The organism is Rossellomorea sp. YZS02 (assembly GCF_033963925.1).
Classification (GTDB): domain Bacteria; phylum Bacillota; class Bacilli; order Bacillales; family Bacillaceae_B; genus Rossellomorea.
This window is the reverse complement of the sequence record NZ_JAXBLY010000009.1, coordinates 1-115,343: the sequence shown is the minus strand read 5'-3', so window position 1 is coordinate 115,343 and position 115,343 is coordinate 1. Positions and strand designations below refer to the sequence as shown.

At 40.8% G+C, this 115,343-nt stretch carries 109 protein-coding genes and 1 pseudogene (1 of these 110 running past the window's edge); 15 read left to right on the top strand and 95 right to left on the bottom strand.

Translation table 11 applies throughout. From position 1 onward, the window contains the following. Positions 1-399, top strand: the 3' portion of a protein-coding gene (locus tag SLH55_RS10940; protein ID WP_219168782.1) for a CotY/CotZ family spore coat protein. Its footprint begins 174 nt before the window's first position; only the last 399 of its 573 coding nucleotides appear in the window; the start codon falls outside the window, past its left edge; the stop codon is at positions 397-399. A gap of 45 nt (positions 400-444) precedes the next feature. On the opposite strand, the gene SLH55_RS10935 is transcribed toward SLH55_RS10940, so the two are convergent. After that, positions 445-831 (bottom strand): hypothetical protein, encoded by a 387-nt coding sequence (locus tag SLH55_RS10935; RefSeq protein ID WP_219168783.1) that lies wholly within the window; start codon positions 829-831, stop codon positions 445-447. A 12-nt stretch (positions 832-843) separates the two neighbouring features. Then, a complete protein-coding gene (locus SLH55_RS10930; protein ID WP_219168784.1) occupies positions 844-2,025 on the bottom strand; it encodes a ParM/StbA family protein in 1,182 nt (393 codons plus the stop codon). A 235-nt stretch (positions 2,026-2,260) separates the two neighbouring features. On the opposite strand from SLH55_RS10930, the gene SLH55_RS10925 reads away from it, so the two are divergent. The 3 genes from SLH55_RS10925 (at position 2,261) to SLH55_RS10915 (ending at position 5,541) form a co-directional block, all read left to right on the top strand. After that, positions 2,261-3,028, top strand: coding sequence for a CsxC family protein (locus SLH55_RS10925; protein WP_219168785.1), 768 nt, complete (start codon positions 2,261-2,263; stop codon positions 3,026-3,028). A 188-nt stretch (positions 3,029-3,216) separates the two neighbouring features. Next, positions 3,217-3,972, top strand: coding sequence for a CsxC family protein (locus SLH55_RS10920; protein ID WP_219168786.1), 756 nt, complete (start codon positions 3,217-3,219; stop codon positions 3,970-3,972). A gap of 90 nt (positions 3,973-4,062) precedes the next feature. Then, positions 4,063-5,541, top strand: coding sequence for a hypothetical protein (locus SLH55_RS10915; RefSeq protein WP_320323380.1), 1,479 nt, complete (start codon positions 4,063-4,065; stop codon positions 5,539-5,541). Positions 5,542-5,691: 150 nt separating this feature from the next. Here the strand turns inward: SLH55_RS10915 and SLH55_RS10910 are convergent, their stop codons facing one another. Continuing rightward, positions 5,692-6,447 (bottom strand): CsxC family protein, encoded by a 756-nt coding sequence (locus tag SLH55_RS10910; protein ID WP_219168788.1) that lies wholly within the window; start codon positions 6,445-6,447, stop codon positions 5,692-5,694. A gap of 360 nt (positions 6,448-6,807) precedes the next feature. Between SLH55_RS10910 and SLH55_RS10905 the strand changes: the two genes are divergently transcribed. Beyond that, positions 6,808-7,848 (top strand): hypothetical protein, encoded by a 1,041-nt coding sequence (locus SLH55_RS10905; RefSeq protein ID WP_219168789.1) that lies wholly within the window; start codon positions 6,808-6,810, stop codon positions 7,846-7,848. Between the two features lie 252 nt (positions 7,849-8,100). On the opposite strand, the pseudogene SLH55_RS10900 reads toward SLH55_RS10905, so the two are convergent. Both SLH55_RS10900 and SLH55_RS10895 read right to left on the bottom strand, forming a co-directional pair. Then, positions 8,101-9,558, bottom strand: a pseudogene (locus SLH55_RS10900) (IS1182 family transposase). A gap of 307 nt (positions 9,559-9,865) precedes the next feature. Further along, entirely contained in the window at positions 9,866-11,071 is a 1,206-nt protein-coding gene (locus SLH55_RS10895; RefSeq protein WP_320323379.1) for a hypothetical protein, read from the bottom strand. Between the two features lie 161 nt (positions 11,072-11,232). Between SLH55_RS10895 and SLH55_RS10890 the strand changes: the two genes are divergently transcribed. The 9 genes from SLH55_RS10890 (at position 11,233) to cysQ (ending at position 21,063) form a co-directional block, all read left to right on the top strand. Continuing rightward, the gene (locus SLH55_RS10890; protein WP_219168791.1) at positions 11,233-12,114 is read left to right on the top strand and encodes a glycosyltransferase; all 882 of its coding nucleotides are present in this window, start codon (positions 11,233-11,235) and stop codon (positions 12,112-12,114) included. 315 nt (positions 12,115-12,429) lie between these two features. After that, positions 12,430-13,092, top strand: coding sequence for a galactosyltransferase-related protein (locus tag SLH55_RS10885; protein ID WP_320323378.1), 663 nt, complete (start codon positions 12,430-12,432; stop codon positions 13,090-13,092). Between the two features lie 559 nt (positions 13,093-13,651). Next, a complete protein-coding gene (locus SLH55_RS10880; protein ID WP_219168793.1) occupies positions 13,652-14,590 on the top strand; it encodes a glycosyltransferase in 939 nt (312 codons plus the stop codon). A gap of 12 nt (positions 14,591-14,602) precedes the next feature. Beyond that, positions 14,603-15,376 carry a glycosyltransferase gene (locus tag SLH55_RS10875; RefSeq protein WP_219168794.1) on the top strand — a complete coding sequence of 258 codons (774 nt, stop codon included), beginning with the start codon at positions 14,603-14,605 and terminating at the stop codon, positions 15,374-15,376. A 50-nt stretch (positions 15,377-15,426) separates the two neighbouring features. After that, on the top strand, positions 15,427-16,161 hold the full coding sequence (locus tag SLH55_RS10870) for a sulfotransferase (RefSeq protein ID WP_320323401.1): 735 nt from the start codon (positions 15,427-15,429) through the stop codon (positions 16,159-16,161). A gap of 455 nt (positions 16,162-16,616) precedes the next feature. Next, positions 16,617-17,771 carry a sulfate adenylyltransferase gene (gene sat, locus SLH55_RS10865; protein WP_219168796.1) on the top strand — a complete coding sequence of 385 codons (1,155 nt, stop codon included), beginning with the start codon at positions 16,617-16,619 and terminating at the stop codon, positions 17,769-17,771. A 21-nt stretch (positions 17,772-17,792) separates the two neighbouring features. Beyond that, complete coding sequence (locus SLH55_RS10860) at positions 17,793-19,553, top strand: SLC13 family permease (RefSeq protein ID WP_219168797.1); 1,761 nt, start codon at positions 17,793-17,795, stop codon at positions 19,551-19,553. A 23-nt stretch (positions 19,554-19,576) separates the two neighbouring features. Continuing rightward, entirely contained in the window at positions 19,577-20,176 is a 600-nt protein-coding gene (cysC, locus tag SLH55_RS10855) for an adenylyl-sulfate kinase (protein WP_219168798.1), read from the top strand. 131 nt (positions 20,177-20,307) lie between these two features. Continuing rightward, positions 20,308-21,063 carry a 3'(2'),5'-bisphosphate nucleotidase CysQ gene (gene cysQ, locus SLH55_RS10850; RefSeq protein WP_219168799.1) on the top strand — a complete coding sequence of 252 codons (756 nt, stop codon included), beginning with the start codon at positions 20,308-20,310 and terminating at the stop codon, positions 21,061-21,063. 171 nt (positions 21,064-21,234) lie between these two features. On the opposite strand, the gene galE is transcribed toward cysQ, so the two are convergent. The 4 genes from galE to SLH55_RS10830 all read right to left on the bottom strand — a co-directional run bounded on the left by galE (position 21,235) and on the right by SLH55_RS10830 (position 25,582). Further along, positions 21,235-22,230: a UDP-glucose 4-epimerase GalE gene (gene galE, locus SLH55_RS10845; RefSeq protein ID WP_219168800.1), complete on the bottom strand. Its 996-nt coding sequence runs from the start codon at positions 22,228-22,230 to the stop codon at positions 21,235-21,237. Positions 22,231-22,552: 322 nt separating this feature from the next. Next, positions 22,553-23,044 carry a M67 family metallopeptidase gene (locus SLH55_RS10840; RefSeq protein ID WP_219168801.1) on the bottom strand — a complete coding sequence of 164 codons (492 nt, stop codon included), beginning with the start codon at positions 23,042-23,044 and terminating at the stop codon, positions 22,553-22,555. A 72-nt stretch (positions 23,045-23,116) separates the two neighbouring features. Beyond that, the gene (locus tag SLH55_RS10835; protein ID WP_320323377.1) at positions 23,117-24,187 is read right to left on the bottom strand and encodes a hypothetical protein; all 1,071 of its coding nucleotides are present in this window, start codon (positions 24,185-24,187) and stop codon (positions 23,117-23,119) included. Between the two features lie 210 nt (positions 24,188-24,397). Next, positions 24,398-25,582, bottom strand: coding sequence for a hypothetical protein (locus SLH55_RS10830; protein WP_320323376.1), 1,185 nt, complete (start codon positions 25,580-25,582; stop codon positions 24,398-24,400). A gap of 490 nt (positions 25,583-26,072) precedes the next feature. Between SLH55_RS10830 and SLH55_RS10825 the strand changes: the two genes are divergently transcribed. Continuing rightward, the gene (locus SLH55_RS10825; RefSeq protein ID WP_320323375.1) at positions 26,073-27,053 is read left to right on the top strand and encodes a hypothetical protein; all 981 of its coding nucleotides are present in this window, start codon (positions 26,073-26,075) and stop codon (positions 27,051-27,053) included. Between the two features lie 19 nt (positions 27,054-27,072). Here SLH55_RS10825 and SLH55_RS10820 read toward each other — a convergent pair whose 3' ends face one another. The 86 genes from SLH55_RS10820 to flgB form a co-directional block, all read right to left on the bottom strand. After that, on the bottom strand, positions 27,073-27,939 hold the full coding sequence (locus SLH55_RS10820; protein WP_226674127.1) for a 2-oxoacid:ferredoxin oxidoreductase subunit beta: 867 nt from the start codon (positions 27,937-27,939) through the stop codon (positions 27,073-27,075). 3 nt (positions 27,940-27,942) lie between these two features. Next, positions 27,943-29,685 (bottom strand): 2-oxoacid:acceptor oxidoreductase subunit alpha, encoded by a 1,743-nt coding sequence (locus SLH55_RS10815; RefSeq protein ID WP_320323374.1) that lies wholly within the window; start codon positions 29,683-29,685, stop codon positions 27,943-27,945. A 227-nt stretch (positions 29,686-29,912) separates the two neighbouring features. Continuing rightward, the gene (locus SLH55_RS10810) at positions 29,913-30,836 is read right to left on the bottom strand and encodes a dipeptidase (protein WP_320323373.1); all 924 of its coding nucleotides are present in this window, start codon (positions 30,834-30,836) and stop codon (positions 29,913-29,915) included. A gap of 98 nt (positions 30,837-30,934) precedes the next feature. Beyond that, positions 30,935-31,195, bottom strand: a complete 261-nt coding sequence (gene spoVS, locus SLH55_RS10805) for a stage V sporulation protein SpoVS (RefSeq protein WP_034760060.1) — start codon at positions 31,193-31,195, stop codon at positions 30,935-30,937. 135 nt (positions 31,196-31,330) lie between these two features. Next, positions 31,331-32,134: a TIGR00282 family metallophosphoesterase gene (locus SLH55_RS10800; protein WP_320323372.1), complete on the bottom strand. Its 804-nt coding sequence runs from the start codon at positions 32,132-32,134 to the stop codon at positions 31,331-31,333. Positions 32,135-32,295: 161 nt separating this feature from the next. Then, positions 32,296-33,855: a ribonuclease Y gene (gene rny / locus SLH55_RS10795; RefSeq protein ID WP_219168809.1), complete on the bottom strand. Its 1,560-nt coding sequence runs from the start codon at positions 33,853-33,855 to the stop codon at positions 32,296-32,298. Positions 33,856-34,299: 444 nt separating this feature from the next. Further along, positions 34,300-35,337, bottom strand: a complete 1,038-nt coding sequence (gene recA / locus SLH55_RS10790) for a recombinase RecA (RefSeq protein ID WP_219168810.1) — start codon at positions 35,335-35,337, stop codon at positions 34,300-34,302. Positions 35,338-35,598: 261 nt separating this feature from the next. After that, positions 35,599-36,834, bottom strand: coding sequence for a competence/damage-inducible protein A (locus SLH55_RS10785; protein WP_219168811.1), 1,236 nt, complete (start codon positions 36,832-36,834; stop codon positions 35,599-35,601). Between the two features lie 70 nt (positions 36,835-36,904). Further along, positions 36,905-37,483, bottom strand: a complete 579-nt coding sequence (pgsA, locus tag SLH55_RS10780; protein ID WP_219168812.1) for a CDP-diacylglycerol--glycerol-3-phosphate 3-phosphatidyltransferase — start codon at positions 37,481-37,483, stop codon at positions 36,905-36,907. A gap of 81 nt (positions 37,484-37,564) precedes the next feature. Next, entirely contained in the window at positions 37,565-38,461 is an 897-nt protein-coding gene (locus tag SLH55_RS10775; protein WP_219168813.1) for a helix-turn-helix domain-containing protein, read from the bottom strand. 19 nt (positions 38,462-38,480) lie between these two features. Further along, entirely contained in the window at positions 38,481-39,272 is a 792-nt protein-coding gene (locus tag SLH55_RS10770; RefSeq protein WP_219168814.1) for a DUF3388 domain-containing protein, read from the bottom strand. Between the two features lie 218 nt (positions 39,273-39,490). Then, positions 39,491-39,748, bottom strand: coding sequence for a DUF3243 domain-containing protein (locus SLH55_RS10765; RefSeq protein ID WP_098351717.1), 258 nt, complete (start codon positions 39,746-39,748; stop codon positions 39,491-39,493). Between the two features lie 89 nt (positions 39,749-39,837). Then, complete coding sequence (gene ymfI / locus SLH55_RS10760; protein WP_219168815.1) at positions 39,838-40,554, bottom strand: elongation factor P 5-aminopentanone reductase; 717 nt, start codon at positions 40,552-40,554, stop codon at positions 39,838-39,840. Between the two features lie 69 nt (positions 40,555-40,623). Beyond that, the gene (gene yfmH, locus SLH55_RS10755; RefSeq protein ID WP_219168816.1) at positions 40,624-41,913 is read right to left on the bottom strand and encodes an EF-P 5-aminopentanol modification-associated protein YfmH; all 1,290 of its coding nucleotides are present in this window, start codon (positions 41,911-41,913) and stop codon (positions 40,624-40,626) included. Positions 41,914-41,915: 2 nt separating this feature from the next. Then, complete coding sequence (yfmF, locus tag SLH55_RS10750) at positions 41,916-43,190, bottom strand: EF-P 5-aminopentanol modification-associated protein YfmF (RefSeq protein ID WP_219168817.1); 1,275 nt, start codon at positions 43,188-43,190, stop codon at positions 41,916-41,918. A gap of 279 nt (positions 43,191-43,469) precedes the next feature. Beyond that, positions 43,470-44,429, bottom strand: a complete 960-nt coding sequence (locus tag SLH55_RS10745) for an ABC transporter permease (protein ID WP_219168818.1) — start codon at positions 44,427-44,429, stop codon at positions 43,470-43,472. Continuing rightward, entirely contained in the window at positions 44,430-45,479 is a 1,050-nt protein-coding gene (locus tag SLH55_RS10740; protein WP_219168819.1) for an ABC transporter permease, read from the bottom strand. Further along, positions 45,472-47,007, bottom strand: a complete 1,536-nt coding sequence (locus SLH55_RS10735) for an ABC transporter ATP-binding protein (protein WP_219168820.1) — start codon at positions 47,005-47,007, stop codon at positions 45,472-45,474. Before SLH55_RS10735 ends, SLH55_RS10740 begins: the two co-directional genes overlap by 8 nt. A gap of 210 nt (positions 47,008-47,217) precedes the next feature. Further along, positions 47,218-48,312: a BMP family lipoprotein gene (locus SLH55_RS10730; protein ID WP_219168821.1), complete on the bottom strand. Its 1,095-nt coding sequence runs from the start codon at positions 48,310-48,312 to the stop codon at positions 47,218-47,220. 50 nt (positions 48,313-48,362) lie between these two features. Next, entirely contained in the window at positions 48,363-49,088 is a 726-nt protein-coding gene (locus SLH55_RS10725) for a GntR family transcriptional regulator (RefSeq protein ID WP_206850891.1), read from the bottom strand. Positions 49,089-49,515: 427 nt separating this feature from the next. Continuing rightward, entirely contained in the window at positions 49,516-51,873 is a 2,358-nt protein-coding gene (locus tag SLH55_RS10720) for a DNA translocase FtsK (RefSeq protein WP_219168822.1), read from the bottom strand. Between the two features lie 185 nt (positions 51,874-52,058). Further along, complete coding sequence (locus SLH55_RS10715) at positions 52,059-52,265, bottom strand: YlzJ-like family protein (protein ID WP_219168823.1); 207 nt, start codon at positions 52,263-52,265, stop codon at positions 52,059-52,061. Continuing rightward, positions 52,262-53,017: a ClpP family protease gene (locus tag SLH55_RS10710; RefSeq protein WP_319003590.1), complete on the bottom strand. Its 756-nt coding sequence runs from the start codon at positions 53,015-53,017 to the stop codon at positions 52,262-52,264. The genes SLH55_RS10715 and SLH55_RS10710 overlap by 4 nt, the downstream gene beginning before the upstream one ends. A 124-nt stretch (positions 53,018-53,141) precedes the next feature. After that, on the bottom strand, positions 53,142-54,809 hold the full coding sequence (locus SLH55_RS10705) for a ribonuclease J (RefSeq protein WP_219168824.1): 1,668 nt from the start codon (positions 54,807-54,809) through the stop codon (positions 53,142-53,144). A 271-nt stretch (positions 54,810-55,080) separates the two neighbouring features. Continuing rightward, entirely contained in the window at positions 55,081-55,953 is an 873-nt protein-coding gene (gene dapA / locus SLH55_RS10700; RefSeq protein ID WP_257475121.1) for a 4-hydroxy-tetrahydrodipicolinate synthase, read from the bottom strand. A 22-nt stretch (positions 55,954-55,975) separates the two neighbouring features. After that, the gene (gene dapG / locus SLH55_RS10695; RefSeq protein WP_219168825.1) at positions 55,976-57,214 is read right to left on the bottom strand and encodes an aspartate kinase; all 1,239 of its coding nucleotides are present in this window, start codon (positions 57,212-57,214) and stop codon (positions 55,976-55,978) included. An 88-nt stretch (positions 57,215-57,302) separates the two neighbouring features. Next, on the bottom strand, positions 57,303-58,352 hold the full coding sequence (asd, locus tag SLH55_RS10690) for an aspartate-semialdehyde dehydrogenase (RefSeq protein ID WP_219169349.1): 1,050 nt from the start codon (positions 58,350-58,352) through the stop codon (positions 57,303-57,305). A gap of 212 nt (positions 58,353-58,564) precedes the next feature. After that, entirely contained in the window at positions 58,565-59,158 is a 594-nt protein-coding gene (gene dpaB, locus SLH55_RS10685; protein WP_257475123.1) for a dipicolinate synthase subunit B, read from the bottom strand. After that, a complete protein-coding gene (gene dpaA, locus SLH55_RS10680; RefSeq protein ID WP_219168826.1) occupies positions 59,155-60,057 on the bottom strand; it encodes a dipicolinic acid synthetase subunit A in 903 nt (300 codons plus the stop codon). Before dpaA ends, dpaB begins: the two co-directional genes overlap by 4 nt. A gap of 173 nt (positions 60,058-60,230) precedes the next feature. Beyond that, entirely contained in the window at positions 60,231-60,464 is a 234-nt protein-coding gene (locus tag SLH55_RS10675; RefSeq protein WP_206850898.1) for a YlmC/YmxH family sporulation protein, read from the bottom strand. A gap of 134 nt (positions 60,465-60,598) precedes the next feature. Continuing rightward, the gene (locus tag SLH55_RS10670; protein ID WP_219168828.1) at positions 60,599-61,840 is read right to left on the bottom strand and encodes a M16 family metallopeptidase; all 1,242 of its coding nucleotides are present in this window, start codon (positions 61,838-61,840) and stop codon (positions 60,599-60,601) included. A gap of 28 nt (positions 61,841-61,868) precedes the next feature. After that, a complete protein-coding gene (locus SLH55_RS10665) occupies positions 61,869-62,873 on the bottom strand; it encodes a polysaccharide deacetylase family protein (protein WP_219168829.1) in 1,005 nt (334 codons plus the stop codon). Positions 62,874-63,018: 145 nt separating this feature from the next. Continuing rightward, positions 63,019-65,142, bottom strand: coding sequence for a polyribonucleotide nucleotidyltransferase (gene pnp, locus SLH55_RS10660; RefSeq protein WP_320323371.1), 2,124 nt, complete (start codon positions 65,140-65,142; stop codon positions 63,019-63,021). Positions 65,143-65,482: 340 nt separating this feature from the next. After that, positions 65,483-65,752: a 30S ribosomal protein S15 gene (gene rpsO / locus SLH55_RS10655; RefSeq protein ID WP_034760125.1), complete on the bottom strand. Its 270-nt coding sequence runs from the start codon at positions 65,750-65,752 to the stop codon at positions 65,483-65,485. Positions 65,753-65,887: 135 nt separating this feature from the next. Beyond that, the gene (ribF, locus tag SLH55_RS10650; RefSeq protein ID WP_219168831.1) at positions 65,888-66,838 is read right to left on the bottom strand and encodes a bifunctional riboflavin kinase/FAD synthetase; all 951 of its coding nucleotides are present in this window, start codon (positions 66,836-66,838) and stop codon (positions 65,888-65,890) included. Between the two features lie 18 nt (positions 66,839-66,856). Then, on the bottom strand, positions 66,857-67,765 hold the full coding sequence (truB, locus tag SLH55_RS10645; RefSeq protein ID WP_219168832.1) for a tRNA pseudouridine(55) synthase TruB: 909 nt from the start codon (positions 67,763-67,765) through the stop codon (positions 66,857-66,859). A 99-nt stretch (positions 67,766-67,864) separates the two neighbouring features. Further along, positions 67,865-68,233 carry a 30S ribosome-binding factor RbfA gene (gene rbfA, locus SLH55_RS10640; protein WP_060669663.1) on the bottom strand — a complete coding sequence of 123 codons (369 nt, stop codon included), beginning with the start codon at positions 68,231-68,233 and terminating at the stop codon, positions 67,865-67,867. Between the two features lie 54 nt (positions 68,234-68,287). After that, a complete protein-coding gene (locus SLH55_RS10635; protein WP_219168833.1) occupies positions 68,288-68,566 on the bottom strand; it encodes a DUF503 domain-containing protein in 279 nt (92 codons plus the stop codon). Further along, a complete protein-coding gene (gene infB / locus SLH55_RS10630) occupies positions 68,563-70,725 on the bottom strand; it encodes a translation initiation factor IF-2 (protein ID WP_219168834.1) in 2,163 nt (720 codons plus the stop codon). The genes SLH55_RS10635 and infB overlap by 4 nt, the downstream gene beginning before the upstream one ends. Positions 70,726-70,729: 4 nt before the next feature. Continuing rightward, positions 70,730-71,047 (bottom strand): YlxQ family RNA-binding protein, encoded by a 318-nt coding sequence (locus tag SLH55_RS10625; protein ID WP_219168835.1) that lies wholly within the window; start codon positions 71,045-71,047, stop codon positions 70,730-70,732. A gap of 10 nt (positions 71,048-71,057) precedes the next feature. Beyond that, entirely contained in the window at positions 71,058-71,327 is a 270-nt protein-coding gene (gene rnpM / locus SLH55_RS10620) for an RNase P modulator RnpM (RefSeq protein WP_098351742.1), read from the bottom strand. A gap of 12 nt (positions 71,328-71,339) precedes the next feature. Further along, positions 71,340-72,473, bottom strand: a complete 1,134-nt coding sequence (gene nusA, locus SLH55_RS10615; protein WP_061809955.1) for a transcription termination factor NusA — start codon at positions 72,471-72,473, stop codon at positions 71,340-71,342. Between the two features lie 35 nt (positions 72,474-72,508). Beyond that, the gene (gene rimP, locus SLH55_RS10610; RefSeq protein WP_098351744.1) at positions 72,509-72,979 is read right to left on the bottom strand and encodes a ribosome maturation factor RimP; all 471 of its coding nucleotides are present in this window, start codon (positions 72,977-72,979) and stop codon (positions 72,509-72,511) included. 186 nt (positions 72,980-73,165) lie between these two features. Beyond that, positions 73,166-77,485, bottom strand: a complete 4,320-nt coding sequence (locus SLH55_RS10605) for a PolC-type DNA polymerase III (protein WP_320323370.1) — start codon at positions 77,483-77,485, stop codon at positions 73,166-73,168. 101 nt (positions 77,486-77,586) lie between these two features. Beyond that, the gene (locus SLH55_RS10600; protein ID WP_219168837.1) at positions 77,587-79,290 is read right to left on the bottom strand and encodes a proline--tRNA ligase; all 1,704 of its coding nucleotides are present in this window, start codon (positions 79,288-79,290) and stop codon (positions 77,587-77,589) included. 147 nt (positions 79,291-79,437) lie between these two features. Beyond that, positions 79,438-80,694 carry an RIP metalloprotease RseP gene (gene rseP, locus SLH55_RS10595; RefSeq protein ID WP_219168838.1) on the bottom strand — a complete coding sequence of 419 codons (1,257 nt, stop codon included), beginning with the start codon at positions 80,692-80,694 and terminating at the stop codon, positions 79,438-79,440. 121 nt (positions 80,695-80,815) lie between these two features. Beyond that, the gene (locus SLH55_RS10590) at positions 80,816-81,958 is read right to left on the bottom strand and encodes a 1-deoxy-D-xylulose-5-phosphate reductoisomerase (protein ID WP_219168839.1); all 1,143 of its coding nucleotides are present in this window, start codon (positions 81,956-81,958) and stop codon (positions 80,816-80,818) included. 44 nt (positions 81,959-82,002) lie between these two features. Beyond that, positions 82,003-82,788, bottom strand: a complete 786-nt coding sequence (locus tag SLH55_RS10585; protein ID WP_219168840.1) for a phosphatidate cytidylyltransferase — start codon at positions 82,786-82,788, stop codon at positions 82,003-82,005. Further along, positions 82,788-83,579 carry an isoprenyl transferase gene (locus tag SLH55_RS10580; protein ID WP_320323369.1) on the bottom strand — a complete coding sequence of 264 codons (792 nt, stop codon included), beginning with the start codon at positions 83,577-83,579 and terminating at the stop codon, positions 82,788-82,790. The genes SLH55_RS10585 and SLH55_RS10580 overlap by 1 nt, the downstream gene beginning before the upstream one ends. Positions 83,580-83,810: 231 nt before the next feature. Next, on the bottom strand, positions 83,811-84,368 hold the full coding sequence (gene frr, locus SLH55_RS10575) for a ribosome recycling factor (RefSeq protein ID WP_098440752.1): 558 nt from the start codon (positions 84,366-84,368) through the stop codon (positions 83,811-83,813). Beyond that, positions 84,368-85,093 (bottom strand): UMP kinase, encoded by a 726-nt coding sequence (gene pyrH / locus SLH55_RS10570; RefSeq protein WP_206850915.1) that lies wholly within the window; start codon positions 85,091-85,093, stop codon positions 84,368-84,370. Before pyrH ends, frr begins: the two co-directional genes overlap by 1 nt. An 87-nt stretch (positions 85,094-85,180) precedes the next feature. Beyond that, positions 85,181-86,062: a translation elongation factor Ts gene (gene tsf / locus SLH55_RS10565; protein WP_219168842.1), complete on the bottom strand. Its 882-nt coding sequence runs from the start codon at positions 86,060-86,062 to the stop codon at positions 85,181-85,183. 151 nt (positions 86,063-86,213) lie between these two features. Continuing rightward, entirely contained in the window at positions 86,214-86,921 is a 708-nt protein-coding gene (gene rpsB, locus SLH55_RS10560) for a 30S ribosomal protein S2 (RefSeq protein WP_034760179.1), read from the bottom strand. A gap of 159 nt (positions 86,922-87,080) precedes the next feature. Further along, positions 87,081-87,602 (bottom strand): hypothetical protein, encoded by a 522-nt coding sequence (locus tag SLH55_RS10555; protein WP_320323368.1) that lies wholly within the window; start codon positions 87,600-87,602, stop codon positions 87,081-87,083. A 121-nt stretch (positions 87,603-87,723) separates the two neighbouring features. Further along, positions 87,724-88,482, bottom strand: coding sequence for a FliA/WhiG family RNA polymerase sigma factor (locus SLH55_RS10550; RefSeq protein WP_219168844.1), 759 nt, complete (start codon positions 88,480-88,482; stop codon positions 87,724-87,726). A gap of 81 nt (positions 88,483-88,563) precedes the next feature. Beyond that, positions 88,564-89,061, bottom strand: coding sequence for a chemotaxis protein CheD (locus SLH55_RS10545; protein ID WP_320323367.1), 498 nt, complete (start codon positions 89,059-89,061; stop codon positions 88,564-88,566). Further along, positions 89,058-89,693 carry a chemotaxis protein CheC gene (locus SLH55_RS10540; protein WP_320323366.1) on the bottom strand — a complete coding sequence of 212 codons (636 nt, stop codon included), beginning with the start codon at positions 89,691-89,693 and terminating at the stop codon, positions 89,058-89,060. The genes SLH55_RS10545 and SLH55_RS10540 overlap by 4 nt, the downstream gene beginning before the upstream one ends. Before the next feature lie 14 nt (positions 89,694-89,707). Continuing rightward, the gene (locus SLH55_RS10535; protein WP_219168846.1) at positions 89,708-90,154 is read right to left on the bottom strand and encodes a chemotaxis protein CheW; all 447 of its coding nucleotides are present in this window, start codon (positions 90,152-90,154) and stop codon (positions 89,708-89,710) included. 12 nt (positions 90,155-90,166) lie between these two features. Beyond that, positions 90,167-92,212 carry a chemotaxis protein CheA gene (locus SLH55_RS10530; RefSeq protein WP_219168847.1) on the bottom strand — a complete coding sequence of 682 codons (2,046 nt, stop codon included), beginning with the start codon at positions 92,210-92,212 and terminating at the stop codon, positions 90,167-90,169. Between the two features lie 15 nt (positions 92,213-92,227). Then, positions 92,228-93,307: a protein-glutamate methylesterase/protein-glutamine glutaminase gene (locus SLH55_RS10525; protein ID WP_219168848.1), complete on the bottom strand. Its 1,080-nt coding sequence runs from the start codon at positions 93,305-93,307 to the stop codon at positions 92,228-92,230. A gap of 9 nt (positions 93,308-93,316) precedes the next feature. Then, positions 93,317-94,174: a MinD/ParA family protein gene (locus tag SLH55_RS10520; protein ID WP_219168849.1), complete on the bottom strand. Its 858-nt coding sequence runs from the start codon at positions 94,172-94,174 to the stop codon at positions 93,317-93,319. Next, on the bottom strand, positions 94,155-95,318 hold the full coding sequence (flhF, locus tag SLH55_RS10515) for a flagellar biosynthesis protein FlhF (RefSeq protein ID WP_219168850.1): 1,164 nt from the start codon (positions 95,316-95,318) through the stop codon (positions 94,155-94,157). Before flhF ends, SLH55_RS10520 begins: the two co-directional genes overlap by 20 nt. Further along, entirely contained in the window at positions 95,315-97,351 is a 2,037-nt protein-coding gene (gene flhA, locus SLH55_RS10510) for a flagellar biosynthesis protein FlhA (protein ID WP_219168851.1), read from the bottom strand. Before flhA ends, flhF begins: the two co-directional genes overlap by 4 nt. Before the next feature lie 18 nt (positions 97,352-97,369). Then, positions 97,370-98,452, bottom strand: a complete 1,083-nt coding sequence (gene flhB, locus SLH55_RS10505) for a flagellar biosynthesis protein FlhB (protein ID WP_219168852.1) — start codon at positions 98,450-98,452, stop codon at positions 97,370-97,372. Between the two features lies 1 nt (position 98,453). Then, a complete protein-coding gene (gene fliR, locus SLH55_RS10500) occupies positions 98,454-99,230 on the bottom strand; it encodes a flagellar biosynthetic protein FliR (RefSeq protein ID WP_219168853.1) in 777 nt (258 codons plus the stop codon). A 4-nt stretch (positions 99,231-99,234) separates the two neighbouring features. Beyond that, positions 99,235-99,504: a flagellar biosynthesis protein FliQ gene (fliQ, locus tag SLH55_RS10495; protein WP_098351766.1), complete on the bottom strand. Its 270-nt coding sequence runs from the start codon at positions 99,502-99,504 to the stop codon at positions 99,235-99,237. Positions 99,505-99,518: 14 nt separating this feature from the next. Then, positions 99,519-100,184 (bottom strand): flagellar type III secretion system pore protein FliP, encoded by a 666-nt coding sequence (fliP, locus tag SLH55_RS10490; protein ID WP_219168855.1) that lies wholly within the window; start codon positions 100,182-100,184, stop codon positions 99,519-99,521. Then, positions 100,177-100,812: a flagellar biosynthetic protein FliO gene (locus SLH55_RS10485; RefSeq protein WP_219168857.1), complete on the bottom strand. Its 636-nt coding sequence runs from the start codon at positions 100,810-100,812 to the stop codon at positions 100,177-100,179. Before SLH55_RS10485 ends, fliP begins: the two co-directional genes overlap by 8 nt. 22 nt (positions 100,813-100,834) lie before the next feature. Then, positions 100,835-101,197: a response regulator gene (locus tag SLH55_RS10480; RefSeq protein ID WP_219168859.1), complete on the bottom strand. Its 363-nt coding sequence runs from the start codon at positions 101,195-101,197 to the stop codon at positions 100,835-100,837. A 38-nt stretch (positions 101,198-101,235) separates the two neighbouring features. Continuing rightward, a complete protein-coding gene (fliY, locus tag SLH55_RS10475; RefSeq protein ID WP_219168861.1) occupies positions 101,236-102,393 on the bottom strand; it encodes a flagellar motor switch phosphatase FliY in 1,158 nt (385 codons plus the stop codon). Further along, entirely contained in the window at positions 102,383-103,381 is a 999-nt protein-coding gene (gene fliM, locus SLH55_RS10470) for a flagellar motor switch protein FliM (protein WP_219168864.1), read from the bottom strand. Before fliM ends, fliY begins: the two co-directional genes overlap by 11 nt. 34 nt (positions 103,382-103,415) lie before the next feature. Next, positions 103,416-103,841 carry a flagellar basal body-associated protein FliL gene (gene fliL / locus SLH55_RS10465; protein WP_226674212.1) on the bottom strand — a complete coding sequence of 142 codons (426 nt, stop codon included), beginning with the start codon at positions 103,839-103,841 and terminating at the stop codon, positions 103,416-103,418. Then, the gene (locus SLH55_RS10460; RefSeq protein WP_219168868.1) at positions 103,838-104,053 is read right to left on the bottom strand and encodes a flagellar FlbD family protein; all 216 of its coding nucleotides are present in this window, start codon (positions 104,051-104,053) and stop codon (positions 103,838-103,840) included. The genes fliL and SLH55_RS10460 overlap by 4 nt, the downstream gene beginning before the upstream one ends. 71 nt (positions 104,054-104,124) lie before the next feature. Then, the gene (locus SLH55_RS10455; RefSeq protein ID WP_320323365.1) at positions 104,125-105,348 is read right to left on the bottom strand and encodes a flagellar hook protein FlgE; all 1,224 of its coding nucleotides are present in this window, start codon (positions 105,346-105,348) and stop codon (positions 104,125-104,127) included. Between the two features lie 71 nt (positions 105,349-105,419). Next, positions 105,420-105,803, bottom strand: coding sequence for a TIGR02530 family flagellar biosynthesis protein (locus tag SLH55_RS10450; protein ID WP_320323364.1), 384 nt, complete (start codon positions 105,801-105,803; stop codon positions 105,420-105,422). A gap of 11 nt (positions 105,804-105,814) precedes the next feature. Then, complete coding sequence (gene flgD / locus SLH55_RS10445) at positions 105,815-106,447, bottom strand: flagellar hook assembly protein FlgD (RefSeq protein WP_226674217.1); 633 nt, start codon at positions 106,445-106,447, stop codon at positions 105,815-105,817. A gap of 8 nt (positions 106,448-106,455) precedes the next feature. Continuing rightward, complete coding sequence (locus tag SLH55_RS10440) at positions 106,456-107,724, bottom strand: flagellar hook-length control protein FliK (RefSeq protein ID WP_320323363.1); 1,269 nt, start codon at positions 107,722-107,724, stop codon at positions 106,456-106,458. A 29-nt stretch (positions 107,725-107,753) separates the two neighbouring features. Next, entirely contained in the window at positions 107,754-108,344 is a 591-nt protein-coding gene (locus SLH55_RS10435) for a MotE family protein (protein ID WP_320323362.1), read from the bottom strand. Between the two features lie 4 nt (positions 108,345-108,348). Then, entirely contained in the window at positions 108,349-108,795 is a 447-nt protein-coding gene (gene fliJ / locus SLH55_RS10430) for a flagellar export protein FliJ (protein ID WP_226674221.1), read from the bottom strand. Between the two features lie 5 nt (positions 108,796-108,800). Continuing rightward, positions 108,801-110,120 (bottom strand): flagellar protein export ATPase FliI, encoded by a 1,320-nt coding sequence (gene fliI / locus SLH55_RS10425; protein ID WP_320323361.1) that lies wholly within the window; start codon positions 110,118-110,120, stop codon positions 108,801-108,803. Next, complete coding sequence (fliH, locus tag SLH55_RS10420; protein WP_320323360.1) at positions 110,117-110,890, bottom strand: flagellar assembly protein FliH; 774 nt, start codon at positions 110,888-110,890, stop codon at positions 110,117-110,119. Before fliH ends, fliI begins: the two co-directional genes overlap by 4 nt. Continuing rightward, complete coding sequence (fliG, locus tag SLH55_RS10415; RefSeq protein ID WP_219168885.1) at positions 110,883-111,896, bottom strand: flagellar motor switch protein FliG; 1,014 nt, start codon at positions 111,894-111,896, stop codon at positions 110,883-110,885. The genes fliH and fliG overlap by 8 nt, the downstream gene beginning before the upstream one ends. Before the next feature lie 11 nt (positions 111,897-111,907). Next, positions 111,908-113,506, bottom strand: coding sequence for a flagellar basal-body MS-ring/collar protein FliF (gene fliF, locus SLH55_RS10410; RefSeq protein ID WP_320323359.1), 1,599 nt, complete (start codon positions 113,504-113,506; stop codon positions 111,908-111,910). A 33-nt stretch (positions 113,507-113,539) separates the two neighbouring features. Further along, entirely contained in the window at positions 113,540-113,845 is a 306-nt protein-coding gene (gene fliE, locus SLH55_RS10405; protein ID WP_226674227.1) for a flagellar hook-basal body complex protein FliE, read from the bottom strand. Positions 113,846-113,862: 17 nt separating this feature from the next. Then, the gene (flgC, locus tag SLH55_RS10400) at positions 113,863-114,321 is read right to left on the bottom strand and encodes a flagellar basal body rod protein FlgC (RefSeq protein WP_320323358.1); all 459 of its coding nucleotides are present in this window, start codon (positions 114,319-114,321) and stop codon (positions 113,863-113,865) included. A 2-nt stretch (positions 114,322-114,323) separates the two neighbouring features. Next, positions 114,324-114,713 (bottom strand): flagellar basal body rod protein FlgB, encoded by a 390-nt coding sequence (gene flgB / locus SLH55_RS10395; RefSeq protein ID WP_320323357.1) that lies wholly within the window; start codon positions 114,711-114,713, stop codon positions 114,324-114,326. Positions 114,714-115,343 lie beyond the last annotated feature (630 nt).

Here is a 115,343-nt window from a genome sequence, read left to right as displayed (position 1 = left end):
TGTAAAAAGTCCATTGAGGATTTGCTATGTGAAAAAAAGAAACACAAAAAGAATACCATCCCCTTTATTTTATATTGTGGATGCGAGCCATTTAAAGGCACTGGTGTCACAACCTATCATTGTCATTCAAAAAAGAATAAAACATTCAAATGTATTGAAACCTATGTCTTCAAAATAATAGACCTGGATCACAAATGTGCGACCCTTGAATTATTAACATTTAAATCGGACCATAAGGGTGATTCTCACTCTCATCATGATCATAAGTGTGGACTCTCTTCTCCTTGTAAACAGATAGACCACAAAAGTGTGGAGGACTTGATGGAAACCGGAATATGTATCACTGTAGACTTGTCTTGTTTCTGTGCTATTACCTGCCTGCCCGCCGTCCATTTATAAAAATCCACACATAAAAAAAGGTGAACGAAAATCGTTCACCTTTTTTCATCCTCCAAACGCCTCAAGCAAATCGTCGATTTCTTTTAATCCTACGGTTGTAGGATCCTGTTCTTTTCGACTCACGATGGTACATTCGTTTGAGCTCTTAGAGGAATCATATCCATTTTGAAGAAGAAGTCTTTTTAAACTTGATAATTCTTCAAGTATGGCATGATCTGATGCCACATTACCTTGAACAGTTTTAGAGTGATGTAAGTAATCATGCAAAGCAGAAAAAATAAAATGACTCAACGTATTGTTTTTAGAATGATAAGCGATTTGATCCTGTATCTTTGAAGTGATGGCTTCTGTTTCCCCAGTTTTTACATTGATGAAACTCTCTGGGATCGTTAGAATCGTTTCTTGAAAGTAATCTGAGTATTTCCTAGGCATTTCCATCACCCTTTAGCTCTTTGTATATTCAATTTGTGCAGGATTGTTTTTTAATTGATTTAATTTTGCAAGAATCATAAGACCCGACACATTTAACTTTTCCATATTGGAAGGGAAAAATAATTCTATTGGGCGTCCTCTTTCTGCCCATTTCACTGCCGCTTCCCTTATATGAGATTCGGCTATTTTAGCGGCTCCACCTACGGCAATGTATTTGACAGCCCCTTTGATTTCATTTGAGCTATTTCTGACCCGGTCGAAATGCTCCAGATATTTAATCGCCAATGATTTTAACTGTGGAATGATATATTTGCTTATATCCTTTTTCACACCTGCGAATGGTTCTACATACCACTCGGATTGACCGGCCACCAGCTTTTCCTCAAGTTCAGATCTTGAATCGAACTTGTATAACTCATACTTACTGACCTTTTGTATGATATGATCTAAAAACTGGTTAATCCCAAATGGCTCACCCTCAATGGATGCCACTGGCTTATTGTTTTTGATCCCCACAAAATCGACTGAGTCTCCCCCAAGATCACCAATGAGGATTCCTTTGGCAGAATCCTGTAAGAGAGATTCATCTTTCACTCCCAATGTCTCACTATCCCGGGTTAACGCCAGGTAGGCACAGGCTCCTTCAGCACCGATAATGGCATTTTTAATATGAAGTCTTACGACAATTTCTTTAGGAGCGATCATTCCTGGAACCTTATGGAGATACACGGTATGAGTCCCGATCAATCGGCTTTTCAATGTATCTTTCCGTTCTTTATATTGAGTAGTCGGCAATGAAACCGCCAATTGATCGATTTCAAAAGTGACATCAGTATCAGATTGATTGTTTATTACGGCATGATGGGCCAACAGTCCAAACAAGAGGGTATAAGTACGGTCTTCGTCTACTTTCTGATTATTAAACGAGGTTAAGCTCACATTACGCTGTCTCGCTGCTGCTTTACCGATATAAAAGGTATCTCTCTTCTCATACAACGCTGAACTGTTCACTTCGACAATTAAATTGTCTTCTAATAAAACATCCTCATCATCGTAAGGTTTCTCATAAAATTCCTCGTCAAATAAAGCAATTGCATTTGGCATGAAATACTCTGTTGTTTCACCTTTTATTGAAACAATCGCTTTATAAAAGCTGTTCCCTAAGTCCACCGCAACATAATTATGCCTATCCATTACATCCTCCTCCTTCCTTAAAGCCTATGCCGGGAAAGAAATCATCTGTGCACGTACCCAGTCATAAATTTTTCAGTCCTATATCGTAATGTGTAAAAAGAACGATTTCTACTAGGAGCTTTTTCTCTAGTAAATTTCCACTCTTATACTGATTCATTTAACCACTCTTAATAGATTCTTTCAGCATACTATAAAGTGTAGTTTAAATAATGTTTATTAAATAGGAGGAAAAAAAATGAGTGATTATAATAAGAATAGAAATTGTGTGAGCGTAGATAAGTCTGCTTCACTCGATCACTGCGACAACACAACAGTCGACCCCATTCTAACCCCGGCAGGTGAAAGAATTGTCCATGTTCCAGTAGATTTAGGAGTATATCGTGTATCTAGCAATCTTGAAGCACATATTAAATTCCCTGAGCCAGTGATGGAAATCAAAGATGTGAAAAAGAAAGTGGAAATTGTCCAGTGCCGATTAATGACGATTCCAACCAGCAATGGAGACTTCAGTGAAGATGGGACACAATTTCCCCTGTTATTATCAGGTTATGTACGTAAAAACATCCAATATGCTACACCATGTGGGGGATCTGGATTCGATGGATCCTGTGTATCTTCAGACATTAAATCCTTGACGGTCCGCGTCCCTTTTAAATGCATGACTACGATTACCCTTGAATCTCCAGTCCAACTCCCAAGAACGAATAACCGTCAGGAATTTGATTTCTTTAGAGCTCAAGAACTAGGGACAGGCTATCCTGAAAAGGATCAATATTTATCAAATGACATCTCCCAATTCCATCAATACTGCACGAATTACTATAATCAACTTCCATATTGCGAATTGCTTTCAAGCAGCATTCTAGAGTGGGATGAATCTACAGATCGTGTATCTGAAGGTCCAGTAGGTGAAGGATACTTTTACAATATGCTTGAAAAAATGTCCATCAACTTTACTGTAAAAGTATTACAAAAACAGCAAGTCCGTATTAACGCATTATAAGCAGTTGCCCAGTATCATCAGCACTCCCCCTACTGTATGAATACAGTAGGGGGAATGCTTTTTTTCACGTATCCCTAAGTGGTTGTAAATCATTCTTGATTCATTTGTCTTTTTACATATAGGCTCAGGCCCAAACAACAATTAATCTAAATCATAAGATGGCATTATCTTGCTTTAGGAGGCCCCTTATGTTTGATAACCATAATAAAATGTCTGATTGTCATGCAACGTCAAATATGCATGATTGTAAAAGCCAGTGTCACCATCCAAAAGTCAGTATTGGAAAAATCGTGACCAAAGTTCCTGTTGTATTGGCTGAACTGACACTACAGGTAAATGTAGATGCGACGATTACCTTTCCAGAAGCCGTTCTGGAAATTAAAGATATTAAAAAAACGATAAAATTAACCCAGTGCAGACTTCTACTTCCTTCTAATAAACTCTTTGTAAAAGGGTTTGTCCGAAAAAACATCCAATATGCAAGCCCTTGTAAAGAAATTGAAGAATCGTCCAACTTTTCGATCGCATCAGATCTTCACTCTTACACCGTAGATATACCCTTTCAATGTGTGACAGCCATTAAGCATTTCTTATCAATGCCTGTCATGCCAGAAGTAAATAATCGTCAGGAATTTGACTTCCTTATCTCGAAACCATTGCCGTCCGGGTATCCAGAAAAAGATGAATTACTAACACACGATTTATCTCAGTTCCATCAGGAAAGTCATCAATATTACAACGAAATTCCTTACTGTGAATTAGTTTCCAGTAAAATCATCGAGTGGGATGAAGCGATCGATCGCTGTCCCCTTCCTCATTCCGGTCCGATTGGAGAAGGCTACTTCCGCACAATTGAAGAAAAAATGGTCATAGACCTATGTGTTAAAGTCCTTCAGACCCAGCAAATCCGGGTAACCTCCACTACGAATGATGATTGCGACTGAAAATGACAATTCATTCATTACTGAGAGGAGGCAGCGGATTGAGTGTAATCCTAAAGCGCACCAATCCCCGTGAAAATGAGAGATAAGAACATGGATGAAATAGAAAACCATTTCATGAAACGGATGGAAGAAAACGAAAAAACCAGACAAAAAATAACTAATAATCATTCATCTCAGCCTTCATTTTCTCTATTTAATCTTACCCAGAAACAAGATTCTTCCGTTGAAGAGAGTGTAACGAATAACACGAATATTTCAAAAGATATTATTTTGCTCAGGGAATCTCAGGTCAAGAGTGATTCTTCCCCTACATTTTTCCCTCCTCCAAAGGTGATGGATGTGGAAATAAACCAAGAAGAGACTATGAGTGGTACCGATGGGTCAGAAGATGAATCGAAGGAAATGAAGGAATTGGTGCAGGATTACGAGGAAATGGATAGTCCTAATGAAAGTCACAGCCTCGATCAATTGACTTCCGATGATGATAACGAGATTGAGCCCTCATTGGTTGATGAACTTCCCATTGAGGATCTCGAAGTAGGAACTGAATCTGCCTCGATAAGAGAAGAGATCTTTATGATGTTGGAGGAAGAGATGGAGGAAGAAGCAAATCTCCTTAAAGTACAAGAAAATGATCAAATACATGCTCTATCCTCTATCGAACAAAGTGGTATATCTAACGACGATACATTTGAAGAAAGTAATCTCAACTCTATTCTGGATCTTGATTCTGTTGATCATCATCAGCCTTCATTCAATCAATTTTTAGAAACCATTTACTGTGAAAAAAAATCAAATCCGGTAGTAAGTAAAAACACTGATTTCGTTCGTTCCATCGGTTCCTTAACCTCCGTTCTCAAAAAAATTTCAACTGAGCGGGTAAAGATGAACGAAACTCAGGATATTATCAAGGAAAGCGAACATGATGATACTAAACTGACGGCACTAAAAGAACATTTCGAACATGAACTACTTTCAGCGGAGCATCTCGCGGAAGATGTGATCGAAACAGCATTTTCTGGTTCTCGTTCGTTGACTGTAAAGATCCCTGTTGTACTGTCTACATTGCGCATTGAAGTCGACATTTTTGAAGATTTGGATTTACCTTATCCAATTGAACATATACTGTCCATCAAATGGTCCATCAAATCTCTTAAGGCACATATCCCTACACCGTCTTCTATTGTATTTCTGAAAGGGACTCTTATTGCTTCGATTGAATACGTAAATTCAAGGGAAACAAGTTCTGTTCATTCTGTCAAAATCCCTATACAATGGAATCACACCAGTCCTACACGGTGGATACATCCACCGAATATTCCTATGAGTGATCAGAGAGAATATACATTCCTCGAAGATGACAGCCAAGATACAATCACTCATCAAGAAAGTCATTCTTCCTTTTGTGATTCTATTCAACATTTTCTACAAGATTACACGTTTATCAGTCAGCAAGAATGTATAAAGCAAAACGGAAGAGCAACCTTAAAAATCCAAGGATGTTTACAGTTATGTCTTCATTTTACACAAGAACAATTTGTCCAGATTCAATCGGAAAATTTACTTTAATGATAAGTATAAAAAGGAAGGGGTACACCCTCTAGGTGAACCCCTTTTGCCCTCATAAACTTTATCCTATTTGTTATCTTCGTATTCTTTTCATGCCCACCGGTAAGAACCGCGTTATAGAGTCTCCCTAAAAACAGTTACATCTCATCATTAACGTTGGATGATGTTTCGGAAACGATCAAAGACTACTTCTGGACCTTGCTGATCTTCACCTGCATCAGTATCTCCAGCCATTTGTTGTTTCTTTTGGGTTAATTTAATAAGAAGGTTAATGTCCATCTTTTCTGTGATTTTATTAAAACGTCCCCAATTATCAAAGTTTTCTGTAATATCCCACTGATTTACTGCAGATGCAAGAAGTTTGCATTTAATAGGCTCGTTATTGATTTCGAACGTTAATGAACCAAATTCGCAACGGGATGCACCCATTCCATCTTTAGCAAGTTCTCTTCTTTGCAACACATTTTCCTTAATGCTGAAGTCAATTCCAAATGGTTTATTGACAGGATTAGCAAGTCTCACCCGGTCATACGCTTTAAAAGGAATGTCAACACTATAATCTTTCACTACACCGTAGGAACCTTCTACATATTGAATGTTCTTGTGAACGATTCCTTCTACAAATAATTTCACGTATTCCGGGAACCCTGGTACAGGAATTGCTTTACACTGGGTGAGTGAGACGTTTTTCTCGATGTTTTTAATGGCACTTGCATAAGTTGGAAGATAAATCTCCGCTTCAGTTAAAGATTGAAGAAATACGTCTCCAAGTACGACCGTTACTTCTTCCAAGTCAAGGTCCGGTACGTATGTTTCTGTAAATAAGCTTCTAGATTCTGCTTTATCGCTTGATGGTTGTGGAGGGCATCCATGTTGACCAAATCCGCAGCCTGTATTCTTTTTCATATCTATTCACTCCTGTTAGTCATAAATTTATCAATAGAAAAGTCCAAAAGTATTGCGAAGTTAGTGAATATTCCTTTTCTATCGACTTACTATAATCTATGATTTTTTTCATGAAATGAGTGGACGAGTGTCGGTAGGCTTCAACATATTTCTAGCACTACTTCTATTATTCTAGTAAACTTCAGTCAAAAAGCCCCATACTCAGGTAAGCTACAGATGATCTTAACAGCCAGGGCTTTTTGTAACGTTTACCCAAATGGATCCATACAATAGAGTAAAAGTCTATAGGAGGAGATTACGATAAAGGAGGAAGCCAAATTATCACCTATGTACACGATTTCTGATCAAGAGGTCCTTTATTTGAAATCTGAAATAGAGAGCCTGAATAAAACGATCCGAACGCTGAAAAGTAGTTATTTATATGCAGAAAATGAGTACCATAAGGACCAACTTCAAAAGGTGCAGGAGGAATTGACCCTTGCTCACCGACACCTGGATGAGAACGAAACAGTTGAACGTGAACTCATTAAAGACCGAAACTTGTTTCAAGAAGGCAAGGAGAAATTAGAAATTCAAGTACGGGCACTTCATGACGCTTTACATGACAAGGAAGAATTACTGCAGCAGCATCAAGTAACCAAGAATGAACTCCAACAAGAGCTCCTTTCAAGCAGACTCAAGCAGAAGCAGCTATCCCAGAAAATATCGGAATTAGAGAAGAACCTACAAGACATCTCCAGTAAAAATCAATCATTGCTGGAGGAGAACATCCTCCACCTAAGAAAAATTGACAGTTTAAACAGTGATCTCCAAGGTAAAAAAAATCATATTTCAGATTTGAATTCGGCACTGGCTCATTCTGAAGATACAAAGAAAGAAATCTTTTATAACCTGATTTCAAAAACCGAAGAATTAGAAAAAGTAATGTCTGAGAGAAAACATACCATTGATTCATTGCAAATTGCGAAAGATCAATTATTAGAAGCAGAAAAACAAAAGATGGAGTACATTAAGACATTTATCAGTTCATATCAAAAACACTTTGAAGAAAATGAATGGTGGCTGTCTTCCCAATTTGCGGATATAGATCAACGAACCAAACAACAGGATGAACGAATTGAAGCGGTCGAGCAGGAACAAGAAATTCAGTTTACCCTACAGAATGAGGTGTTGGAGGAGAAGTTGGAGCAGGTTGAGCAAAGGTTTCTGAATTTCATTACGGAAGTCGACTCCATACGTGAATATAATTCCACATTGACACATAGTTTATTTGAGCTTAAGAGGCTGGTGGAGAGCCAAAAGCGCAGTCAGACACATATTATAACAGCACGTCAAAAACCTTCTGTAGAGAAGATCTCAACAATGATTGAGAGTCCATATTCTGACGATGAGAAGGAATAAAAAGAGGCTGGGACATAACAAAATCTATACACTATAAAGACGAACAATGAGATTACGTGTCACACCGCTGCCCGATTCCGTGCAAGACTTCGCTTTCCTCGGGCGGAAGGCGAGCCTCCTCACAGCTTGCGCTGAGGCCACTGATAATATCCCGATTATTTGATTTATAAAACAAAAATGAGTTTTAAACAACACAAAAAGAGTGTATTTTGGGATTCCCCCCCATTATACACTCTCATTTTTATTTCTTTCTTACTTTTTTTCGTTCATTAATTTTATTATTCGCTTGATATTCACCGCGAAGATGGAGGTGGCTCCTTGTATATGCATACCTAATAGACCCGCGGCGTTGGCTTTATCGTACCCGTGTCTGTTTTTTAGTTCACTATTCTTAGCCTCAATTTTATATCGGGAACGTGTGAGTTCTTTGAACTCTTCGGATTGTTGGAATGTCTCGTGCTCCGAATGTTCCTTTGACTTAATGGTCAGAGAGTAGCTCTTTGTCTTCGCCCCTTCTGTGTAACACCCTTCTCGAATCGGACACTCTTTACATTTCTCAATGTCCCAATAGAACTTTATTCGTGTGTTACGATTCTTGTCTCTTTTTTTTATGTGTCCACTGTTTTTAGACAAGTGCCCTGCCGGACACATATAGCGACCTGCATCTTTGTTATAAACGAAACTGTCATCTTTTCTTCTGCCATTTGTTATAAGGAGATGTAACTTAGAAACGAGCTTAAGTTTTTCTTTATTGGCATAAATGAGATTTTCTTTTCGGGAGTAAGCTTTGTCACCAATGACTGCCTCTATTTTCACCCCATTTTTTTTCGTTTCATCAATTAAGTCAGGAAGATAGTTACCATCCGATTTTTCGCCCGAAGTAATAATAGCCGCTGTGATGATTCTTTCATCTGAAAGGGCAAGATGGGTCTTATATCCATGGAAAGAATGGTCTTCAGATTTGTGTCCGACTCTCGCATCAGGATCTGTTGAAAAATGGGTATTATACTTACTATCTTCAACGGCTTCCTTTAAAACGTTAAGCTTTTCCTTCACGGAGGGGACTTTTGCGATTTGTGGAGATTGTTCAACCACAGACACTAACTGTTCGGTGTATGTAAGTTCTTCTTGGTAGTTACCGTCCACTGGTTTACTAGGGAAACTTTCTTTCATTTTCTCATCATATTGGTAAATCGTCCTACGAAGCTTTTTGGACAATTCTTGTAAGTATTGTGCAGCTGACTTTGAGTTATATCGAGAACTAGTATGAGTGGCGTCTAAGATAATGGATCTTCCTAATAAAAGATTGTGCTCAAGGGCTATTTCTACCGTCTTTCCGATTAGTAAATCAAGTAATTTCATATCCTTAATACGCAGTCTTCGAAATTTAGTAAGAGAACTTGGATTAATCACAGAGTCCTCCGGGGCCATATCAAGAAAATATTTAAAGGATAGATCATATTGAGAGCGTTAAACAACATCGACATCTGACAAGTCATAAAACACTTTGAGTAAGAGGTATTTGAACATACGAATGGGTGGTATGGCGTTTCGGCCATTATCAATACTATAATTCTTTTTAAGTTCGTCCAGGATAAAAGAAAAGTCAACCAATTCTTTCGTTTGTCTCAGTAGGTTATCTTTAGGAACGACAAGGTTATACAACTCATTATATGGACTTAAAACCAACTCTTCTTGTTTTGATAACATTAAGAACACCACCTATTCACTAATACCTTAATTATAAAATAAAACAGTTAGACATTCTTCATTTTCATGAAGAATGTCTAACTGTTAACTGTAAAGAGACTTTTTCAGTGGCTTCGCTTGCGCTCCTGCGGGGTCTCACCTATTCCGCTTTTCCCGCAGGAGTCTTCGTCTTGCACTCCAATCAACAGCTAGAACCTGCTAAATACAAGGATTATAAAAATTAAAAATCCGAACGAGTTAGATTTTTATCAAATCACTCGTTCGGATTTCTCTTTATCTGAAACCCTTTTGTCCCAGACTCTTTTAGTTAAAATGTAATCTTGATTTTATTATTTGAAGAAAGTTGGAGTTCCTGATCTTCAAATAAAACAAACCCTATTATGGTCGATGATTCCTGTTCTTCAAGATTTTCTACCGTAAATTGCAGCCCTTCTACTGCTAGCGTTTCACCTGGAGGTATAAATGTTTCCTGTATCGACTCAATCCAATATTCTCCAGTTGAGAATGCCTTTTCAAGCCAATCCTTCCCCATATACTTCCATCCTTGTGCACCGTTTTGACCTTGTATGGAAAAAATTTCGCTCATCTCAGGTGGAAGAATCTGTCCTCCAATCTCAATCTTATCAGGTGGATCCACCCGAAAGCAGATCTTGGGATTGGTTAAGTCTACATTCCCTGTGTTCTTTATGAAAAAATCAGCTTTAATAGAATAACGTTCAGTTTTTCGATTAGGTATAACATTGTAATCAAGATATATTTCCGCATAGGGCTTCTTTTCTTGGGATTCACGGACTTTCCGGTTTGCTTTTCGCATTTTCATCTCTTCGTACATTTTATCATCCATTTGGAGGTCTTTACTCGCCTTTTTCTTATCCACGGTAATTGGATCAGCTGGCCCTGTTTGATTACTCTTCGTTTGTAATAAATGGAGAATATTTAGATCCAGTAAACTGGGCTTTTGATTACCGAGGAGCGTTTTCAAGATACATTGGGTTAGAATTGCAGGAGATTCTTTCAACAAGAACTCTTCGTCTTCGCAGCTTATGGAACAACGTAAATGAGGAATGGAATGATTCTCCGACAACAAATAGTATCCCTTAAAGTGCAACTCGTCTTTATATATTGAGAGACTTTTTTTGACATTGATGGAATTCAGTCTTTCATTATAACCAACAGATATAGTTCTGCTGGCTCCCTTCCCTTTACTCGACACTAGTTCAATAAATAAATCCCCGTTCCTGATTTTCCCGGTATCCCTTTTTGTAGAAACATCAATTCCATAATCGGTTAATATCCCTGTCACTTTTTCATCAATTTGATTGTTTATACTACCATTCGGTGTGGTTACTGATAACCATACTTTCTTTCCATGAAGCGAACTTTTCACTTCCACCATTTGTTCTTCTTCGTTCAGATGAAATTGGTGGTTATTCTCCGCACAGTAAAGTTGGATGGCAGCTATGGAATGTGCCGGAATCGTTCCCCAATCATAATTGTTTATTTTTAATTTCATTAATATGCTCACCGCTCTTCATTCTTATTTGGTCTCTTTATCTTATGACTCAATATGTTCAACTATGATGCATGAACACTATCTCTCATTCCATGTACACCAACAGAGCATATATACATATGATAAATTGATGGATAAAAAATTAAAGGAGAGAGCATGTAGTGCATAAAGATCATTCAAAGGTATCTATTATCTTTCCAGTAAAAAATGAAGGTTCCAATGTAAAAAAAACATTAAACTCACTATTTTCCACTGCCACTAATATTAAATATGAAGTGATCATCGTGGACGATGCTTCTGACGATGGATGCTGTGATTTCCTGGAACAACCCCACTTTAATAATAAAGTGAAAAAAATTCGAACAATGGGCGTTGGGCCATCTGTAGCCAGGAATATAGGGGCTGAAAGCGCTACTTCTGACTACTTGATGTTTTGTGATGCTCATTTAACATTCCAACCTCTTTGGATAGATAAATTATTGACTCCTTTGAAATCAGATTTGACGGATGTTGTTTGTCCTGCAATCGCCTCAATGGACGACCAGAAAATTGTGGGGTTCGGGCAAACTTTAAATAGTAGTTTAAGAATACAATGGCATAAGAAAAGGCCCTATTTATTCCATACTGCGATTATTCCTGGGGGATGTTTCTTGATCAAACGAGATGTCTTCTTCAAAGTTGGTGGATTCGAAACTGGGTTTAAAACCTGGGGGCATGAAGATGTAGAATTGTCCATTAAACTGTGGTTATTCGGTTACAGATGCAGCTGTGAGCCATCAGTCACGATTCTGCATTTATTCAGAAAATCACATCCATACAAAGTGGATTATGACGGGGTTTATTATAATTTACTAAGGATGGCTTACCTCCACTTTGATCAGGAGAGAATTAAAAAAACCAAGGATTTGATCATTCATCGGAGTCCAAAAAAAATCGAAAGCCTGGTTCTTAAGGATGGAGTGGAAAAAAGAAGAAGAGAGTATTTTCAAAAGAGGGTTTATAACGACGAATGGTATTTCAAACACTTTAAGATCCATTTTTAAAAGAAACAGACCATTTCTGCTTACATTTAATGAAATGGTTTGTTTTTTATTCTCTTCATAAAATTAGTAATTTAACAACACTTGTATATTTCCAAGGCATTCTAATTTCTAGATTCATATAAAGAAAAATTCAACAATAATTTTGTAAATTGATAATGATAATTTAAGGGGGTTTCAGCCCTTTTTTTAAATATCCATGTTTGTCCCATATTATCTTATACCCTTATTCATACATTAATAATAAAGGAGTTGTTTAACATTAGTAAGATTTCAATTCTTATTCCCTTCCAACCAGCAAACAAGGATCGAGAGTTATTGTTTAAATGGCTCGTAAAATTTTATGAAAATACACTTCCTGAAGCTGAGATTTGTATAGGTCATTCCTCAACTAAACAATTTTCAAGATCTTTAGCAATTAATAATGCTGCAAGGAAAGCATCTGGAGAAGTGTTTGTCATTGTAGATGCTGATATTATTTGTAATCCATATGTCATTCGTAATGCCGTTAACACACTAAAACATTCAACATGGATTATTCCTTATACAAATATTGAGGATATTTATCCCATCAGTACAAAAAAATTATTAACTCAGACGCCAAAGTGGCCATTACCACCGAATATAAAGTCAACTAAAAGATTTAAAGGCAGTAAAAATTTTGTGAGTTTTGGTGGAATAAATATTCTAAAGAGAGAATCCTTTTACTCTGTTGAAGGATTTGATGAAAGATTCATTGGATGGGGTGGAGAGGATGATGCCTTTCGTTGTGCAATGAATACAATATGTGGAGATTTTATTAGAATAGATCAAAATGTTTTCCACTTATGGCACCCTCCTGCTAAAGCAAGGAGCAATCCAAATTATAATAACAATGTTAATCTTGCATTACGATATTGTAATTCGAGCGGTGATATAACCGCTATGCAAAAACTAATTAAAGAAAGTAAAAGTTTCAAAATTAGTAAAAATAATCATTAAGTGCTTAGTTTAAAAATAGAAAGAGCTACATTAGCATATTTCTCAAAATAATAAGGTTTCCCCTCTTAGTACAACTCCAATTAATATATGTTGATTGGAGTTTTTTATATTGACTTCAATTCTAAATCCCTTATCTAATTTCTCTCAATTGACTAGAAAAACTTAGATATGATAAAGCATTAATAAGGTGTATATTGGTTCACTTAAATATTATTAATTCTTAATGATAGCAGCCCTGTCGTTGGCCACTGACTTTGTATATTATATACAGAATAAAGTTACGTCTGAATAAAATTGTGAATGATAGGAGGGACAAGGTTTAAAATGCGGTCATCGCAATTCCTTAATCATATATTACAATTCTAAATTGTAATGAGAAAACCCTTGAAATAGTAAGTGGTCCTTAGATAAAACACCATATTACTTCATACAGAACATTTCATGGACAATCAGTCTGTTTAAATATCCAATAGTAAACTACTGCTACTGTATTTATACAGCTGAAGTGGGGTGAACAATAAATTTGATTACAACTCAGATTTTTAGGGGGGATGAAAAATTGCAGAAGAAAACGATTTTAATCATTAGTGCAGATTATAAACAAAGACCTTTTCCTGATTTTCATTACCTTATGGATGAACTTGAAAAGGGTGCCAATATTATATTGTGGCAAAAGTCAAGTGATATCAATGAGATTTTATTCAATATTGACAAGGAACCAGATTTCATCTTAATTAATGACTACGGTGAAAAATTCACACCTAAAATCACTAATTTAAGATCGAGCTCTATTCCTAAAGGGGTAATTGTTCATGACCTTCATTACGAAAAATCAAATAGAAAGAGAATGTTTTTACAGGATGAAATTGATTATATATTTTCTTATTACAGGGATGCTTTTATCCAATTTTATCCTGAATTCGCAAATAAACTCATATGGCTTCCGCACCACGTAAATACAGAGCTATTTAAAGATTATGGATTATCAAAGAGCATAAATAAATTATTAATGGGCTCTGTATCCCCTTCAATATACCCACTTCGGGCAAAGATCCTTCAAACTATGAAAAACAAAAAAGATTTTGTTTACCATGCTCATCCGGGATATAGAAAGTTTTCTAAACAGGAAATGCAAAAACTGTTTATCTATGAAAATTACGCAAAAGAAATCAATCGTGCCAAGATGTTTTTCACATGTGATTCTATTTATAAGTATCCTGTTTCTAAATACTATCAAGTTTTAGCTTGTAGAACCCTCTTATTAGCTCCATCATCTCCGGAACTAAAAGATTTAGGGTTTATTGCTGGCAAGCATTTTGTTGAAATTAATTCAACAAACTTTGTAGAAGTATCGAATTATTATTCCAAAAATGAAAAAGAGTGCGAAAGAATTGCTGAAAATGGATATAAAATGGTCAGGCTAAATCATACTACAAAGATTAGAGCTGCACAATTACTGAAGAGTATTCATTCGATTTTAGAAACTGAATCAATATAAGGGGGAGATAAAATGAATACCAGAATTGGGGTTATGATTCCTACAACTCTCGGGAGAGAAAAAACTTTGGAGTGGACAATCCTCCATCTACTCAATTATTTAAAGAAGCCATTTACAGTGTATGTTTATAACGATATCACATCTCCTTTATCTGTTAGGCTTACAAGAATAATGAAGAGTAGTAAGAGAAATGACGTAGATATCATCGTCTTGAATGACCGGAGAGAAATCAATACTGAAAGAGTTGGTGCTGGAGGGTCAAGGCACTATTTATTTCAAGCAATGAAAGGTAAATACGACGTTATCATTTCACTGGACGATGATATGCAAATTACACCACATTGGTTTGAGCATATAGAAGAAGCTATGAATTACTATCCTCATCATAGCGTTTTTTCTTCAGGTATGAAGCGACCTGGTGGTGCGGAGATGATTTTCGGTGCAAAAATGGAATTCGAAGGAAATTCATTGATTCGCAAACGACTTCGAACTGTCTATAGAAACTTTCAAATAGCAGACTGGGGACCTCTTGGTTGTCTCGTGTTGTGCAGAAAAGCTATAGAGCCAATAATAAATTTTCCAAAAGTTTATACCTTGGATGATGAAGCCTTTTTTCTAGAACTAAAAAACAAGAATATTCATCAGACAATTGTTGCAACGAATGCAATAGCAATTCATTGCCCAATTCCTACTCCTAGTTCAAATCAAAGATCAAATGATTGGGTTTCTCATTCTCAACAATATTTAGAAAGTGCTTATCAAATAACAGTAAAGTTAAAAAATTGAACAGCAAGCTTGAATTAGAGCGCTTAAAGGAGGCAAAACAAGTGGATATCATGATTTCAGCCGTTACTCAAAGAACAGGTTCCACATTAGTGCAAAGGATATTTAACGAAAGAAAAAATACGTTGATATGGGGTGAACACTTTGGAGCATTAACCGATTTTCATAATATTTATAAAAATACGACAGCTTTCTACAACCGTCATAAAGGGACAAGAAAATTATATTTCAAAAATGAAGATACAGGTATTTCAACATCTTGCTTAATGCCAGATATGTCTTACATTGAAAAAGCCATGCAAACCTCTGTCAGGACCTTTATAAATGAACTTTATGCAGAAAAAAGAAACTCGTACGATAAGATTGGATTTAAAGAAGTACGATATGGAAAAGAAGAATTAAATTTATTTAGAAAATGTTTTCCTAATACACCAATCATATTATTAGTAAGAAACCCTATTGACATAAGAAAAAGTATGAATGGTAGTGCATGGTCCAGGAATGAGAATCCATTCAACCAATTCGTTAATGAATGGAATAGTAGAGCAAAAGATTATTATGAACTATCCCAAAAAGATCCAAATATGTATTTGATTAAATATGAGGATATATTAGAAAGGAAGCCAAACGCTCTTCGGATTATTTCTAAATTAGGGGATCTTTCTATCAATCAGATTAACAATGTAATAGGTAAAAAAATTAGTAGCACATCAACTGAAATCCCACAAATTCAAGAAAAGCGAATTCGTGACATTTGTGGTGAGACTATGAAGCTATTTGGTTATTAATAACATTTGGTTTTTTCTTGCCATGAATCTGATAAAACTCAAATGAAAAAGCCACTTCACCAAATTAAATTTACCAACAAAAATAAAATTACCTTTTACGTGAATATAGAAAACAATGCCATGTACGAATAATCTATATGGCATTGTTTTTATTTGATATATACAAAGTTTGTTTTTTTCAAAATAACGAGTTTATGTATTTTCTCAGTTGTATTATAGTCTGTTACTATATATTCGTCATTAAGAACCTATATGTAAGGATAGTAATGCAAGCCATATTCCAAGCTTGTTCCGTGCTTTTACTTTTGAAAAACCATCTATCTATTTCAACATGATTTCCACTAACTGGATATAGGTATTTGAACATTTTTCTTTAGTGCCCTATCCAAATGATGTCCATCACATAAAATAATAGAAAGAATATCTACATTTACTAATGAAAGGAGAATGATTTTATGGTATCTCCACATGGAGGCACCCTCGTTAATCGGGTAGCAGAAGGAGAAAGTAGGACTAAATTGTTAGAAAAAGCAGAGAGTTTTTTTTCTATTACATTGGATGCATGGAGTCTCTCCGATTTGGTTCTAATTTCTATAGGGGCTTTTAGCCCATTAAATGGCTTCATGAAACAAAAGGATTATCTGCAGGTTCTAAAAGAAATGAGGCTAAGCACTGGAGAAATTTGGAGTCTTCCTATTACTCTGTCTGTTTCACAAGAGACAAAAGAAAAGTTGTCCATTGGACAAGTCATTTCATTAAAGGGAGAAGATGACGTCACTTACGGAGTGATGGAAATAGAAGAAATCTATCAATACAGTAAAAAAGCCGAAGCATTATTCGTTTATAAAACAGCCGATTCAAGTCACCCAGGTGTCAGCAAAGTGTTTGAAAAAGAAGATTATTATGTAGCAGGTCCCGTAACTTTACTAAATAAACCTGAAAGTATATTTACGAAAGACTTCCAAACTCCAAAACAATTAAGGAAAACTTTTCAATCACTTGGATGGCGGACTATTGTGGCCTTTCAAACACGTAACCCCATTCATCGAGCTCATGAATATCTCCAAAAAACAGCACTTGAAAATGTAGATGGATTACTTATCCACCCCCTTGTCGGGAACACAAAAGCTGATGATATTCCTCCTGATATTCGGATGAAGAGTTATAAAGTACTAATAGAGAATTATTACCCTAAAGACCGGGCGCTATTGTCAGTCTTTCCTGCTGCTATGAGGTATGCTGGGCCTAGAGAAGCGGTTTTCCACAGCATCGTCAGAAAAAACTTTGGATGCACTCATTTTATTGTGGGTAGGGACCATGCAGGGGTTGGTAATTATTATGGAACATACGAAGCACAAAACATTTTTGACCAATTTAATAAAGAGGAACTCGAAATTGAAATACTTAAGTTTGAGCATGCATTCTATTGTATCAAGTGTGCTTCTATGGCTACTGCTAAAACATGTCCTCACGATAACGAATTTCATATCCACCTTAGCGGTACCAAGGTTCGAGATATGCTTAGAAATGGACAGGTACCTCCTAAGGAATTCTCAAGGCCAGAAGTGATAGAAGTGCTGCTTGCAGAAATGGAAGACAAACAGGTATAGGGATAAAAAGGAGCCAACACCATGATTGAGTTTTATTTTGTATCTATAGTTGTAATATTGATGCTATTTTGCCTGGTCCTTGAAATAGGGAAACCTGAATTCATTATTCCCTCTACGCTTCTTCTGTTCATGGTTACAGGGGTTATTACAGTAAAGGAAGCAATCAATGGATTTTCTAATGAAGGAATGCTTACGATCGGACTCCTTTTTATTATTGCAGGTACAATTCAAAAGAGCGGATTGGTTGATATGCTTTTACAAAAATTGTTGGAGAAATCTATATCTACAAAACATGCATTAACTTCTATACTCCCCCCCATTTCCTTGCTCTCTGCCTTTATAAACAATACCCCTATTGTGATTGCATTCACTCCATTAATTAAAAAATGGTGCGAAGAAAACGGCTTTTCTCCTTCTAAATTTCTTATTCCTTTATCTTATGCAACCATCCTAGGTGGGACGATTACGCTAATCGGCACCTCAACAAATTTAGTCGTTCATGGACTATTGTTAGATAAAGGATTTGAAGGTTTTACCTTCTTTGAACTTGCAAAGGTCGGTATTCCTATCACCATATTTGGACTGCTTTATCTTATATACTTAGGACCTCACCTTCTTCCAAATCGAAAAAGCACTGCTTTGCAAGAGGTTGAAAATCTTAGGGAATTTACTGGTGAAGCATTGATCACAAAAGACTACCCATATTTACACGCTACAATCAAGGAAGCAAAATTAAGAAGTTTAAAAGGTGTATTTCTGGTAAGCATCGTGAGGGGGACTAAAACCATTGCACCCGTCTCCAATATGACCATTCTTAAAGAAGGGGATCGATTAATATTTTCCGGGGACATTTCAACGATTACTGAACTACAACATACAAAAGGACTTGAGCTCCAAAGTTGCATTGGTGAAGATTTTCCGAAAAAACACAAACTAGTGGAGGCGGTCATTTCCCATCATTCCCCCTTGATCAACAAGAAGATAAAATCTACAAATTTCAGAAGTAGATATGATGCTGCAGTCATCGCAGTCCATAGGCAAAACCAACGTCTAAGATCAAAAATAGGCGATATTATGATAAAACCTGGGGATGTCATATTACTTGTTGCCGGGCCCGAGTTCAACAAACGGATTGAATCCACTGACTTCTACTTTACTTCCGAACATTCTAAAATTGTCCAAACAAATGAAGATATCCGTGAAGGATGGTACGCTGTTTTATTACTTGGTATGATGGTTGCTTTAGTTACTTTAGATTTTCTCCCAATGATATCGGCCATGTCCATTATCGTCATACTTTTTATTTTGTTTAAGTTGCTCAGTCCGAGGGAAATGAAAGATTTTATTCAATGGAATGTTCTTCTTATCATTTCTTGTTCATTTGGAATCGGCTATGCATTGACCAATTCTGGTGTTGCATCCTTCATAGCAGATGGATTAATCAAACTGACCACTCCATTTGGTGTGTTTGCGGTTATTTTATCTATATACATGCTAACCAATTTATTTACAGAATTGATGACAAATAGTGCAGCTGCTGTGTTGATGTTTCCTATCGTTATTGAAGTAGCATCTATCTTGCATATATCTCCCACTCCATTGGCAGTTGCCGTAGCTATTGCTGCTTCGGCAAGCTTCGCTACCCCGATTGGTTACCAAACAAACCTTATTGTTTACGGACCCGGTGGTTACAAATTCATAGACTTTCTAAGAATAGGTCTTCCATTAAATCTTCTTACCATGCTTGTCACATCGACACTCATTTATTTGTTCTGGATTTAATTTAATTATGGAAGGTGGTGAATATGATGAATGAAAACAATATTAAATGGCATGAAGGTAAAGTGACAAAACAACATAGAAATGCATTAAATCGACACAAAAGTGCCACCCTCTGGTTTACAGGGTTATCCGGGTCAGGAAAATCAACAATCTCTGTTGAACTGGAAAAATCACTCTATGAAATGGGGATTAGAACCTATAGACTGGATGGTGATAATATCCGGCACGGTTTAAACAGTGATCTTGATTTTTCAGACAAAGACCGAAAAGAGAATATTCGTAGAATCGGCGAGGTATCTAAGTTGATGATTGATGCAGGACTTATTACCCTAACTGCATTTATTTCTCCATTCAAAAAGGATCGTCATTACGTTAGGTCTTTAATGGACGATGGGGAATTCATTGAAGTATACGTTTATGCAAGTATTGAAGCCTGCGAAGAAAGAGACCCAAAAGGCCTTTATAAGAAAGTAAAAGAAGGAAAGATTAAAGGATTTACAGGAATCGATTCACCTTATGAAGAACCTGATTCACCTGAAATCCATATTGATACAGAATCTTTGACGATTGATGAATCAGTGGAAAAAATCCTTACCTATCTTAGATACAATCAGTACCTGTGAACAAAAATATAAAATGATATTCGTCTTTAAACTTGATCGCTTGGAGCAAAAATTGTTAAATTTGCTCACTTAAACGAACCCTTTTAATAAAATGACTTATAAGCCTTACATTACGAGTAGAGGTGAAATAGATGTTAGACCAAGTTAAAAAAATAGCAATTATTGCAGGGAAAGAAATTATGAGTATATATAAAAAAGACTTTAAGATAGACTTTAAAAAGGATGACTCCCCTTTAACAACTGCCGACCAACTCTCCCATCATCTCATTATAAAAGAGCTAACAGACTGTTGGGCAAATATCCCTATTCTAAGTGAGGAAGGTGCTTCTATCCCCTATCATGAACGCTCTGGATGGGAGACATTTTGGCTGGTAGACCCTTTAGACGGAACTAAAGAATTCATAAAAAAAAATAACGAATTCACAGTGAACATTGCCCTCATTCATAATGGGGCTCCTGTACTTGGTGTCATTTATGCACCTGCTTTAGACACTCTCTATTACGCTAAAAAAAATGTAGGAGCATTCAAACAAATAGGAGCAAATAAACCGATCTCTTTACCAAATGTTTCAGTGACTGATCACAAATCTGTTGTCACCAGTCGTTCACATCTATCAGAAGAAACGATTTCTTATTTAAATGAACTGAAAAAGAAGGAAGGGAAACTAGAAACCATTACAGTTGGAAGTTCATTGAAATTTTGTCTAATTGCTGAAGGGGCTGCACATTATTATCCACGACTTGCTCCCACCATGGAATGGGACACTGCCGCAGGTCAAATTATCCTTGAAGAAGCTGGAGGAGCTGTAATAGTTCAAAACACGGGCTCAAAGCTTATGTATAATAAATATCATCTTACAAACCCTTCATTTACATGTTTTATGTAAGAATTAAAAGTCACTCCTAAATTATGACTCTGAGAAAAATTTAAGGACAATAACTATTTGTCCTTTTTCTCTGGAAAAACATTCATTCTTTTTTCTTTTGGATGACTAGCAAACTATCATACAACACAAAACCCGTCGAGCTATGAAATACTCTCAACGGGTATTAAGCAATTATTTATTAGAATTATTTTCATACCTCCAAGAGTCTACACACATAGAAATAATGTTCTTCTTTGCTCTCCAGCCAAGCTCTTGAGTTGCTTTAGATACATCTGCATAACAGATTGCAATATCCCCATGCCTGCGGCCTACGATTTCATAAGGTACTTTGACTTTATTAGCTTCTTCAAAAGCTTTTACTAAGCCAATGACACTTGTCCCTTTTCCTGTCCCCAAATTATAAACATGTGCACCTTTCTTTAAACCTTTTAAGGCTGCTACATGCCCTTCGGCAAGATCTTCAACATGAATATAGTCTCTTATAGCTGTACCATCAATTGTTTCATAATCCCCTCCAAAAATTCTAAGTTTATCGAGTTTTCCAATAGCAACTTGCGTAATGTAGGGCATTAAATTATTCGGAACACCTTTAGGTTTCTCCCCTATTAATCCACTTTTATGTGCGCCTACTGGATTAAAATATCGAAGAATTGCAACTGAAAATTCAGGAATTGCATTAGATACATCAGATAGAATTCTCTCGCTTATCATTTTTGTTTCACCGTAAGGATTCGTGGTTTCCATTAATTCCATTGTTTCAATAAATGGCACTTTATTGGATCCATAAACAGTAGCAGATGAACTAAAGACAAACCGATTCACTCCATATTTAACACTTGCCTTAGCAAGGACTATGGTACTAACAATGTTGTTAAAATAATAACTAATTGGGTCATTTAATGATTCACCAACAGCTTTTAGACCAGCAAAATGAATAATGCCATCAATAGAATGTTTAACAAAGAGTTCCTCTACAGCGTATTCATCCGTTACATCAATTTGATAGAAAATTAATTCTTTATTGGTTATTTTCATTACTTTATCCAAGGTTTCAACTTTACTATTACATAGATTATCTGCAACTATTACTGAATATCCTGCTTCCAATAAAGTAATACAGGTATGAGAGCCAATATAACCAGCCCCTCCAGTAACTAGTATATTCAATACATATTCAACCTCCTCCTATTGTAAATAGCGTACTCTTGAATGACAATAATCTTTTTAAGATAAGATATTACTATTTCATTCATAATTGTGGTGATAGAATATAAAAAAAGTTTTCTAGATCTTATATTTTGAACATCATTCTAATCTTCTCACCAAGACTAATAAAAAATTTCATTTTATTGGGAGTCAGAAAAATAAAAAAATTCTTATTATGGGTATTCGTGTTATTTTCTCCCTGAGAGAGTAAATAGCATACTAATAGTCCCAGGCTAATTATGCCCTGAATGTTGAAACATTAGAGTTCAAGAGAGCCATTAAGTTAAAATAACTCTCTTTGAACAACCTCAACTTCCAAGGCATATCCTTTCGTAATTCTATAACACTTTATTTCAGCATTTGACAGGCTAATTGAAAGAATGAAATAGTAAATCGAGGAATCAGGAGCAAATAAGATATCATCTTTCGAAGGAATGGCCATCCCATTTGGGTGAGAGTGGTATACTGCAATCAAATCCTCATTTCTTTTCTTTATTTCATGTGAAATCATTCTTTCTTCATTCACATCAATGGCAAAAGTAAACGGGCTTGGATTTACATTAGTTGTTGGCCATATTTCAGAACATATATTATTTCTTCCAGAAATAAATCCACAGGCTTCATTAGGTAGTTCTTTTTTACAATGCCTTATTAAACATTCACTTAACTTTCTAGATAGAATGATTGATTCTTTAGGCGTTACACCCGCAGCCTTTAAATTTAAACTTCGTTCGCTTCGCTTCCATTTGTTTTTTTTGTTCTTTTTTGATTCCAATGGGTGTGCTTTTTGACTGCTTGTATATTTTATTTAGATCTTTCGATTGCATCTTCTTCCCCCCTTTCAAATTCATCGAATGTATTTATTCGGGTTAAACATGGTTCGTTTCGAGTCAGAAGACATCGGAATATTCCCATATTCTTCAAACTGGGTATTTACCTGAGGAGCTTGTTTCTTCTGCTGTTTCATTTTGTTATAGAGGTCATTTTTCTTATTCGATTGGGATTTTAGATCTTGACGAAGTTTCATAAGTTCTTGTTCCAATTCGATTTCCCTTTGATTCTTTTCACTCTGCTTAGTCTTACTTTTTTCATCTAATAAGGCCATCTGTCTTTCAAAATGTGATTCTCTTTGCTTAAAATCTTCAATTTGACTCTTCAATGCATGGAGCTCTTCCTCATAATGTTCTTCAATTTTTTTTAGCTCATCATGCAAATCACTCGTTTTTTGTAAGAAACTTTGAGTGATCTCCTCTCTCGTATTGCCCATATTTAATGATTCCTTGACTTCATTAAATTTGGAGGAATATGAAACTAATTGTTCTTCAATCAGATCAAGCTTCTTCAGAATTTCAGGGTGATTATTCTCTTCTTTACCCCATAAAAATCTCCACATTTTTGAATACCACCTTTCATTTTTTCCCACTGTATATTGTTTTCGTTGCTTCCTTAACCACTCTAGTTGTGTATGGAAAGTATTTGAGTATTCCTCTACCTCAATTGAACTTTTACTACCTGGTAAAAAGCATCTATTTGCATCAACCAACAAAGATAATGCATCATTTTTAATTCTTTCGAGCAATGATTTTTTTTGATTGTGAGTGCTTTCATAGATCACTCTTATCTCAGGGATGGGAGAAGGAAATGTACGATCAGAAACTCCCGAAAAATCCCCTTCAAACATGCTTTCATCATTATCTTCTCGGATTTTATTGCCTGAGCTTATCTCCTTCAATTCGTCATGTAAAGTTTCTTTTTTTAGTTCATGCTTCAACTGAATATAAAGCTCATGCTTCACTTCAAGATTTTGAAGCAAATAGTCAATCTGTTCCGTCAACATTTGAATGGTATGATGATTTTCAGCAATTTCTAATTGATATACCTTATGCTTTGATCGTTCCCTGGACAACTCTTCAGACACTTTTCGTATCCTGTTTGAATAATGATAATATAGAGACTCGAGTTCTTCAGATATCAGATGAATATCCTTTAATACTTCCGGAAATTCTTGTGACTTACTCTCCTCCTCGTTCATCTTATTCATCACCTCCATTTAGTTTTTTTATTATCTTATGTAAGGTTTGTATACATGTTAAAAAAAAGGAGAGAGTTACCTCTCTCCCAGATTTAATTAATCATCCAATCCGCCAAGTAAGTCTGCAAATGTGTCACATTCACTGTATTCGACCAAAGCTTCTACTACACCACTATCAAAGATTACAACGTTAGCAGTGTTTCTTAAGATTAAACGGAAGCCTTCTGAGATCGGTCCAAGTAAACCTGTGAAGATTTGCAATTCGTAGAACATTTGTTCAGGTACACCATCAAAATAGCGGACACCTTCTCCAACTGCTGTCAATGCTTCCTCTCCGCAAGTAACATTGTCGATAGAAGATGGATCAAAAGTAAAGCTGTAGTCAGGTTGGAATCCTGTTCCAGTCGGAGCTGGTGTTGGACCTACTTCAGTATCTGTGAAGGAATAGGACCATGTACTGTCTGCTAGTGAGCATTCTTGACAAATTTCTGCTCTTAGAGTGGATAGACCTGTCACCACATCTGCTGATGCACCAGAACCGATTGTGGCAAGAGTATCTTCATTTCTTGCTAGAGCAGTTGCCTGGCATTCACAGTTATCAACCGGGAATAATCCTGGACATTGACGAGGGAACTCAAGCAGGCTTAAGTCACATTTAAGTCTTTCTTCAGGCACTGGAATATTGTTAGGTCGTGGGAAACAGAATTTCGCCAATACTTCAAGTTTTACAGGGTACTCAACTTGAACATCTTTACAAAGTACTACTTTCAATGGAATCATTGGCCCAAATGGATCCGGCCCCATAAGAACTCCACCAGAAGTTGCAATAACCTGAGTCGCTCTGATGTTTAGATTATCGTTTGTAATACCAACCGGTACACAAAGCATAATTTCGTCTGTGAACTGAGTACGTACTGTAAATGAACACTCTGCTACTCCATCAATAAGGATCGTAACATCTACTGGTACTGTCCAAACAATAAGGACTTTCCCAGGGTTACCATTTTCAATGATGGAACCTGAAACGCTGACGTCAGACGGATTTACAGGGGCAGTTTGCACCTCTACTCGCTGACCAGCTGCTAAAGCTGCACTAACTGCCGCACGACATGCTTCATCTGGAATAAAGTTCTTGTTCTCATACTTATTAGCGAAGAACACCCAGTCATAAACTTTATCTACGAAGATACATTCCGGTGCTAAATCATTGGGATCCAAAGGTATACCCGTCGGTGTTGGTGTAGGAGTCTGGGAACCCCTAATTTGTTTACGCTTCTTCAAACAAATCTTCCTTTCTTTTAATGAATATTTATATCACACTATATCCTATGGACGAGAACGAAATTGGTATAGAGTAAACACCTATTTATTCAAAAAAAATTTAATAGGCGTATTAATAGTTTTTTAAATACTATTAAAAAATAGGCAGTTTCTATAGACGAATGACAGTACAGCAGCATCTTAGCCGTCATATGATATACCATAAGGAAAGGAGGAATGTTAAACAAAACAACAAGCCAGATTTTTATATTGACACAAACTGAAACATTCATATATAAATTGATTCAAACTTTTAAGGTTACGCTACTTCCTTTAAATGAATATTACGAACGTGAACAATTACCCTATCATTGCAATGATATTAATTATAAATATAAAAAGCCATGTAAACGCTGGGAAGTTTACATGGCTTCTTTCATGGACAAACACCATTCATCCTGATACTGACATATACATATGAATAGCAAACTGCCGAAAGGAGTATTTAGGCATGAGACAACTTTCACCCTTACAGCTTCAGCAGCAAATCATCCATTATAAATCGGAAATGGAAAAGTACAAACGAAAATGTGAATCATTAGAAAACGAATACCTCTCAAAGAAGTACTTCTCCCTCCAAAAAGAAAATGAACATTTACGCAGTCAGATTGAAACTAAAGATTCGGAAACACAAATAGAATCCTCAAAATACCAAGCACTTCTTAAAGGACAGGAAATGGAAATAAAAAAGCTTCGTAACGTTCAGAATCAGGTTAAAGAGCAACTTCGCAAACTTCTTCAATCTCATATAGCGAATTCAAAGGTACAAATAGATCAACTTTTTGAATTAAAAGAATCCCTTGAACAAGAAATCCTTTCAATTCAAACTGATAACAGTTTCCTATTAAAAGAGAATGATTCTCTATTCAAAACGAATCACGAGTTGGCGATACGCTTATATAAAAGAGAAATCGAATTATGGGAGCTTGAAACCCTATTGAAAGGTAGGAATGAAGAAGCGGCATCTCGGAATCAGCATATTGAGATGGGGTTCGTCCAAGATGAAAAAGCTCGCATCAAGAATGACAATGAATATTTAAAAAAACGCATTTATTTAAATGAGATAGAATTATTTGAAGCAGATAATCTTCTCTCAGAATCCCAGATTTATTACGAGAATGTTATTGAACATCAAAAGGAACAACTTGACCATGCATTCATGGTTCAACAGAATAAGGATGCATCTATTCAACAATTCCAGGAGGAACTTAGGAGGCTTCAGGGGGAAAAAAACTTATATACTCAAACACTGAAACAGTTCAGATTGAGCATTAAAGAAATGAAGGAAGCGGGCTTAGCTGTCGATGAAGGAGAATCCAAAACATCCAAAGATACTTTGAAAAGATATGAAAATACCATCCATCATCTTCAATTCACCAATGCGGTTCTGATTGATGAAATCAATAAACTAAAAAACAAACCGGGCTCCTGAAGAAGCCCGGTTTCTACCATTACATAAATTCTTTTACTAATTCTTCAAACTTACGTTGATCTAACGTTAAATCATGAGTGCTTAGGGGTTCATCCGAGTAACCCGCCACAAGGTCCTGGTAAGACGGCTGTTGTTTGTTTTGATAAATCAAGCCAGTTACAAGTCCGTCCTTTTCCATTAGCGTATTCATTGCCTGTTCACGATTTGACGGGTCATAGCCTTCTACATCAGCAAGTTTTGTAAGATTCTCTTTAAACCAATCGTACGTATTGATTTTATTATACGTTACACAAGGACTGAACACATTGATCAGCGAGAAACCTTTATGATTAAGTCCCGCTTCAATTAACGCTGTCAGTTCTTTTAAGTCAGATGAGAAACTTTGTGCTACAAATGTTGCACCTGCTGTCAATGCCATTTCCATTGGAGCAAGGGCCGGCTCGATCGATCCTTCTGGCGTAGACTTCGTTTTGAAACCGGAGGATGAACGTGGAGACGTCTGCCCCTTAGTCAATCCATAGATCTGATTGTCCATGACGATGTACGTCACATCGACATTACGGCGGATCGCATGGATTGTATGCCCAAGACCGATGGCAAATCCATCACCATCTCCTCCTGAAGCGATGACTGTTAAATCCTTGTTCGCCATTTTCAAGCCTTGGGCAATTGGAAGTGACCGGCCATGAATTCCGTGGAAACCATATGAGTTAATGTATCCGGAAATCCGTCCGGAGCAGCCGATACCGGAAACGACCGCTAACTGCTCCGGATCAAGCCCGACGTTTGCCGATGCCCGTTGAATCGCAGCTTGAACGGAGAAGTCACCGCACCCTGGACACCAGTTTGGTTTAACATTATTTCTAAAATCTTTAAAGGTAGCCATGGATTAGTTCAACTCCTTACACCTTGAATGAATTTCATTTGGCAAGTACGGTGTGCCATCATACTTTGTCATTTTAATGATTTTATTTCCGTACCCAACATTCATTTTTATAATATTGGCTAGTTGACCGGTAGCATTATTCTCGATCACGACCACTTTCTTCGCAGATTGCATAAGTGGCTCTAATTCTGCTGCAGGGAAAGGATGAATCAAACGGACGTGTGCATGGTTCACTTTCAACCCATCTGATTCCAAGCGGCTCATTGCTTCTTCAATCACTCCCCGTGTAGAGTTGAATCCTACTAATAGTAGGTCGGACTCTTCATGAGGTGCATGGGTGTGAATCGGATTCTGGAATTTGATGTTCTCAAGTTTACGCATCCGTTTATCCATTTGGGCTTGTCTATTCACAGGAGATTCAGATGGTTTTCCGGTTTCGTCATGCTCTACACCCGTTACATGATGAATCCCATTTTTCATTCCCGGGATGACACGCGGAGATACTCCATCTTCTGTCACTTCAAAGCGCTTGTAATACTTCTTAGGTTCTAATTCTTCCAATTCAGTTTCGCTTACAGCAAGCTTTCCTCTTCGTATCTCCACCTTACCGTAATCAAGGGGTTCTACGGTTTGTTTCCCCAATGAAAGCTGTAGGTCAGATAGAATGATCACCGGACATTGATATTCTTCCGCCAGGTTAAAAGCTTCCACTGTATCATAGAATGCTTCTTGAACGGTGCTTGGAGCGAGGACGATCTTAGGAATCTCACCATGCGTGCCGTAAATCATCGCCATCAGATCGGACTGTTCCTGTTTTGTCGGCAGGCCTGTCGATGGTCCCCCGCGCTGTGTATCCACTACTACAAGAGGCTGTTCTGTCATCCCCGATAGCCCGATTGCTTCCATCATGAGTGAAAGTCCGGGTCCCGCTGAAGCAGTGAACGAACGAATGCCGCCATAGTTCGCTCCGATTGCCATAGTGGCAGCGGCAATTTCATCTTCTGTTTGAATGACGGTCCCACCTACCATTGGCAGTTTCTTAATGAGATATTCCATGATTTCAGAGGCCGGAGTGATCGGGTAAGCAGCCATTAGACGAACGCCACCTGCCAGGGCACCAAGTGCAATGGCGTCGTTTCCGATCATGAACATGCGCTTATTGCCGTCAGCTTCTTTCATCTGAAGGGAACCGACATTGTCTCCAAGCTCGGTTTTCATCGTTTGATAACCCTGCTTGATCGCTTCCATGTTCTTTTCAACTACTGTTTCACCCTTACGGCCAAATATCTCTTCCACCACTTCCTTGAATACCCCTGGATCAAGGTTCAGAACGGCACATGTCGCACCTACTGCCACCATATTCTTCATAAGGGAAGTTCCAAGCTCTGTGGCTAATTCAGTGAATGGCACAATATACAGGGATGCATCTGTATCTTCGGGTTTCTCCGGCTTGAACTTTGCATCCGCTATGATCACACCATCGCTATGTAATTCCTTATAATTCACATCAATCGTTTCCTGGTCGAATGCAACCAAGATATCTAAATCATCTGCAATCGCACGAACTTGTGTCGTACTTACACGAATCTTATTATTGGTATGTCCTCCTTTAATGCGGGAGGAGAAATGGCGGTAACCATACAAGAAATACCCAAGGCGATTGAGGGCCATCGAGAAGATCTCACCTGTACTCTCAATACCTTCACCCTGCTGGCCGCCAACTTTCCATGAAAGCTGTTCCTTCATTTATTACACCCCTTCAATCAATATTTGCAACGCCCTTTAAAGAAACATGTTCTCTTCACTAGGCTCTATCATCTATTACGGTTGCATCTTTTACATTTCATTCACTCTATCAGTTTATCACTTTTCCAATTAAATCACTACTGTATTGAAGAGATTGTAAGTGCGGTTCCCTAATCTGTAAAAACATAATGCCACTATAAGTAGACCTATAGTGGCACGTTTGGCGATCAATCCGGTAACCTCTCAAAAAAGTTATCAAACAAGAACTTTTTCACTTGCTTTTCACTGTAGTATCGATGAAGTGTGTTAATCAAGTTATCATATTGAACATATGAAGAGAGTCCCTTTACGGTTTCATCTATTCCGTCAAAATCTGAACCAAATCCGATATGGTCCTCCCCTCCCAAACTGCATACATGTTCGATATGCCGTATCACATCCGAAATTTCCGCTGTCCCTTTTTTATTTAAAAAAGGTGGGACAAAGGTGATTCCCATCACGCTGTTCTTTTTAATGAGCGCCTCGATCTGGTCATTCTTTAAGTTACGCGGATTAGGACAAATTGAGTAGGCATTGGAATGAGAGGCTATTGGAAAATCAGCCGTTTCCATCACATCCCAGAATGCATTCTCACAGAGATGGGAAACATCGGTCCATATACATTTTTCGTTTAAGAATGTTACCATGTCATGACCGAAGTTGGTTAACCCTCCTCCTCTTGGTTCAAGGGCACCATCTGCTGCTGCATTTGCCCAATTCCATGTCAGACCGACAGATCGTACTCCCAACTTATAGAGGATTTCAAGCTTAGTAAGGTCCTCCTCCACTGCTTCAGCACCTTCAAGTGTAAGTAATGCCCCAATTTCATCATCGGCAAGACGTTCTACATCTTTTTTCGAAGATATTAATTTCATCTTTGGGTTCCGGTCGAGAACCTGATGATAAAACATATTCACCATCTCCATGGCCGCTTGAAACCTTTGTCCGGGCTTTAGCTCCGATGGAATATAAATGGCAAATAACTGAACTTTCCCCTTTCCTTGGAGAAGCTGGGGATATGTAATATGTAAGGATTGTTTAGATTGAAACGCTCCACTACCAGGTTCTAAGTAAAGCTTCAACAATACATCACAGTGTGCATCAAATATCATCTTTCTTCCTCCTCCCGATTTTTATTACTATCGTCATTTTACTATAGTATAAAGGCTGTCCACTAAAGGTTCACCTTTAATGAACAGCCTATGGTTAATTATCTTGGTTCTACGATCAACTTTATCGCCGTACGTTCTTCCCCATCAATCAAAATATCCGTAAATGCCGGGATGCATATTAAATCTAAACCACTGGGTGCCACAAAGCCCCTTGCAATGGCAACGGCTTTAACTGCTTGATTTAAAGCCCCAGCTCCGATTGCCTGGATTTCGGCTCCCCCTCTTTCACGAAGAACACCGGCGAGTGCACCAGCTACAGAATTAGGATTAGATTTTGCTGAAACTTTTAATATTTCCATTCCTTTTCCTCCTTGTCATTTCCCCCATACCGTATGTCCGTGGTAAAGAACAAACTTGGTATAAATGATTCCACTGATACTATATTCGGGAAATGGACAAATCATTCCGCTAACACTGAAAAAGGAAGGAAAACATTAATATTCTGTCATGAATGGATGGTCCTCGTTTATGAGAATACGCTCAACTTTCTTTGCTTTACCTGTTTTATTATCAATATCGATTAAACATGCACTTAAGATCTTACGACCCGTTTTAGGTACTTCAAAACGGACGGGTAAGCTGGTTTGAAATCTCTTTAAGACTGAATCCTTGCTCATTCCCAATACTTCATCGTAAGGTCCAGTCATCCCTACATCACACATGAAGGCCGTCCCATTTGGCAATATCCGGTTGTCTGCCGTCTGTACATGCGTATGGGTTCCAACCACTGCCGACACACGGCCATCCAAGAACCACCCAACCGCCTGTTTCTCACTCGTTGCTTCTGCATGAAAATCAACAAAGATAATGGATGTTCTCTTCCTGGCTTCATCAACCAGTTCATCCAGTGCCTTAAAAGGGTCATCAAGAGGAGGCATAAAGGTTCTCCCTTGTGCATTGATGACCGCAACCTCTTTCCCGTATACCTCTCTAAACACCAAACCGCTCCCCGGGGTTCCTTCTGGAAAATTGGCTGGTCGTACCATTTGCTTAGAAGAATCGATAAAATTAAAGATATCTTTATTATCCCATGTGTGATTTCCCAGAGTCACCATGTTCGCACCGTCTTGTAAAAATTGTTTGTATATTTTTTCTGTAATCCCTCTGCCTGAAGCAGCATTTTCACCGTTCACGATCGTAAAATCCGGTGAATGCTTCTTCTTCAGTTTAGGCAAGTATTCTGTGATCATCTCCCGGCCCATAGAACCGACAACGTCTCCAACAAATAATATTTTCATGAAAATTCCCTTCTATATATGTAATAAGCCATAATGTTATTGTATCACAAATAACCAGAGGACTATTCATCCGAAATAGTCTTCTTGATCGGTCATCCCCTGGGCGAATAAAAATAAAAAAAGCTGACTTGAAAAGGGACGTCCCTCTTCAAGTCAGGCTCTTATTTCGCGTATTCAACAGCCCTTGTTTCACGGATGACCGTTACTTTAATATGGCCTGGATAATCAAGTTCGTCTTCTATCCGTTTACGGATATCCCTTGCCAACCGGTGGGATTCCAGGTCGTCAATGGCTTCCGGCCTTACCATGATACGAACTTCACGGCCAGCCTGGATCGCGAAGGATTTCTCAACGCCTTCATACGACTCTGAGATCTCTTCAAGCTTCTCTAAACGACGGATGTAGTTTTCAAGCGTCTCACTTCTTGCTCCCGGCCTTGCAGCGGACAATGCATCAGCTGCCGCAACCAGGACTGCAATGATGGACGTTGGTTCCGTATCTCCGTGGTGAGAGGCGATACTGTTGATGACAACAGGGTGTTCTTTATATTTCGTTGCAAGTTCCACACCAATTTCAACATGGCTTCCCTCAACTTCATGGTCGATCGCTTTACCGATGTCATGAAGTAATCCGGCACGCTTAGCCAGTCTTTCGTCCTCACCAAGCTCTGCTGCCAGTAATCCGGAAAGGTATGCCACTTCCATTGAGTGCTTTAGAACGTTTTGACCATAACTTGTACGGTATTTCAAACGTCCAAGAATCTTGATTAAATCCGGGTGAAGACCATGAACCCCAACTTCAAAGGTTGTCTGTTCTCCGATTTCACGGATATATTCATCCACTTCACGTCGAGATTTGTCCACCATTTCTTCAATTCGTGCAGGGTGGATACGTCCATCCTGTACTAATTTCTCTAATGCAATTCGAGCCGTTTCTCTACGAATCGGATCGAAACCAGAAAGAATAACCGCTTCAGGAGTATCATCGATAATTAGATCAATTCCTGTAAGTGTTTCCAGCGTACGAATGTTACGTCCTTCTCGTCCAATAATTCGACCTTTCATCTCATCATTCGGTAAGTTCACAACACTAACCGTTGTCTCTGCCACATGCTCGGCAGCACAACGTTGAATAGCCAGTGAAAGGACTTCTTTCGCCTTCTTATCTGCATCTTCCTTGGCGCGGGTTTCATGCTCTCTGACCATAATGGCGATATCATGGGAGAGTTCATTTTCAACGCGATCAAGAATGATTCCTTTCGCTTCATCACGAGTCAGGCTCGAGATACGCTCTAGCTCTGTTTGCTGTGATCGTACCATCTCGTCCACTTTGCTTTCCATCTCTTCAATATGTTGTTGTCTCTCGTTAAGAGTCCCCTCTTTTCTCTCGAGTAAGCCTTCACGCTTATCAAGCGATTCATCTTTTCGATCGAGGTTTTCCTCTTTTTGCATCAAACGATTTTCTTGTTTTTGCAATTCATTTCTTCGTTCACGAAGGTCATTTTCCATTTCAGTGCGAAGTTTATGATTTTCATCCTTTGCTTCCAAAAGTGCTTCTTTCTTCAGAGCATCTGCCTCGCGCTTCGCATCTTCTAAAATCTGCTCCGCTGAACCTTTAGCACCAGCAATCTTTGCTTCAGCAATGGACTTACGAATTAGGTATCCAACAACTACACCGACGATTAGGCCAAGCAAAATGAAGATGATTGTAATAGGTTGCATTATTTCACCTCCTCTTGCTATGAACTGTCATGTTTTTTACATGTCGGCTTGTACATTGCTCAATTGAACAAAATATACAGCGCTAGGCTTTCAAATATTCATTCGAAAAATTTGTAAAATATACATGTTAATTTTAAATCTCTGAAAATTTATTGTCAAGGGGTTGAGCCCTCTATCACTAGATTTCTCAAGGGTTTTTTTGCAATCGACAAAAATTGACACTGTCATAGTGGGCTTAGTAATACTTTTTCAGCAGCACCATCTTTTTCAATTTTTTTGACCAGATGCGATGATAGCTGGTCAATCGCGGTATGTAATCCCTGATTTAAACCGATTACACTTCATTATTGAGAAATAGGATTGTTACTATTTTCCACCAATACATACATTCCCATACATAATAAAGAGAAGCAAACCAAATCACGGCTGCTTCTCTATCCCCACTTAGTCTTCTAAAAGACTTAATTCACCTTGATCATCCGTTTCGGCACGTCCGGTATCCAATCCGTAATGTTCACGGATTTTCAACATGATTTCATTACGGACCTCAGGATTTTCCTTAAGGAAGATCTTCGCATTCTCACGTCCCTGTCCTAAGCGCTCTTCATTGTAGGAGTACCAGGCACCGCTTTTCTGAACGATGTCCAATTCAGACCCAAGATCGACGATTTCGCCTTCTTTAGAAATCCCTTCCCCATACATGATATCGACTTCGGCTACACGGAAAGGTGGGGCCACTTTGTTTTTCACGACTTTTATCTTCGTTTTATTCCCTACCATTTCATTGCCCTGCTTGAGGGTTTCGGCACGACGGACTTCCAAACGTACAGAAGAATAGAACTTAAGCGCACGTCCACCTGGAGTCGTCTCGGGATTCCCGAACATGACCCCGACTTTTTCACGGATCTGGTTAATGAAAATCGCAATGGTCTTTGACTTGTTGATGGCACCTGAAAGTTTACGAAGGGCCTGTGACATTAAACGGGCTTGAAGACCTACGTGGGCATCTCCCATCTCACCTTCGATTTCTGCTTTCGGTACAAGGGCCGCAACAGAGTCAATCACGATAGCATCCACAGCTCCACTGCGAACCAATGCCTCAGCGATTTCAAGTGCCTGCTCACCCGTATCAGGTTGAGAAAGCAATAATTCATCTATGTTCACCCCGAGCTTTTGAGCATATTCCGGGTCAAGTGCGTGCTCAGCATCAATGAATGCCGCTTGACCACCTTGAGCCTGAACCTCTGCAATAGCATGAAGTGCCACTGTTGTTTTACCGGATGATTCGGGACCATATACCTCAATGATTCTTCCGCGTGGATATCCACCTACTCCAAGGGCTGCATCCAGTGCAAGTGAACCACTCGGGCATGTGACTACTTTTCTATCAGTCTGTTCCCCAAGCTTCATGATTGAGCCTTTACCAAACTGTTTTTCTATTTGTTTTAACGCCATATCCAAGGCTGCTTTACGATCGCTCACAAATCTTCCTCCTTTAAATATAGAACTTGATTATGACAACTTATAAGCTTGTCTCAAATCCAACCTATCTATACTATAAACGTTTTTAATATAGAAAACAAGAAAAAAATCGAACATTCATTCGGTTTTTTCTTTAGAAGATTAGGACTGAATATAGTGATGAATGAGACAGGAAGGAGGAGAATGAAAGGAACAAAATCGAGGGGGATATCCAACCAAATACGTTAAGAAGCTGCCTCCTATAAAGGAGACAGCTCTGTCCTAACTCAATTCCTTGATCAAATAATGCCAGCCGTACTTCGCCGTTCTATTGCGGTTTCCATTTCTGCCCCCTCCAAGATTCAAAGGGAACGCCTTAGTCATACCATCTTTCATGGATAATCCAATCCAGACAGTCCCTGCAGGCTGACCTTCGAATGGACCTGGTCCTGCCACCCCGGTAAAGCTGATTCCTATGTCAGTGGCAAACAATTCCCTTACATTTTCCGCAAGTTCCCGGGCACACTGTTCACTGACAGACGAATATTGTTTCAAGGTGCTTTCTTTAACGGATAAAATCTTTTTCTTGACCTCATCCTGGTAGCAGACCACACCACCACTCAATACTTCTGAAGCCCCGGGAATGGATGTCAACTGCCCTTGGAATAGTCCTCCTGTTAAACTCTCTGCAGAAGACAGTGTAAGGGACTTGTCCTTCAGCAAGTTGAAGCCGACTTCAACAAGGGAGTCGTGGTTGTAACCGTAGAAATATTCTCCGACAATCTGAAGAACTTCCTTTTCTACCTTATCTAATAAAGATACGGCAATATCTCTTGACTCATGCTTTGCCGTCAGCCTTAAGGTCACTTCACCATCACCGGCCAAAGGGGCGATGGTCGGGTTGGTTTGATTCTCGATCAGCTCTTCTAATTCCGTTTCAAGCTGAGCTTCCCCGATCCCGAAGAAACGAAGGACCCGTGAATGGATGACTTCTTTTTTCTCCATTAAGTTCAGGATCGCCTGTTTTCCATACGTTTCGAACATCGGCCGCATCTCAGATGGTGGACCGGGAAGAAGCATATACGCCTTGTCTTCCTTTTTCAATAACATACCAGGAGCCATGCCATTTTCGTTCTTCAGTACGTGTGAGTCTGTTAAGATAAGGGCTTGCTTTTCATTATTCGGTGTCATTTCACGATTGACCGTTTGAAAATATGTCTTTATAGATTCCAATGCCTCGTTATCCATGCTAAGAGTCGTCCCTAAAGAATTCGAAATGGTTTCTTTAGTCAGGTCATCCTTCGTGGGTCCAAGTCCACCTGTAAAGATTAACAAATCCGCCCGTTTCTGTGCTACTTCAATGGCGTGCTTCAATCGGGCAGGGTTATCCCCCACACTTGTATGGTAATAGACATTCACACCCAAGTCAGCCAATTGTTCGGAAATGAATTGGGCATTGGAATTGACGATTTGCCCCAGCAGCAATTCGGATCCAACGGCAATGATTTCTGCATTCATCTTTATTCCCCCTAAATTTGGTTAAAAGAAGGGGATGATTCTTGTTGAATCCATCCCCTGGTATACTCTATTATTTCGAATTTACAAATGCTTTCTTGTTATGTTTGAAGTAGTCCCACCCTGACCAAATTGTAAAGAACATCGCCACCCATAGAGCAATGGTTGCAAATGGCAGATTGATCATTTCAAATATAGCGTTATGCAGGAGCAGGGCTGAAATGGCAATGATTTGTGCCCAAGTTTTAATTTTCCCGAGTTGACCTGCAGCCACGACTTCCCCTTCCCCTGCCAGGACAAGTCGAAGCCCTGTTACGGCAAACTCACGACTGATGATGATGATGACGATCCAGGAAGGTGCAAGTCCCAACTCGACCAACACGATTAAAGCGGCTGAAACAAGGAGTTTGTCAGCCAGGGGATCCAGGAATTTCCCGAGATTCGTCACGAGATCCAGTTTTCTTGCATAATAACCGTCTATCCAATCCGTTGTCGCCGCAATGATAAAGATCAGGGCACCGACAAAATGTTTGACGGGCATTTCCGCCCCAAGAAACATCATCTCACCCCAGTTTAATGGTGCGAGCATAATGACTAAAAATAATGGAATTAAAAATATCCTTGATACTGTAATCTTATTAGGTAAGTTCACCTTTCTACCTCCAATACTTAAAAAACGGGTCTACATTTAGTATGTAAGAAAAAGGAGTTATTAAAACTCCTCTCCTTGACATTATTGCGCTGTTTTCGGTTCATAATTGATGATGATATCCTGCCTCACGACATCCGTGGCTGAGATTTTATACTCAAGTTGTTTACCGTTCACAGTTACATCTGTGTTCGAAGCATTCCCAATTATGAGATATGCCTGTTTCTCGCCAGAGAAGTCGAATTCTTTTTTGTTATCCTTCTTTAATAAACCTTCGAATAGCAATTTATCATCAGCATTATAAACACCCACCCAAGTGTCCCCTTTCGCTGACAACTGCAGCTTGAACTCTTCTGCATTTTTTAGTTCATATGTCGTTTTATACCCTGACGAATTCACTACTTCTAAAGATTGTTCCGGCTTTTCTTCATCTTTCCCGGCTTTTTGATCATCTGCAGGTTTGTCTTCGTCAGTTTCATTCTTACCGTCGGCTACTTCAGGTTTTTCACCTTCAGCACTCTTATTTTCATCCACATCCACTTGAGTCCGATTTTCAGATGGATTGGCCTCAGGTGCCTTGTCCCCTACTTTTCCTTGCCAAAATACCCAAGCTGCTATCAGTGCACCCAAGACGAACAGGACAATGAGTAGCTTTGGAAGGAAGTCAAATACCTTCGTAGAGCCTTCTGATACACTTTTACGAGACTGAACCCTTGAAAGGGAGACCGGTATTTCATCTTCATAGGTTGTCGGGATATCCTCCTTATGCTCTTCAAAAATCATTTCTGGAGGAAGCCCTACCGCTTCACAGTATTGTTTAATGAATGCCCGTACATAAAATTTACCGGGCATTGCATCATAATTCCCTTCTTCAATTCCGATTAAATAACGTTTTTGAATCTTCGTTATCCTTTGCAAATCATCAAGGCTGTAACTTTTAGCCTCACGTGCTTCCTTTAAACGATTTCCTAATTCCGTCACCACTTAACACCTTCCAATATTAAAAATCAAAACCTCCAAAATCGGAATTTTGAAATAGATTATTTTGTTCTACCAATTCGTATGTAATTTCTTCATCAGGATCGTTTCTAAGTTCAATGATATAATCAAAATCTTCTAGTGAATATTCAGAGTTTTGAACGAAAACATCAGGATGTTCGATTACTTTCACAGCAGGCAGCCTCATGATTTCCCTCACCAGCTGCCAATGCTTCTCACTTGCACGTCGTGTCGATACAATACCGTCTATAATAAAAAGATTTTCTGAGGAATATTCATCCTCGATCAGTTTGCTTCGAATCGTTTGCTTTAATAAAGTAGAAGAGACAAAAAGCCATTTCTTGTTTGCGCATACACTTGATGCCACAATGGATTCGGTCTTCCCGACACGGGGCATCCCTCTTATCCCAACAAGCTTATGTCCTTCCTGCTTGAATAATTCAGCAAGAAAATCAACCAATAAACCGAGCTCGTCACGAACAAACCGAAACGTTTTCTTATCATCGGCATCACGCTGGATGTAGCGTCCGTGTCGAACGGCAAGCCGATCCCTTAATTTCGGTTCCCTTAGCTTTGTCACGTTGATCGTATCCATCGTTTGAAGAATGGACTCAAGCCTCATGATCTGTTCGTCATTATTTGCAAGGAGAAGCATTCCCCTTCTTCCTTCATCTACGCCATTTATGGTCACTATATTTATAGAGAGCATTCCTAATAAAGAGGATATATCACCTAAGAGGCCTGGACGATTCTTTTGAATTTCATATTCTAAATACCACTCTTTGCGTTCCATTGGTCCCCTCCTGAAGGCTGTGACATTCCGATTTTGACAAATTGTTAGCATGTATTTAAACATCTAGGTATTATAATAAATGATTTTCAGGTAATAGAAAAGCAAAACCTATATAAATATGTAGAATTTCTCATTTCACAAGTGCTCTTTCCGGTGGGCCACTTTCCATTATCGCGGAAGTTCCTTATATAAGAAAAAGGAGAGGGAAATCCCTCTCCTTAGCGAGTACCATTGTTGTTAACAAGTTTCACCATCATGTTCGCGATGGCATGTTGCTCTTCAGGAGAAGCGACAGACCATAAATCCGCTAATACTTTTTCCTGATCATTTTTAGCTTCAACCTGATTGGCAAGATAGTCACCAATTTGGTATGCTAAATCATTTACCGTTTCATGCTCCATGCCGCCGTGCTCTGCCTGGTGAAGACGGTCCCCTAAAAAGTTTTTCCAATCAGACCAGTTATCTAATACAGACATTTGTCATGACCTCCTTTATTGAAATACAACCTTAGTTTGTATCCCGGAAAGAAAATTATGCGCCTTAAACAATTGCCCTAAGAAATATTTTATGTGTACCAGCCCCCATTGACAGAAAGGGTTTGACCGGTAATATACGTCGCCTTGGAAGATAATAGAAACTGAATAGAATCTGCAATCTCGTCCGGTTGGGCGAAGCGGCCCATTGGAATCTCATCATACAAGGAATGTTTATCGTCGTCTGTGAAGGCGCTCATCATGGCGGTTTCTACAACCCCTGGTGCAACTGCGTTGACTCTCACACCACTTAGAGCGAGTTCTTTACTCAAAGATTTAACAAATGCCAATTGGGCACCTTTAACGGTTGAATATACAACCTCACAAGCCCCGCCAATCTGACCCCAGATCGAGCTGACCATAACGATGCCCCCTTTTCTTTCAATGATCTTTGGAAGCAGCTTTTGAACAAGAATTAAAGGGCTTTTGACATGTAGATTGATCATCTCGTCCATATGATTTTCAGTTTGATCCTGGAAGAGTCCCCAGCTTGAATTCCCACTGCAATATATGATGGCATCAAGCCGGAAAATCGACTCTACAAGCCTCCCCACTTCTTCCGGTAAAGACAGATCCGCACGGATGGGGATCGCTTCCACTCCGAATCCTTCCACTTTATGTATTAACTCTTCCACAGCCTTTTTATTGGTATGGTAATGCAAATAGAGGTTCCATCCCTCTTCTGCCAGTTTAAGGGCTGTACTGCTGCCAATACCACCGGATGATCCTGTAATTAATGCGAATTTCATTCTGTTCACTCCAAACAAATATAACATAAAGAGAGGAACTACCCTTAAAAAAGAATAGCTCCCCTACTGTCATGATTTAGGTACTACCTGACACACGGTAAAACGTTCTTCACTAATAATCGAATCAGCAACAGCCTGAATATCATCATATTTCAACGCTTCAAGAGTCGGTACTACTTCAAATAAATCCATCTCATTAAACGCGTAGCGTGTAAATTGATTGGCGATATATTCAGGAGAGTTAATGGCACGAAGGAATGAACCGATCTTTTTCTTCTTCGTTCTCTCAAGTCCTTCTTCTGTGAAGAGAGATTCCTCTTTCGCTTTCAGAAGAAGTGATTGTACTTTCTCAGCCAGTTCATCTGGTCTTTCCGTATCACCACCTACAGTAAGGAAACCAAAGCCATTTTCCTGCGTATAGTCATAATGGAATGTTTCATCGATCAAGCCATCATTATAAAGTTCAGAATAATGAGGTGAGCTCTTTCCAAACACCATATCGAGGAAAACATTCATGGATAGCTCCTGTCTGAGCATTTCCTTGCCTTGTTGATGCGGCTCTGGGGCTTTAAGGCCAACCAGGCATTTAGGACTCTGCACATTCATCTTAAGCACTTGTTTCGTCTCTGCAACGGTCTCTGGTTCATCCTCAAATTTCCGTTTGATTTCAGGCATCTTTTCATAATCCTTCTTTTCCTGATTTGAACGGATCTGATTCATGATTTGATCGGGATCTACTGAGCCCACCACAAAGAGAAGCATATTGCTCGGGTGGTAGAATGTATTGTAACACTGATACAGCATATCTTTCGTAATTGGAGTAATGGACTCAATGGTACCTGCGATATCAATCTTCACGGGGTGATTCTTATACATATTCTGTATGACGCCGAAGTATAGTCGCCAATCCGGATTATCGTCATACATCGTGATTTCCTGACCAATGATTCCTTTTTCTTTTTCCACCGTTTTTTCTGTGAAGTAAGGGTCCTGGACGAAATCAATAAGCGTTTCTAAATTCCGTTCTACATTGGTCGTACTTGAGAATAGATAAGCAGTCCGGGTGAAGGAGGTGAAGGCATTGGCAGATGCTCCCTGCTTACTGAATTGTTGGAAGACATCTCCATCTTCTTTTTCAAATAGCTTGTGTTCCAAGAAATGGGCAATCCCATCGGGTACCTTGACGAATTCATCTTCACCAAGAGGGACGAAATGATTGTCTATGCTTCCATATTTCGTTGTAAAAGTGGCATATGTCTTATTGAATCCTTTTTTTGGAAGGATATATACGTCCAGCCCGTTTGACATCTTTTCATAATACAAATTTTCCTGTAATTGATCGAAGGAAATTTTCTTCATCTTTATCCCTCCATTCCTGTTAGAAAGTAGATTGTATCGAGTTCAACTTTATTTGCCGCTTTCACGATATCTTCTTTTGTCGTTTTTTCAATTTCATCAAGCCAATGTTTCAAGTCGATTTCTTCATGTGCTACTGCATTATGATATAGGACCTCGACCAGACCTCTGGATGTATCAATCGTTTCAAGGAGCTGATTCCGGATGACTGCTTTCGTCTGTTCGATCTCACCATCTGTAAAATCCCCGTCCTTCATTGCTTGAAGCTGCTCGTTGATGATGCCGACCGCTTGATCATACTTCTCGAATTCGATTCCTGACATGACCATCAATAAACCTTTATGACTCTCGAGGCGGCTCGCAGCGTAGTATGCCAGGCTCGCTTTTTCCCTCACGTTAATGAACAACTTGGAATGGGAGAATCCACCGAATATACCATTGAATACTTGAAGGGCGAAATAATCAGCATCTCCATATTTCGTATGTGTACGGTAACCCATATTCAGCTTTCCTTGTTTCACATCCTGCTTCTCTTTTACGACGTTTTCATTTTCTTTCCTCTTCACCTCGGAAGAATCCACAGATTGAGGACTACGTTCTTTCAATTCGAAAAGTTCATCACAGAGATTTTCAACTTCTGAAACGTCTACATCACCGATTATATACAGATCAAACTGATCTTCAGTTATCACTTTTTGATAATATTCGTATAAACTCTTGGCCGTGATGCTCTCCACTTCTTCACTCACACCGTTGACATGAAGGGCAAATCTCTCGCCTTTACACATTTCTTCGACAAGTCGTGAATTGGCATAGCGCATTTTGTCATCATAAACGGCCTGAATTCGTACCTTTTGATTCCGCTTTTCCTTTTCGACTGTTTTCTTGTCGAAACCACCCTCTTCAACATGAGGGTTTTGCAAGACATCTGCCAGGAATTCGATGCCTTTCTGAAGTAATGGTTCGGAGTCCTTCAGAAACTTTTCGTTTGCGATCTCAACAGACATACTGACCACATGGTACTCACCTTTTTTCCCTAAATCCACAAAAAAGTTCGCTCCATATAACTCATCAAGATAGGAGCGTAATTCCGTCGTGCTCTGATAGGTCTTCGTACTGCTTTGCATGACATGGGGCAATAATCCCCGTAATGTAACGGTTTCCGGATCAAGGGGTGCTTTCATTTTTAAAACGAGGCTGTTGGTTTTATACTTATCCGTTTGAACGATATGTAGCGTGTACCCATGTTTCTTCTTGACTATTTCGTTAATGGCTGTCATCGTACCGTCCTCCTTAGTTCCATGCTTCCATCATTTTGGTTTCAATCATTATAAACACCCTTATTGTGTGGTATTTATGTATAACTATACATGTAGTGAGAGATTGATTTCAAGCATCTTCCACTGTTGGTAAAATACTCATTTGAGTAAACTATTATATGCCTATGAATTTCCCATTATGTTTGAAGCGAAAACCATTTCAAACGGAGTTTAAACAAAGAAAAAGGATATCCCTATTTTCGGGATATCCTTTTCACTTGATCTCGATTTTATTAACGATTAACGGTTTCCTTTGATGTATGGTGTACCAAGCGCTTTAGGTGCGTCTGCACGTCCGATGAAGCCTGTCAATGCAAGGATGGTTAACACGTATGGAGCGATCAATAGGAATACACTTGGAATGTTTTCAAATAATGGGATGCTTGATCCGATGATGCTTAAACTTTGAGCGAATCCGAAGAAGAGGGCCGCTCCCATGGCTCCAAGTGGATGCCATTTACCGAAGATCAAGGCTGCAAGTGCCATGAATCCTTGTCCGCTGATCGTTGCATGGCTGAAGTCTGAAGAAATCGCCTGAGCGTATACTCCCCCGCCGACACCTGCAAAAGCACCGGAAATGATGACACCGATATAGCGCATTTTCGTTACATTGATTCCCATTGTGTCTGCAGCCATAGGATGCTCCCCTACAGAACGCAATCTCAGACCAAATGGGGTTTTGAACATAATGAACCAAACAATGAAAGATACAAGAATCGCAACGAATGGCGGCCAGTATGTGTTGGAAAAGAAGATATCTCCAATAACCGGAATCTTGTGAAGTAAAGGAACATCGACCTTCCCAAACCCTTCAGAGATGATATCCGTTTGACCTTTTCCATAGATACGTTTGACTAAGAAGAGAGTCAAACCGACTGCCAGCAAGTTGATGGCTACACCTGATACAACCTGGTCAGCCCTGAATGTGATGGAAGCAACGGCATGCAGAATAGCAAGCAGTCCCCCCATCACCATGGCCACAAGCAGCGCGACCCAAGGAGTCGCTGCACCGAAAGTATCTGAAAAAGCAAGATTAAATACAATACTTGAGAAAGCACCGATGACCATTAGCCCTTCGAGTCCGATGTTTACTACACCTGAACGCTCTGAGAACGCCCCTCCCAAAGCAGTGAAAATAAGTGGTGTTGCCCAAAGCAAAGTTGATGGGATGAGGATTGTCAAAATATCAATAAAACCCACTTATTTCACCCCCTTTTTACTAAATCGTTGAATCAGATAACGGATCATATAACCAGATGCTACAAAGAAAATGATAAGGGCAATGATGATGTCTACCAGTTCATTTGGAATTCCAGCATCGAGAGGCATATTCAGCGCCCCTACTTTAAGTCCTCCAAATAGAAGAGCTGCGAACACAACTCCGATGGCCGCATTACCACCAAGAAGGGCTACAGCGATTCCATCGAATCCGACCCCTGTAAATCCTCCCTTGATTGAAGCATAGCCGAATGTCCCAAGACCTTCCATCGCTCCTGCAAGGCCGGCAAAAGCTCCCGAGATGACCATGGAAAGGATGATGTTCCCATTCACGTTCATACCTGCATATTGTGAAGCATGCTGGTTGAACCCTACAGAACGAAGCTCATACCCACGCGTTGTCTTTTCAAGCAGGAACCACATAATGAATACACATGCAAGGGCGATGAAAATCCCCCAATGCAGACGGGAGTAATCTGTCAAACTTTCAAAGAAAGGTGATTTCAATGAAGCTGTATCTGCAATCATTTCTGTACGATCTTTACGATCAGTAATGACATCACGGATAATGGCATTTGTAACATGAAGAGCAATATAGTTCATCATGATCGTGACAATTACTTCATGTACGCGGAATTTCGCTTTAAGAAGTCCCGGGATAAAGCCCCATAGCGCTCCTGCTAATGCTGCCGCAATGATGGCAAGGGGCAGGTGGATCAGCTTTGGTAAATAATCAAAAGCAACCCCTACCCATACAGCTGCAAGCCAGCCCACGATCAATTGACCTTCCACCCCGATGTTAAAGAGACCCGTTCTAAAGGCGAAGGCAACAGCCAGTCCTGCCAAAATATATGGTGTTACTTGACGGATTGTTTCTCCTACATAATAGATCTCCCCGAAGATCCCATTCCATAATGCAGCGTACCCGGCAATCGGGTCATATCCACTCACCAGCATGATGATCGTTCCGACAATGATACCTAAAAGGACCGAGATTACCGGGATTAATATATTTGTTAATCGATTAGACATTTGATTTCCCTCCCGCTTCCTTCCTTTTTGAACCAGCCATTAACAAGCCAAGTTCTTGTTCGGTTGTTTCCCTTGGATTGACGATCGCCACAATTTGACCCTCATAGATAACGGCGATACGGTCACTTACATTCATGATCTCATCGAGTTCAAATGACAGCAGAAGAACCGCTTTTCCGTTATCTCTTTGTTCAATCAGACGTTTATGGATAAACTCGATCGCCCCTACATCAAGGCCCCTGGTCGGCTGTGCAGCAATCAATAAATCCGGATCGCGGTCAACTTCACGGCCGATGATTGCTTTTTGCTGATTCCCCCCGGATAAAGCACGGGCAAGGGTAAATTCTGATGGAGTCCTGACATCAAATTCCGATATCAGTTTTCTTGCCTGATTGTAAATATTCTTATAACTAAGTACCCCTTTGTTGGAATACGGTTTTTGGTAATAAGTCTGAAGAACCATATTTTCCCCAATAGGAAAATCGAGTACCAGGCCGTGTTTATGCCTATCCTGAGGAATATGACCTACGCCTGACTCATAAATTTTGCGAGGCTTCATATTTGCGATTTCTTTACCATTCAGTTTAACTGAACCACTGTCGACTTTATGAAGACCTGTGATGGCCTCGATCAACTCACTTTGTCCGTTTCCATCCACACCGGCTATGCCAAGGATCTCCCCTGCTTTCACCTCAAGGTTTAAGCCCTTTACAACAGGGACATTTCGATGATCTTTTACGTTTAAGTCACGAACCTCGAGAACATTATCACTAGGTGTAGCTTCTTTCTTCTCCGTTTTAAACGTAACTTCACGTCCCACCATCAGGCTGGCAAGATGATTTGGATCGGTCTCTGTAACTTTCACAGTCCCAATCCCTTTCCCTTTTCTGATAACGGTTACATTATCACACACTTCCATAATTTCTTTCAGTTTATGGGTGATGAGAATGATGGACTTACCTTCTTTAATCAGAGTTTTCATGATTTGAATGAGCTCTTTGATTTCCTGTGGAGTCAATACAGCAGTTGGCTCATCGAATATCAGGATTTCTGCTCCACGATAAAGTGTCTTTAATATTTCCACACGTTGCTGCATACCTACTGAAATTTCAGAAATCTTAGCATTAGGATCTACTTTCAGACCATATCGTTCAGAAATATCGAGAATATCTTTTTCAGCTTTTTTAATATCGACTGTTGCCCCGGACTTCGGCTCTCTTCCGAGAATGATATTTTCCGTTACAGTGAAGGTATCGACGAGCATAAAATGCTGATGAACCATCCCGATTCCAAGATCATTGGCTATGTTCGGGTTGGTAATATTCACTTTTTGCCCTTTCACACGGATTTCTCCCTGCTCAGGCTGGTACAAGCCGAATAACACGTTCATCAATGTCGACTTACCGGCTCCATTTTCACCAAGAAGCGCATGAATTTCACCTTTTTTGAGCTGGAGGGTAATGTTGTCATTTGCTACGATGCCTGGAAATTCCTTACGAATATTCAGCATCTCGATTACGTAATCCATTGCTAATCACTCCTTGCATAGACTAGGGATATTTATCTAGTAGTTAGAGGTCAGACCTTAACACGCCAGAAAAAAAAGGGTTTCCCCGAATAAAAATCTAAATGAAAGATAGAAAAGTTCTATACTTCAATTAAATTTCTATTAACATATGAATCTCTTATTTATCAGGATAAGCGGCCAGCGTTAGCTGGCCACCTGTCCCATATGCTATTAGTTAGCTGAGAAAGCTTCCGCATCCTTGATTGTTTCAGGAACGGTTACTTCACCGCTAGTAATTTTTTCTTTCCATTCGTCTACTTTTTTCATGACTTCATCTTTGTTGGAAAGCTCTGCATTTAATTCAGCAAGCCCAACGCCGTCTTCTTTAAGACCGTAAAGGATTTGTTCCCCTCCTGGGAAGTTTCCTTCTTTTGCTTTAGTAGATAGATCTACTACAGCGTTATCAACGCGTTTCAATGCTGATGTCAGGATGATATTATGATCTCCTACTTTACCTTCTGCAGATTGATCAGAGTCAACGCCGATTGCCCAAAGTTCACGTGAAGGATCTTTTTCTTTCAGGTCGCGTGCTTCTTTGAATAAACCATTACCAGTTCCACCAGCTGCATGGAAGATCACGTCTACATCTTGAGTGTACATTTTAGAAGCGATTGTTTGTCCAAGTTCAGCTTTGTCGAAAGCCCCTGCATAGTCTGCAACGATTTCTGCATCAGGATTGACTGCTTTAACACCAGCAATGAAACCAGAGTGGAAGCGTTCGATTACCGGAATCTCCATACCACCGATGAATCCGATTTTGTTCGTTTTAGTCGCAAGTCCTGCTGTTACACCAGCAAGGAAAGAAGCTTCCTGTTCCTTGAACATGATGCTTGCAACGTTTGGTTGCTCTACAACAGCATCAACGATTGCGAAATGTGAATCTTTTTGTTGTTGTGCAATTTCAGTGATTGCACCTTCCATAAGGAAGCCGATACCATATACTAAGTCAAAATCTTGACGAGCTAATTTGTTTAAGTTCGTAGCATAGTCAGCATCAGATTGTGATTGTAAGTAGTCAAATCCATCTTTACCTTTTTCCAGGTCGTTTTCTTTACCGAAAGCTTTAAGGCCTTCCCAAGCTGATTGGTTGAAAGACTTATCATCTACTCCACCAACGTCTGTAACCATTGCTACTGTGAATTGATCTTCTTTGTTACCTTCACCACTAGATGCACCTTCTTTGTCCTCGCTTGTTCCACAAGCACCTAATAATGTACCTGCCGCCAGAACAAATGATAACGCTAAACCGAATTTACGTTTTTTCACCTAGAGTACCCCCTATTATTGTAATAAATTAGTAGTAAGATGGATTGCTGTTATATGCGCTTTCTTAATACCTGGAAGCTAAATTTGTCTGACCTGAAATAGTTTACGGAATACAAGATCGGCTCATCATTCTCGTCAAAGTGCATTTGCTTTAACACGAGTAAGGCCGTCTCCGGTTCGCAATTTAGAATAGGGGAGATTTTATCGTGATAACCCATTGGTTCTATTTGTGCCACTGCATGAGTGATTCTCTTATTCTCTCGTTTTTCCAAAACGGTGAAAATCGAATTATCCTCATGTGTGAAATTCCTTGGCATTACCTTCTCAGGAATCTTGTCTACACAATATACAACCGGTTCTCCATTAGCGGTTCGAACCCTTTCAATCAGGATCACGTCGTCCTCTTCATTGCATGTAAACCTTTTCACGTCATCCTCAGTAGCTTCTTGAGTTGTTGAGCTTAAGAAAATGGTCCCTGGCTCCATACCAGCCTGCTTAATCATGTTCGTTACACTGTTCAACTGCTCGATACCGGAAGTAAAGAGCGGTTTCGCGTTTACAAATGTACCTACTCCATGACGTCGTACGATGACACTTTCTTCCTCAAGAATTCTGAGAGCTTCCCTAAGAGTCGCCCTACTTACACCTAATTGTTTGGAGAGATCGAATTCTGATGGAAGCTTCTCTTTCTCTTTGTATACTCCCGCCTCGATATCCTTCTTCAAACGATCAATCACCTGTAAGTATAAATGCCGATTGTCTGTTTTTATTGTCACTGGAACCACCACCACATTTTCTCAAGACATCAGACCTCTGATGTATATCTTTCCTACTAATCGAAAATACTATAACACTTTTCTTTTGATAAATAAATAGCATTGTGTGATTTTGTCGAAAAAAATGATTAGAATGACAATTTCGAATCCTTTTTTGTAATATTTTAGAAAAAATAACCTTTTGAATGGGTTTTCATGGGATATTTTAACTATATTTTTACAGGGGTATCGTATTTCATTATCAATCTTTACATACATGCAACAAGAGCATTACTTTTGTAAACGCTTTTAATAGTATAACATATTCGTGGATAACTACTTATTTTTATATGTTTCCAGTACTCAAATGGCTTTATAATCATAAAATCACCTAAAAAAAAGGTGTGTTACCCCATTCTGAATCATTAGGGTAACACACCTCTTATTTTTATGAACTTTGTTCTTCTGAAGGCTTGCCCACAAGGACCGTTCTCGGCTTGCTGCCTTCATAAGGACCAACGACTCCCCTGACTTCCATTTCATCGATCAGTCTGGCGGCTCTCGTATAGCCAATCCTGAACCGTCTTTGAAGCATGGACACAGAGGCAGTCTGCATCTCTGCTATTAGCTGGACGGCATCATTATATAATTCGTCTTCCGCTTCGCCTTTTTTCTCATCTTCAGGCACTTCGTCGGGAATCATTTCTTCCTGATACTGAGCCTTTTGCTGAGAGATGACAAAATCAACGATTTCTTCTACTTCTTCATCTGATAAGAAAGCTCCTTGAACTCTTGTAGGCTTGGATGCTCCTACAGGCATGAACAGCATATCTCCCCTGCCCAATAGCTTCTCTGCCCCTCCTGAGTCCAATATCGTCCTTGAATCGGTTTGAGAGGATACGGCAAACGCAATCCTCGAAGGGATATTGGCTTTAATGACTCCCGTGATAACATCTACTGACGGACGCTGTGTCGCTATGATTAGATGGATTCCTGCAGCACGTGCCATCTGCGCAAGCCTTGTTATGGCATCCTCCACGTCGCTCGAAGCGACCATCATTAAATCGGCAAGCTCGTCGACAATGACCACAATGTATGGAAGAAGGGGCTGCTTATCATCGTTCTCATTATTTTGTCTCTTCACATATTCATTATAGCCTTCTATGTTCCTTGTGCCAGTATGAGAGAATAGCTCATATCTGCGCTCCATTTCACTTACAACCTTCTTCAATGCCTGTGAAGCTTTTTTGGCATCTGTTACAACTGGTGCCAGGAGATGGGGCACACCATTATATACATTTAACTCGACCATTTTGGGATCGATCATCATAAGCTTTACTTCATGGGGCTTGGCCCTCATAAGAATACTGGTAATAATACCATTGATACAAACACTCTTACCGCTTCCTGTTGCCCCTGCTACCAGTAAGTGAGGCATTTTATTCAGCTCAGCGAGAACCGCTTCACCTGTAATATCTCTCCCTAAGCCTATCTGCAATTTGGCATCGGGTTTATTATGTTCCTTCGCTTCAAGTACTTCACGCAGGGAGACCATGGCTACTTCTGAATTCGGCACCTCAATACCGATAGCAGACTTACCCGGTATCGGAGCCTCTATTCGGATGTCTTTTGCTGCAAGGGCCAGTGCGAGATCGTCACTTAAATTAACGATTCGGCTTACTTTCACTCCTACATCCGGATGCACTTCATATTTAGTTACGGCAGGGCCAAGATGGACTTGTGTAACCTTTGCCTTTACACCGAAACTTTGAAATGTTCTCTCGAGCTTTGCGGCATTGGCGTGGATCAATTGATATTCATTGCTTTGATCTGTTTTTCTTGGGCTTTTTAATAAAGCAATTGACGGAAGCTTGTAATCTTTATTTTCCACTTCAGTGAAGGTGATGGGGGGAGCAGTCTCCGCTTCACCTTCTGACTGGTTGAGATTGTTCGACTCAGCTTCTTCTTTTTCATCCGTTACAGCTCTTTGAGATGGTGAATCATCTTTAGGAATTTCGCCATATGCACGCTCTGCAAAATTCGAGATGATCGGTTCCCTTTTTTCTTCTTCCTGAGGAAGCACTGACTCAACCGATCCCTGGCTTTTCTGCGGTGCATCTTGCTTCTTCTTCTCTTTTATCTCTTTTTTCTTGGATTGTTCCTCTTTCCAATCACTCATATCTTGCTTAAATGCTGACCATTGTCCACTCATGAAGGCACCGAACCGCTTCCCCGCCCTTCCGAGTACATCACCTAAGGATTTACCTGTCACTAGAATGATGCCGATCATGATGAAGGTTGCGCTTACGATCCTTGCACCTTGTGAATCAAAAAGAAAATAAGAAACGGCAAACAGAACGCTGCCGATCATACCTCCTCCAAGATCCGATGTACTGGTTTCACCTCTGATATCCATCCAATACAAATCCCATGTATTCATAATGACACTTGGATTATCGAATGACCCGCCATTGGAAAGGAGATCAAATAATTTCACGTGACTCAATAGCAGGAAACTTGCAATGATAATGTATATCCCGACCAATCTGCGGCTGAATAACATTGGTACTTCTCGCTTAATCATAAGGTAACCCGCTACATATAGCATCCATAAAAGGGCAATCATATACCATTCCCCAAGGAAGAAACGATAAAAATATACAAGTGCTTTCCCTACAGCGCCAAGCTCAATGATGGAAATCAAGCTTAGGGCGGAAAGGATGAGTCCGATAATCTCATATTTAATCGTCTGTTTTAATGTGGAGCTAGTTTGAGAACGTTTTTTTCTTTTTTTTCGTTTTGCCAATCCATTCACCTAAATTCTGTTGAAGTCTACCAAAGTTATGTACATAAAGATGAAGAAAGGGCTGACCCTTTGGGGCAATGTGTGTGCCTAAGGTGTCAGACCCTTCCCGTAAACTTATCATATCAATAATCGTTTGCAAGTATATTATAGCATAACCACTATTTGGGGAAAATCCTCTTTCTCACTTAATTGTTGATAAATTCCCCTGGGCATATTTGTTCATTCAAGTAATGTGCAGGATCACTGCTCATGACCCGGATGATTCGATACTTGTTTTCTTCCTGCTGGACGAGGATGGGAATGCCCTGATAATCCATCATCATTTGACCGCTGAATTCACTGGCTTCTGTCGGGAATACAAGATCATTGGGTACCACTGTATAAAGAATCATTGAACAAGCCCCTCTTGCTGATCTGACTGCTTTCTCAGATCGATCAATTCATTGATTTTCTTGATTGCTGTACCGATACCGCCAATACCATCTATCAACCCGTATTCCACTGCATCATCCCCCACCACATTTGTCCCAATATCCCTGGTAAGGTTACCTTTTGCAAACATAAGATCCTTAAAATCTTCTTCTGTAATATTGCTGTGTTTTGTGACAAAGCTCACCACTCTGTCCTGCATTTTATCAAGATACTCAAATGTTTGTGGCACCCCGATGACTAACCCGGTTAATCGAACAGGGTGAATCGTCATGGTAGCGGTGCTTGCAATGTAAGAGAAGTCGCATGATACAGCAATCGGCACCCCGATACTATGGCCTCCTCCGAGAACTACAGAGACTGTGGGTTTGGATAGTGAAGCAATCATTTCAGAAATGGCTAATCCAGCTTCTACATCTCCCCCGACTGTATTTAAAATGACAACAAGTCCTTCAATTTTAGGGTTTTGTTCAATTGCCACGAGCTGTGGTATGACATGTTCATACTTTGTCGTTTTATTTTGGGGCGGAAGCTGCATATGTCCTTCGATTTGTCCTACAATCGTCAGACAATGGATATTAGAGTCTTGAGAAAGCTGTGGAACATTGGTTTGACCTAACTGTTGTATCTTCTCCATTAACCCGGAAGGCTTGTCTTTTTGATCATCTTGTCCTTTGTTCGGCTCGTCCTGCATACGTTCACGATTTTGTTCCATGAAAACATCTCCTTTTTATTCCCATTCTCTTGTTATTATTTAAATATGGGAGTGTTTTCATACTTCATTCTTTAGCTTCAAATAAATATGAGGCTATTTGTTCGAAAACAAATAGCCTCATACTTTAAACTTCCATGATAATCGGCAAGATCATCGGTCTTCTTCTTGTTTTATTGAATAAGTAATAATTCAGTTGATCCCTGATTTCCTGCTTGATGGTTGTCCATTCAAAGGAGCCTTTTTGCAGATAAGAATGAACCACATCGGTCACAATCCCCCCTGCCCCTTCGATCAATTCCTCGGACTCCCTTACATATACGAATCCCCGTGAGATGATTTCAGGTCCGGCAACAATCGATTTCGACCTTCTGTTAATCGTGACGACAACCGTAAAAACTCCGTCTTCTGACAATAATTTACGATCTCGAAGGACAATGTTCCCTACGTCTCCAACCCCGATGCCATCAATCAATACATTCCCGGCCTGTACACGTCCGCTCATCCTCATCTTGCCGTCCTTGTATTGAAGGACGTCTCCTTTATCCAAAATAAAGATCTGCTTATGAGGAAGTCCTGTATCATGTGCGAGCTGAGTATGCGCGACTAGCATCTTGTATTCACCCTGGATGGGAATAAAGTATTTAGGTTTCATGATATTCAACATGAACTTCAAATCTTCCTGACTACCATGGCCTGATACATGAACCTTTTTATTGGCGGTCAATACATTTGCCCCGGCTCTAAAAAGCATGTCGATCGTCCTGCCGACAATCACTTCCATGCCCGGAGAAGGGGTGGCTGTAATGAGGACCGTGTCTCCTTCCTCGATGTTTACCAGACGGTGTGAACGCTTGGACATCCGTTGAAGTGCCTCAAACGGTTCTCCTTGAGTTCCTGTCGCGATGATGAGGATTTCATCTTTGGGGTAATCACCAATTTCGTCTATGCCGATGATCATTTCATCCCTGACATGAAGATATCCCAGTTTCAAGGCTACATCATACACTCTCTTCAAGCTCTTTCCAACTACCGCCACTTTACGGTTATTCTGGTCTGCAGCATCAAATAGCTGCTGAAGCCGAATTAAGTTCGAGGCGAAGCATGCCACAATGACTCTCCCTGATGCTTTCCGCAAGGCATTTGTAATATGCTGCTCTATGACTGCTTCAGATGTCGTAAATCCCGGTCTTTCTGCTTCTTTACTGTCAGATAACAAACAAAGGACGCCCTTCTCACCTATTTGTGCCATCTTGCCTAAATCCGGACGATACAAATGTTTGGCTGATTGATCAAATTTGAATTCACCTGTATGGACGATGACTCCTTCAGATGTATGTATGCAAACACCTACTGAATCTGGAATACTATGTGTGGTCTTAAAGAACGTGACATTCACTCCGTCAAAGTTAAGGTAGCTATCTGAGTGTACTGTATAGAATTTCACATCTTCCCTGACATTTTCGTCCTTCAGACGAGCTTTTACAAGTGCATTTGTCAAGCGTGTACCGTAAACAGGCGCTTTGATCTTACTTAATACATACCCAATCGCACCTATGCTGTCCTCATGTCCATGAGTCAGGAAGATTCCTTTGACCCGGTCTTTGTTTTCAATCAGATACTGAATGTCCGGGATGACGATATCGATTCCCAGCATTTCGTTTTCCGGAAACATGAGTCCCGCGTCGATCACGAATATTTCATGATCCACTTCTACCACATACATGTTCTTCCCGATTTCTCCTACTCCCCCGAGTGGTATTACTTTAATATTTTCATTCTTTGTCTTACTCACATTTATGTCCTCCTATGCTGTTCCTTCCCCGATCTTCAATCAGTTATATCCATTATACTTGATACGAATTTGGGAGTACAACCAATTTTATCCTTACTAATCAATATTAGGAAAAACACTGCAATCATCTATACTAACTACTATTTCTATACTGCACGGGTAAATCCTTCTTCTTTATAGCAATTAAATCATGACAATCTATAGATATGACAAAAGACCGGAAAGGAAACTCAATCCTTCACGGTCTTTTGAAAATTAAATATGGATTAGCTTACAATGACTTCTCCAATAATTGAGATAGCTTTGCCCTTTCCACTTCTGTGAGTGGAATTAAAGGTAGACGAACAGAGCCCACGTCCAGTCCCTTCATCTGCAGAGCCGTTTTGACCGGGGTAGGATTCGGACTCATGAACAGCCCCTTCATGATGGGTAGGAGACTTTGATGCAGACGTGCTGCATCTGCCGGTTTCCCATTTAGAAAGGCAGAGACCATATCCTGCATTTTGTTTCCGATGACATGGGAAGCTACAGACACAACTCCAGCTCCGCCTATGGATAATACCGGCAGGGTAAGACCGTCATCTCCACTGAATAACATAAAATCATCGGATGTATGTGAAATGATTTCAGTCATACTATCCAGATCACCACTTGCCTCTTTTACGGCAACGATGTTCTCGATTTTTGAAAGGCGGATGATCGTTTCGGGTGACACGTTGACGCTCGATCTACCTGGAATGTTATACAGCATCACTGGTAAGTCTGTCGATTCGGCGATTACTTTAAAATGCTGATACATCCCTTCCTGACTCGGTTTATTGTAATACGGGGCAACCAGCATGATTGCATCAACGCCTGCCTCTTTTGCTTTTTTCGTAAGCTCTATCGAGGCATGGGTATTATTGCTTCCCGTCCCAGCAATGACTGGAATCCTTCCATCCACAACTTTCACTACATGCCGAAATAGGGCAACCTTTTCTTCTTTTGTTAAGGTAGGTGACTCCCCTGTCGTCCCTGCTACTACTAACGAATCCGATCCGTTGTCGATCAGATACTGAATTAACTGAGTCGTTTTAGTAAAATCAATATTTCCTTTACGGTCAAATGGCGTAACCATTGCCGTAGAAACACGGCCAAAATTCAATCTAGTCACTCTCCTCTTGTGATTATCCCACTTTGAATGCAGCACTTCTCTCTTGTAATTGAAACGTATCATGCAGGGCATTGATGGCATTGATCAAGTCCATTTCTTTCACCAGCACCCAAATGGTCGTATGACTGTCCGCAGATTGAAGAATGCGAATCCCTTCATTGGAAAGGGAAGAAACAATGGCAGAGGTCACACCCGGTACTCCGGTCATTCCCGCTCCAACCACTGAAATCTTTGCACACTCCGATTCAATAACGGGGTCATGCCCCATGTTCCTAAGAACATTTATTGCATCATCAGCAACTGACGACCCCACGGTGTAAACGACTCCCCTTGGGGATATGTTAATGAAATCTACACTTATCTCCTCTTTGGCCATAGCCTTAAAGACCTCAGCTTGAAGATTGTATTGATCTTCCTTAGCAAACACTTTAATTTGGGTTAGGTTGGATACATGAGCAATCCCTGTTACGGGATGACTCCTGAACTCTTTGTGCGCTTTCGTATTCTCAAGCGTGGTAACAAGGGTACCTTCGCCATTAGAGTATGTGGAGCGAATCCTGATTGGAACATTCGAATTCATGGCAATCTCAACCGCCCTGGGATGTATCACCTTGGCACCCTGGTATGCCATATTACATACTTCGTTATACGAAACAACCGTAATGGGTCTTGCCTTGGAAGAAATCCGTGGATCGGCGGTCATGACTCCCTCCACATCTGTGAATATATCAATGTAATCCGCTTTTAATGCGACGCCAAGTGCTGAAGCTGACGTATCACTTCCACCTCTGCCGATGGTTGTGATATCTCCATCCTTCGTTGCTCCCTGGAAGCCTGCAACTACCACGACATCATGCCGCTCGAGTTCATTTACCAAACGAGTGCATTTCATCTCGATGATCTTTGCGTTGTTAAAATCATTATTTGTCCGGAAGCCGGCCTGGGCTCCGGTAAGAGCTGTTGATCGGATCCCATGCTCTAGAAGCATATTGGAAAATACAAGGCTCGAAATGATCTCTCCACATGACAACAAGAGGTCCTGCTCCCTCTTACTGATTGAAGTATTCCTGCCTCCGATTAATGATAATAGTGAATCTGTCGCATAGGGTTCACCTTTTCTTCCCATTGCCGAAACGACTACCACCACTTTATATCCTTTTTCGATTGCTTGTTTCGTATGAGCCATTGCCTTGAGGCGGCTTACCTCGTCACGTACAGAAGTTCCACCAAATTTTTGAACGATCACTTTCATGACTACACCTCATTGTCATATGTTCAAGAGGTATGATAAAAATAGTAGTGGATTGATAGACATCTTCAGCTGGATCGATCCCTCTTTATTATTTAATTAAACCAAGCTTCATTAAACTTTCTGCGATCTGGACCGAGTTCCAAGCCGCTCCCTTCAGTAAGTTGTCAGATACAACCCACATATGGAAGCCCCTATCTTCATCAAGATCTTTACGCACCCGGCCTACAAATACATCCGGTTTTCCCACTGCATGAGCAGGCATTGGATATATTTGTTCTTCAGGAATGTCCTCAAGCGTTACGCCTGGCGCTTCCCGGAGAAGTTCATGGATCTCACTCACTGAAACAGAATCCTTCTCAATTTCAATATATACACTTTCAGAGTGACCTGTTACAACCGGTAATCTGACACAAGTAGCAGAAACCTTTAACGAAGGCATATGCATGATTTTTTTTGTTTCATTGATCATTTTCATCTCTTCAAACGTAAATCCGTTATCCTGAAATGTATCAATTTGTGGTATCGCATTGTATGCAATTTGATAATGTTTTTTGTCCCCTTTAACAGGTAAAACAGCAGGCTCAAAGGATTCCCCTGATAAAATGGCCTGTGACTGGGCATGAAGTTCATCTATTGCAACGGCCCCTGCACCTGAAACAGCTTGATAGGTAGAAACAATCACTTTCGTGAGGCCATATTGTTTGCGGATGGGCTCAAGTGCTGCAACCATTTGAATAGTCGAACAGTTAGGATTGGCAATAATTCCATTATGCTTCTTGATATCCTCTTCATTCACTTCCGGTACTACAAGTGGAACATCAGGATCCATCCGGTACGCACTTGTATTGTCCACAACGACTGCCCCGCGTTTTACGGCTTCAGGAGCAAGAAGTTTGGATACACTACCCCCTGCACTAAATAATGCAATATCGACTCCTTCAAAGCTTTCAGGCTTCGCTTCTTCTACCGTCCATTCCTTGCCTTTAAACATAACAGTGGATCCAGCTGATCGAGCTGATGATAACAAGGTCAATTGTTTTATAGGAAAATCCCTTTTATCTAAAGTTTGAAGCATCTGCTGTCCTACGGCACCTGTGGCACCCACAACAGCTACATGTAATCCCGTTGTATTCAAAATCTTCTCTCCTTCCAACCATTCAGTATTTTCATAGTACAATAGGTAAATGAATTTAGTCTATTACTATAATAAAGAATATTTTAACATAAACAATTATTCGACAATAGGAATTTTTTATTTCAAGTTGCGGTTCTTTCATTTAAGCAGCCTTCTTATACATGCATGAAAAGAAGGTCATCATAAAAGGATAATGAGATGACCTTCTTCCTGTATTAATCCAAATATCTTTCAATGATGACGGGTTGAAGCTGCCTTCCTTCCATCGCTGCTTCTATTGTTTCCTGGATCAGTGTCATCCTGGCCACCATTGATTTAGGCTTAGCAACAGGTGCATCCTGCCCAAATGGAATAAAATAGATGTCTTTTGTCGAAATTAATCGCATCAAATTCACACCATTTAATCCAAGAGCATCATTTGTGGAAATACCGAGCACCACAGGACGATGATTACGAATCGTTGCCTTAGCAGCCATCAATACAGGAGAATCGGTCATGGCATTGGCAAATTTACTCATAGAATTTCCTGTTAAGGGTGCAATCACCATGCAATCCAATGGGATCTTCGGACCAAGTGGCTCTGCCTTGACGATTGAATCGATGACTTTATGACCTGTTACTTCTTCGATTCGTTTGATCCAATCTTCCCCTTTACCGAATCTTGTCTCGGTGTTCATAACGGTTGATGTCACAATCGGCATGACTTCCGCTCCATTATTCACTAATCGCTCGATTTCCGGGAATACTGCATCATACGTACAGTGAGATCCTGTCAAACCAAACCCGATACGTTTTCCTTTCACACTCATGATGAACTCTCCTTTCCTAAATCAAAATCCTTCTCTAATAATTGACAAAGGACATTCGCCAGTATCTGCCCAGCCGTTTTCGGTGCTACAATTCCAGGGAGCCCTGGGGCTAATAGCGCTTTTATTCCACGCTTTTCTGCATAACGAAAATCTGTACCACCAGGCTTTGAAGCAAGATCGATGATTAACGTATGTGCAGGCATCTTAGCAATGACAGCAGCCTTCACGATATGCACTGGAATTGTATTAATACAAATGTCACAATTCTCAACTTCTTTTTCCAGATTATCCAAGTGAAATGGCACTAACCCCATTTCCGTCACCCTTGCCAGATGTTCACTTTTACGAACCCCGACCTTTACTCTTCCACCTAAATGATGAAACGTTCTAGCTACACTCATACCGACTCTCCCGAGACCCAATATGATGATGTCAGATCCATGTATAGTAAAGTCTGTATGTTGAATAGCCATCATAATCGTTCCCTCTACTGTAGGAATGGAATTATAAATGGCAACGTCGTCCCTTTCAAACAACTGAATAAGTTTACGGTTCGTTGAAGTCATGATTTTATCCAAGTATGCATTACTAATTCCTGAATAGATCGTACAGTGCTCTGGCGTCTCAGCTACAATTTCTTCGGTTAACATGATTTTCTCATTGGAAAAAATCGTATCTATTTCTCCTTGAAGATTCGTGCCTGGTACAGGTAATATGATGGCATCAATCAACGAAAAATCCACTTCATCAAGTTTTTCCTTCGAAGCCCCTGTAAAGGCATGATCTAGTTGTTCAAAACCTACGAGCGATATTTTGGCATCCAACTCTGTAAGCTTTCGAATGATCTCAAGTTGACGAGCATCTCCGCCTAGAACTGCGATCTGCATTCCAGTCAGCATCACTGATTTCACCTACTTTTAACATAATCGCTATTCTAAATCCCTTTTCACTTCAACAGTGTATGTTGCACCTGACCAATGGGTGAGAAGAAAAGGGGCATATGAACGTTTTGAAAAAGTAATCAAAAAAAATAAACGGGCACTAACCCGTTTACACAATTGTATTGTTTCAGTTATTCTTCCGATACTTCCAAAATGATCATGTCTGCCCCAATCGTCCTGATTTGATGCCAGGGCACCCTGATTTCTCCACTTTGCTTTCTCAACCATTTTCCTGTTGGTATGATGAGGGCGTTGATACTGCCTGACTTATCATTGAATTCAAGATCAGTTTGACCCAGGATGCCTAAACGTTCCGCTTTTTTATAATCAACGATTTCTTTCCCGCTTAATTCACTTAGCCTCATTATTAGTATCCCTCCAAAAAAATGCTCTTTAGTACAATGTATACACTGTCCATTGTTTTAGAAGCAGAAAGTTTAACCTCGGTGGAGAGGATTGGCATGTAAAAAAGCAGACCAATAAAGTCTGCTTTTCTTGATTAATTCTTCATATTTTTTGGCAGAACTCCTTCAGGGCTGATAAGAGCCGAAGCATAATCATCTGTAAAGATGCTCAAGGCCAGTCTATTGACTTTATCCATCGTCACACCATCAATTTCTTCGACGATTTCATCCAGGGTACGGTGACGTTTCAATAGTAATTCATTTTTGCCATTTCTGCTCATGCGGCTATTGGTACTTTCCAGACTCAGCATCAGGTTCCCTTTTAATTGCTCTTTGCTGTTGAGTAATTCTTTAGAGGTGATTCCATCTGCTTTCAGTGTTTCAAGTGTACTGTTTATCGTATCGAATAATTGATCTAACTGATTTGCCCCCGTGCCTCCGTAAATGGTCACCATGCCGCTGTCCTCGTATGCTGAGTGGTATGAAAATACAGAGTATGCAAGTCCTCTCTGTTCTCGAACCTCCTGGAACAGACGGGATGACATACTGCCGCCCAATACGTTATTTAACACAATCAAATTGTATATATCAGGATGACCGATTTTAAGACCATCGAAACCTAAGCATAAATGGGCTTGTTCCGTGTCTTTCTTACGGGCGAGCTTGTTGTTGTGAAAAACAGGTTTCATACGATCTTCCGGCCCTTTGCCACCTTCATAGGACCCGAATAGCTTTTCGACTTCCTTGATGAATGTTTCGTCGACATTGCCTGCAACAGACACGACTACCTGGTCAGGAGTATACATATCATGCATGTACTCCTTTAACTTAGCCTGATTGAATGAGTTCAATGTGTCTTCGGTACCAAGGATCGGATACCCAAGTGGATGCTCTTCATAGATGGCTTTACTTAGTAAATCGTGAACGATATCGTCCGGAGTATCTTCATACATTTTGATTTCTTCATATACGACATTTTTTTCCTTCGTCAGTTCTTCTTCAACATAAGTTGAATTAAAAAACATATCTGAAAGTGTATGTAATGCGTAGTCGGCATGGTTGTCCAACACTTTTGCATAATAACAGGTATATTCCTTTGAAGTGAATGCATTGACCTGTCCGCCGATACTGTCGAATGACTCTGCTATTTCGCGTGCAGTCTTAGTCTTTGTACCTTTAAAGAACATATGCTCCAGAAAATGGGAAATTCCATTATTTTGTTCTGTTTCATTTCGTGAGCCGGTCCCAATCCAGACTCCTATTGCTACGGAGCGAACGTGTGGAATTTCTTCCAGCACGATTCGCAGTCCATTTTGGCATGTATATTTCTTAATCAAGAAAGTTCCTCCTATTCATGATGCAAAATTACTGCTTCTTCTTACTATTTCCCTGTTGTGACGAATTATCTGCATCATCTACGATTCTCTCTTCTTTTACTAAACTTGAGATCGTACCGAGCCGCAAATCTTTGTCTTTTATTTGAAGGATCAACGAATTTAAGGAATTCGCAGTTGAAGCTGTCGGATGCATGAGCACAATCGCGCCGTTGTGCATCTTTCGCATTACGCGTTCAATCAATACATCCGGCTGTGGCTTTTGCCAATCAATCGTGTCCACACTCCACATGATAGTCCTCATTTGCATTTCATCCGCAATGCTCACAACTTCATCCCGGTAACTGCCGCTTGGAGGAGCAAACCATTTCACTTTTTCCCCCGTAGTCACTTCAATCATTTCGTTCGTCTTTTTTAATTCCTCTCGTACCTTGGCGGTTTCTAACGTCTTCATATCCGGATGGGAGTAGGAGTGGTTACCCACCTCATGACCCGCATCCACAATCATCTTCGCCAGGTCCGGGTTATTCTTGACCCATCTCCCCTCTAGAAAGAACGTAGCATATACCTGATGTTTTTTCAAAGTTGCAAGCATATCGGGAATGTATTCATTGCCCCAAGCTACATTGATGATAAAGGACACCATGGGTTTATCAGGATTTCCGCGATAAACTGGTGAAGCGGGTAAATCTGGTAAATGTTTTTCAGGTGGTATTTGCTTGTAAATCAGTTTATCTTCATCAAACGATTTTTCTTTTTTCATATTTTTCAAGGATGCCTCTACATCTACTTTTAATCCATTATATCCTGGTGTAGCTTTCCAAACCGTATCGATTACAGCATCCTGGGCTGGAATTTCTCTCGATTTCGCTTCCTCTTTTATTATGCGGGTCAAGTCATTAGTCCCACTATCCCCATTCACAACTACCGCTTCTTGTTTTAATCCCGTCACATATCGATCTGTTATAGGATTCTCTACAACTACTAAAGTCAGAATAGCAATTAGACTAATTCCAATCAAGTATTTTTTTTCCATCCCTGTCCACCTTCCTTCTCCTACAAACATATGTAGGAAAAGAATAGCGTAGAACATCCGGCGCTAAAGCCGTTCAACAGATAAAAAAAGCCGTCCCGGAGGAGAGAAATTGCTCCTTACAGGACAGCCTGCCATTCTTTAAAGATTAACCTTGGTTTTGTTCTTCTTTTTCTCGCTGTTCTTTAAGAACGGCTTTTCTGGATAAGTTGACTCTTCCTTGATTATCGATGTCGAGTACTTTTACAAGGATTTCATCACCCATTGCCACTACATCTTCCACCTTGCGAATACGTTCTTCTGCAATCTCAGAAATGTGGACCAGGCCGTCTTTGCCACTGAAGATTTCTACAAATGCACCGAATTTCTCAATTCGTTTTACTTTTCCAAGATACATTTGTCCAGCTTCCACTTCTCTGACGATATCTTCAATCGTTTTCTTAGCCACTTTGTTCATCTCTTCGTCAGTTGAAGAAATGAAGATTGTACCGTCCTGTTCGATATCAATCTTAACACCAGTCTCATCGATGATTTTATTGATTTGTTTACCACTTGGTCCAATAACATCTCTGATCTTATCAGGATTGATATGCATCGTCAGGATCTTAGGTGCATATTGAGAAAGACTTGTTCTTGATTCTCCGATTGTAGAAAGCATGCTCTCTAGAATCTGCATTCTTCCTTTTTTCGCTTGTTGAAGGGCTTCTTCAAGGATTTCACGTGACAGTCCATCAATCTTGATATCCATTTGAAGAGCAGTTACTCCTTTAGATGTACCTGCTACCTTAAAGTCCATATCACCGAGGTGATCTTCCATTCCTTGAATATCCGTTAAGATAGAATAGTTTTCACCGGATTTGATCAGACCCATAGCAATTCCTGCTACAGGCGCCTTAATAGGCACACCGGCGTCCATCATCGCTAACGTACTTGCACAAATACTCGCTTGAGAAGTAGAACCGTTAGATTCAAGCACTTCAGAAACAAGACGGATTGTATAAGGGAAGTCTTTTTCATTTGGAATGATTGGATCCAGGGCTTTTTCTCCCAGTGCTCCATGTCCGATTTCACGACGGCCAGGTCCTCTGATCGGTCCTGTTTCCCCTACACTGAATTGAGGGAAATTGTAATGGTGCATGAATCGTTTTGATTCTTCGATTCCTAACCCATCAAGAACCTGTACATCACCTAAAGCACCCAGCGTACAAATACTTAGTGCTTGAGTTTGTCCACGAGTAAATAATCCTGAACCGTGTGTTCTTGGCAATAAACCGACTTCTGAAGAGAGTGGACGGATTTCGTCTACTTTACGACCATCAGGACGGACTTTATCTTCCGTTATCAAACGGCGAACTTCATTTTTCACAAGTTTGTCCAATACTTTTTTCACTTGCTTCAGGGCAGCTTCGTCAGCCTCCTTTTCTTCTTCATATACAGCCATTACCTTATCTTTTACAGCTTTTATCGCTTCTTCACGGGCATGCTTCTCCTGGACCTGGATGGCAGGGATCAGTTCGCTTTCACATAATGCACGAACTTCTGCTTCAACATCCTGATCAAGTTCAGCAAGTTGGATATCCAATTTCTCTTTACCGACTTTAGCAACGATTTCCTCCTGGAAGGCAACTAAACGCTTAATTTCTTCATGACCAAACATGATTGCTTCAAGCATTGTTTCTTCCGGAACCTCATCTGCACCCGCTTCTACCATGTTGATGGCATCTTTTGTACCGGCAACAGATAAATGAATTTCACTCTTCTCTAATTCCTCAACTGAAGGATTGATAATGAATTTACCATCAACTAGACCCACGATAACTCCGGCAATCGGACCTTCGAATGGGATATCAGATACAGAAAGGGCTAATGATGAACCAAACATTGCTGCCATTTCAGAAGAACAGTTTTGGTCTACACTCATCACAATGCTGATGACTTGAACTTCATTACGGAATCCATCTGCGAACAATGGTCGGATAGGACGGTCAATCAAGCGGCTGGCAAGGATTGCTTTTTCACTTGGGCGACCTTCACGTTTAATGAATCCTCCAGGGATTTTACCCACTGCATATAATCTTTCTTCATAGTTAACCGTTAATGGGAAGAAATCCAAAGGTTTTGGCTCTTTCGAAGCTGTAGCACTGCTTAATACTGCCGTATCACCATAGCGTACCATTACCGCTCCATTCGCTTGTTTGGCAAATTGGCCAACTTCGACCGTTAATTCTCTTCCAGCCCAATCAATGGAAAAGGTTTGTTTAGTTTGTTCCATAAAGTGTACCCCTCTCTTTATATATCACTAAAGGGTTCGGCCTGTACCCAACCCGGATAAACTTAAAAATAATCTATATCATGCACATTTGCGCTGTTATATTCGCTTGAATAAATCTTACTGACTATGTAAATACAGGATGCTGTATCATAGTGGTTGATTGAGCCGTCCATTGGTCAATCGAGTACTCTATGTACATATTATGTATTTTAGACAAAAACAATCAAATTGAATACTTTAAATAAAGAAAATGTATAAAAAGAAGTGGAGGATCATACAAAGATTTCCACTTATGAAAGCTAAAGAAAAAGCGGGACATAATCCCGCTTCCTTTGTCTGTTTATCGACGTAAACCTAATTTGTTAATTAACTCACGGTAGCGTTGTACATCTTTCTTACGTAAGTAAGATAATAGATTACGACGGTGACCTACCATTTTAAGAAGACCGCGACGAGAGTGGTGATCTTTCTTGTGAACGCGTAAGTGATCGTTCAGGTTGTTAATTTCTTCAGTTAGGACAGCAATTTGAACTTCTGGAGATCCAGTATCGTTCTCATGTACTTTGTATTCACTGATAAGTTCGTTTTTACGCTCTTTAGTGATAGCCATCCTTTTCACCTCCTAATAATTTCTTTCAAATCCCCTGTTACTGAGCAACCGTTGGTGAATCGTGATGCCAAGCAAAGGTTCATTTCATACGCTATTTAGAATACTACTCTTTTATATAAAAATCAAGTGTAATCGTTAAATTTTCGTAAAGTAGTCTATAGCCTGGTCCTTATCTTTCTGGATTTGAGAGATTAATTCGTCAATTCCGGAAAACTTCTGTTCATCCCTGATCCTATCATACCATTCTATGAACACTTCTTCTCCATAAATGGAAGTATGAAAATCGAAAAGATGAACTTCAATAGAGAGGGAGTAGTCATCGGGATTCTTGAACGTTGGTTTATAGCCAATGTTGCACACACCGTTGAACCATGTATCATGAATTTTCATCCTGACTGCATAGACCCCCACCTTTGGGGTCAGATAGTTATCAGAAAGCTCGATATTGGCTGTGGGAAAACCTATTTTCCTGCCTCTCTTATCTCCGTGTATGACAGTCCCCTTCATTTTAAATGGTCTGCCAAGGAGCCTCTGTACCCTGTAAACGTCTCCTTCTTTTAGGTTTTCCCTAATTAAGGTAGAGCTCACTTTCATATCCAGTTCATTATCTGTAAGTTTTGAAATAGTCGTGGATGTAAATTTATCCCGTGAGTGAAATGGAAGAGTTTCCATCGTTCCTTTCCCTAGTCTTCCATATGAATAATCATACCCTGCCACTACATGCCTTACATTTAGTCCGATAATATATTGATCAACAAAGTCCTGTGGAATCAAGCTTGCAAATTCTGATGTAAAGCGGACAATAAATAAATAATCCACGCCGAGTCCTTTAATGATTTCTTTCTTATCTTCAAGAGGTGTTATGTAGTGTATATGCTTGTGTTTATGCCCCAATACGACGGAAGGATGCGGGTCAAATGTCATCACAGCGCTACAGACGTTCATATCCTTCGCTGTATCTACGGCTGCCCTGATCACCCTCTGATGGCCTTTATGAACCCCATCGAAATATCCTAGTGCGAGTACCAGGGGGGGGAAATCATTCTTACTAATTGAATGTGGATGATGTACAGTTATTACTTTCACAGTATTTCACCTTTTTCACTAGTCGTTGAAAAGCACTTTGACAGGCTTGATAATCCCAGGCTTGTCCGGATGCCGCTGATAGATGGCAATGACCTTACCTTGATACTCCATCACTACCTCTGGGCCTTCTGGCCAATCCTCAGGCTCTTCTAAGCGTGCTCCGTTCTTCACTTTCTCTGCTAATGTATCACTAATTGCCTTTTTCGGCAAATGAGAAAGCCCCATTTCCAGTGGAAGAAGAAGGTCTTGTGAACGTTCAGTCAGAACGAACTCTTGTATCTCTTCGAAAGTGAAACAATCTTCTTTTCTAAAACTGGCAGATTGCGTCCGGGTGAGGGCGGACATATGAGCAGGATACCCAAGTCTTTTCCCGATTTCAACGGCAAGTGTTCTTACATAAGTCCCTTTCCCACATACTACTTCAAAAGAAAAAGCAGGATTATTCCTGTCTAACTCATTCCAATCCTCCAGTAATTGAAGACTATGGATATGAACCGTTCTTGAAGGCCTGTCAACTTCTATCCCCTGCCTTGCATATTCATATAACCGCTTTCCATTCACTTTGACCGCCGAAAACATTGGGGGTGTCTGAGTGATGTCTCCTGTCAGATCTTGAAGGATTTCTTCAACCTCCTTTCTCGTTATCATTCGGTCTACCTTCTTTTCTTGAACTTTCTCTCCCCACGCGTCTTCTGTTGTGGTGGAGGAGCCCAGGGTGACTTCCCCTTCATAGGTCTTTCCCGATGCCGTAATATACTCTGCTATCTTGGTTGCCCTTCCGATGCAAATGGGCAGAACCCCTGAGACTTCAGGGTCCAAAGTACCGGTATGGCCAACTTTCTTCGTTCTGAGAAGCTTTCTCAGCTTAAAGACACAATCATGGGATGTCATTCCCCGTGGCTTCCATAGGGGCAGGATTCCATTCATCTTTATACCTCCAGTGTGCATTGTAGAATATTTCAAAAAGGAAAACATAAAGGACCGACCCTTTGGAATTGTACTTCCGTCCGGATCAGCCCTTTCATGTTACTCTTCTGTATCTTTAGATTCTTCTGGTTCATCTTGAACTTTTCTTAATAAAGATTCAATATGATTACCATAATCAATCGATTCATCAAACTCAAAAATAATTTCAGGTGTTTTACGAAGGCGGATCCTCTGCCCTACTTCAGAGCGGATAAATCCTTTTGCCTTCGCGAGGCCCTTAAGAGTATTTTCTCTCTGGTCTTCCCCACCTAGAACGGTAATATACACTTTTGCCTGTTGTAAATCCCCGGATACTTGTACATCAGTAACCGTTACAAAGCCAATGCGTGGATCCTTTATTTTGCGTCCGATAATATCGCTGAGCTCTTTCTTCATTTGCTCGCTAACACGATTCGCACGATGGCTCATCAATATCACCTCTTATATTTCGTTAATGGTTATATGTTGATATAAGCCCGTTTATTATAGCGACTCGATTTGGGTATCCAGTCGTTCCCACTCAGGAAAAGAATCCATGAATTTCAATGCGTGTTCGATCTCCCGTTCGCTCGCTCCTTTGGAAGAAGCGACGGCAACGATGGCAATCCTGGTACGCTGCCAAACATCCTGATGCCCGATTTCAGCAACCGATACATTGAATTTTTGTTTAAGGCGTGTCATGATCCTTTGCAGGACAGCCCTCTTTTCTTTCAATGAGTGAGAGTCATAAATCATGCACTCACATTCAACATATGTGATCATTTACGTGTGATTTCTTCCATGATAAAGGCTTCGATGACGTCGCCTTCCTTCACATCATTAAAGTTCTTAATTGTAATACCGCATTCGTAACCTTTAGCTACGTCTTTTGCATCATCCTTAAAGCGCTTAAGGGCATCCAGTTCACCTTCGAAGATAACGATTCCGTCACGGATGAGTCGAACTCCGCTATCTCGTGAAATCTTACCTTCTGTTACATAGCTTCCCGCAATCGTACCGACTTTAGACACTTTAAATGTTTGACGGACCTCTGCCTGACCAATGATCTTCTCCTCGAATTCAGGGTCAAGCATCCCTTGCATAGCGGCTTCGATCTCTTCCATTACCTTATAGATTATGCGATGTAGTCGAATCTCTACGCCTTCTGCTTCTGCCGTACGTTTTGCATTTACATCAGGTCGAACGTTAAAACCGATCACAATGGCATTAGAAGCTGAAGCCAGTGTAATATCAGATTCATTGATAGCCCCCACACCTGTGTGGATGATCCGGATATTTACACCTTCAACTTCAATCTTCATTAACGAGGCTGCCAATGCTTCAACCGATCCTTGAACATCCGCTTTAAGCACAAGGTTCAAGTCTTTCATTTCCCCCTGTTTCATTTGTTCGAACAGGTTTTCAAGGCTTACCTTGGACTTTTCTCCACGCTGGGCTTGAAGCGCCTGGGATGCACGTGCTTCTCCAACAGAACGGGCAGTCTTTTCATCTTCGAATACGACGAAACGATCTCCCGCTTGTGGAACATCATTCAAACCAGTGATTTCAACTGGAGCAGAAGGTCCGGCTTCTTTCACACGGCGGCCAAGGTCATTGACCATTGCACGGACTCGTCCGAATGTAGTTCCTACTACGATTGGATCCCCTACTTTCAACGTTCCATTCTGAACGAGTAGAGTAGCTACAGACCCGCGGCCTTTATCCAATTGAGCTTCAATGACAGTTCCTTGTGCAAGACGATTTGGATTTGCTTTAAGCTCTTCCACTTCACTTACAAGAACGATCATTTCTAGAAGATTGTCGATCCCTTCACCTGATAATGCAGATAATGGTACGAAGATAGTGTCTCCACCCCATGCTTCAGGCACCAATTCATATTCGGTTAATTCCTGCATCACACGATCTGGATTGGCAGCTTCTTTATCCATTTTATTAACAGCAATGATGATCGGTACTTCTGCCGCTTTCGCATGGTTGATTGCTTCAACCGTCTGAGGCATGACACCGTCGTCAGCCGCTACAACGATAATCGCAATGTCCGTTACTTTGGCACCACGTGCACGCATAGTCGTGAAGGCAGCATGTCCCGGAGTATCAAGGAACGTGATTTTCTTGCCGTCCACTTCCACTTGATAAGCACCAATATGCTGAGTGATCCCGCCAGCTTCCCCCGCAGTTACTTTCGTATTACGGATTGAATCAAGCAGAGTGGTTTTACCATGGTCGACGTGACCCATGATGGTTACAACAGAAGGACGTTCTTCTACCTGATCTTCAGTATCTTCAGTGAAATAAACTTCCAGATCTGTAGCATCCACTTTAATTTCTTCTTCTACTTCGACTCCGTATTCCCCTGCAATCAATTCGATTGAGTCCTTATCCAGCTCCTGGTTGATGGTTGCCATGACACCAAGCATGAATAATTTTTTTATGATTTCAGAAGGCTCCTTATGAAGCTTTTTAGCAAGTTCTGAAACCGTTAATGACTCGGAGAACGTTATCTTTGAAGGAAGTTCTTTTTTCTTGGCAGGCTGTTGTTGCTGAGGAGCCTGTTTGAAATTTTTGTTTTGCTTATTTTGTCTGTTATTTTTGTTTTTGTTGTTATTGTTATTATTGAAGACCTTCTTCTCCTTTGATTGGTGCTGTTGCTCGTGTTTTTTTCCTTCACGGCTTTTAGGCGCTGTCTTTACTTTCTCCTTATTAGGAGCATCTTCTGACTTTGCACTTGTTTTTGAATCTTTTTGGGCAGATTGCCCTTTGGAATCACCTTTATACATTGCGTCTAATTTCGTTACTGCGTCATCTTCTATAGTTGCCATATGGTTTGATACCTCAATATTAAGTTGCTTTAATTTTTCGATTACATCTTTGCTTGAAACATTATATTTTTTTGCATATTCATAAACACGCGTCTTGCTCATATGTTCACCCCCACTGAGATTCATCGAGCAGTTCGGATAATTTTTTGGCAAAGCCTGCATCCATGATGGCTACGACTACCCTTGCCTCTTTTCCTATGGCTTGACCTAGATCATGCCTGTTTTCCACTAAGCATACCGGGACATGATACGATTTACATTTGTCCGTGATTTTCTTGTTTGTATTAGCAGAAGCATCTTTGGAAAGAATGACAAGTTTCGCTCGTCCACTACGAACTTCTTTAATAACAAGCTCTTCACCTGAAATAATCTTACGTGCCCGATTTGCCAATCCTAAAAGTGACATCCAACGATTCTGATTCATACGCTAAACGTTACTCCTTCTCCACAAGGCTAATCAATTCATCGTAAAGAGATTCATCTATTTTCGCTTGTAATTGATTGGCTAAAGTATTTTTCTTTTTAGCTTGTAAAATGACGTCTTTATCCTTCGAAAGATAAGCACCACGTCCGGATTTCTTTCCCGTCGGATCGATGGAAACCTCGCCTTCTTTGGATCTAACAATACGAATCATTTCTTTTTTTGGTTTCATCTCACCCGTTGCCACACATTTGCGCAAAGGAATCTTCTTGTTAACACCCATCTTACTCACCTCTTAATCTTGATTTTCAAAATCAATATTTAAAGGCTCGTTGTCGTACTCTTCCTCTTCATCCTGAGGTAAAAAGGCCTCTTCGCGAGGATACAACCCTAATTCCCTTGCATCTGTCTCACTCTTGATATCAATCTTCCAGTTTGTCAACTTAGCTGCAAGACGAGCATTTTGACCGCGTTTACCGATCGCAAGGGACAGTTGATAGTCGGGAACGACGACCCTGGTTGCTTTATCTTCTTCATTCACCTGTACATCCAATACTTTGGATGGACTTAAGGCATTGGCGACGAAAGTCACTGGGTCTTCCGACCACTGAACGATATCGATCTTCTCACCTTTTAATTCGTTTACAATGGCTTGAACACGGGCACCTTTGGTTCCTACACATGCACCTACCGGATCCACTTCAGGGTTTTCCGCATGAACAGAAATTTTAGAGCGGTCGCCGGCTTCACGTGCCACTGATTTAATTTCCACTGTTCCATCAAAGATTTCTGGAACTTCAATTTCGAATAGTCGTTTCAATAATCCAGGATGTGTCCTTGAAACAAAAATCTGAGGACCTTTTGTCGTCTTCTCTACTTTCGTAATGAACACTTTAATCCTGTCATGAGGTTTATATGTTTCATTTGGCATTTGCTCACTTACAGGTAAAAGTGCTTCGATCTTTCCTAATGCCACATAGATGAAACGATTATCCTGGCGTTGAACGATACCTGTCATAATGTCTTCTTCACGGTCAACAAATTCAGAATAGATAATTCCTCTTTCTGCTTCTCTCACACGTTGAGTCACAACCTGTTTAGCCGTTTGAGCTGCAATACGCCCAAAGTCCTTAGGAGTCACTTCAAGTTCCACAACGTCTCCTACTTCGTAACTTGGATTGATTTCTCCTGCATCTTCCACTGAAATCTCCAGACGTGAATCAAATACCTCATCTACGACTTCCTTCCGGGCGAAGACTCTCATCGTCCCCGTATCAAGGTTAAGGTCTACACGGACATTCTGTGCTTGGTTAAAATTTCGTTTGTAAGCTGAAACAAGGGCTGCTTCAATCGCTTCAATGATGACATCCCTTGCAATGCCTTTCTCTTTCTCTAAAACAGTTAGAGCATCTAATAACTGCGTGCTCATGGTGGTTTCATCCCCCTTTATAATGCGGTTCGTTCCTATGAAAATGTAACAGCCAATCGTGCAATGGCTATCTTATCTGTTGGAATTTCAACCTTCTTTTTTCGAGTCTTAATGGTTACTTCTAGTGATAATTGGTCTGAAGTATAGGAAAGAAGTGTCCCTTCGAAGGCTTTTTCGCCGTTCAAAGGCTCATACGTTTTTACATAAACGTTTTTGCCAATGGCTTTCTCGAAGTCCTTGTCTTTCTTTAAAGGACGTTCAGCCCCCGGTGAAGAAACTTCTAAAAAGTAATTATGAGGAATTGGGTCAATTTCATCTAACTTTTCACTAAGTCTTTCACTTACTATTCCACATTCTTCAATGTCAACACCTGAATCTTTATCGATGAATACACGAAGAAACCAGTTGGATCCTTCTTTTACATATTCCATGTCGATGAGTTCTAAAGACATGTCATCTAAGATTGGTGTAACAATTTCTTCTACAAGTGTTGTTATTTTGCTCATACTTACCTCCTGGTCTATAGGAAAATCTTGCACCAAGACTAGAAATGATAGTTCAAAAAATCTCCATGTAATAACGAAAGAGTGGGGTGCGACCCCACTCTTCTACCTTTAGAGCTATCTTTAGTATTTCCAATAAAAATATACCATAATCAACATTTTTATGCAAACAATTCCCATGGTATCAACTTAAAAGAGGGATAACTGATTCTTTTCAGGTAAAGCTTCCAGGCATCCGTGGTTGTCAAGATATTCTATAATGGTCTTGGATACGCGGCCTCTTTGTTGAAGGTCCTCTTTTGATAGGAATTCCCCATCTTTCCTTGCATTCACGATATTGATGGCAGCATTGGTCCCAAGTCCCGGTATAGAATTAAACGGAGGGATCAGTGTATCTCCATCGATCACAAACTCGGCGGCTTTTGAACGATAAAGATCTACTTTCTGAAACTTATACCCTCTTTCACACATCTCAAGTGCCAGCTCAAGGACCGTCAAAGTATTCTTTTCTTTCGGAGAAGCATCCAGGCCTTTACTATTGATTTCCTCTATCTTGGCTCTTACAGCCTGAGAACCTCTTACCATCGCTTCGATGTCGAAATCCTCTGCACGGACGGTAAAATAAGCCGCATAGTAAAGGAGAGCGTGATGGACTTTGAAATAAGCGATACGAACGGCCATTAATACGTAAGCTGCAGCATGGGCTTTCGGGAACATGTACTTGATTTTCAGGCATGAGTCAATGTACCAGTCAGGTACCCCGTTCTTCTTCATCTCTTCCACCCATTCATCCTGCAGACCCTTCCCTTTACGTACAAACTCCATGATTTTAAAGGCAAGTGAAGGCTCGAGCCCTTGATAGATCAGATATACCATAATATCATCACGACACCCGATCACTTCGCTCAGGTTGCATATGTTGTTATGAATGAGCTCTTGTGCATTTCCAAGCCACACATCGGTACCGTGGGAAAGGCCAGAAATTTGGACAAGCTCGGAAAAAGTTGTCGGCTTAGTATCTTCAAGCATCTGACGGACGAACCTCGTCCCGAATTCCGGGATACCTAGAGTACCGGTCTTACACATGATTTGCTCTTCCGTCACTCCAAGTGATTCGGTACCGCTGAAGATTTTCATCACTTCAGGATCATCTGTCGGAATCGTTTTAGGATCGATTCCCGACAGATCCTGCAGCATCCGTATGACAGTCGGATCATCGTGTCCAAGAATGTCCAGCTTCAAAAGGTTGTCATGAATTGAATGGAAGTCAAAATGCGTCGTTTTCCATTCCGAGCTCGAATCGTCCGCAGGAAACTGGATAGGTGAGAAATCATAGATATCCATGTAATCCGGCACTACGATGATTCCTCCCGGATGCTGTCCGGTTGTTCTTTTCACACCGGTGCATCCACTGACCAAACGATCAATTTCTGCCCCACGGATTTGGAGCTGATGATCATTCGCGTATCCCTTAACATACCCATAAGCGGTCTTTTCGGCAACAGTTCCGATTGTACCAGCACGGTATACGTTGTCCTCACCGAATAGAACCTTTGTATAGTTGTGGGCATTTGGCTGATACTCCCCCGAGAAGTTCAAATCGATATCCGGAACCTTGTCCCCTTTAAATCCAAGGAAGGTTTCAAACGGAATATCGTGACCGTCTTTTTTATAAGGAACTCCACAATCGGGGCAGTCCTTATTAGGCAGGTCGAATCCTGACCCCACTGATCCATCGTCAAAGAACTCGGATTTCTTGCAGGACGGGCATACATAATGAGGCGGTAAAGGATTTACTTCCGTGATTTCAGTCATGGTCGCTACAAAAGACGAGCCTACCGATCCACGTGAACCGACCAAGTATCCGTCATCCAGTGATTTCTTAACCAGCTTATGGGAGATCAGATAGATGACCGCGAAACCATGTCCGATGATACTCTTCAATTCTTTTTCAATCCTGGCTTCCACGATTTCAGGAAGCTCTTCTCCATAGATGCTTTTCGCCATAGCATAACTCATACGACGCATTTCTTCGTCTGCACCTTCGATTTTCGGTGTATAAAGATCATCTCTGATCGGCTTGATGACGTCTATCATATCGGCAATCTTATTGGAATTATCAACGACAATCTCTTTTGCCGTTTCTTTCCCCAAGAAGGAGAATGCATCGAGCATTTCATTCGTTGTCCTGAAGTGAACATCAGGGAGCTCATGGCGGTTCAAGGGATTCGCCCCACCCTGTGACCCGACCAGGATCTTACGATAAATCTTATCTGTTTCATGCAGGTAATGAACGTTTCCGGTCGCCACCACAGGCTTGTCCAATTTCCGGCCAAGCTCAACGATGTTCTGGATGATATCTTCCAGGTTCTTCTGACTTTGAACGATGTCTAATTCAATTAAATGCTGGTACACTTCTTTCGGATGAACTTCCAGATAATCATAGAATTGAGCCTTTTCTTCGACTTCTTCTTTCCCCTTCTGCATCATCCCTTCGAACACTTCACCTTTGTCACAACCAGAGCCAACGAGAATTCCCGCACGATACTTCTGTAATTGAGAACGTGGAATCCGGGGGACACGGAAGAAATAATTCATATGAGAAATGGATACAAGCTTATATAGATTTTTCAATCCTTCTTCCGTCTGAGCAATCAATGTACAGTGATACGGCCTTGACCGTTTGTATGAGTCCCCTTTCCCCATATAATCATTAAACTGTTTATGATTCGTGATTCCTTTTTCCACAGCATCTTTCAACATTTTCAGTAAAAGATATCCCGTTGTTTCGGCATCATAAATGGCCCTGTGATGCTGTGTCAATTCAATATCGAATTTCTTCGCCAATGTATTTAAGCGGTGGTTCTTGAATTGCGGGTACAGAAGCCTTGCAAGCTCGAGGGTATCAATGACTGGATTGGCAGCTTTCTGTATGCCGGCTTTTTGATATCCTGCATTCAGGAACCCCATATCAAAGGATGCATTATGGGCGACCAGTATATCGTCGCCTACCCATTTATGATATCTATGAAGAACATCATTGATTTCTGGAGCTGTTTGTACCATGTCATCTGTAATTCCCGTCAGCTCTATCGTCGTAGCGGATAACGGATGATGTGGATTGGCAAATGATTCGAATTTATCAATGACCTCTCCATCTTTGATCTTCACGGCTGCAAGCTCAATGATGGTGTCGTAAACCGCCGAAAGTCCGGTCGTTTCCACATCGAACACGATAAATGTGCTATCTTCAAGAGGAAGGTCACGGTCATTATAAGCAATCGGCACCCCATCATCCACAAGGTTAGCTTCCACACCATAGAGGAGTTTAATATCGTTTTTCTTACTTGCGTTGTAAGCTTCCGGGAAAGATTGCGCTACAGCATGATCCGTTATCGCAACAGCTTTATGCCCCCATTTTTTTGCTTGGGCAACCAGGCTAGCCACTGAAGAAACGGCATCCATCTGACTCATGGGTGTATGCATGTGAAGCTCTACTCTTTTTTCATCGGCCGGAGCCGTATCCAGTCTAAGAACAGGCTTAATTTCATTGACATCATTGGCGATCATGACAAGGTCGCGTACAAATGTATCATTTTGAATGCTGCCACGACAGCGGACCCACATCCCCTTTTTCATCATGTTCATGACGGCAGCGTCCTCTTTATCCCTGGAGAACATCTTAACGAGAATGGAACTTGAATAGTCCGTCACCTTAAAAGTCAGTAAAGTACGTCCGCTTCTGAGTTCCCTTGTTTCACAATCGAACACATATCCTTCGATGGCGATACGCCGTTCTTCATCATAAATCTCTTCAATTTTTCGGAAGTCAGCATCGTCCTTGATCGTGAGACCAAGTATGAACGGACCGCTCGGTGCATCACTTGCACCTTCTTTTTCGGCTTTTTCCATTTCAATAAGAGCCTGTTTCGCTCTTTCCTGGTCCTCTTTAAGCTTCTCTTCTAAAAATTTCTCATATTCGTTGTTTTGTTCTTCTACCTGACCTACCTCTGCATCGAGCACCAATTTAGGGAAACCGAAGTTTTCAAATGTCGAGGTAATCATATCACCATATTTCCTTTTCAACTGCGTAGCTTCTGTATCATTAGAAGCCTGAACAATTATTTTGTTTCCATTTATTTTAGGCTTTTGCGTATTTAATAATTTTAATAAGGGCGGAGATATTCCTTGGATTTCTTTCACACAGTCCTGCCAGTAATCCAAGATATGCTGATCCGTCACATTCGGATTCAACACCCTGATCGTATAGCCTACATTCGCGATATGTTTAAAGGATGTTTGCAGCGCGATGGAAAATTTGCTCCATACGTTACAAGGGATGATTTCTTCAAATGTGAAGTGAAAATGCCATTTCTTTTCCTTACGATAAACTGCCAACTTTTCAATTTCAGCGTGTCTGAAATACTGAACAAAGGCATCTTCTGTTAGGCCTAACTGCTGCAGCAGCAATTGAAACCTTTCTCTTTTGCCCAGGGGCTTCTCATCCATGTTCTTTTCCCCCATTTCTATTCGTGTATCATACTTGTTTACAGAATAAAAAGGGCTGACAGCAAAAGGATTGCCTCCTTTAAAGTCGAGCCCTCTTAGGTTTACGAAAGTGTCTTGAATAGTTCTTGCAGCTTGGTCAGGAGTTCATCTTTATGAACCTCCAACATCTCGCCGGTTTTTCTTACCTTTATTTCGACGATTCCTTCTCCCGCTTTCTTTCCGACCGTTATACGGATAGGGAGACCAATCAGGTCTGAATCGGCAAATTTAACGCCTGGACGTTCAGCTCGATCATCCATTAATACATCATACCTGTTTTCTTTGAATGAGGCATATAATTCGTTTGAAAGTGATTCTTGGGCTTCATCCTTCATGTTGATTGGAATTAAATGAAGGTCGAATGGCGCGAGATTCGCCGGCCATACAAGACCTCTATCATCATTGAATTGTTCTGCCACCGCGGCTAAGGTACGGGAAACCCCGATTCCATAGCACCCCATGATAATGGATTGAGATCGTCCGTTTTCATCCAGGAATGAGCTTCCTAAAGCTTCTGAATATCGCGTACCTAATTTGAAAACATGTCCAACTTCAATCCCTTTTGCAAATACAATCGTCCCATTGCCGTCAGGTGAAGGATCCCCTTCCTGAATAAAACGAAGGTCTGCATACTCGGATACCTCGAAGTCACGTACAGGGTTTACATTCTTAAAATGGTATCCTTCTTCATTTGCCCCTGCAACACCATTGCGAATGTATTTGACTGCCTGGTCCGCTACAATCTTTACAGGAAGTGAGCAGGGGCCGATTGATCCAATCTCACATCCGATAACCTTTTTCGTTTCTTCGGCTGACGCTAATTCAACCACATCGGCATTGAAAAGATTCTTCACTTTTATATCATTGATTTCGTGATCTCCACGGGATAACACCAATACATGTTCATCGTCGACTTTAAATAGAAGAGATTTAATGCATCGATCCTTCTCTACGGATAGGAAAGTCGATACTTCTTCTATAGACTTGCTTTCTGGCGTTGACACCTTTTCCAATGTCAACATTTCTTCATTTAATTCGTTGTATGAATCAACCACTTCAGCCATTTCGATATTCGCGGCATAATCAGATGAATCAGAATAGGCGATCGTATCTTCTCCAACCTCTGATAACACCATGAATTCATGGGTATCCTTACCGCCCATGGCACCGGAATCAGCGATGACCGCCCTGAAATTCAAGCCGCATCTACTGAATATATTGGAATATGCCTGAAATAATCCATCATATGTTTCGTCCAGGCTCTCAAAAGACGAATGGAAAGAATACGCATCCTTCATGATGAATTCTCTTCCCCTTAAAAGTCCGAAACGGGGACGTTTTTCATCACGGAATTTCGTTTGGATTTGATACATGGTTAGTGGCAGGCGCTTGTACGATTTGATTTCATCCCTCACTAAGCTTGTAATGACTTCTTCATGAGTGGCTCCAAGGGCAAATTCCCTGTCATGACGATCATTCATTCGCATCAATTCCGGTCCGTACGTTCCCCAGCGCCCCGATTCCTTCCATAGCTCAGATGGTTGGAGTGCAGGCATAAGCAATTCAACCGCACCTGCCGCGTCCAATTCCTCACGGATAATTTCTTCTACTTTTTTTAACACTTTATTTCCCAGCGGTAAAAAGCTATAGATACCACTGGCATTTTGTCTTATGAATCCTGCACGCAAGAGAAGCTGATGACTCTTAATTTCTGCATCAGCAGGTGTTTCTTTCAGCGTCGGGATGAATGTATTTTTTTGCTTCATCTACTAGCACCTCAGTTACCATATATATTATTTATGTAGTGTAAGAATTTCCTTTTCACTATTTTAACTTAAATGAACAGGCAGTGACACCCTCATTTTTTGATTACAAAGGGAGAAACTGCCTGTTTATGATTCATAGATTGAATTCTACAAGAAAAATCTCTGAATGTCGTTCCATGTAACGACTAGCATTAGTACCATGAGAAGGGCAAATCCGACAAAGTGGACCATCCCTTCCATTTGCCGATCAACCGGTTTCCCTCTAACAGCCTCAACCGCAAAGAATAGGAGTCTTCCTCCATCAAGGGCCGGGATCGGTAATAGATTCATGATCCCAAGGTTGATACTTAGGATGGCTGCCCATCTCATTAGATAGTATATTCCGGATTTCGCAACTACATCTGTTGACTGATAGATTCCGACAGGTCCCGATAAGGCGTCGATAGAAAATTCACCCGAAACCAGTTTCCCCAGAAGGACAAAAATCATTTTCGTCCATTCATATGTTTGCTGGGCACTGTTGGTGACCACTTTCAGTGGAGACTTTTCGACCGGGCTATGAACTCCAATGATCCCAATCTCTTCCCCCTCAATTTCCTGAGGTTTTGGTGTTACAGGAATCTCGGTGTTGGAACCCCCGCGGTCAACATTGAACCTGAGTTCATCTCCTGGATGCTTCTGAATGATGGTTACGATATCATCCCATGTGGAGATTTCTTTCCCGTCAATGCTAAGGACCACGTCATCCTTTTGAAGCCCTGACTCTTTCGCAGCACCGTCTTCAGTCAATTCTCCCAGTACAGGGTCATTTGTCGGTACCCCTTGTAATAGGCCGACAAGAATGAAGATAAAGAAAGCCAAAATAAAATTGAATAATGGTCCTGCAAAGATGGCCAACGCCCGCTGAGGAAGAGTCTTGGATGCGAACTGCCGGTCCCATGGGGCTATTTGCGTTTCCACACCATCTTCAATGAAAACAGCCTCTCTTGAAATAGAGAATGTTTTCAGCTCTTCCTCATCTTCTTCATATCCACGGATGTGAAGCCTGTGCTCTAAATCCGCTTCTTCCACTTCAATGACACGGATATTCGGATAGCGATCTTTGTTATTCAATACGATTTTAACAATCTTTTCATCCTGGTCCAATACAAGGCCAACACGATGACCTGCTTTAAGCTCCACCATTTCCGGATCTTCCCCCGCCATCCTGACAAAGCCCCCTAGAGGCAATAAGCGAATGGTGTAGGTTGTTTCATTTTTTTTGTAAGAGAAGACTTTAGGCCCGAATCCAATGGCAAATTCCCGGCAGAGAATCCCTGCGCGTTTAGCGAAAATCAGATGGCCCAGCTCATGAAAAAATACTAAAGCCCCAAAAATAACAATAAAGGCAATCACCGTTTGCAAATAAAAAACCACCTTTTTTATAACCTGTTCATAACAGATTTAAATGTTTAAGTTAAACTATAAGAAACATGTCCACTATCAGTCTACGCTCCTGCTCATCCAAACATGCGCAGTTAGTGCATTACACCCAGCTAGCAACGAGTCTGCGTGTCTGTAGATCGATTTCATGAATGGTATCAAGATCAGGGGTATGTATAACATCGTGTGCACTGAGCGCCTTTTCAATATATGTTTCAATATCCAGGAAAGATATCTTATTTTCCAGGAATAGCGCAACGCTTGCTTCGTTTGCCGCATTTAAAACGGTCGTCATACTGCCACCGATCCGTCCTGCTTCATAGGCAAAAGCCAGGCACCGAAAGCGATTCTGATCCATTTCTTCAAAGTGAAGCTTACCGATCTCAACAAGGTTGAGCCGTTTCCCTGGTCTTTGGATTCTGTCTGGATACGTGAGGGCATATTGAATCGGAACGCGCATATCCGGAGTCCCCAGTTGGGCCATCACAGATGAATCATGGAATTGAATCATGGAATGAATGATACTTTCTCTATGTTGCACGACATCAATTTGATCGTATGGGATATCAAATAACCAATGAGCCTCGATCACTTCCAACCCTTTGTTCATCATGGAGGCAGAATCAATGGTGATCTTTGCTCCCATTGACCAGTTGGGATGATTCAAAGCTTCATGAACCGTGACACCGATCAATTCTTCCCTCGTCCTATCCCTGAAACTGCCGCCTGATGCTGTAATGATTAACTTTTCTATATTCTTTTCTTTTTCCCCTTGAAGAGCCTGGAAAATGGCAGAATGTTCACTATCAACAGGCAGCAAGGTTGTTCCTTTGCGTCTTGCCGCTTCCATCACAAGATGTCCCGCGGTTACGAGGGTTTCCTTGTTGGCAATCGCAATCGTTTTCCCTGCCTCGATTGCTTGAAGCGTTGGATATAATCCCACACTTCCCAGTACAGCATTGACGAGGATGTCAGCGTCATGATGACACGCCACCTCTACCAACCCTTCTTCCCCATATAGTATCTTCACAGACGAGGGGATTTCCGTTGATAAGGTTTCGGCATCTTCTTTACGCTGAACAGAAACGAGTCTGGGATTGAATTCCGTGATTATTTTCCTGGCTTCTTCTATATTTTTACCAACAGACATGGCAGTCAGATTGAATTCTTCAGGATGCTCGCGAACGACGTCCAGAGTCTGAAGTCCTATCGACCCCGTAGCACCCATTAAACTGATATTCTTCAACTACTACACTCCTCCCGAATGAAACTCCCCCTTTTTTGTCCACGTTACAGCAGGAAATGAAGAAGGGGCAGTACAAATAGTAAACTATCGAAGCGATCCAGCATACCACCGTGACCCGGCAGGAGATTTCCTGAATCCTTTACTTTATAGTGTCTTTTTAAAGCAGATTCAACTAAGTCACCAACCTGTCCGAAAACAGATAGAATGGCGGTGACAATCACCAGCTTAGGGATGCTCATATCAAGGTCGGTGAAAAATGTCATAACGACTCCGACGATGACGGCACATACAATACCTCCAATAAAACCTTCAATGGTCTTATTCGGGCTAATTTCCGGCCAAAGCTTTTTCTTCCCCATTGCTCTTCCGATGAAATAGGCACCTGAGTCGGTTGCCCAAATGATAAATAATGCATAAAAAACGAACTGAACGCCTTCTTCTAAGCGGATTTCCATGAAGTAATAGAAACCGATACCGACATATAGAACACTAAGAAGAGAGAACGCCGCATCCTCGAAATTAAACCGATTCTTAGTCGCAACCGTATATGTTAAAAATAATAATACGGCAAGAAAAGCCAACTCAATTTTGGAATAGCCGAAATCTGATATGATCCCGATCGTTTCCGTCGGAATGAGGAAGACCCACAAAAGGGCGAGGGATAGTAATCCGGGAATGGTTAAAATCCATTGCCCCTTCATCTTTAAAGCCTCATATAAACTGATGGATGCGATCAAGTACATTAAAATGATAAATGGTGTTTCACCAAATATGATGATCGGTAAAAATATTGCTGCCGCTACCACTGCTGTAATAATTCTTTGTTTCATTAGGATTCCTCACTTTGTAACCCACCAAATCTTCTTGAACGACCTTGATATGCTTCAATGGCTTCAATTAAATGTTCCCTGCCAAAATCCGGCCACAGTACATCAGTAAAGAAGAACTCTGTATAAGCCAATTGCCAAAGCATAAAGTTACTTAAGCGGATTTCTCCACTCGTTCGAATAAGCAGGTCTGGATCTTTTAAGTCTCTTGTCATTAAATACTTTGAAAATACTTCTTCATTCAATTCTTCCTCATCTAGTATTCCATTCTGCACATCTTTTAAGACATGCTTCATGGAATAAATGATTTCCGAACGGCTGCCATAATTCAAAGCAAAATTCAGGATTAGTCCATCATTATGCTTAGTCGCTTCCATCGCTTTTGTAACGGCTGCCTTCGTATGATTCGGCAAGGCATCCGGCGAACCCATCATTTTCACTTGTACGTTCTCTTCCACCAGCTCAGGAAGAAACGTTCCTAAAAATTCCTCGGGCAGCTTCATAAGAAACTCAACTTCCATTTTAGGTCGTTTCCAATTCTCTGTCGAAAAAGCATATAAAGTCAAGGCTTCAAGTCCCAGTTCATTTGCCAGTTTGGTAATTCTACGCACACACTTCATACCTTCATGGTGTCCGGCTACCCTTGGCAAAGCCCTTTTCTTTGCCCACCTTCCATTACCATCCATAATGATCGCTATATGACCCGGAATCGGGTGTTTTAGTAATTCTTGGAATCGAACATCCTCTTCCCCGGAAGTTTGTTGTCGTTTCCATTGCTTAAGCTTGTTTAGCATAAAAAATCCTCCACCAACAATCCAAAAAATATTTGCCCTTACTATCATATCAAAAAACAAGGAAGATATCTTTAAGAAAATAGATTATGTATATTCGTATCCGGTTTGAACGTAGTGGCGTTAGGGATCCACCCTAAATGACCTAAACAACAAACTAAATACCAAGGGACCGCCCCATAAGGAATATAAGTTCACTTATAGGTCGGCCCCCCGGGATTCGTTTATGAAAGATTATACTTCCAGCATTTCTTGTTCTTTATCTTTTGCAATATTATCAATCTTGACGATGCTTTCGTCTGTTGCCTTTTGAACATCATCTGAGTATCCACGAAGATCATCTTCAGTGATGTCGCCGTTTTTCTCTTTTTTCTTCAATTCATCGTTTGCATCTCGGCGAATATTGCGGATAGCCACCTTTGCATCTTCTGCTTCTTTTTTCACTAACTTTACGAGCTCTTTACGGCGCTCCTCCGTTAATGCAGGAACCACGATGCGGATGATGTTCCCATCACTTGTAGGTGTAATCCCAAGGTCTGACTTCAGGATTGCCTTTTCAATGTCCCCTAAAGCTGATTTATCATAAGGCTGGATAACAAGCATACGGGCTTCAGGAATTGAAATACCTGCTAATTGATTAACCGGTGTCGGTGCACCGTAGTAATCAACCGAGATCTTGTCGAGAAGAGAAGCATTAGCTCTTCCTGCACGGATGCTTGCTAGCTCACGTGAGAACGTTTGAATGGCTTTTGTCATTCTTTCTTTTGCATTTGTTATGATCGTGTTTGGCATCATGATTTCCCCCTTACGATTGTACCAATATTTTCACCGGTGATGGCTCTCTTAATATTCCCATTCTCCATAATAGAGAATACAATAAGTGGAATATCATTGTCCATACATAGTGAAGAAGCTGTTGAATCCATTACGGCAAGACCTTCTTTCAGGACATCTAAATAAGAAAGTTCTTCATATTTAACAGCACTTTCGTCCTTTTTAGGATCTGCAGAGTACACACCATCTACGTTGTTCTTAGCCATAAGGATGACTTCCGCTTCGATTTCAGCTGCTCGAAGTGCTGCAGTTGTATCAGTAGAGAAGTATGGGTTACCCGTACCTGCTGCAAAGATCACAACACGTTTCTTCTCTAAGTGACGAATGGCTCTGCGTCTAATGTACGGCTCTGCAACTTGTCGCATATCTATGGAAGTTTGGACTCTCGTTTCGATTCCCAGCTGTTCAAGGCTATCTTGAAGGGCCAAGGAATTCATAACGGTAGCAAGCATCCCCATATAATCTGCAGATGCACGGTCCATTCCCATTTCACTGCCTATTTTACCACGCCAGATATTTCCTCCGCCAACGACAACTGCCACTTCTACATCAAGTTCGGCAATTTCTTTAACTTCCTCTGCTACATTTTTAATGACAGAAGGATTGATTCCGAAGCCATCATCACCCGCTAATGCTTCTCCACTAAGTTTCAGAACGACACGTTTGTATTTTGGAACGCTCATGGGAACCTCCATAAAATAGAATTTTTCTTGAAAAATAGGGAACACGCTAGGTGTTCCCTACTAAAAATTGTTCAACTTTATCTGATCTTACTTGTTTACTTGGTTCATTACTTCTTCAGCGAAGTTTTCTTGACGCTTCTCAAGACCTTCTCCAACTTCGTAACGAGTGAAATCAGTTAAAGTAGCTTTATTTGCTTCAAGGTATTGACGTACTTTCTGATCTGGGTTCTTAACGAATGTTTGATCCAGGATGCAGATATCCTCGAAGTATTTACCAAGACGGCCTTCCACCATTTTCTCAACGATGTTCTCAGGCTTTCCTTCGTTTAACGCTTGTTGCTTAAGCACTTCACGCTCACGTTCCACTTCTTCAGCAGAAACCTGATCGCGTGATACATACTTAGGATTTAACGCTGCAGCGTGCATCGCAACGTCTTTCGCTACACTTGCATCAGTAGTGCCTTCTACCACTGTAAGAACAGCGATACGACCACCCATATGCAGGTATTCACCGAATGCAGCGTTGTCGCCCTTAGTACGGATTTCAAAACGACGTAATGTGATTTTTTCTCCGATTTTTGCGATTGCAGCGTTGATGAATTCAGTTACAGTTGAACCATTTGCCATTTTTTGCTCTAGTGCTTCTTCAACAGAAGCAGGTTTGTTTGCAAGAAGATGGTCAGATAGTTCTTTAACAAGGTTTTGGAAGTTTTCGTTTTTCGCAACGAAATCTGTCTCTGCGTTCACTTCAAGAATGATTGCAGTGTTTCCTTCACTAGCGATGTACGTAGTTCCTTCAGCTGCGATACGGTCCGCTTTCTTAGCTGCTTTCGCAATCCCTTTTTCACGTAGGAAGTCAATTGCTTTGTCCATATCTCCGTCAGTTTCTGTTAACGCTTTTTTACAATCCATCATTCCAGCGCCCGTTTTTTCACGAAGTTCTTTAACCATTTGTGCAGTAATTGCCATTGTAGGTTTCCTCCTTAGTTTGACTATGTAGACTTTATTCACCGTTTGGTGAAAGTCATAAAATGTACTGCCTCTATAGTAGAGTGCAGTAGATGTGAATACTCTTTAAAAAAAGGTGATAAGGGTAAGCCCTCTTATCACCTTTCATTCATTACTCAGCTGCTACAGCTGCTTCTTCACCTTGTTTAGCTTCTAGGATAGCGTCAGCCATTTTACCTGTAAGAAGCTTAACTGCACGGATTGCATCATCATTCGCAGGAATGACAACATCGATTTCATCCGGATCACAGTTTGTATCAACGATACCCACGATAGGGATATGAAGTTTACGAGCTTCTGCTACTGCGATACGCTCTTTACGAGGGTCGATGATGAATAATGCATCAGGTAGCGTGTTCATATCTTTGATTCCGCCTAGGAATTTAACTAAGCGTTCATGTTCTTTTTTAAGTTGAACTACTTCTTTCTTCGGAAGCACTTCAAAAGTTCCATCTTCTTCCATCTTTTCGATGTTTTTAAGACGTGTAATACGTTTTTGGATTGTTTCGAAGTTTGTAAGGGTTCCACCTAACCAACGTTGGTTGATGTAGTACATACCAGCACGTTCTGCTTCTTCTTTAACAGACTCTTGTGCTTGTTTTTTTGTTCCAACGAAAAGAACTTTACCGCCGTTACCAGCTAATTCTTTCACGAAGTTATAAGCTTCTTCAACCTTTTTAACTGTTTTTTGAAGGTCGATGATGTAGATGCCGTTACGCTCAGTGAAGATGTATCTCTTCATTTTTGGGTTCCAACGGCGAGTTTGGTGTCCGAAATGTACACCAGCTTCTAGCAATTGTTTCATAGAAATTACTGACATGTGTGTTTCCTCCTAAATGGTTTTTGTTTTCTCCTCCGTTTCCGTCATCTTGTAGTAGAAACTATCCACCTAAGATAGCACCATCTACCTCAATCGAGAAACGTGTGTGATAACACCATGAATACTATAGCATACCTGCACCAGCCAATCAAGGACTTCCTACATAATTTGACGAAATTTCAGTAACAACTCAATTTCTGTCTTGCCCTTTCCAACAGACTTTGCTATTTCTTCTATGGACATACCCATCTTGTTCATAGAGAGGATTTGATGAAGGAGGGGATCATGCTTCGATTTACCGGGTTTCGTATCCAAATGATCAATGGGCTCAGACTCAGGACCTTTCGTCTCAAGATATGCCTCCGATGCACGTTTATATCCGGTTCCAGTCCATTTCGATTTCTTCATTGCATTAGCATTAGGTTCCGGATTATTTCCTTGCGGTGGATTTTTTTCTTCGGTGTCGTTATGCATTTGAGATTTCATGTTCCGTATAAATTCATCATTTTCTTCCTTCATTTCGATCAGATATGCTGAAATGACGTCTTCCATTTCAGCAATAATCTTCTTCTGGTTTTTTTCCACTTCGGAATACCGGTTTTGTCTGGAGTATAGTATGACAATTGAAAGCAGACAAACGATATTGAGAAGAAAGGATAAAAATAGTAGAAACGCAACCATGTTATCACCTTATCTTTTGTATTTACTACATGCAGTTCGCATTCTCACTTGGCAGTAAAAGGACTGCCCCCTAATGTTCCATCTTGGGAGAGTCCAACCGTCTTTTCGAACCTTTCTGATATTACGATCCCAGCAGTTTTCGTAATTTGAAAATGGATTTTGAATGGATCTGTGAAATTCGAGATGTTGATAACTTCATCACTTCCCCTATTTCTGTCAGAGTAAGTTCTTCCTTGTAGAATAAACTTAGTACAAGCTGCTCTTTCTCTGAAAGGGTTTCAATCATTCTTTCTAATTCAGCCAGTTTTTCACCCTTCAAAACTTCTTCCTCGGGTGAAATGGTTTTGTGATCTTTAATAGAGTAGTTCTGAGATTCATGATCCTCATCAGTCAATTGCTCATCCATGGAGAGAACATTGGCAAAGAAATGTTCATTTGTGGTTTGGTAAACTTCCTCAGGTGTCATCTCCAGGGAAGCTGCTACTTCATCGGCAGTCACGTGGCGTAAAAGCGATTGTTCCATTTCCACGGTCTTAGCCTCGATTTTTTTTGCCCGGTCCCTCGTAGAACGTGGAAGCCAGTCTTCTTTCCTAAGACCGTCAAGAATGGCTCCTCTGACCCGAAAGGAGGCGTATGTATCAAACTTTAAATCCCTTGAAGGGTCAAACTTCTGAAGAGCATCCAATAATCCCATCAACCCAAGACTCTTTATATCTTCTCTAGAGACGTTCCTTGGCAACCCAACGGAAATTCGCTGAACATGATACGACACCAGGGGCATGTACTTCTTCACTAACATATCCCCCGCTTCAGTATCACGACTGTTTATCCATTTCTCCCAATATTTTTGTTCATCTGTTCGAGTGGGTTGTTGAGACATAAGAATCCTCCTTGCTAACTATTTTCTTTCGCGGGAACGGTTGGCTTCTTGATCATTTAAACTGAAATGGGATCCATACCTTCATAATTCCTTCGTCCCTTCATTGACTGTCCGGACCTGGAGAATCCTTGTTGAGGTGAAGAATTCGATGGTTCTCCCTTTGTTGCCCCCTATATCCTCTGCAACTACCGGAACTTTATATTTTAAAAGGGTTTCTCTTACGGCTTCTGCATTCCTCGGTCCAATCCTCATCACATCACTCTTGGATTGGAATTGAAACATCTGCGCACCACCCGCCATTTTGCACTGAAGTCTATTCAAGTTTGCTCCCCGGTTTTTTAACTGTCGTATGAGCTCTTCAATTCCTGTATCGGCATATTTGGCCAAATTGAGTGTTTGATCATTCCCCAATGAAGAATAGGGAAGCATTACGTGAACCATTCCGGCAAGCCCAATAAGCTCATCGTACAAAACGACCCCTACGCATGACCCAAGACCCGAGGTACGAATCGAGCTTCCGTTCATGGCGATATTCATATCTGCGATTCCTACCTTGACTACAGAGCCTGTGATCATCATAGCTTTACACCCAATGCCAGAAATATGATTTCTAATGATTCCGGGTCGGGCAACAGGAAAAAATGTCCTTTAACACTTTCAGACTCATCCACTTCCTCTTCTTTCAAGGCAGTGTCTATGACGATTGCATAGTCACTTACCTGCGAGATTTCCAGAAGTCCGAAGCCTATGATCGCACCTGCCATATCGACAGATAAAGCAGGTACGGATGGTAATAGCTTAAGGCTTGTGAAATCAGACAGAGATGACAAATAAGAACCCGAAAGGATATTTCCAAGTTCCTGCATGGCAGATAACCCCAGCTCTGAATAGGGAGGGTCGCTAAATGAAAAGGAACGATCGTTAATCATGGTCCTGATATACACGGACGCCTCATCAAGGGGCAACAAGAAGAACATACTTCCCGGTGCTTCCCCTTCGATTCTAAGAAATACACTTACGACAACGTTATCGGGTCCTCCTGCCATATCCATCATCTCATCAAATGACACGACTTTAACGCTGGGTACTTTCATATCGATCTTTTTGTCAAGAAGCGTTGATAGGGCGGTCGCTGCATGACCAGCCCCAATGTTTCCGATTTCTTTCAATATATCCAAGTGCATTGAAGTTATTTTTTTTTCATAGCCCAAACCTATCCCTCCTTTTAGATGGATTCAAGAATTTTATCTAAATGGATAAGGATCAGGAGTCTCTTGTTCTGTTTTACAACTCCACCTATGTACTCAGCCTCTAATACACCAACTACTTCGGGTGAAGGTTCGATCGCTTCTCTTGAGACATCCAGTACATCATTGGCAGCGTCCACGATCAATCCAACTTCTTTATCGTCTAATCCTGCAATGATCACTCGCGTACTCTCCGTTGGTTCTGTTGGCGGTAATTCAAACCGGCTCCTTAGATCAATTATTGGTGTAACCACTCCACGTAAATTAATAACACCTTTTACATAGGAGGCGGTCCTTGGAACTCTGGTAATATGTTCAAGCTTCTCTATGGATTTGACTTGATTCACAGGTATGGCATATTCCTTGTCAACCAATTGAAAAACAATAAGCTTTAAATCTTCCACTGCATCTACTATTTCACTCATTACCCGTACCCCCTACTTTATTAATGCATTACAATCAACAATCAGTGCAACCTGTCCGTCTCCCAGAATAGTTGCACCTGAAATCGCAAAGACTTCATTTAAATAATTCCCTAATGATTTCAATACAACTTCCTGCTGACCAATAAAGGAATCAACGACCAGCCCGGCCATTTTCTCTCCTTTTCGTACGATGACCACAGAATATAACTCTTCTTCCTTTGAATGTTTCGGTACTTCAAACACATCCTCAAGAAATAGTAACGGCACAACTTTCCCTCTAAAGTCAATCACTCTCTGATTATGTGCTTTCATGATTTCTTCCTTTTTCACAATAGCGGTTTCAATTATAGAAGAGAGAGGGATGGCATACTTTTCATTTTCGATTTCAGTAAGCATGACAGAAATGATTGATAATGTGAGCGGCAGTTGGATGGAAAATAATGATCCTTGTCCAACCGTGGAGTCTATTGTAATTGAACCTCCAAGCGACTCTATCGTCGCTTTTACTACATCCAATCCGACACCCCTTCCGGAAATATCCGAAATCTGTTCAGCTGTAGAAAAGCCCGATGCCAGAATGAGCTCGTAGATTTGTCTATCTGATAAGGTTTTGGCTGTTTCTTCTGAAACAATACCTTTCTGGATAGCCTTTTCGAGGACCCTCTCTTTGTTGATCCCCGCTCCATCATCTTCAAGTTCGATAAACACATGATTTCCGCTATGATACGCTTTTAACTTGACGGTTCCCTGTTCGGATTTACCATTTTTGACACGGACTTCAGGATTTTCGATTCCATGGTCCAGGGCATTTCGGATTAAATGGACAAGGGGATCCCCGATTTCATCAATCACGGTCCGATCAAGTTCCGTCTCAGCACCTATGATTTCCAATTCGATTTTTTTATTCAGGTCTCTTGCCAGCTGCCTGACCATGCGTGGGAAACGGTTAAATACCGTCTCTACAGGTACCATACGCATATTGAGAATAATGTTCTGCAGGTCGCCTGATATTCTCGTCATCCTCTCCACCGTTTCATTCAACTCTGGATTATTTAAATCCCTTGAGATTTGTTCAAGCCTTCCTCTGTCGATGACAAGCTCCTCAAAGAGATTCATTAGAACATCGAGTCGTTCAATGTTCACCCGAATCGTTTTGCTAGAAGGGGCCGATTGTTTCGATACGTTTCCGGCCGGTTTATTTGCTTGATCCTCACTACGACCTTTTTCCACTTGCACTTTTTTTGCAGGCTCTGTTATTGAATCTTCTGGTTTATTCTGATTCTGAAGGTGCTCTGCCGTCAGCTCTAGAACAGTGACTTCCTCAACTTCAGATACTTTTCGCACATGATTCTCTAAGTCAATTGCCTCTTCTTTCGATACAACAGCTATAACGAAAGAATGATCGAACTGCTCCTCTTCAAGCTGATCAACCGTGGGTAGGGATTTAATGACCTCACCCATTTTTCCAAGTACTTCGAAAACCATATATACCCGGGCTGCTTTAAGCAGACAATCCTCCCGCAAGGTAACGGAAATTTCAAAGCATCGGAACCCCTGCTCATAGGATTCCTGAATAACCGTTTGTTCGAAAGCTTCGTACTGCATGGATAACAATTCTATGTCAGTCGTTGCGGCAGCCGCAGCGACCTCATTCAATGCGTGAGAGGAAGGAATCGTCTCTCCTTTTTCAATTGCCTGGAGCATGGCTACTACTTCCGTTACATCCCGCTTACCATCTCCTCCATCTGCAATGGAAAACACCATGGCTTCAAGATCATCGACGGACTTAAACACAATGTCGAGTATTTCGGGTGTTACCTTTATTTTTTCGTTTCTGATGGCATCAAGGACATTCTCCATTTTATGTGTAAGGTTAGCTAAATCCTCAAACCCCATCGTGGCAGACATCCCTTTTAAGGTATGAGCTGACCGAAAGATCTCATTAACGATTGCAAGATCTTCCGGTTTTTTTTCCAGTTCCAGCAGCTGTTCATTACAGGTTTGCAGATTTTCTTTGCTCTCTTCTATAAATACTTCTAAATATTGACTCAATTCCATATATTCCACACCTCTCTAATCCATGTACGTCATTATTGATCGAGGAATATTCCCGATATGTTCCACCCTGTCAACTAGCTTTGTTGCGATTGCCGATTTCGGCATCCCAAACACAATACATGTCTCTTTTGATTCTGCAATGGCCCGCACATTTCCGCGTTCTTTAAGCTTAATCAACCCTTCGGAACCATCAGAACCCATACCTGTCATGATGACGGATATTTTGCTGTAATTCCGAATCAGACTAGCAGACTCGAACAATATATCCACAGAGGGTCTATGGCCATTTCTAGGTGCTTCATCCTTTGAAAGCTGAATCGATAGAGTCTTTCCATTTTCCATTATTCTGGTGTGGAAACCACCTGGGGCAATATAGGCTGTGCCATTTTGAAGAACTTCCCCATCTTCGGCTTCCTTTACATGAATGGCAGATTGACCATCTAAACGGTCAGCGAGTGATTTTGTAAATCCCGGAGGCATATGTTGTACCACAACGATTGGCGCTTTCAGCTGATGCGGCAATGCTGTCAACACGTTTTGCAGAGCGCGTGGGCCTCCTGTCGATGTCCCAATTAATATTAACTTAGGGGGATTTAATCCCATGTGACGGTCAATTGATAAAGGCTCTGTATCTTCACTCACGGTTGATAAAGGTGCACACGTTGATTTCTTTTGGTACACATCCCTTATTTTCGTAACATTCACCTTACTTGCTGACACTACTTTCTCTACCAGCTCTTCTTGAATCTTATGAAGGTCCAAGGAAATGGTACCAGAAGGTTTCGCGATGAAATCAACGGCACCAAGCTCCATGGCTTTGACGGTTTCCTCCGTCCCTTCTTTCGTTGTAGAAGAAATCATCACAACAGGTACCGGGCATTCCTCCATGATGCGCTTCAAAGCTTCGATCCCATTCATCTTGGGCATCTCCACATCAAGGGTGACGACATCGGGATGGAATTTCTTTATCTTCGTGATCGCGTCTTCTCCATTCCTTGCAATGCCAATCACTTCTAGTTCACCTGTGGCCGTTAAAAAATCACTAATCAGCTTCCTCATAAATGCTGAATCATCTACAACTAAAACCTTTTTCATTCAGGACTTTTACCTCCCAAAAAATAATTTTCGAATCGTCTTTACAAAGCCTGTTCCTTTAGTACCCTGATATTCCGTTCCCGTTAGATGGTGAACCATCGCTCGAAGACTCAACGACATCACTGAAGATGGATGACCTACGACAATCGGCGTTTGATTGATGACGGCCTTCCTGACTGCTGAATCCTCTGGAAGGACTCCAAGTGATACGATTTCTTTATGCAGAAACTTCCTGACGGTTTCTTGTAATCTAGTAATCGTTTCAAGACCTTCTTTTTTGAACTCCGCCCGATTGCATATGAGATAAAACGGTTTTTCCCCATCTCTTAAATAAATATATTTCATCATAGAATAGGCATCGGTTACAGATGTTGGTTCAGGAGTCGTAACAACGATGATTTCATCCATTGCTAGGAGAAACTCCAGTGTTTCTCTTGTAGCACCTGCACCCATATCAAAAAGAATATAATCATAATGATGAGTCGCATAATCCATCACCTCGAAGAAGCGTTGTACTTGCTTCTCCTGCCAATCCACTATATTCTTCAAGCCATTCCCGCCGCTTATGTAAGAAATACCATGAACATTCTCACATATAATCGTGTCGATTTCTAGTACTTTTTCCTCAATATAATCCATTATTGAGTAGGTATGATGACTCCCTAGTAAAATATGAATATTCCCCATCCCTATATCCAGATCAAACAGGAGCACCTTTTTATTCTCTTTAGCAAGAAGAATGGAGAGGTTCGTCGATATATTCGATTTACCAACCCCTCCCTTTCCACTTACAATTGCGATCGTCTTAGCAGGAACCGAGTCTGTCAGGAGCATTTTCCTCCTTAAGTTATACGCTTGATCTTTCATGGCAGAATCCTTTCATAAGCAATCGAACGATTTCATCCTCATTCACTTCTGTAATATCTTCGGGGACATCCTGGCCATTTGTTACATAAGCTGCACCAATACCCGCTTCAGACATCATATTGATCATTGATCCGTAGCTCGACGTCTCATCTAGTTTCGTAAAAATAAACCGATCGATATGAATCGAAGAAAATTGGGAAATGATCTCCCTCATGTCTTTTTCTTTACTTGTTAAGGATAGAACCAGATAGGTTTCCATCTGATGATCAAAATCAATGACTTTTTGCAAATCCTCTACATATTTCTTTTCCCTGAAGTTACGACCCGCCGTATCAATGAAAACATGATCGTAGTCCATGAATTTATCGATCGCTTTCTTAAAGTCCTCTATTTTATAAACGACTTCAACCGGCACATTCAGAAGACCTGCGTAGGTTTTTAATTGCTCAATCGCAGCGATCCGGTATGTATCTGTCGTGATGAAGGCGATTTTCATCCTTCTTTCAATCACTGCTTCTGCAGCCATCTTGGCGAGCGTCGTTGTTTTTCCCACCCCTGTAGGACCTATGACATTAATATATTTTCGTTTATAGCTTATTCCTCCATATTCAATTCCTTTTAAATGATGATGAAGAAAATGCTTCACTTCTCTGGTAGCCCACTCATCCCGTCTGTCCACTGGCAGCGTTCCGGCTTGGATCTTTTTTTCCAACTGGTCTCCCAGTTGAAACAAAGTTGAATCACTCACATCATGGTTCATTAGGTGAAAAAGGATATCCTGCACTCCCTCAGTGAATGTTTCAAATCGATTTTTAGATTTCAGGGTGGTAATCATTTGTTTCAATTCCTTTAATTCCGCTTCAACCGATGAATTAGATTCATAGTTTTCCTTTTTCTCATTAGCCGGCTGAATGATTGATTTCGAAGCGGTCTTCGTTTTCACTCTGCTGATTTCCATCTTTTCATTTTCAACATCTGGATCTATGGCAGCGATGACTTCAATCATTTTTTTCTTAAACAACCCCATGAATCCGCCTATGTAGGTGACTTTAGAATTTAATATGACTGCATTTTCTCCCAGTTCAGACCTAACCTTCTTCATGGCTTCACTCATTGTTGAAGCAGAATATTTCTTTACCTTCATCCTATATTCACCACCCCTAAACTTTGTACTTCAACATTTGCCTCTAATTCGTTATACGATATGATCGGAACCTGTGGAAAATATCTTTCCGTCAGCTGTCTAACGTACATTCTCACTGCTGGTGAACACAGAATGACGGGAGATTCTTCCATCAGGGACAGCTGCTCTACTTGATTTGCAACAGCTTCCAAAATGCCCTGCGAGTCATTTGGATCCATGGATAAATAATTGCCATGTTCCGTTTGCTGAATGGAATCCGCTATCATTTTTTCCACCTTGCCGCTCATGGTGACCACCTTTAATGAAGTATCACCCTGAACATATTGATTCGTAATCTGTCTTGCGAGTGATTGCCTTACATACTCTGCTAATAAATCTGTATCCGAACTCATCTTCCCATAATCTGCGAGAGTTTCAAAAATGATAGGTAGATTGCGAATAGATACATTCTCTTTTAATAGTTTGGAAAGGACCTTTTGCACTTCCCCGACTGTTAATGGATTCGGGGTCACTTCCTCAACAAGGATCGGGTAAGATTCCTGCAGATGATCAATGAGTTGCTTCGTTTCCTGTCTGCCGAGGAGTTCGTGAGCATTGTTCTTGATCATTTCCGTAATATGAGTCGAGACTACAGATGGAGGATCCACTACTGTATAGCCAAAGATCTCTGCCTGCTCCTTCATTTCTTCTGAAATCCATTTAGCTGGAAGTCCAAATGAAGGCTCGATGGTATCGATTCCTTCAATGGAATCATCTTCCACCCCAGGACTCATGGCTAAGTAATGATCTAAGAGCAACTCGCCACGGGCCATTTCATTCCCTTTGATTTTCAACCGGTATTCGTTGGGCTGAAGCTGAATATTATCCCGGATCCTGACAACAGGGATGACAAGGCCAAGTTCTATGGCCAATTGCCGCCTGATCATGACGATCCTGTCGAGGAGGTCTCCTCCCTGATTTGTATCAGCTAATGGAATCAATCCATATCCGAACTCAAATTCAATTGGGTCGACATTCAGAAGATTCACTACGCTTTCAGGACTCTTCATCTCATCCTGCTCTACTTCTTCTTCCATTTCCATCAGGTCTGTTTCATTCTCTTTAGGTGATCTCGATAGCATGTATCCACCGACCCCTAACAGGGCGGCAACAGGGATTGTTAAGATATCATTGATGGGAGTAGCGACACCGAGCATAAAAATCGTGAAAGCAGATACATAGAGCATGACGGGATACGCAAGCAGCTGGTTCATAATATCCTGACCAAGATTTCCTTCGGATGCGGCCCTCGTGACCACAATTCCTGTGGCTGTCGAGATCAAAAGTGCCGGAATTTGACTGACGATCCCATCTCCCACGGTAAGCAGTGAATAGCGGGTTGCCGCCTCTGCAATCGGAAGCCCCTGCTGAGTCATTCCGATGATGATCCCGAAAATTAGATTGATCATGACAATGACAATTCCTGCAATCGCATCACCCTTTACAAATTTAGAAGCACCGTCCATTGCACCATAGAAGTCGGCTTCTTTCCCCACTTTCTCACGTCGATTCCTTGCATCATGCTCAGAGATCATACCAGCATTTAAATCGGCATCGATGCTCATTTGTTTCCCCGGCATAGCATCGAGGGTAAAGCGTGCGGCAACCTCAGATACACGTTCGGATCCTTTCGTTATGACGATAAATTGAATGACAATCAATATGATGAATACCACAAGTCCGACAAGTATATTTCCACCTACAACGAATGTTCCAAAGGTTTCCACAACGTCCCCCGCTTCACCCTTACTAAGGATTGATCTCGTTGTGGAAACATTTAGACCCAATCTGAAAAGCGTCAATAGTAATAATAGCGATGGAAATATAGAAAACTGTAAAGGTTCATTCATATTCATGGAAATTAGGAGGACAAGTAAGGCAAGTGAAATATTAATAATGATCAATAAGCTCAATAACCACGATGGGAAGGGAATGATAAGCATGGCAACGATTAATATGACACTTGCTAGTACGGATAAATCTCTTGCTGACATTGTTTCTCTCCTAACTGCTTACATCTGGTTTTTTATTCGGTAAACATAAGCTAAAATTTCTGCTACTGCCTTGAAAAATTCTTCAGGAACGGCATCCCCTATTTCGGCTGAATCATAGAGTGAACGTGCGAGTGGCCGGTTCTCTACCATCACGACATCGTTTTCACCTGCAATGTATTTTATTTTTTGAGCAAGGTAGTCGACACCTTTTGCCACGACATATGGGGCATCCATTTTATTTTCGTCATATTTAAGGGCAATGGCAAAATGAGTGGGATTGGTTATCACCACATCCGCTTCGGGTACTTCCTGCATCATTCGTCGCATGGCCATCTCCCGCTGCCTTTGTTTAATTTTCGACTTTATAAGGGGGTCACCTTCAATGTTTTTGTGTTCATCCTTCAAATCCTGTTTCGACATCCGAATGTTCTTCTCAAAATCATATTTCTGATAAAGAAAATCAAAAAGAGATAAGAATAATAGAGCCAACGAAGCTGCAATGCCCATTTGGATCGTTAAACTTGCCATCGTCGTCAAGGAATCCCCAACCGACTTAAAGGATAGACTCAGTACCCGGTCGATGTTCATCCAGAGGATGACAAATGTTATCGCCCCTACAAATGAAATCTTTAAGATTGATTTCATTAATTCTACAATTGCCCGCAATGAAAAGATTCGTTTAAACCCTTTTATGGGGTCGATCTTCTCCAATTTAGGCTGTAAAGGCTCTGTCGTGAACATAACGCCCACCTGTATATAATTAGCGACCAAACCGGCAAGGAGCGCAACGAGCATGATTGGTCCAAGAAGTAAGGCTATCTCCTTCATCAAGTCCATCGTGATGACGTGAACGGTATTTTCCGTAAGGTCCATGAGCATATATTCCTGAAATGTTTGATGAAACAAATCAAAAACGATATCCCCAATATAGGAAGCACTGAAAGTCAGAAATAAAAATACGGCAAGAAGGATGATGGCTGTATTGACATCCTGGCTTTTCGCCGTTTGACCTTTCTTTCTGGCGTCTTCCCTCTTTTTCGGGGTCGCTTTCTCTGTCTTTTCCCCACTGAAAAACTGTAAGTCTAATGATAGCCACTGCAATTTACGTGCCTCCAATAATTTTCATTAAATCTCTCATGGTTACAAACATCATTTCAAACAACTGCTGCACGACAGCAAACGTGACCCCCATGACTATGAACAATACGATAAACGCTACGGCAATCTTAATAGGAAAACCCACGACGAATACGTTTAACTGGGGTACGGTCCGTGCTACGATTCCCAGTGCCACGTCTACCAGGAATAATGTAGCGACCACAGGAACGGACATTTGGAAGGCAATGACGAACATGGAATTAAAGGCCGAAATGACGTAATCGGCTAAGTTCTCATTACCAAATGGAATCCACGGCCGGTCGATGGGAATTAATTGATAGCTATAGAAGATCCCATCGAGTAATAGATGATGACCATTAAGGGCAAGCAATAGCAATAGGGCGAATGTATACAGATATTGTCCTGTCAAAGGACTTTGGGCACCTGTTTGAGGATCAATCACGTTTGCAATGGCAAAACCCATCTGAAAATCTATGAATCCCCCTGCAATCTGAATGGCAGACACAATCATATAGGCAACAAAACCGATCAACAGGCCGACCATGGCTTCTTTCATGATCAATAAGAAGTACTGGCCATTGATTTCAAAAGCCTTTGAATCAATGGTGTAATACATCACCCAGGAAAGCACAACTGAAAAGGCGATCCGGTGCTGTGCAGGTATATTTCGGTATGAAAATAACGGCATCGTGACAAAAAATGCCGAAACCCTGACAAACACGAGCAGGTATACCGATAGAACGGGTACGAGTTCAGCCATTCTCTTACCCTACGAACCTTGTTAAATCCGAAAAAATTTGAGATGTATATGTCACAAGCTTTGTTAACATCCACGGTCCAAAGAAAACAATACCGATCATGACGGCCACAATTTTCGGGATGAATGCAAGTGTCTGTTCTTGTATTTGTGTTGTGGCCTGGAATATACTGACAATTAACCCGACAACAAGGGCCAAAAGCAACAATGGCCCTGACACGATGAGAGTTACGTAAATTCCCCTCTCTGCTATGGCAATTACGGATTCAGCATTCATTGAAACTCACCTACTTAAAAGCTTTGTAAAAGAGATTTTATTACTAAATACCAGCCGTCCACTAAAACAAACAGTAAAATTTTGAACGGCAGGGAAATCATGACTGGCGGAAGCATCATCATCCCCATGGACATAAGGACACTTGCTACGACCATGTCGATGACCAGGAATGGAATGAAAATCATGAAACCGATTTGAAACGCCGTCTTGATTTCACTTAATGCAAAAGCCGGCACTAAGGATGTAAGCGGAATATCTTTCACAGACTCCGGGCGTTCAGCCCCGGAATATTCCAGAAATAACTCCAAATCCTTTTGTCTTGTCTGCTTACTCATAAACTCTTTAAATGGTATCGATGCCTTATCATAAGCTTGTTCCAGATTGATTTCCTCATTAAACAAAGGAGTCAGGGCTTCATCATTCACCTCTTGGAAAGTAGGAGCCATAATAAAGAATGTAAGAAATAAAGAAAGTCCAATTAACACTTGATTTGGCGGCATTTGCTGTGTGGCAAGTGATGTCCGTACGAATGACAGGACAATCATGATCCGGGTAAATGAGGTCATCAATATCAGAATACTTGGTGCGAGCGATAAGACGGTGAACAGCAATAACAGCTTTACACTCGTGGAAACATTATCTGCCGAACTGCTGTTAAAAAACTCCATGAATTCATTCATCTGAATGATTCCCCTTGTTCTTTAACTCTTCAAGCATCTTTTTTCTTCCCTTGTTCATTTCCTCAAGCTGGGATTTCAACTGTGACTGAAATGAGCTTTCAGCGGATTTAGGAGCTGTCCCCTTGAGCTTCGTCATCAAGCTTGATATCGTTGTTTTAGCGATAGGAATTTGGGGTTCTTTATAGTAAGAGAGAATCTCTTCTTTTTCCCCCTCATCCTTTACCTCTTTTAAAAGCTGTATGTCTTCACCTACACCGAGTACGAGTACCTGTTTGCCTACCTTTACAATCTGGACGGAGCGATTACCTCCAAGAGGGGCTCCGCCTAAATGATTGATTAACTTTGTCTGTTGAAACGATCTTCCCTTTTGATTGATGAACTTCAATAATAAATAAATGAGTGCCACGACAAAGACCAGGGCGATGATCATCTTAAGGTAATCTACAAACGTAACGGAAGTGGCGATTCCTGTTTCTGAACCATCCCCTCCATTCGTTTGTTGCCCACTGCATGTATCCGGATGTTCAATGCAGTCCTTCACATTATTCACTTCTGCATGTGCTGTATGTTGCACGGATCCAACCAATAGGAAGAACAGAATGCTTATTAGAATTTGAAACTTTTTCAATACATGCACCTTCTTATTGATGTTAGCTTAACGCTTTCTGAATCGCTTCAATGACGCGATCGGCCTGGAACGGCTTTACGATAAAGTCCTTCGCCCCCGCCTGGATGGCATCGATGACCATGGCCTGTTGTCCCATAGCGGAACACATGATGATTTTCGCACCGGCATCAATCGCTTTGATTTCTTTCAGAGCTGCGATTCCATCTTTTTCGGGCATTGTAATATCCATGGTGACAAGGTCCGGTTTTAATTCTTTATATTTATCGACAGCCTGACTTCCATCCGCTGCTTCTCCTACTACCTCAAACCCATTTTTTGTTAAGATATCCTTGATCATCATTCTCATAAAGGCTGCATCATCCACAATAAGAATTTTATTTGCCATTATCTTCATCCTCCATCATCTAATTAAGAATCATTTCATTACTTTAATTTTTTTATTCGATCACTTTGACTGACGATGTCCGTAATCCGGACGCCAAAGTTTTCATCAATCACAACGACTTCTCCCTTGGCCATCAGCTGGCTGTTCACCAGTATATCCACCGGTTCTCCGGCTAACTTATCCAGTTCGATGATCGATCCTGAAGATAATTCCAGGATGTCCCTCACTGATCGGTTTGTTCTCCCTAGCTCCACTGTTACCTGAAGGGGGATGTCCAATAACATATTTAAGTTTTTGGTTTCCTGCTGTCCTAGGCCAGCCGGTTCAAAGCTGCTAAATGTAGCAGGTTGCACATTTACTGGCTCAGTGTACGATCCTTGGCCACCTAAATGCTGTGGATGCGACTGTGTTCTGTCTGAAGTTTCCTGAGCATGATGATCTAATGATTCTGGTGCTCTATTAGGTGCGTCCACAGGCGAAGCTGCAACTGCCACTTCTTCCTCAGCACCACCATTCATCAATTCATCTACAAGGCTTCTGGCAAAACTTAACGGCAGTAACTGCATGATATTAGAATCGATCAGATCTCCAATCTTTAAAGAAAAAGATACCTTTACAAGAAGATCCTGATCCGGCAGATTCTCCTCACCTTCGCCTTGTGGAATATACATAAGATCAATAGACGGAGGTGAAATATCAACTTTCTTGCTGAATACCGTCGACATGGATGTAGCAGCAGAACCCATCATTTGGTTCATGGCTTCCTGGACAGCACTGAGCTGAATTTCACCTAAATCACCCGATGGATTTCGGCCATCCCCACCAAGCATCAAATCGGCAATGATTGAGGCATCCGATTGTTTAATCACCAGTAAATTCACTCCGGAAAATCCTTCAGTATATTTAACTTGGATGGCTACATATGGATGTGGGAATTCTTCCTCTAAATAATTCTTATTAATAATGGATACTTTAGGGGTCGTTATCTCTACCTTCTGGTTAAGCAATGTGGAAAGTGCTGTTGCTGAACTCCCGAAAGATATGTTCCCGATCTCACCTAAAGCATCTTCTTCCATCGAGCTGATATAATCACTCATATTGATCTCTTTACGGTCTTCTATTGCTTCTTCAGGCTCTGCTGATCCTCGAAGCAATGCATCTATTTCATCTTGCGATAACATATCATCACTCATCATCGTCTTCTCCCCCCTTCAATGAATCTAATATTTGGACAGCCATTCTTTTATTTGATTTACCTGGCTGAGCCGTAAACTTAGGAATCTCACCCACTCGAATAGTCAAAGGATCATCGATTCGTGTTTTCATTTCAATGACATCACCGATTGAAAGCATAAGGAATTCCTCAATCGTAATATCCGATTGGCCTAATTCAGCGACAATCGGTACATGCGCCTGCTTGATTCTTCTTTCAAGAAGAGCGGTGTCTTCAGGGTTACTTTCCTTCCGTTTTGACTCCATCCAATAACTGCCTGATAGCTTCGGAAGAATGGGCTCCAATACAACGTGGGGAATGCAAATATTGATCATTCCACTCGTTTCGCCTATTGTTGTATTCAACGAAATGACCACTACGGTCTCATTGGGAGAGACCATTTGTAGAAACTGAGGATTTACTTCAAATTCTGCAAATACCGGATCAACATCCACCACTGTGCTCCAAGCTTCTCTGAGATTCTCAAACGCTTTTTCAAATAATTGGCTCATGATCCTGGTTTCAATTTCAGTCAATGACTCAACCTTATTGACGCTGACCCCTTTTCCACCCATCACACGGTCCATCATGGAATAAGCAATATTCGGATTGATTTCCATGAGGATCCTTCCGTCAAGCGGCGGCAGTTCATACACATTCAAGATTGTCATTTTCGGAACGGAACGTATGAATTCTTCATAAGGAATTTGATCGGCAGAAGCCACGTTTATTTGAACATATGTTCTTAATTGGGCAGAAAAATAAGTCGTTAAAATTCTTGCAAAGTTCTCATGGATTCTGGTCAGACTTCTGATTTGATCTTTGGAAAACCGAAGTGCCCTCTTAAAATCATATACTTTGACTTTTTTCTCTTCTTCTTCTTTCTTGAAATCATCCGCACTCATCTCCCCTGTGTTCAGGGCAGATAACAATGCGTCAATTTCGCTTTGAGACAATATTTCACTTGCCATCTCTCCACCTCCAAACCTTCCACTCGCTGGTGTCTCATTGAATCATCATAGAGGTGATATACACTTTTTCTACTGCGCCTTCCTGCATAAGGGAGTTCACTTTGTCTTTCACCTTGGTTTCGACCAATTCTTTACCTTTTTTCCCTTGCAGTTCTTCCGCTTTCAATTCTGAAAGCTCTTCTATGATAATATTATTTACCTGAAAGTCTCTCTTTTCTAATTCTTTCTTTGCTTTCTTGCTATCCGTCTGAATTTTAAAAGAAATCCGGATAAAATCGTTGCTCATTAAATTCGTTGTCGTTTCAGGTATATCCACCGAGTTTTCTATCACTTCCTCAATGGAAGGCCCTTTTGCCTTCTCTTCCCCTGAAAACTTAAGAATGACAACCAAGGCAATAACACCGACGAGGGTTATGGTCACCAATGAAATCATCATGATGGTAAGGGCTTTACTCTTCAATTTTTACTCCCTCCCTCCTGTTGTAAATTCAGTAGATTCGCTTTTTGGTAGAAAGAAAGTGACAGGGCATCCACCTCGTCCACTGTTTCTTTCACAACATACCGTCTACCGTTCGTTAACAGGATGGTCGTATCAGGAAACGCTTCGATTGTTTCTATGTATAGGGCATTTAACGTAAACGATTTACCATTCAGTCTTGTTAAAGTAATCAATAGTTTTTGGGACTGACTAAGCGGATCAGCTGCTTACCGATCAGTCAGTCCCTTCCTCCCTTAAGTACGTATTATCGCTTCAAGTTTACAAGCTCTTGCAGGATTTCATCTGACGTCGTGATGATACGCGTGTTTGCCTGGAACCCACGTTGTGCAGTAATCATTTCCGTGAATTCTTCGGAAAGGTCTACGTTTGACATTTCAAGAGATCCGGATTGGAGTGACCCGCGTCCATCTCCTGCAACCCCCTGATTCGGAAGACCTGAGTTGTTCGAAGCCTGAAACAGATTGTTTCCTGCTTTCGTCAACCCACCGGGATTGGAGAAAGTAGCCAACGCCAATTGGCTCAGCACTCTTACTTCACCGTTTGAAAACACTCCGTTCACTTCACCGGAAGAACCGATATTGAAGCTTTCCAGATATCCCTCTGAGTTTCCATCAACAGTATCTACGTTAGCAGAAGAGGAGCTGTCGAACTGAGTGATTTTAGAGAAATCCAGGTCAATAGTTTGTGTCTGAGTTCCACCTGTTTGATTATCTAATGTAATAGGAAACGGCATCTGAGAAGTCATTTTCCCTTGCTCGTCGAAAGTCAATGAAGTCGTTTGACCTTGAGACAATGTAACATCATTTGTAAGACTGGAGATCGTAACACCCCATGTATTCTGGGCTGTCTTCGTCATTAATAATCTAAGACTGATATCCTTACCGAGTGAATCCTTTACTTTGGTTTCCAGCTCCACTTCTGTTCCATTTGGGGCACTGGACTTCAAATTCCCATTGTAGGTAGCTTCTGTTGTCGCTTGTGGTGCCATGGTCGTATTCGTATCAATTTTAATATCCTCAGCACCGCTTTTATTGACTTCACCAGCAGCATTAACTGGATACCCCTGCACCAAATTCCCTTGACCAGTCACAAGATTTCCATTTGAGTCCAAATAAAAGTTTCCTGCACGGGTGAACATTTCGTTGTTTCCTTGTCTGACAACGAAGTATCCGTCTCCTGAAATGGCGACATCCAGGGATCTTCCTGTCGTCTGAAGGCTCCCCTGTGTCTGAATGGTATCAATGGAAGATAAGGAAGATCCCAGACCCACTTGCTTTGCATTCTGACCTCCACGGTTAGCAGTTGCTCTACTGGCACCGGACACGGTCTGGTTCATGAGATCCTGGAACGTCACCCGGCCTTTTTTATAACCGTACGTATTCACATTTGCAATATTATTACCAATGACGTCGAGTTTTGTTTGAAAATTTTTCATTCCACTTATACCTGAATACATTGAACGTAGCATGAATGTTTTCCCCTTTCGTATGAGCTGCTTCAGTCATTCCACAGCGTTAGGCTTCCTTTTTCAGGTCCGGCCTATGAATCAATTAATATCGTACCGTTAATATTCGTGAAAATTTGAGAATAAGCTTCTTCTCTGTCCAATGCCGTGATCACTGTTTGATTCTTAGCACTTACAATCAAGGCAGCGTCCTTCAATATCACGAGAGAATCCTTTACGCCTTTCCCTTTTGCCTCATTCACTCTCTTCCCGATTTCACCCCAGGTCTCCTTAGAAATGGAAATCCCTCTTTGTTCCATCCTCACCTTCGCATGTTTACTTATTTGTATTGGACGTACGTCTTGAATCGCTTCGTCCAATTGAGCTGAAAAAGACGGGCTTGCAGATCGATTAACTGCTTTCTTATGGTACTGAGGTGTGATAGGTTGCGGTGAGCGATGAATATACGTCTTTTCCATTCAACCACTCCCTATGATTCAATTTTTATCAATGCTTCACTGGAGATTTTCTCTCCCTCGACTGTATGAACCCAGATTTGTGAGTCTTTCTTTGAGACAGACTGAACCACTCCGCCGAGCTCGCCTTCTTCCCCGTTCCATGTCACTTTTTTACCTATTAACAAGGAAGCACTTACGAGTGAAGAATCTCCGCTGCCTTCAGTATTCACTTGAGATATATTTCCCGGAGTCAATATTGTTCCGTCTTCCATAATGAATTCTACAGAATCCCCCTTAAAGCGGACACCTTTCACAAGACCTTGTCCTTCTTGAATTTCTGGAGTTTCAGTCGATTCCGATTCGATGATTTTATGCCAAGTGACTTGTTTCCCTACAAATTGATTGTAAGCGATCAATTGTGTTTGGCTTTGATTGTCCACGAACTTCTCCATCGTTTGAGTCAAATTCGTCATTTGCTCCAATGAAGAAAATGTAGCCATCTGAGCGATGAAATCCTTATCTTGCATCGGATTTAATGGATCTTGATTCTGCAATTGAGTCATGAGGATTTTCAGGAAATCATCTTTCCCTAAAATGTCCTTTCCTCCTTCACGTTGCTTCGTTTGAAGGGTGGAATACAGTAAATTCGGATCGATTTTCGTCATGTCATCACCTATATTTCGGTATTTACGAGGTAATCCTTAAAGGATTGCTCCCCTTCTTCCTGGGTCATGCCAGGTTGTTCAGATTGTGGCTGTTTATGATGTTGTGAGGACTGTTGCTGCGATTGCCCTTTATTCTGTCGCTCCGTGTCTGAGAGTGTCTGCGATATCTCTATCTTCTCCACCTGCAGATTCTGAGACGAAAGCGCATGCTTCAAGCCTTGAATTTGAGAATCCAGCATTTCTTTTGCATTGGAGGTTGAAGCCAATATTTTGGCTGTCATCACACCGTTGTGCTGAAGAAGCTCAATTCTTAATGATCCTAATTGCTCCGGGTAGAGTTTAATCAATAATTTACTCATGTTTGGCTGAGACACCATGTTGGACTTACTGAGAATATTCTGGAATTCTTTCACAAATTGCTCATATTGAAGGGACTTATTATTTGGCGCAAGGTTCATTGAAAATGTTTCAATCTTGGGAAGGGAAAAGTGAACTTGATTCCCCTGTACTTGGATGCTTTTCTTTTCTATGGCGTTTGCCTCTGCTTCAGCAGGTTGGGTATCCGCTTCAAACGCTTGGCGGGTATAAGCTTCTTTTAGGAGACGTGACCAATCCTTTGATTGATTAACCATTCCTGTTAATATACTTTCAATTCCTTTTTGCAGGTTCTTCATCAGCTCTTTAAGTTCATTTGCTTTTGATGCTTCCGTGATGTGCATATCACGACTTTGAGTGAATAATTCAATCACCTTAGCCAGTCTGATGACATCCTCTACACGCCCCTGGCCTTCTCCCTGTCCTCGGGGGTTATCTTTCTTCATCAAGCCTTTTATATCATTCGTAATGTGAGATTGCAGAAGCTGCAGTGTTGCAAGCAGGATGTCATAATCGTCTTCTCCATCAGCCTGAGGTCCTGCTGTCTCCGTTCCTAATATCGCAGTTTGCAGTTCAGAATAAAGTGCTTTGATTTCCTCTACATTCACACCTATCATTTCAGCGATCTGACTTATATCCAGCTCTTTTACTTTTGCCAGATCATCTATCTGCTGAGACGTAAGACCGATACCTGCAAGATCAACACTACCAATAAGATCTTCGAGGTTAATGAGAAAGGTCTCTGAATCTTGCTTCGTTATTGGGGTCTTCATTACATTCTGATTGGAAACAAACCCCAGAAGATGGCTAGAGAATCCTTCAATATCTGCCTTTGGAAGCGTCGACTCCTGGCTCGAGACTTTTATTGAATTTACCCTCTGAACACCGATTCCTATTTCCATCATGTCACCTCCTTTACATACAAGCTAATTCATTCATCGGTCGAAAGAAGCCCTGTATATCTTGCAGCATCTTCCGGTGGCATTTTTTCCAGTATATCTGCAAGCGTATCTGGTTTGATGCTAGAAAGAATCTTCATCGCCTCTTCATCTTCCATCTCCATGAGAACAGGGGCTGCGCTCTTTGCAGACATCGCTTCGAATGTGCTTACGACTTCTTTAAATGCACGCTTGTTTTCTTCACCAATCTGACGTAGTTCTTCAAGCTCCCCTTTCTGCTGCTGAATGGTTGCCTGGAGTTGTTCGTTACGATTATCCTTTTGATCCAATTCGCTTTGAAGCTGGGCCATTTTAGCTTCTTGATCTTCAATGGTGGCATTTAAAGTGAGAATCTTCTCTTGTAATTGTTTTTGGTCCTCAACATCATTTGAAGGGATGACCTTGGCCAGGAAAGGAATTTCCGAGCTTAATGATTGTGCCTTTTCAAAAATATTGATCCCTGCAAACGTCATGATGACCAACGCGAAGGTGATTGCAAACAAGAGAGGAATGATGATGATGAAAATGAATCTTTGAAAACGACTGTACGAATCTTTCTTTTCCTCTTCTATTACCTTTGCCATGAAATCACCTTACTCCCCGTTTCATATATTGGGCGACGGACACTTCGTCTAACTGCTTATTTTCTGCAAATTGGATATTCTCCAGGAAACGCTTAAAATCTTTTTCTTTCATCTTTTCATATTTCTTGACTTCAACATTCATATCCACTAGCTTCTCTTCGTACCAATTCATCCGATTTCTCGCTTGTATCACGAGATCCTGATAATAAGAAATGGTTTTCTCAAGATTGGTGATGAATTGTTGATGGTGACGAATATCCTGAACAGATAATCCACCCTGTAATTTTGTTTCCTGTAGATTCTCAAGGGACTCTTTCTTTTTCAAAAATTCATAAAGCTTCTCGGCAACTTTTTCAAATTTTTCGATTGATCCCCTGTACATCTCCTGTACTTCATCTTTTTCTTTTTCTTTCAACGTTAAAATCCTTTGGAACTTATACTGATAACTCATTTGAATCATCCACCTTTTTCCGATAGCTTGATAAGCTCATTAACACTTGCAGGAAGAGATATCTGTTCATATACCCCTTGCTTCAGGAAAGAAATGATTCCCGGATAATAGTTAATGGCTTCATCCACTTCACGGGAGGTCCCTTTTTTATAGGCTCCGATTTGAATCAAATCTTCCGAATTCATATACGTACTCAATAACTCCCTAATTCTGGTGGCAGCATGTAAATGTTCTTTTGAAGCCAGGTGATTCATCAATCTGCTGACACTTTTAAGAATATTGATTGCCGGGTACTGCCCTCGATTAGAAATTTGACGGTCCAGTACGATATGACCATCGAGTATCCCCCTCACTGTATCCGAGATGGGTTCATTTAAGTCATCACCATCAACCAGGACCGTATAAAATGCCGTAATGCTCCCATTAAGGTTGGTTCCTGTTCTTTCGAGTAACTTTGGTAATATCGCAAAGACTGATGGAGTATATCCTTTGGTAGTAGGTGGCTCCCCCACCGCCAGTCCGATTTCCCTCTGTGCCATGGCTACCCTGGTGGCAGAATCCATCATCAGCATGACGTCCATGCCTTTATCACGGAAATATTCCGCAATCGCAGTTGCTGTGAATGCTCCTTTTATTCTCATGAGTGCAGGCTGGTCAGATGTAGCGGCCACAACAATGGTTCGTTTAAGCCCTTCTTCACCTAAATCTCTTTCGATGAATTCTCTCACTTCCCTGCCACGCTCTCCTACAAGTGCAATCACATTCAAATCCGCTTTCGTATTCCTCGCAATCATTCCTAGCAATGTACTTTTTCCGACACCGCTACCGGCGAAAATCCCAACTCTCTGTCCCTTTCCAACTGTCAACATACTGTCGATGGCTTTGACACCAACCTCCATTTTTTCATCGATTGGAGGTCTGGATAAGGGATTAGGTGGTTCCTGTTCCGTATAAGTTGTGCTTAACCCTGACGGTAATTGACTGCCATCGAGGGGGTGTCCCAGGGAATCGATCACTTTTCCAATTAAAGATGGGCCAATCTTGATTTCCAAAGGCTTTGATGTTGCCTCTACTAGACTTCCTGGTGAAATATCCTGCATGTTTGTGTAGGGCATAAGGATGACTAAATCATCATTAAAGCCGACAACTTCCGCCTGGATCACTTTTTGCTTGCCCCGGGAGATAATATGGATGTGACACACTTCGCCTACAGAACTTTCAGGACCTTGTGACTCGATCATCAACCCTACAACCCGCTTCACTTTTCCATACTTCTTGAAAGTCGGAATGTGGGGGATATGTGCTATAAGATCTGCTGCTTTCATCCCGAATCACCTTCCAGGAGATGGTGTAGCTTCAGCTTTAATTCATTTAATTGAGAATCGATGCTGATCATGACCCGTCCCTGATTGGTTTCAATGTAACATTCATCCGGTCCGAGATCTTCGTTTGCATAAATGAAGCATTGAATATCGGTCGGGAACATCACTTCGAGTTCTGATTTATTCTGTGCAAGAAGCACATGTCGGGAAGGGTGAACATGTATTTGGATGTGTGGTAAATCCCTCACTTCCTTCAACCCCCGTTTTACGATAGATAGGAATACATCTGGTTCTTCATTAAGCTTTTGATTCATGATTTTCTCTGCACTTGTGAGCCCAAGGCTGAGAATCACTTGCTCTGCCCTCTGGATATAATCTTCATATTGTTCCTTGTTCCAGTCGGCTATTGTATTGGCTTCCTGCAGTTTGGCCTGATATTCTTCGTAGCCTTTCCTTTTTCCTTCTTCTTCTCCTTGAAGAAACCCTGCGTTATAAGCCTCCTGCATAAGCTGCTCACGTTCTGTTATCCAGTTTTCCTTTTCATACAGCAAGCGCTCTTGTTCTTTTTCGGCATTTTCCCTGGCTGCCCCGATGATTCTCTCTGCTTCAATGGTCGCTTGCTCTATGATCTGATCTCTACGCAGAGAAGCATTTCCAATGAGCATACTCTCCTCTGGGGTTGCCTCACCTGTTGGCTTGAATTTCTTGAGGGAAATGACTTTTTGGTTTTCCCCATCACTTTGAGCTAAAGTAGACTTTATGATCCTAGACAATAATATCGTCCCCTCCACCACGGGCAATGATGATTTCACCTGAATCCTCTAATCTTCTTATTACTGCTACAATCCGTGACTGAGCTTCTTCTACATCACGCAAACGCACCGGCCCCATGAATTCCATCTCTTCTTTGAGGGTTTCAACCATACGATTGGACATGTTCCTGAAGACCACTTCTTTCACTTCGTCACTTGATACTTTAAGCGACAAAAGAAGATCTTCATTATCACAATCACGTATGACCCTTTGAATGGAGCGTCCGTCCAGGGTAACAATATCTTCAAAGACAAACATTCTCTTTTTAATTTCCTCTGCCAATTCGGGATCTTGAATCTCCAAGGCATCAAGGATCGTTTTCTCTGTAGAACGATCCACCCCGTTCAACACTTCTACTACAGCTTCCACTCCACCGGTTTGGGTGTAATCCTGAGTGACTGTCGCTGAGAGTTTACGCTCGAGAATGGCTTCAACCTCGCTGATCACTTCTGGAGAAGTACCATCCATCACTGCAATACGTCTTGCGATATCCGCCTGGACTTCCTGTGGTAGTTCAGAGAGGATCTGGCCTGCCTGCTGTGGGTCAAGATAAGACAGAATCAGAGCAATCGTCTGAGGATGTTCGTTTTGGATGAAATTAAGAATTTGAGCAGCATCCGCTCTCCTTGCGAAATCAAAGGGCTTGACCTGCAATGATGAGGTCAGGCGATTTATGATGGCTGAAGCCTGATCAGAACCCAGCGCCTTTTCCAATACAGTTTTGGCATAGCCGATCCCACCTTGGGAAATATAGTCCTGGGCGATGGCAATATGATGAAACTCTTCTAAAATCTCTTCCTTCGCTTCCGTTTCTACCTTCTTCACTCCAGAAATCTCCAAAGTCAATTTCTCGATTTCTTCTTCCGACAAATGCTTGTACACAGATGCAGAAACATCAGGACCAAGGGAGATCAGGAGAATGGCTGCCTTTTGTTTACCTGTTAAGCCTTTCTCTCTTCTAACCATGTTCATCCCTCCTAATCCTCTGCTAACCAGGTGCGTAACAATTTCGCAAATTCATCTGGTTTATCTTTAGCCATTCTTTCAAGCTGCTTCCTGCGAATCGAGCCCTCTGTTTCTTCTTTTGGCTCGATATCGGGTATATGCACAGGCTCCCTTGTTTCTTCGTATTCCATTTCTTCCAACGAATCTTTCTTACGGGATCGCATTAAGAAAAATACCAATAGGAGAATCACCACTAGCAGAATGCCCCCAATAACGTATGTCCACCATGGCAGGAAAGGTTTCACTTTAGATGGGGCATCCACTTTTCCATTAAATGGTTGGACAGAGACTACCACTTTATCCTGGATTGCTTCGTCTGTCAGTTCAGGGTTTGCATCTTTGTCAATGGACGTTCGGACGATCGTAGACAATACTTGGCGTATATCATCGACCCGATCCTGCGGTAATGACGTTTTTTCTTCTGGGTTAGGCGGTTCCACCATGACTTGAATCCCAAGATCCCTTATTTTATATGGGCTTTCTACGATTTCTTTTTTTATGCGATTAACTTCGCTGTTAATCGTTTCTTCCATTCGCTCATAGTCACCATTAGATTCTGAGCTGGAACCGTATGTAACCCCGCTGTTGGTCGGTTCATTCCCATCTCCCGCTCCTGCAGTGCCTCCTGGATTGGCTCCTTCTCCAGAGAAGGTTTCAGTGATTCGCTGTGCACTGACAGCGATACCTTCCATGTTTTCTTTATCGACAGGCTCCACTATGTTTGCTTCACTGGTTTCCTGGGTAAAGTCAATGTCAGTGGTAACGGAAACCACTACCTTGTTAAAACCGATCAGTGTACCGAGCATATTCTGTACCTGTCGTTGAATATCCCGCTCAACCTCTTTCTTTACATTCATTTGTTGAGCAAAATTACCGCTTCCCGTAGAATTATTTTCAGATTCTAAATCAAAATACTCAAAATATTGATTCATGATGACGATATTCTCAGTAGGGAGGTCTGGGACACTTTTCGAAACAAGGTGATAAAGTGATTTGATTTGCTTCGGATCAAAAGTGAAACCAGGCTTTGTATCCAACACGATGGATGCAGATGCATTTTGAACATCATCACTTAAGAAAATTTCTTTCTCTGGAAGATTAATCATGACTTTAGCATCCTGGATTCCATCAATTCCCTTCATCAAATTCGCCAATTCAGTTTGCATGGCATCCAGCTTCATAACGTTAAATTCATTATCTGTCATACCGAACCCGGCATTTTGACTAAAAAAGGTGTAGTCGATGCTTCCGGAGTTGGGGATCCCCTCTGCTGCAAGTTCAACTTTCAGGGTATCCACTTGTTCCTTTGGTACCATGATGGTCGATCCACTATCAGTAATTTCAGAAGGGATTCCTCTGCCATCCAAATTTTCTTTAATGGTTCCCGTTTCAGATGGAGACAAATTACTATACAAAGGTTCGAGTTTCGTTCTTGTTGTAAAATAACTCATCGCCCCGATAAGTATGACTGATAGCAGGAAGATGGATCCCATACTTATTTTTTGTTTTCTGGTTCTACTTGTCCAATACGTCTTTATCTGTTCTGTATATTTCTTAAACGATTCATTCATTACAATCCTCCGGTACTCGACTGCATGAGTCTACTACATTGGCATTCTCATAATCTCTTGGTAGGCTTCCACTACTTTGTTACGCACTTCCATCGTCGTTTGCAGGGTGATACTCGCCTTTTGTGAAGCAATCATCACTTGATGAAGGTCAACATTTTCACCCCTGACAAGTTTTTCCGTTAATTGATCCGACTGCACCTGCATCTTATTGACTTCATCGATTGAATTTTTTAATAACTGACTGAAATTCCCGGATCCATCTGCAGGGGAATTATTTTTTTTTGCAAGTGACGGACTAATAATCCCAGGTGATATCGAATTAATTTGATGAATTGCCATAGAATTAAAACCTCTCTCTATTTACCAATTTCTAATGACTTCATTAACATCGCTTTATTTGCATTAAAGACAGTTACATTTGCTTCATACGAACGCGTTGCTGAAATAAGGTCCACCATCTCTCTCAATGGATCGACATTCGGCAGACTGACATATCCCTCATCATTTGCATCGGGATGTTCTGGATCATAGACCATTTTAAATGGAGTTTGTTCATCTTCCTCAATCCTTGATACTTGCACGCCTCCGGCTGTGTGACCGTCTCTCGTATTCATCGCCTGGTTCAAGAAAGATGAAAACTGATTTCCCTTCGGCTCCATTACCACAGACTTCCTTTGGTACGGCTGCCACTCGCCATCCACCATTTTCCCTCTTGTTGTGTCGACATTCGCCATATTCGATGAAATGACATCCATTCTTAACCGTTGGGCGGTAAGTGCGGAAGCGGTTGTATTCATACCCGTAAACAAGGTCATGATCATTTTCCTCCTCTTATGACTGATTGGAGACTGTTAAACTTTCCATTTATCCTGTCAGTCAGGGCATTGAAATAAATCTGGTTCGTTGCCATCTCTGACATTTCCTGATCCATGTCCACTCCATTGCCATTATGGTTATATTGAAATGCTGACTTCGTCTTGACTGAAGGATGTTGACTATCAGAACGAAAGGAGAAGTGGCGTTGATTTGTTCTCTTAGCATCAAATTGTTGAAGGGACTGATCAAAAAACGTCTTAAACTCTACTTCTTTTGCTTTATAATTTGCAGTATCAGCGTTCGCGATATTTTGAGAAATGACTTTCTGATTTAATGAGGCATAATTCAGCCCGTTTTCCAGCGTATTGATTGTATTGGAAAAAAGTTTCATGGTAGGCACCTCTATCCGTATTTTGACATGAATCAACTATTTTTGACATATTTAGCATACAACAGTATTTATTGTAATGTTTAGCAACATTAGTGTCTATGAATATTCCGTAAATTTTCTTGAAAGAGATGGATAATCATCAATTTCGTGACTTTTAATTCACTTTTATCCCTTAAATTCCCATGGTTGTTTTTAACATAAATAAATATATTTTACTTTTATTGTTACATTAACGTTACAAGAGGTAGTGGGTTCAAAAACGTCACCAGCATAAATACTTTTAAAATGGCACAAGAAAAACATCACCTTTCTTCAGGTGAATGCATTATTCTTTCAATCTGGAAACATTAGTCTCTCTATGTCGAAATGAGTCGTAATATTGTTGTAACTTTATTGTACTATCCGTACAATAGATGACAATACCAAAAGAACGATTGCCAGTAGTTCATTCGACTTATTTTCCCTAAACAGTCTGACATTTCAATTCTTTCAGCCTACATATGCTAACTTGATAAGAGGTTGTTCACTCGGGTGCTGCTTAATCATGTCCTTATAACTCAAAAAAAAAGAGGCTGGGACAAAACCCTCCTCTGAAATGAAAAAGCCGGTGAAATTTTACAAAAAGTAAAA

Bases quoted from the DNA above. Each gene is read 5' to 3' on its own strand.
- ymfI (WP_219168815.1), bottom strand. From the start codon at position 40,554: ATGAAATTCGCATTAATTACAGGATCATCCGGTGGTATTGGCAGCAGT.
- SLH55_RS10580 (WP_320323369.1), bottom strand. From the start codon at position 83,579: ATGCTAAACAAGCTTAAGCAATGGAAACGACAACAAACTTCCGGGGAA.
- SLH55_RS10800 (WP_320323372.1), bottom strand. From the start codon at position 32,134: ATGAAAATATTATTTGTTGGAGACGTTGTCGGTTCTATGGGCCGGGAG.
- SLH55_RS10555 (WP_320323368.1), bottom strand. From the start codon at position 87,602: ATGGTTGCGTTTCTACTATTTTTATCCTTTCTTCTCAATATCGTTTGT.
- SLH55_RS10550 (WP_219168844.1), bottom strand. From the start codon at position 88,482: ATGTCTCAACAACCCACTCGAACAGATGAACAAAAATATTGGGAGAAA.
- SLH55_RS10930 (WP_219168784.1), bottom strand. From the start codon at position 2,025: ATGGATAGGCATAATTATGTTGCGGTGGACTTAGGGAACAGCTTTTAT.
- cysQ (WP_219168799.1), top strand. From the start codon at position 20,308: ATGTTAGACCAAGTTAAAAAAATAGCAATTATTGCAGGGAAAGAAATT.
- fliI (WP_320323361.1), bottom strand. From the start codon at position 110,120: ATGAAAGCAGCAGATCTTATAGCACATATCCCCCACATTCCGACTTTC.
- yfmF (WP_219168817.1), bottom strand. From the start codon at position 43,190: ATGACAGCCATTAACGAAATAGTCAAGAAGAAACATGGGTACACGCTA.
- tsf (WP_219168842.1), bottom strand. From the start codon at position 86,062: ATGGCAATTACTGCACAAATGGTTAAAGAACTTCGTGAAAAAACGGGC.
- SLH55_RS10675 (WP_206850898.1), bottom strand. From the start codon at position 60,464: ATGAGGCTAAGTGAATTAAGCGGGAAAGAAATCGTTGATTATAAAAAA.
- rpsO (WP_034760125.1), bottom strand. From the start codon at position 65,752: ATGGCTATCACTAAAGAGCGTAAAAACGAACTTATCAGTGAATACAAA.
- SLH55_RS10625 (WP_219168835.1), bottom strand. From the start codon at position 71,047: ATGAATCAGAATCGTTGGATGTCACTTTTAGGATTGGCAAATCGGGCA.
- SLH55_RS10915 (WP_320323380.1), top strand. From the start codon at position 4,063: ATGGATGAAATAGAAAACCATTTCATGAAACGGATGGAAGAAAACGAA.
- SLH55_RS10480 (WP_219168859.1), bottom strand. From the start codon at position 101,197: ATGGCAAATAAAATTCTTATTGTGGATGATGCAGCCTTTATGAGAATG.
- SLH55_RS10600 (WP_219168837.1), bottom strand. From the start codon at position 79,290: ATGAAGCAAAAAAATACATTCATCCCGACGCTGAAAGAAACACCTGCT.
- flhA (WP_219168851.1), bottom strand. From the start codon at position 97,351: ATGTCAGCAAGAGATTTATCCGTACTAGCAAGTGTCATATTAATCGTT.
- spoVS (WP_034760060.1), bottom strand. From the start codon at position 31,195: ATGGAAATATTAAAAGTTTCAGCAAAATCTAATCCTAATTCTGTAGCT.
- fliG (WP_219168885.1), bottom strand. From the start codon at position 111,896: ATGGTTAGAAGAGAGAAAGGCTTAACAGGTAAACAAAAGGCAGCCATT.
- flhF (WP_219168850.1), bottom strand. From the start codon at position 95,318: ATGAAGGTAAAGAAATATTCTGCTTCAACAATGAGTGAAGCCATGAAG.
- fliP (WP_219168855.1), bottom strand. From the start codon at position 100,184: ATGAATGAATTCATGGAGTTTTTTAACAGCAGTTCGGCAGATAATGTT.
- SLH55_RS10935 (WP_219168783.1), bottom strand. From the start codon at position 831: ATGCCTAGGAAATACTCAGATTACTTTCAAGAAACGATTCTAACGATC.
- yfmH (WP_219168816.1), bottom strand. From the start codon at position 41,913: ATGAAGAAAATTTCCTTCGATCAATTACAGGAAAATTTGTATTATGAA.
- sat (WP_219168796.1), top strand. From the start codon at position 16,617: ATGGTATCTCCACATGGAGGCACCCTCGTTAATCGGGTAGCAGAAGGA.
- rnpM (WP_098351742.1), bottom strand. From the start codon at position 71,327: ATGGGTGTTAACAAGAAGATTCCTTTGCGCAAATGTGTGGCAACGGGT.
- rny (WP_219168809.1), bottom strand. From the start codon at position 33,855: ATGCAACCTATTACAATCATCTTCATTTTGCTTGGCCTAATCGTCGGT.
- fliJ (WP_226674221.1), bottom strand. From the start codon at position 108,795: ATGAGTTATCAGTATAAGTTCCAAAGGATTTTAACGTTGAAAGAAAAA.
- SLH55_RS10735 (WP_219168820.1), bottom strand. From the start codon at position 47,007: ATGGATTACGTAATCGAGATGCTGAATATTCGTAAGGAATTTCCAGGC.
- fliF (WP_320323359.1), bottom strand. From the start codon at position 113,506: ATGAATGAATCGTTTAAGAAATATACAGAACAGATAAAGACGTATTGG.
- fliQ (WP_098351766.1), bottom strand. From the start codon at position 99,504: ATGAATGCTGAATCCGTAATTGCCATAGCAGAGAGGGGAATTTACGTA.
- infB (WP_219168834.1), bottom strand. From the start codon at position 70,725: ATGAGCAAGACGCGTGTTTATGAATATGCAAAAAAATATAATGTTTCA.
- dpaA (WP_219168826.1), bottom strand. From the start codon at position 60,057: ATGCTGACTGGAATGCAGATCGCAGTTCTAGGCGGAGATGCTCGTCAA.
- flgC (WP_320323358.1), bottom strand. From the start codon at position 114,321: ATGACCTTGTTTACGGGTATGAATACAACCGCTTCCGCACTTACCGCC.
- cysC (WP_219168798.1), top strand. From the start codon at position 19,577: ATGATGAATGAAAACAATATTAAATGGCATGAAGGTAAAGTGACAAAA.
- pyrH (WP_206850915.1), bottom strand. From the start codon at position 85,093: ATGAGCGTTCCAAAATACAAACGTGTCGTTCTGAAACTTAGTGGAGAA.
- SLH55_RS10435 (WP_320323362.1), bottom strand. From the start codon at position 108,344: ATGGCAAAGGTAATAGAAGAGGAAAAGAAAGATTCGTACAGTCGTTTT.
- SLH55_RS10825 (WP_320323375.1), top strand. From the start codon at position 26,073: ATGAGACAACTTTCACCCTTACAGCTTCAGCAGCAAATCATCCATTAT.
- dapG (WP_219168825.1), bottom strand. From the start codon at position 57,214: ATGAAAGTGATCGTTCAAAAATTTGGTGGAACTTCTGTACGTGACGAG.
- SLH55_RS10710 (WP_319003590.1), bottom strand. From the start codon at position 53,017: ATGGAACAAAATCGTGAACGTATGCAGGACGAGCCGAACAAAGGACAA.
- SLH55_RS10450 (WP_320323364.1), bottom strand. From the start codon at position 105,803: ATGGAAAAGACGTATATTCATCGCTCACCGCAACCTATCACACCTCAG.
- SLH55_RS10875 (WP_219168794.1), top strand. From the start codon at position 14,603: ATGAATACCAGAATTGGGGTTATGATTCCTACAACTCTCGGGAGAGAA.
- fliE (WP_226674227.1), bottom strand. From the start codon at position 113,845: ATGGCAATTCATCAAATTAATTCGATATCACCTGGGATTATTAGTCCG.
- SLH55_RS10925 (WP_219168785.1), top strand. From the start codon at position 2,261: ATGAGTGATTATAATAAGAATAGAAATTGTGTGAGCGTAGATAAGTCT.
- SLH55_RS10440 (WP_320323363.1), bottom strand. From the start codon at position 107,724: ATGGAAATAGGAATCGGTGTTCAGAGGGTAAATTCAATAAAAGTCTCG.
- SLH55_RS10585 (WP_219168840.1), bottom strand. From the start codon at position 82,788: ATGAAACAAAGAATTATTACAGCAGTGGTAGCGGCAGCAATATTTTTA.
- SLH55_RS10535 (WP_219168846.1), bottom strand. From the start codon at position 90,154: ATGAGTGAAATAGTAGATGCAGTGGAAGATTTAAAGCTTATTGTTTTT.
- pnp (WP_320323371.1), bottom strand. From the start codon at position 65,142: ATGGAACAAACTAAACAAACCTTTTCCATTGATTGGGCTGGAAGAGAA.
- fliM (WP_219168864.1), bottom strand. From the start codon at position 103,381: ATGGCAAGTGAAATATTGTCTCAAAGCGAAATTGACGCATTGTTATCT.
- flgD (WP_226674217.1), bottom strand. From the start codon at position 106,447: ATGACGAAAATCGATCCGAATTTACTGTATTCCACCCTTCAAACGAAG.
- fliR (WP_219168853.1), bottom strand. From the start codon at position 99,230: ATGGCTGAACTCGTACCCGTTCTATCGGTATACCTGCTCGTGTTTGTC.
- SLH55_RS10820 (WP_226674127.1), bottom strand. From the start codon at position 27,939: ATGGCTACCTTTAAAGATTTTAGAAATAATGTTAAACCAAACTGGTGT.
- SLH55_RS10545 (WP_320323367.1), bottom strand. From the start codon at position 89,061: ATGATGATCACAGGCTCTGTAGTCAAGGTAGGAATCGCAGATATGAAT.
- SLH55_RS10765 (WP_098351717.1), bottom strand. From the start codon at position 39,748: ATGTCTGTATTAGATAACTGGTCTGATTGGAAAAACTTTTTAGGGGAC.
- rimP (WP_098351744.1), bottom strand. From the start codon at position 72,979: ATGAGCAAAATAACAACACTTGTAGAAGAAATTGTTACACCAATCTTA.
- SLH55_RS10635 (WP_219168833.1), bottom strand. From the start codon at position 68,566: ATGATCACATATGTTGAATGTGAGTGCATGATTTATGACTCTCACTCA.
- frr (WP_098440752.1), bottom strand. From the start codon at position 84,368: ATGCCAAACACGATCATAACAAATGCAAAAGAAAGAATGACAAAAGCC.
- SLH55_RS10815 (WP_320323374.1), bottom strand. From the start codon at position 29,685: ATGAAGGAACAGCTTTCATGGAAAGTTGGCGGCCAGCAGGGTGAAGGT.
- SLH55_RS10455 (WP_320323365.1), bottom strand. From the start codon at position 105,348: ATGCTACGTTCAATGTATTCAGGTATAAGTGGAATGAAAAATTTTCAA.
- SLH55_RS10920 (WP_219168786.1), top strand. From the start codon at position 3,217: ATGTTTGATAACCATAATAAAATGTCTGATTGTCATGCAACGTCAAAT.
- SLH55_RS10895 (WP_320323379.1), bottom strand. From the start codon at position 11,071: ATGAAATTAAAAATAAACAATTATGATTGGGGAACGATTCCGGCACAT.
- truB (WP_219168832.1), bottom strand. From the start codon at position 67,765: ATGAATGGAATCCTGCCCCTATGGAAGCCACGGGGAATGACATCCCAT.
- flgB (WP_320323357.1), bottom strand. From the start codon at position 114,713: ATGAAACTTTTTTCCAATACAATCAATACGCTGGAAAACGGGCTGAAT.
- SLH55_RS10530 (WP_219168847.1), bottom strand. From the start codon at position 92,212: ATGGAATTGAGTCAATATTTAGAAGTATTTATAGAAGAGAGCAAAGAA.
- SLH55_RS10520 (WP_219168849.1), bottom strand. From the start codon at position 94,174: ATGAAAGATCAAGCGTATAACTTAAGGAGGAAAATGCTCCTGACAGAC.
- rbfA (WP_060669663.1), bottom strand. From the start codon at position 68,233: ATGAGCCATCGTGCGAATCGTGTTAGCGAGCAAATGAAGAAAGAGCTC.
- dpaB (WP_257475123.1), bottom strand. From the start codon at position 59,158: ATGAGTGTGAAAGGAAAACGTATCGGGTTTGGTTTGACAGGATCTCAC.
- SLH55_RS10910 (WP_219168788.1), bottom strand. From the start codon at position 6,447: ATGAAAAAGAATACAGGCTGCGGATTTGGTCAACATGGATGCCCTCCA.
- nusA (WP_061809955.1), bottom strand. From the start codon at position 72,473: ATGAGCACGCAGTTATTAGATGCTCTAACTGTTTTAGAGAAAGAGAAA.
- fliY (WP_219168861.1), bottom strand. From the start codon at position 102,393: ATGATGAGTGATGATATGTTATCGCAAGATGAAATAGATGCATTGCTT.
- SLH55_RS10785 (WP_219168811.1), bottom strand. From the start codon at position 36,834: ATGAATGCAGAAATCATTGCCGTTGGATCCGAATTGCTGCTGGGGCAA.
- rpsB (WP_034760179.1), bottom strand. From the start codon at position 86,921: ATGTCAGTAATTTCTATGAAACAATTGCTAGAAGCTGGTGTACATTTC.
- SLH55_RS10770 (WP_219168814.1), bottom strand. From the start codon at position 39,272: ATGGAACGCAAAGAGTGGTATTTAGAATATGAAATTCAAAAGAATCGT.
- SLH55_RS10715 (WP_219168823.1), bottom strand. From the start codon at position 52,265: ATGATTCTTTATACAGTGGTACCCAATGATCTTGTATTCCCGACAGAA.
- SLH55_RS10860 (WP_219168797.1), top strand. From the start codon at position 17,793: ATGATTGAGTTTTATTTTGTATCTATAGTTGTAATATTGATGCTATTT.
- SLH55_RS10665 (WP_219168829.1), bottom strand. From the start codon at position 62,873: ATGGAAAAAAAATACTTGATTGGAATTAGTCTAATTGCTATTCTGACT.
- SLH55_RS10870 (WP_320323401.1), top strand. From the start codon at position 15,427: ATGATTTCAGCCGTTACTCAAAGAACAGGTTCCACATTAGTGCAAAGG.
- SLH55_RS10525 (WP_219168848.1), bottom strand. From the start codon at position 93,307: ATGAAAAAGGTTTTAGTTGTAGATGATTCAGCATTTATGAGGAAGCTG.
- SLH55_RS10810 (WP_320323373.1), bottom strand. From the start codon at position 30,836: ATGATATTTGATGCACACTGTGATGTATTGTTGAAGCTTTACTTAGAA.
- SLH55_RS10740 (WP_219168819.1), bottom strand. From the start codon at position 45,479: ATGTCTAATCGATTAACAAATATATTAATCCCGGTAATCTCGGTCCTT.
- SLH55_RS10605 (WP_320323370.1), bottom strand. From the start codon at position 77,485: ATGGATGAGAAGCCCCTGGGCAAAAGAGAAAGGTTTCAATTGCTGCTG.